Below are 114,136 nucleotides of genomic sequence, written 5' to 3' on the forward strand. Positions count from 1 at the left end.
TGTTGCATGATATTTTCATGCACTGGCTTTTAACACACTGTTGAGTTCTCAAGAAACGGACGCGTTCACCGTCAACCACCCGGCCGCACTCGCTTCGTTCGTTGTGTCTCCATTCTTTCAGCCCCCGCGATCCGAGTCAAATTGACTCTTTTCGCGAAACCTGCCGAGAATTTCGACCGCCCCTTTCAGGGCAACCCCTTGAACCTACCAGCCGATCCGGACAGATGCGAACCAACCGGGCAGGTGATCAAGGTGTTGGGGTGTTCGCGCCGCACTCCAGCGGAGCGGGGCGACAGCTCAAACTCTAGCAGGACTCCGGAGGCACTTCACGCCACTCAGGCAACCTTGCGGTCATTCCCACCCCACCGACTCGCCAAACCTCCGCGCCTCGCAACCAGATGGCAAGCCATCCGCAACCGCCTCCCGGTACGAAGTACGCACGAGCTTCTGCGCCCGTGGAGGTGCCCACCATGACCCGCTCGGAGTTTGACGACATCCGCGCCGCGATCGCCGACGAGAGCAATCGCGCCAGCGACCTGCTCAGGATCGCCGGCACGCTGCTCGACGACCTCGAGCACGTTCGCATGCGCGAAGCCGCCCTGCGCACGTACTACCTGCGCCTGCTGACCGCGGCCCGCGCCACGGTCGCCGCGGAGTCCGCCGGTGCGCCCGAGCCGCTGGTCTTCCTCAAGCACGAGCTCGACGCGCACGGCCAGCTGCCGGCCGATGACGAGACGGTCCTGCGCATCCTGTCCGACGCGCGCACCGCCGCCGCGCTGCTCGCCGCCCTCGACCAACCCGTCGGGGCCAAGCGGACGGGGCTGCGACTGCGCCGCTGCGTCGGCAGCGGCCGTTCACTCCGCCGGTGAAACACGACACTCCGCATCAGTCGCCGCAGAGTGAGTATTCTGGTGCTATGAGTGATCAGCCGTACGAAATTTCCCACGACATGGGCGATGACGTGCAGGAATCCTCGATTGCCATGTACAAGGACAGCTACCCGCTGCGTCACCACATCGACGAGATCGACGACGAGTGCGCACGAGGGATCTTCCGGTGGATGAACGAGGAGGACAACCGCGTCACCGACGCCCATCCCGATCCTCTGGAGGAGCCGAGATCCTTCAACGAGGATCTCTAGGGTTGGAAGCGGTATCCCATCCCCGGCTCGGTCAGGAGGTGCACCGGGCGAGCAGGGTCGCGCTCGAGTTTCCGCCTGAGCTGGGCCATGTACTGGCGCAGGTAGTGCGTCTCCTTGAGGTAGGCGCTCCCCCACACCTCCGTCAGCACCTGCCGCTGGGTGACGAGCTTGCCGGGATGGCGTAGCAGCAGCTCGAGGAAGTGCCATTCGGTGGGCGTCAGCCGTATCCCACCGGAGATCGTCTTGGTCGCCAGGTCGACCTCGTGGTCGCCGATCCGCACAGACGGCGACTCGCCGGCGGACGCCTGCGTCCGCCGGGCGACCGCGCGGATGCGGGCGAGGAGCTCGTCGATGCTGAACGGCTTGGTCACGTAGTCGTCGGCGCCCGCGTCGAGGGCGTCGACCTTGTCATCGCTGCCCGCCCGGCCCGACAGGACGATGATGGGCACGCTCGTCCATCCGCGCAGCCCGTGGATGACCTCCACCCCGTCGAGGTCCGGCAGCCCGAGATCGAGGACGACCAGGTCGGGATGCCAGTCGGCGGCCTGGCGCAGCGCCGACGTGCCGTCCTCCGCCACCGCGACCTCGTACTGCCTGGCCGCCAGGTTGATCCGCAGGGCGCGCAGCAGTTGCGGCTCGTCGTCGACCACCAGCACGCGGATCATGCGACCGCTTTCAGAGAGACGATCATGGTGAGTCCTCCTCCTGGTGTCTCCTCCGGCACCAGCGTGCCGCCCATGGCTTCGGTCAGCCCGCGCGAGAGGGCGAGCCCGAGCCCGACCCCCGTGTGGTTGTCGCGGTCGCCCAGCCGCTGGAACGGCAGGAACACCCGCTCCTGCGCCTCGGGAGGGATGCCGGGGCCGCGGTCGATGATCCTGATCTCGACGGTGGACTCGTAGGAACTGGCCGTCACCAGCACGGGACTGTATCTGACGCCGTTGCCCATCAGGTTGACCAGTACCCGCTCGAGCAGCACGGGATCGGCCATGATGTCGGGCAGGTCGGCGGGCAGGTCGACGCGCACCCGGTCGCCCACGTCTGCCGTGGCATGGGAGACGACCTCCTCCACGGCCACGTGCTGCAGCGCGACCCCGAGCACGCCTGCCTGCAGGCGGCTCATGTCGAGGAGGTTCTCCACCAGCCGGTGCAGCTTCACCAGCGACTCGTCGGCCGTGGCCAGCAGCTCCCGCCGGTCTTCCTGGCTCCAGTCGACCTCGGCGCTGCGCAGGCTCTCCACGGCCGCCTTCGCCGACGCGAGGGGTGTGCGCAGGTCGTGGCTGACCGCCGCGAGCAGGGCGGTGCGCATCCTGTCGGCCTCGGCCAGGGGGCGCGCCGCCTCCGCCTCCTTCCGCAGCCGCTCGTGGCGCAGCGCCACCGCGGCCTCCGCGGCGAACGCCTCCAGCACGCGCCGGTCAGCGGCGTCCAGCAGCCTTCCCCGTACGGCGAGCACCAGGTCCTCGTCGATCACGACGTCCGTGTCGCCCGTTCCCGGCGCGGTGCACGGCGGGCCGCCCGCCATCGACACGATCCGCCAGCCGTCCCCCGTCCGCTCCAGCAGCGTGACCGAGGTCAGCCCGTAGATCTCGCGCAGCCGTTCGAGCAGCGGCTCGCCCCGCAGGACCTGCCCCGCCAGCGTGGAGAGCACCTCGGCCGCGGCGCCGGACCCGGCCGCCTCCCTGGTACGGCGGGCCGCCAGGTCGACCACCGTGCTGACCATCGCCGCCACGAGCACGAAGATGACCAGCGCGAGCAGGTTCTCCGGCGCGTGGATCGTCAACGTGTGCAGGGGCGGCGTGAAGAACCAGTTGAGCAGGCCGAACCCGACGACCGCCGCGGTCAGCGCGGGCCACGTCCCGCCGACCAGCGCGACGCCCACGACCATGAGGAAGAACAGCAGGATGTGGGTGGTCAGCGTCAGGCCGCCGTCGAAGGGCAGCAGCACCGCCGTGAGCAGCGGCATGCCCAGCAGCGCCATGGCCCAGCCCGCCAGCCGGCGCCTGCGGGTGAGCGCGGCGCGCCCGGTCGACTCCCTGCCGGCGCCGTGTGCCGCCTCGTGCATGACCAGGTGCACGTCGATCGAGCCCGACCGGGCCGTGGTCGTCAGGCCCACGCCGAGGGAGAGCAGTCGCGCCAGCCTGCCCCTGCGGGAGGCGCCGAGGACGAGCTGGGTGGCGTTGACGCCGCCGGCGAAGTCGAGCAGCGCGCGCGGGACGTCGTCGCCGACCACCTGGTGGTAGCTGCCGCCGAGGCTTTCGACCAGCGCCCGCTGTTTGGCGAGGCCGGCCGGGTCGGCGCTGCCGACCAGGCCGTCGCCCCTGGTCACGTGGACGGCCATCAGGTCGGCGCCCTTGGTGCGCGCCGCGATGCGGGCGGCCCGCCTGATGAGGGTCTCGCCTTCGGCGCCGCCGGTCAGCGCCACGACCACGCGTTCGCGGGCCTCCCAGGTGCCGGAGATGCCGTGGTCGGCGCGGTAGCGGTCGAGCTGCTCGTCGACCTTGCCCGCCACCCACAGCAGGGCCAGCTCGCGCAGCGCGGTCAGGTTGCCGACGCGGAAGTAGTTGGCGAGGGCGGCGTCGACGTCCTCGGGCGCGTAGACGTTGCCGTGGGCCATCCGCCTTCTGAGGGCCTCGGGTGACATGTCGACCAGCTCGATCTGGTCGGCTCGCCGTACGACCTCGTCGGGCACGGTCTCGCGCTGCGGCACGCCGGTGATCTGCCGCACGACGTCGTTGAGCGACTCCAGGTGCTGGATGTTCACGGTCGAGATGACGTCGATGCCCGCGTCGAGGACCTCGTCGATGTCCTGCCAGCGCTTGGCGTTGCGGGAGCCGGGCACGTTGGTGTGGGCCAGCTCGTCGATCAGCGCGACCTTCGGCTTGCGGGCGATGACGGCGTCGACGTCGAGCTCGGTGAAGTCGGCGCCACGGTGGCGCAGGTGCTTGCGGGGGAGGATGTCGAGACCGTCGAGCAGTTCGGCGGTGCGTGTGCGGCCGTGGGTCTCGACGAGACCCACCGCCACGTCCTTACCTCGGGCGGCGGCCCTGCGGCCCTCGCCGAGCATCGCGTAGGTCTTGCCCACACCGGGGGCCGCGCCCAGATAGATCCGCAGCCTCCCCCTGCCCATGGCTCCAGACTAGGGCTTGTAGGGTGGCCTGCTCCCCCAGTCCCACCTGGGCACGGGCTCCTCGCGGGGCGCCTGTGCGCGCGGACCGGAGAAGTAGAGCGCCAGGCGCGTGCCCCACTCGACGTAGCCGGCGAACGCCGCCCTGAACTCCGCGTCGCGCGGCAGGCCCACCTCGTCGGCCGCGTCCATGAGCAGGTTCACCCAGCGGCGGCGCTGCTGTTCGGTGATGCCCTTGCCGAGGTGCTTGGAGACCATGTGCGTGTGGCCGCCGCGCTCGCGCGTGTAGGCGTCGGGGCCGCCGAAGACCTCGCCCAGCCACATCGCCACGTACTTCGGGTGCCCGGGGTCCATGGCCGCGAACAACGGCCCGACCAGCTCGTCCTTCTCCACCTTCGCGTAGAAGGTCGCGGTGAGCCGTTCGAGCGCCTCCGCGCCGCCCGCCCATTCGTACAGGGTGGGATGGGTCTTGGTGATGACCTGCTCGTAGTGCCGCATCTCCTCGATGTTCGACACATATGGCTTGATCTCCGCGAAGAATGCCGCGAAGTGGTCGCTCTTTCTGAAACCCTCCAGGTGTCCCTCCGCGGAGGTCCACTCGATGCGCAGGATGTAGCACTCCGGCTCGTCGACGCAGCGGGAGAGCTCGTAGTCCAGGCACTGCGGCGACTCGCCGAGAGGGACGACGGCCCGCCGGTAGGCGGCCTCGAAGCCGTCCGCGTCGGGAACACGATAGCGAATGTACTCTACGATCACGTAATTATGTAATCACCATGCGAGCTTCTCCACAAGCATGGAATATCTTGACTTATCCGGTCACACTCGGTCTGTGGATCCGCTCCTTTCCTGGCTCATCAGCGCGCTCCTCCAGTTCGTGATCGTCTATTTCGCCGTACGGCTGGCGTTGAAGCACGACCGCGACAGCCGCAGCAGCCCGTGACGTAGATCGGCCGGACGCCTCGACGCGGCCGACAGGACCACCAGCCGCCGACCTGCGCACGACGCAGGAGGTTTCGCCTTTATGCCCGCGACGTGACGTTCGTCCCCGGTGGCCTGCGGTAGCGGATCCAGACGTCCCCGCTGTCGAGGTGGCCCGTCATCCGCAGCACCACCCCGTCCTGCGCGGGCGGCTCGGGCGGCTTGTTGTGGACGTGCCCTGAGCGGGTCGTCACCTCGTCGGTGCGCACCCACCAGCCCCTCGGCACGACGATCCAGATGTCGCCGAACAGCGAGTCGCACCGGACGTCCATGGACACCTCGCGGTGCGGGCACGTCGCGCGCATGAAGTTGATCCGCACCGTGCCCCACCCGCACGCGACCTCGATGCGCGGCGGCACCACCCAGTGGCCGACCTGCTTGACGCTCCTGGCCCACCCCGTGGACAGTCGCAGCACCTCGGGGACCTCGAACCGGTCGGGGTCGGGCAGGTCGGCGACGATGCCGTCAAGCTCGCCGCAGGTCTGGGCGGCGTAGGCGCGGTCGAGACGGTCGTTGAGCTCCTCGGTGCCGATGCGCCCGTCGCCGACCGCGAACCGAAGGATCCGCGCCACCCGATCCCTGTCGCTGTCGCCGGCGCGGAGCCTCGCCCGATCCGTCATGCCTTCACAGTAGTGATCGACGTCACTCCGGGCCAGAGCCGATGATCGGCCGCGCTCGACGCCGCCCCAATGAGGGCACCCGATGCCGTGAACAGGCTGCAAGCTGCACGAAAGGAGCCTAAAAGGCGAAACGGCTAGAAAGGTGCATGAATCACTACAAAACTCATGTGATCGGAGCCATTTGGTGATCAACTTCAAGCGAGCTCTTGCCGTCAGCGCTATCGCCGCCTCAGCCCTGGCCGTTCCTGTGACGCTGGCGGGCAGCCCCGCCGGCGCCACCACGACCAAGGCAGGCGTCCAGTCCGTCACAACGGATGCCACGTCCCACCCGTGCACGCGTAGACACAGTGACGAAGGCCGACCCTGCGGCAAGCACGAGACCGTCAAGCCGCCAGCCAACCCCGCCCTGCCCGAATGCGCCAGCCCGGAGAACCAGACGCACAACAGCGACCCCTGCAACCCCGGCCCCATCGGCAACACCGATCCAGGCGGCACGAACGATCAGCTGCCCGAATGCGCCCGCCCCGAGAACCAGACCCACAACAACGACCCGTGCAACCCCGGCCCCATCGGCAACTGAAACCGGCGGACCGTCTCCGGGCATGGAAAAGGCCCCCAGGGATGATCTCCCTGAGGGCCTTTCACTAGTAGCGGGGGCAGGATTTGAACCTGCGACCTCTGGGTTATGAGCCCAGCGAGCTACCGAACTGCTCCACCCCGCGTCGGCGTGTGTCTAAAGACTATCGGCGACGCGGGACTCGTGCAAATCAAGAACTCGGCGTGGGCGAGGGCGTCGGGGAGCCGGTCGGCGAGGGCGTCGGGCTCGTGGTGGGCGTGGGAGTGGGCGACGGCTGGACGGTGACGTTGCGGCCGAGGGCGTTGAGCGCGTCCTGCAGGCGCTTCTGCGCCTCGCCGTACTTCACCCAGTCGGGCGGCGAGCTGGCCAGCGCCTTGTTGGCGTCGTCGTAGGCCTTCTGGGCGTCGGAGATCAGCTTGGCGGTCGCCGAGGCGTCGGCAGGCTGCCCCGTCTGCTGCTGCTCCTGGCCGGTCTGCTGCTGGGCCGCCTTGCCGCTGAAGACCTGCTCGAGGGCATCCTTCAGGGTGTTGCCCGAGCCGACCGTGCTGCCGTAGGCCACCAGGACCCGCTTCAGGATCGGGAACGGCTCCTGGCCGGCGGCGGCCGCCGTCTGGACGTAGACGGGCTCGATGTAGACCAGCCCGTCGGCGAAGGGCAGCGTGAGCAGGTTGCCGTAGCGGACCGTCGCGTTGCCCAGGCCGAGCAGGTTGAGCTCGCCGGAGAACTTGTTCTGGAAGTTGTTCTGCGCCTGTCCGGGGCCCGGGATCGAGGTGTTGGACGGCATGCGCAGGATGCGCAGCTTGCCGTACTCGGGACCGGCGGTCGCGTCGACCGCCATGAAGGCCGCCAGGTTGGGACCCTGGCGCGGGACGAAGGTCGTCGTCAGCGAGAACGACGGCGACTGCTTCGGCATCGTGGTGGTCAGGTAGTACGGCGGCTGCTTGACGTCCCTGTCGCCCTGCGAGGGGTCGAAGGGGACGTTCCAGAAGTCCTGGCCGCTGTAGAAGGCGTTGGCGTCCTCGATGTGGTACTGCGACAGGATGTCGCGCTGCACCTTGAACAGATCCTCGGGGTAGCGGATGTGGTCCTTGAGGCTCTGGCTCATCTTGGCGGCCGGCTGGATGACGCCGGGGAACGCCTTGCTCCACGTCTGCAGGATCGGGTCCTTGGGGTCCCAGGCGTAGAGGGTGACCGTGCCGTCGTAGGCGTCGACGGTGGCCTTGACCGAGTTGCGGATGTAGTTGATCTGGTCGCGGGGCTGCGGGGCGACCACACCGCGCAGGGTCGTGGTGTCCTCGGTCATCGACGCCAGCGACTTGCTCTGTGAGTACGGGTAGTCGTTGGACAGCGTGTAGGCGTCGACGATCCACGTGATGCGCCCGTCGACGATCGCCGGGTAGGGGTTGCCGTCCAGCGTCAGGAACGGCGCCACCTTGGCGACGCGGTCACGCGGGTTGCGCTCGTAGAGGATCTTGGAGTTGTCGTTGATGTCGCTCGACAGCAGGATGTTCTTCTCGCCGTACTTGGCCGCGTAGACCAGGCGGTTGAAGAACGAGCCGACCGGCACGCCGCCCTGGCCCGTGTAGGTGGTGTTGGCCTGGCCGGTGCCGCCGCTCTCGGGGAAGTCGAGCTCCTGGCCCTGGCCCGCCTCGCCCTTGGGGCCGCCCGCGATGACGTACTCGGTGTCCATCTGCTCACCGAAGTAGACGCGCGGCTCCTTGAGGGTCTCGCCGAGCGAGCCGATGACCGGCATGTCCTTGGCGTCGAAGTTGGGCAGGCCCTCGGAGTCGACCTCGTTGCCAGGGGCGGCGACGAAGCCGTAGCCGTGGGTGTAGACGAGATGCTTGTTGATCCAGTTGTTCTGCTGGGCGGGCGGGCCCGTCAGCTCGCGCACCGCGACGACGTGGTCGCGGGGCACGGGGCCGACGCCCTTGTAGCGGTCGACGTCGAGCTGGGTGGGGAAGTCGTAGAAGCCGCGGATGCGCTGCTTCTGCTGGTAGGTCTTGGCGACCAGGTTGGGGTCGAGCAGCCGGACGCCCGACACGGAGACGTCGCCGTCGGCGGTCACCTTGCTGGGGTCGGACTGCGCGGAGTAGGGGATGACCTCGCTGCCCGCCACGCCGTAGGCGTCGCGGGTGGCCGCGATGTTCCGGCCGATGTAGGTCGCCTCACGCTGCTGCTGGTTGGGCTTGACCTGGAACTGCTCGACCAGCGCCGGGTAGACGCCGCCGATCAGGATGGCCGACAGGACCAGCAGGCCGAAGGAGACGCCGGGCAGCATGCCGCCGGGCCGTACGACGCCGGCGAAGAACAGCGCGGCGCAGATCAGCGCGATGATCGCGAGGATCGTCTTGGCCGGCAGGACGGCGCTGACGTCGGTGTAGGAGGCGCCGTTGACGAAACCCCGGTCGGAGAAGACCAGGCCGTAGCGGTCGACCCAGTAGGCGACCGCCTTCAGCAGCACGAAGACGCCCAGCAGCACCGACAGGTGCACGCGGGCGGCGCGGGAGGCGTGGACGCCGGGCGACTGCAGCCGGAACCCGCCGTACAGGTAGTGCGTGATCGCCGCCATGATGATCGCGATGATCACCGCGGTGAACAGGAAGTTCAGCACCATCCTGATGAACGGGTAGTCGAAGGTGAAGAAGGAGATGTCCAGGTTGAACAGCGCGTCCGTCTTGCCGAACCGGGTGCCGTTGGCGTACTGGAGCCATGTCTTCCACTGCCCGGCGAACGACGAGCCCGCGAACAGCGCGAGCACGGCCATGCCGATGATGAAGATCAGCTTGCGGTGGGGGTCGAGCGCCAGCCGGTAGCGGTCAGCGCCGCTGCCCCCGCCGAACATGGCGGGACCGAACATCGGACGCATCCTGAAGGCCAGCAGCATGTTGCCGCCGACGATGCCTGCCATCAGCAGCGCGCCCACCACGAACAGCCCGATCTCGGTCAGCAGCACACCCGAGAACACGGAGGTGGCCTTGACGGAGTCGAACCAGAGGTAGTCGGTGTAGATGCCCGAGAACAGGAAGAAGAACGCCACGATCGCCACCAACGCGATCGCGACGGGAAGAAGCAGTCGCGGTCGGCGGGGCAAACGCATCCCCCGACCGGGTCCTGGGGTCCGGAATGCCAAGGCCAACCCCTCGTCGTGATGAACAAACGGTCCGTGATTGGCAACCTACACCGGCTCGGGAGAGCTGACGAAGGATGCCGTACGGCTAACGCTCGAGGACCCGGGAAAGTTCACCCCGCGGAGCAGGAAGGCACCTCGCCCTTGCCCGACCTGATCGCGTCGAGCGCCTGCATCGCGCCGTGGAGCGTCTCCGCCTTCACCAGCCGCAGCCCGTCGGGGGCCGCCTTGACGGCCTCGGCGCAGTTGTCGGCCGGGGTGAGGAAGACCGTCGCGCCGGAGTTCTTGGCGCCGACCATCTTCTGCGCGATGCCGCCGATGCCGCCGACCTTGCCGTCGGGGGTGATGGTGCCGGTGCCGGCGATCGACTTGCCGCCGGTCAGCTCGCCAGGGGTGAGCTTGTCGATGATGCCGAGGGCGAACATCATGCCGGCGCTCGGCCCGCCGACGTCGCCGACGCTGATGCTCACCTTGAACGGGAACTTGTACTTGGCCTGCATGACGATGCCGACCATCGCGGTGCCCTGCTTACCGGCGACGGAGGTGACGGTGACGTCCTGCGGCTTGCCGTCCCTGATGACGCCGAAGACGATCTCGTCGCCCGGCTTGTGCGCCTTGACGGCCGCGGCGACCTGGTCGACCGCGGTGACCGGCTTGCCGTCGACGGTGCGGATCTCGTCGGACGGCTTGAGCCTGCCCGCCGCCGGCGCGGTCTTCTCCACCGACAGGACGGTGGGCACCATGGAATAGTCGATCTTCAACTCGGTCAGGGCCGCGGCGGTCGCGTTGTCCTGCGAGTTGGTCATCTCCGCGGTGTTCTCCTGCTCGACCTCCTCGGCCGTCTGCTCGCGCGGGAAGATCGACTCCTCGGGAACGACGGCGGCGGTGGGGTCGACCCAGCCGCGCAGCGCGGTCAGCAGGTCGGGTCTGGCCTGGGGACCACCCTGGTAGGAGACCGTGACGAGGCTCAGCGTGCCGCTCGTCGGGTAGGTCTGCCGGTCGCTGATCGTGATGACCGGCTTGTCGTCGACGGAGCCGATCGTGTTCTCGGTGGGCCCCGGGCTCAGCACGACGTACGGCACCGTCACCCAGGCGCCGGAGATGCCGAGTGCGAGCACCAGGAAACCGGCCACCAGCAGGGTGAGTGCGCGTCGTGACATGGCCATGAGCTTATTCGCAGGCGCCGACCCACTCGGCCGACCCGTCGGCGAACACCTGGTGTTTCCAGATGGGCACCTCGGCCTTCAGGTCGTCGATCAGCCTGCGGGACGCCGCGAACGCCTCCGCCCGGTGCGGGCACGCCACCGCGACGATCACCGCGATGTCGCCCAGCTCCAGGTCGCCGACCCGGTGGACGGCCGCGAGCGCCGTCACGGGGAAGTCGGCGGCCACCTTCTCGGCCACGCGCCTCAGCTCGTCGACCGCGCCGGGGTGGGCGGAGTACGACAGCCGCGTCACCGCCTTGCCGTGGTCCTGCTCGCGGACGGTGCCGACGAACAGCGCGGTGCCGCCGGCGGCGTGGGAGCCCACGGCGGTGAACACCTCCTCGACCGACAGCGGGGTGTCGCGAATGTCCAGCAACCGAATCACGCTCAGAGCCTACGCTTCTTTCGCACCTGCCTGACGATGGCCGCGGTGCCGATCACCGCGACGGTGGCGCCGGCCGCGGTGAGCGTGGCCTCCTTGACCGGCAGTCGCCTGCCGACCACGGTGGTCCTGTTCTCGCGCAGCTCCAGCAACTGCTCCAGCGCGGCCTCGTTGGTCCACGCGGGCTTCCAGCCCGCCTGGCGCAGGCTCGCGCAGTCGACCACCCAGGGGTAGACGACGTAGTGGAGGTCCGTCGCGGGGGCCGGGGTGATGCCGAGGCGGTGCAGGCGCTGCGCCGTACCGAAGGTGATGCCGGCGGGCAGCTCGAAGCCGCGGATGCCGGACAGCTCCTCGACCTTCTCGTGCTCCAGCCAGCCCTCGGAGCCGACGGCGACCACGCCGGTGACCAGGCCCCTGGCGGCCAGTTCCAGGGCCGAGACCAGGTCGTCGACGTGGCAGAACTGCCAGCGCGGCGAGCAGCCCTTGACCTTGAGCAGCCGGGGCGACTCGAAGTGCCTGGTGATGACGGTGTCGATGCCGGGCCCGACGATCGCGGCGGGGCGCAGCACGGTCACTTCGAGCCCCGGATGGCTGCGCGAGGCCCTGCGCACCAGCGCCTCGATCTCGAGGTGGTCGCCGACCACGCCGGTGTCGGGCTCGGCGGCGACCGCGGCGTCTTCGGCCAGCGGCACCTCGTTGTCGGGCGCCGCGCCGTAGACCATGGCGCTGGTGACCAGCACCACACGGCGCACGCGCGCGGCCGCGCTGGCGGTCAGCACCGTCTGGGCGGCGCGCAGGTTGTAGGCGCGCCGCTCGGCGGGATCGGAGTCGAGCCCGTAGTCACCGGCCAGATGAACCAGCACGTCGATGTCGGAGATCCGGTTCGCCAAGAGCGGATCTCGCACGTCGATCACCCGCCAGGTGACGTCCTGGACGTCGCCGCGCTCCTCGTCGATGGCCACCACCCTGCGGAAATCCGCGTTGGTGGCGAGCTTCGCGACGAGCTCGCGGCCGATGCCTGAGGACGCGCCGGTGACGGCGACGACTGGTTGGCGCGGGCGTTTCGAGGTAGGCACCAGGTCCTCACTTTGCACTGATCCGCCGCAGGACGACTAACGTGGCGGTTGTGGACTCCTCCATCCTGCACGAGGTAACGCGGTGACTGACCTGCCAGGTCGCGAAAACGACCCCAACGACAACCCGTTCGCCATGTTCGGCAACCCTGAGCAGATGGCTCAGGCGATGCGCCAGTTCGCCGACATGCTCTCGGCGCCGCAGGGCTCGGGCCCTGTCAACTGGGACATGGCCAAGAACATCGCCCGCCACGCGGTGGTCGCGGACGGCGATCCGAGCGTGATGGAGGGTGAACGCCGCCAGATCGTCGACGCTCTCCAGCTCGCCGACCTGTGGCTGAACGAGGCCACCGCGCTGCCCAGCGGGGTGTCCAACCCGCAGGCGTGGAGCCGTTCGGAGTGGATCGAGAACACGATCCCCGTCTGGCGCAAGCTGTGCGAGCCGATCGCCGAGCGCATGGTCGAGACCATGGGCGGCACGATCGGCGGCGCCGACCTGCCGCCGGAGGCCCAGCAGATGGCCGCCCAGCTCGGCCCGCTCATGGGCATGATGAAGCAGATGGGCGGCATGATGGTCGGCCAGCAGATCGGCCAGGCCATCGGCTCGCTGGCGCGCGAGGTGATCGGCACGACCGACATCGGCCTGCCGCTGTCCGACACCGCCGCGCTGCTGCCCGGCGGCATCGCCGCCTTCAGCAGCGGCCTGGAGCTGCCCTCCGACGAGATCAGGCTCTACCTGGCGCTGCGCGAGGCCGCCCACCACCGGCTGTTCCAGCACGTGCCGTGGCTGCGCGCGCACCTGCTCGGGGCGGTCGAGGAGTACGCCCGAGGCATCACGCTCGACACCTCCGCCCTGGAGGAGCAGATCCGCGGCCTCGACATCAGCAACCCGCAGGCCCTCCAGGAGGCGCTGAGCGGCGGCGCGCTGCTCAAGCCCGAGGAGACCGAGCGGCAGAAGGCCGCCGTGGCGCGGCTGGAGACCATGCTGGCGCTGGTCGAGGGCTGGGTCGCGACCGTGGTCGACGCCGCCGCCGAGGGCAAGCTGCCGTCCGCGGGCGCGCTGGCCGAGACGGTACGGCGGCGCCGCGCGACGGGCGGGCCCGCCGAGACGACGTTCGGCACGCTCGTCGGCCTGGAGCTGCGGCCCAGGCGGCTGCGCGAGGCCGCGGCGCTGTGGCAGGCGGTGGTCGCCGACCGGGGGATCGACGGGCGCGACGCGATCTGGGCGCACCCCGACCTCATGCCGACGGCCGACGACCTCGACGCTCCCGACACCTTCGTGAAGGGCGAGGCGGCCTGGGACATCTCCAAGCTCGAGGACGGCGACGCTTGACCCTCCACCGCGACGCGGTAGCCGTACTCACGGGCTGGAAGGCCCCCACGGAAGCCGAGGAGGAGCTCAGGCTCGAGTTCCTCGAACACCTGCGGCGGCATCCCGACGCCATGACCCGCGGCTGCGCGCCCGGGCACCTGACGGGCACCACCGCCGTGCTGTCGCACGACGGCGCCCACGTGCTGCTCACGCTGCACCCGAAGGCGGGCATGTGGCTGCCGATGGGCGGCCACTGCGAGTCCTACGACGGCTCGCTGGCCGGGGTCGCGCTGCGCGAGGCCACGGAGGAGTCGGGGATCGCGGGCCTCCGGTTGCTGCCCGGGCCGCTCGCGCTCGACCGGCACAAGGTGTGGTGCCACCCGCCGCACAGCTGGCACCTCGACGTGGAGTACGCGGCCGTCGCCCCCGAGGGAGCCGAGGCGGTGATGAGCGACGAGTCGCTCGACCTGCGATGGTTCCCCGTGGACGACATCCCCGAGCTGTCCGACGAGGCCACGAGGCTGCTGGCCAGGCGGGGCCGCGACGTTCTCACGGCGACTTCACGCCCCCTCGGTTAGAGTCCCCTCACACAGGGGGTTATGTGGACATGGTCGGCGGCTCGATCGTGACGCCCGCGCGTCGCGCCTTCCCGTTCAGGACACTCGCGTGGATCGCGGTCATCCCCTTCCTCCTGTGGGCGGCTGCCCGGGTCGGCGGGCTCGAACAAGGCTCGATCACCACGCAGCTCATGACGGCCACGCCGTACGCGGCCGCGGGTTCCGTGGTCCCGCTCCTGCTCGCGCTGGCCTCCCGCAACCGCGCGGCCTGCGCGGTCGCCCTGGTCACGACGGCCGCCCTGGGCCTCAGCGTGCTGCCAAGGGCTCTCGGTACGGCGGACGCCACCGCGGGCAGGCCGCTCAGGGTGCTCACCCTGAACCTGCTGTTCGGCGAGGCGGAGGCGGCACCGGTGGTCGAGCTGGTGCGGCGGCTGAACCCCGACGTCCTGTCCACGCAGGAGCTCACGCCCGACGCGGTCGAGCGGCTCGACGCGGCGGGGTTGAAGGACGTGATGCCGTACCGGGTGCTGGAGGCCGAGTACGGCCCGGGCGGCAGCGGCCTCTACGCGAAGTACCCGCTGACGCAGGTGTGGGACCAGGCTCCGCCGATCGGCAACAACATGCCGCTGGCCGTGCTGGCCTTGCCCGGCGGCAAGCCCGTCCAGCTGATGGCCGTGCATCCCGTTCCGCCGCTCGGCCCGCAGGTCCGGGATTGGAACGCTGCACTGCGGGCACTGCCCGCCGCCTCGGGCGACGTGGTGCGGGTGCTGGCGGGCGACTTCAACGCCAGTCTCGACCACGCGGCGATGCGCGAGCTGCTCGGGCGGGGCTACAAGGACGCGGCCGACGAGGTCGGCCGGGGTCTGGTGCCGACGTGGCCGGCCAACAAGCGGATCCCGCCGGTCATCACGATCGACCACGTGCTCGTCGACTCGCGGGCGGGCGTGCGTGAGGTCAGCGTGCACACCATGCCGGGCACCGATCACCGGGCGGTCTTCGCCGGTCTCACCGTGCCGTGAGTGCCCTGGTGTTGTCCCAGCCCTCCAGGCCGGGGTCGAGGCGGTCGAGGTCCGCTCTGGTGCGCAGGCGGTGCCAGCCGGGGGTGGTGGCGACCATGCGGCGGCCGGGGGCCTGGGCGCGCAGCTGCTTCACCGGGTCGTCGGCGTCGAGGTCGGGGTCGGCCCAGCCGGGGAAGGGAAGAGTGGCCGCGACGGCGACGGCGCCGCCCTGCTCGGCGGGGCAGACGGTCAGCGCGGCCCGGCCGAGTTCGCGGAACAGCTTTCCGATGAGCAGGGGCGGGAGATCGGGGGCGTCTCCACTCACAATCGCCGCTTGATCAGCATTTATCGCCTTGAAGATGTCCTTCAGCGGCGTGTCCTCATTTATCTGGATAATGTCCGTGCCGGGCCACAAAAGATGATCCAAAGCGGGAACGCTCGTGACGAGGACCGGTGTGACGAGTTCGAGGCCCGCGACGATCTCGTAGGTGTCCTCGACTATGGCTTCCAGGAACTCGCGAGGATCGCCGGGCGCGGCATTCGCCATGCTTTGCCGTACCAGAACGGCGACGACTCGGGTCAACACTCCTCCGGTGTGGTGCTGGCGGCGGCGGAGAAACCTTCGAGGAAACCGCGCGCCCGCTCAGCCTTGGGATACTGTTCGACCAGCGCCCAGAAATCGGGCCCGTGGCTCGGCACCAGCAGGTGCACGAGTTCGTGGATGATGACGTAGTTGATGACCCACTCGGGCAACCCCCTGAGCCGGGTCGAGATCCTGATCGTGCCGCTGTCGGGGGTGCACGAGCCCCACCTGTGCTGCTGGTTGTCGACCCAGCGGACGCTCACCGGCTGCGCCTTGCCGTCGAGGTACCTCGCCGACAGCTCGACGGCCTTCTCGAGCAGTCCCTCGTCCGTCGGACGTCGCCGTTGCTCCTTGGCCGCCAGCCGATCGAGCATCCGGCTCACCCATTCGTCCGCGTCGTCGCCGCTCAGCCACGCGGGCAGGAGCACGATCGTCTTGTCGCCGTCGCGGTACGCGGAGACCGTACGCCGGCGACGAGAACTTCGACGGACCTCGACTCTCTCGGGGGACACATATGCACGTTAGCCGACTATGACGAAATTCCACAGGGGGTGAGCCGCTGTTTTCGCTGGTCAGCATGATTAAGAGCCGGTGAATTTGGGCACCCGCCTTTCCCGATGCGCGGCGAGGCCTTCAAGCATGTCGTTCGAGGTCATCGTGACCGGCTGGGCCAGCGCCTCCCATTTGAGCGCTTCATCGAGGTCATTGTGTGCGGTCTTGAGGGCGATTTTGGTCAGCCGCGTCGCGATCGGAGCGTTCGCCGCGACGCTTCTCGCGATCTCGAGAGTTTCCCGGAGAAGATCCGCCTTCGGGAACGCGCGGTTGATGAGCCCTTCGCGCGCGGCCTCCGCGCCGCTGATGGTCCTGCCGGTCAGCAGGAGTTCCCGCGCGAGGTTGAGCCCACCTCTGCTCGGCAGCAGATAGGTGGCGGCCATGCCGGGGTGCAGGCCGAGCGTGGTGAACGGGGCCAGGAGCTTGGCGTCGTCGGCGGCGTAGACGAGATCGCACGCCAGCGCCACGCACAGGCCCGCGCCGACGGCTGGGCCGTTGACCGCGGCGATCGTGGGGATCTCCAGCTGGGCGATCGACAGCCAGGTGCGGTAGAAGGCGAGCATCCGGTCGCGGAGCGCGGGAACCGTCTCGTCGCCCCGCTCGGCCAGCCATGACAGGTCGCCGCCCGAGGAGAAGGCGCTGCCCTCGCCGGTGACCACCACGCAGCGGGCGTCCCTGTCGGCGGCGAGCGCGGCGACCGTCTCGGCCCACGCGGCGGTCATGCCGTCGGTCATGGAGTTGCGGCGGTCAGGGCGGTTGAGGGTGAGCAGGACGACGCCGTCGTCGTGCCGGTCGATCAAGAGCTCGTTCATTGGGAGAGAGTATCCACAGCCGTCCGCGGGCCCGGCGCCGGTTATCCACAGGCGGCGGGAAACCCCTCCACGATCATGCTCCCCGGTGGGAATCTTGCGCGCCATGAGGCCACGTGTGAAACCCGTCCTGCGCCGGATCCTCCGCGACGAGCGCACCCTCCAGTTCGGCGTGCATCCGCGCAGCGCCGTCCTGGTGAGCGATCTCGCGCCGTCGGTGAAGCGGTGGCTCGACCGGCTCGACGGGACGAGGGAGATCGAACAGGTGCTGCGGGAGGCGGCCACGGCGGGGCTGTCGCAGGAGGGCGCCCGGTCGCTGCTCGACACGCTCACGGCCAGAGGGGTGCTCGACGACGCGGCCGTGCGGCCGTCGCCGCTGGCGCGGCTCACGCTCGCCGAGCGCGACCGGCTGCGGCCCGACCTCGACGCGCTGGACGTGGCCGCCACGACGCCCGGCGGCGCGCTGGCGACGATGCGGCGGCGGCGTGAGGCGCGCGTGCGGGTCTACGGCGCGGGGCGGGTGGGGGCGCAGATCGTCGCGCTGCTGGCGGCCTCGGGGGTGGGGCAACTGCGGGTGATCGACCCGGAGCCGGCCCGGCCGGAGGATCTGGTGCCGGGCGGGCTCGGCTGGACGGAGCTGGGGATGCCGCGGGAGGCGGGCGCGGTCGCGGTGGCCAGGCGGATCACCGCCGGGCGTGCCTGTGTCCCCGTGCCTGCGGTGGCTCCCGTCGACTGCGGCTGCGCTTCGGGAGTGATCGCTTCGGATGCCGGAGCGATGGCTTCGGATGTGGGGGCGCGCGGCACGGAGGGGCGCGGCACGGAGGGGCGCGGCACGGGAGCGCCGGGGGCCTCTTCCGGACGCGGCCCGAGGGCGGGTGAGTCGGGGAGGCGCGGCCCGGAATCCCCGGTGCAGGCGGGGGCACGTCGGACCGCAGTGTGCGCGTGTGGGCAGGGGTTGTCGGCCGGTGCGAGGGCGCATGAGGCGGAGTCCTCGGCCGGTGCGAGGGCGCGTGGGGCGGAGTCGTCGGCGGGTGTGGGGGTGTGCGAGGTGGAGTCCTCGGTGGATGCCCGCGCGGGCGGGCCGCACCTGTCCGACGGCTCGCAGCGGCCGGATCTCGTCGTGCTGGCGCCCGTCGGGCCACTCGACGCGGTGCTGGTGTCCGAACTGGTCGCCATGAGGATCCCGCACCTGCTCGCGGCCGCCTTCGAGGGTCACGGCTCCGTCGGTCCTTTGGTACTGCCGGGCGAGACCTCGTGCCTGCACTGCCTGGACCTCGCGCGGCGCGACCGTGACCCTGCGTGGCCGATCGTCACCGCCCGGCTCGGCGGATTCCCCGCCGGTGAGATCGCCTGCGGTTCCGCACTGTCCTCGCTGGTCGCCGCAGCGGCGACCGGCCATGCGCTTGCTCACATCGACGGCCGGAGCAGCGCTGTGACAAACGGCACAATGGATGTTTTGCCTGATTGGCGGTGGAAGCGCCGATCCTGGACAGTGCATCCACAATGTCGTTGCTGGCGAAACGACCTAGGTGCGCTAACAATGGTCGAGCCGGGCTCTTGCCATTGACGGGCCACACGCAAGGCCTGGCGCCCCATCAGGCCGGGACCACGAAGGGGGGAAGCGCCGTCCCAACAGGGACGTCGCGCGTCATGGTGAGTGATCTTCCGCGCCGCGCCGTAGCGCGCTCCGCCAAGCTGGCGACCCTTCCGCTCGGGTTCGCCGGCCGTACCGTCATGGGCCTCGGCAAGCGGATCGGCGGACGGCCCGCCGAGCTGGTCGCCCAGGAGATCCAGCAGCGCACCGCCGAGCAGATCTTCAAGGTGCTGGGGGAGCTCAAGGGCGGGGCGATGAAGCTCGGCCAGGCGCTGTCCATCTTCGAGGCGGCGCTGCCGCCCGAGATCGTCGGCCCCTACCGCGCGACCCTCACCAAGCTGCAGGACTCCGCTCCCCCGCTGCCCGCCGCCACTGTCCACCAGGTGCTGACCGAGCAGCTGGGCGACGACTGGCGCGACCACTTCCGGTCCTTCGACGACCGGCCGACCGCCGCCGCCTCGATCGGGCAGGTCCACAAGGCGGTCTGGCACGACGGCAGGACGGTCGCCGTCAAGATCCAGTATCCCGGCGCGGGCAAGGCGCTGCTCGGCGACTTCGCCCAGATGGCCCGCCTCGGCAAGCTGTTCGGGGCGCTGCTGCCCGGGCTCGACATCAAGGCCGTCCTGGCCGAGCTGCGCGAGCGCATCGCCGAGGAGCTCGACTACCTGCGCGAGGCCGAGGCGCAGCACGCCTTCGCGCAGGCGTTCGCCGACGACTCCGACTTCTACGTGCCCGACGTCGTGGCGGCCAACGAGCAGGTGCTGGTCACCGAGTGGATGGACGGCACGCCGCTGTCACGCATCATCGCCGACGGCACCAAGGAGGAGCGCGACAAGGCGGGACTGCTGTTCGTGCGGTTCCTGTTCTGCTCCCCCGCCCGCGTCGCCATGCTCCACGCCGACCCGCACCCCGGCAACTTCCGCATGCTGCCGGACGGCAGGCTCGGCGTCCTCGACTTCGGCGCGGTCAACCGGATGCCCGACGGCTACCCCACGGTGTTCGGGCAGCTGACCCGCATCTTCAACCAGGGCGACATGGACGCGGTGGTCACCGGGCTGCGTGACGAGGGCTTCATCCAGGAGCACATCGAGATCGACGTCGAGGCGCTGCGCGGCTTCCTGGCCCCCTACGTGGAGCCGACAGCGGTCGAGGAGTTCACGTTCAGCAGGGAGTGGCTGCAGGCGCAGGCGGCCAGCGCCACCGACCTGCGCCCGACGAACGTGATCAGGCAGCTCAACCTGCCGGTCTCGTACGTGTTGATCCACCGGGTGCACGCGGCGGGGGTGGGGGTGCTGTGCCAGCTCGGCACGACGGCCCGCTTTCGAGACGAGGTCATCAGGTGGGTCCCTGGCTTCGCCGACGAGGCCGTCAGCTGACACCTGCCCGCCGTACTGGCCTGCCGGGCTTCACCGCACCCGTACTTGGGTCTCCCGACTCACCCCTGCCCGCGCGGGGGGCGACCCGCACCAGGGTTCACCCGCACCAGGACCGTCAGCTCCTCCCACCCCTCGCCGGCCCCATCCAACAGGGATCACTCCCTCACCGGCGGCCCCGCTCCTCCGGCCGTCAACACCCCACCCGCCGGGCATCGGCCGCTCGCCAGGATCCATCCCCGGGCCGTCCTCCCGCTCCATCCGCGCGAGGACCGGTCTCACCGACCCATCCACGCGACGACCGGTCTCACCGACCCATCCACGCGACGACCGGTCTCACCGACGGTCACCGCGCTCCAGGCGGTCATTCGCCCCATCCGTGGGAGTTCGGCCGCTCACTGGGTTGACCCGCGCCCGAGGCCATCAGCCGACCCCGTCGACCGCCTGGGGTCACCCCAGGACCGGCGGCCCTCGGCCGACCCGGCCGTCGAGACCTCGCACGAGGAACCACTGACCCCTTCTGCGGCGGACCTCTCAGCCGTGCCCACCAGCCGCCCGAAATCAGCGCAGGACCGTCGGTCGCTCTCGACCCGCCCTGGGCCGAGCGACCACTGACAGCTCTTGATCCGCCATGAGGCCATCTCGTGGCGTGGGTGCCGGCCGGCCGCTTTGCAGGAGGGGTCGTGCGGAGGTCGATGCCCGGAGGTCCGATGGGTGGGGGCCCGGGACAGCCGAAAGGCCGGGTGCATCGTGTGCACCCGGCCTTTCACGTGAGGTCAGACCGTGAGATCCTCCGCCGGCGGCAGGATCTCACGACCTACCCCTGGGCGATGAGAGCCTTGCGCAGCCGGTCGTTGGCCCGCTGCAGGTCACGCCGCGCGCGCTGGACGCGCTTGAAGCGGGACACCATCCGGTACTCCTCGGCCTCCTTGTGGAGGGTTTGTATTCGGTCATTGACCAGTTCTTGATAGATATACGGCATTTCAAAGCTCCTGCCAGGAATGATGCTCATCGGATGTCTCGGCTTTCTGTGGTGCGGTGGATGTGAGGTTTCAGGCAGCGACCGGGTGCTTGCGCGGACGCCCGCGAGGCCGCTTACGGGGAACGATCGTTCCCCGGAGGATGAGCTCGCCGCCCCAGACGCCCCACGGCTCCTCGCGCTCGAGCGCGCGGGCCAGGCAGGCCTTCTGGATGGGGCAGCCGCCGCAGAGCGTCTTCGCGAACTCGACGTCGTCGGGCGACTCGGCGAACCACAGGTCGGGGTCGGTACGACAGGGGATCTTGGCTTCGTCGATCAGGTCCATGATCGTCTGGGCCCCCATCTGCTGTCTCCTTCGGTTGTTCTTGGTCTGGTACCTCGTGGGTCGGGGGATCACGGACAAACAAGAAGGCCGCGGATCCTGTCTGCGGATCCGCGGCCTGGAGGCTTGACTGCCGGTCAGGTTATGACCGGGTCATCCCTCCAGGGTTGCGGACCGCGCAGTCCACCCTTGGTGATCTGAGGGGTCGGCACGTCGGCGCCCGCGACGTAGGCGGGGGCGCCCTGGGCAACGGCTGCGCCGTAGCCTGCGTGGAACACGAGCTGGCTACGGGCAGACTTGTCCCGTCGGACCTTGGCCAGGCCACTGGCGAGCCTGACCGAGTCACGGCATGCGGAAGCGAGCCACTGCGTGGCCGACATTTCAGTCATGTTCCTCACCGGGCTCACCTCCATCTGTGATCGTCGGACAGGACCGTCCGACTCGCTTGACCATGACCCTAAACCGGAAAGCCGGGAAGGGGCAACACATTTTCTACCTGCGGTGTTACGAGTCTGCCACGCGAATCATGCACTCCTGAACCACCGACACCGCCAGGTCTCCCGACGAGGTGAACATCTGACCCCTCGCCAGGCCGCGCGCCCCTCCGGACCATGGGGACTCCTGAGCGTAGAGCAGCCACTCGTCGGCCCTGAAGGGACGGTGGAACCACATGGCGTGGTCGAGCGAGGCGCCGCTGACGTTCGAGGCACCCCAGGCGAGTCCGTGAGCCAGGAGGACGGTGTCGACGAGCGTGAAGTCCGAGGCGTACGCGGCCAGGACGACGTGCAGCAGCGGGTCGTCAGGAAGGTCGGCGTCGTAGCGGAACCACACGTTGTTCTCGGCGCTGCGCAGCGACGGATCCTTGTAGGCCTCCCAGGTCAGCGGCGAGACGTAGCGGGCGTCGACCGGCCGGGGGCGGGCCAGCCACTCCTTCCACTGCGAGTCGTCGCCCACGAGCTCCAGCATGCGCGACTGGAACGTCGGCAACATCTCGGGCGCCTGGACCTGCGGCATCACCGCGGCCTGGTGGTGGACGCCCTCCTCGTGGATGTGGAACGAGGCGGACATCGTGAAGATCGCCTTGCCGTGCTGGACGGCGACGACCCGGCGGGTAGTGAAGGACCTGCCGTCCCTGACCCGCTCGACGTTGTAGACGATCGGGATCGACGGGTCGCCGGGGCGGATGAAGTAGGCGTGCAGGGAGTGCACGTTACGGTCCTTGGGGACGGTACGGCCCGCGGCGACGAGCGCCTGCGCCGCGACCTGGCCGCCGAAGACCCGTTGGATGCGCTCTTCGGGGCTCCGCCCGCGGAAGATGTCGAGCTCGATCTGCTCCAGGTCGAGCAGGTCGAGCAGCTCCTTGAGCGCTTCGTTCACGATGGGTCCCTCCTATGGCTGAAGCCATCCCAACCTAGTGTGACGGGACCGGTGCCGTGGCAGTGCCCCGGGGCATCCCCCATCCCAACCCCATGCCTCGAACCGGCCTTCGCGACCGGACGGCGCCTTGGAGGCGCGGGACCGGCCTTCTCCTGTGGCGAAGGTCTCCCCAGGAGGCCATCCACCCCTGAAGGCCCGAGTGACCTCAACCACGGAACCGACCGCCTCCTGCGGCGAACCTCCCCCTAGGAGGCCATCGGCACGCGCCACCCAGGGCCCGAGGGACCTCCCATCGGCCGCCTCCTGCGGCGGAGGTCTTCCCGGGAGGCTGCACGCGGCGCAGGAAGCCCGGGAGGCGGGCCTGCCGGTGGGTGGCTGGTCTTCCTCAAGGCGGAACTGGCCCTTCCCCCGTGGTGAGCCGTTCCCCCGAGGTGAGCCGTTCCGTGGTGAAGGGTGTGGTGAGCGTGCCGTCCCGACGTCGAGACGCGGGTCTGTGGACGTGGGTGACCGGTCTCCCGGAGGGAGGGAGGGGCCAGTCACCTCCTGCGGTGCAGGTCCGGCCCTGTGGGCGTGCCAAGGGCGGAGGTGCGTGGCTCTCGGCGGGTGAGCGGCCTCCTGCGGGCGAGCCGCTGACCGTCTTGTGTGGGGAAGGTCACGGGACCGTCCGGGCGATGAGGTCAGGCGGGGTCAGGTGTGGGTGCGGCAGATGTCGAGGACGGCGGCGCCGTACCGGTCGAGTTTGACCTTCCCGATCCCCGCGATCGACAGCAGTTCCTGCTCGCTGCGCGGCGCCCGTTCGGCGATGGCCTGAAGGGTGACGTCGGTGAACACCACGTACGGCGGCACCTTCCCCTCCTTGGCCATCGCCGTGCGCCACGCCTTCAGCGCCTCCAGCAGCGCCTCGTCGTAGTCGGACGGGCAGGTCGCGCACCGGCCCAGCTTCTGCTCGGCCGCGGCCACCAGCGTCTTGCCGCACACCCGGCAGTTGACCGGCGCGGCGACCGAGCGGCGGGGCCCGGCGGTAGCCGTACCGGGGGATGAGGAGGAGCGAGGAGGCCGCCCGGTGAGGCCGTCGAGGAAACGGGAGGGGCGGCGGCCCTTGCGCCCGCCGGGTGCCCGGGCCAGGGCCCAGGACAGGCCGAGGTGCTCGCGGGCGCGGGTGATGCCGACGTAGAGGAGGCGGCGTTCCTCCTCGATCTGTTCGGGTGTCTCGGCGTAGATGATCGGCATCATCCCGTCGGTCAGCCCGACGAGGAACACCGCGTCCCATTCCAGACCCTTGGCCGCGTGGAGGGAGGCGAGGGTGACGCCCTCGACCGGCGGCGCGTGCTGTTCGGTGGCGCGGCGTTCGAGTTCGGTGACGAGGGCGGGCAGGTCGCCGCCCTCGGCGGCCATGTCCTCGGCCAGGTCGGCGAGGGCGCGCAGCGACTCCCACTCCTCGCGGGCCTTGCCGCCGCCGGGCGGGACGAGGGTGAGGCCGATGCCGCCCAGGATGCTGTGAACCTCCTGCGCCAGGGGCTCGCCCGAGGCGGAGCGGGCCGCGCCGCGCAGCAGGACCACCGCCCGCCGTACCTCGGGACGCTCGAAGAAGCGGTCGGCGCCGCGCACGAGGTACGGGATGCCGGCCTTGGCGAGGGCTTCCTCGTAGGCCTCGGACTGGGCGTTGACGCGGAACAGGACGGCGATCTCCCTGGGCGGCACCCCCTTGTCGATCAGTCTCCTGATCGCGCGGGCGATGCCGGCGGCCTCGGCGGGCTCGTCGTCGTGCTCGGTGAACGTGGGCGCGGGACCCTGGGGGCGCTGGGCGACGAGATCAAGGCGGTGGGGGCTCCTGGCCTTGGCGATCACGAGGTTGGCCAGGCCGACGACCTCGGGCGTGGAGCGGTAGTCGCGGACGAGCTTGATCACCGAGGCGTTCGGGTACTCCACGGCGAACCCGGTGAGGTAGCGGGGGGTCGCGCCGGTGAAGGAGTAGATCGTCTGGTTGGGGTCGCCGACCACGCACAGGTCGTCGCGCCCGCCGAGCCAGGTGTCGAGCAGGAGCTTCTGCAGCGGGTTGACGTCCTGGTACTCGTCGACGACGAAGTAGCGGTACTGCTGGCGGATCTGGTGGGCGACGTCGGCGTGCTCGGTCATCACCGCGGCGGTCAGCTCGAGGATCGTCTCGAAGTCGACCAGGTGACGCTCGCGGCGCAGCCGTTCGTAGGCCTCGTAGAGGGCGGCGATCTCGTCGGCGGCGGCGGGCGGTGAGCGGTGGGCCTTGGCCGCGGCGGCGACGTAGTCCTCAGGGCCGATCTGGGTGACCTTGGCCCACTCGATCTCCGATGCGATGTCGCGCAGCTCCGAGCGGTCGCGGCCGCGGCGGATCTGCCGGGAGGCCTCGACGAGCAGCGGCAGCTTCGACTCGATCACCGCCGGCGCGGATCCGCCGATCACCTTGGGCCAGAAGTAGGTGAGCTGGCGCAGCGCGGCGGCGTGGAAGGTGCGCGCCTGCACGCCCGGCGCGCCGAGCCGGCGCAGCCGCTGCCGCAGCTCGCCTGCCGCCCGTGTGGTGAAGGTCACCGCGAGCACGCCCTGCGCGTCGACCACCCCTGTGTGCACGGCGTGGGCGATGCGATGGGTGATCGCTCTGGTCTTGCCGGTGCCGGCCCCGGCGAGCACGCAGACCGGGCCGCGGACGGCCTCGGCCACGGCGCGCTGCTCAGGGTCGAGCCCGGCCAGAACGTCGTCGCCTGTCATCACATGAAACATCCTCGCAGCAGGTGGCGGGGGCCTGCGCCATTCTGGCAACATGCCGCCGTCACCTGTTTCTTCATCGCTGAGATGCGAAAAGTAGGTCATTTCCCCCACAATGGGGCCCGACCGAATCATGGGGAAAGGAAGGCCCGTGCGAGCTGCGGTGATCGCGAGTGTTCTCGCTGCCGTCGCGTTGATCCCAGGAGCGGCGCACGCGTCGAAGGATCCGTCCCCCTCGTACGGCGACGCGCTGGGCGGCACGACGTTCGAGACCGTCTCGTACGGCCCCGGCAAGCGCCAGGCCATGGACATCTGGTGGACGCCTGACTACTCCAAGCACCCCGCGGTCTTCCTCATCCACGGCGGCTGGTGGTCGGGCGGCGACAAGAAGTACATGACCGAGATCACCCGCAGCTACGTCGAGCTCGGCTACACGGTCTTCAACCTCAACTACCGGCTGTCCACCGAGGCGCCCTGGCCGGCGCAGCGCACCGACGCCTTCGACGCCATCGCCACCGCCCGCAGGCACGCCGAGCGCTGGAACTTCGACCCCAACAACTACGTGGTCGTCGGCTTCTCCGCGGGCGGCCACATCGCCGCCGCCGTCGGCACGTACGGCGACGGCACCCTCCAGGGACTCAAGGGCGTCGTCGGCGTCTCGCCCGTGATCTCGCCGCTGCGCGCCTACACCGACGGCGCCGACTCCACCGACCCCAACCGCGTCAAGCTGCGCGACGCCGCCATCAGGCTGGCGGGCGGCTGCGAGCCCAAGGGCAAGTGCTCGCGCGTGTGGGCCTCGATGGAGGTGCCGTGGCACGCCAGCAAGAAGGACGCGCCGATGCTGACCGTGCACTCCGACGACGAGTTCGTGCCCGCGGCGCAGAGCCTGCTGCTGAAGGACATGCTCGGCCAGGTCGGGGTGAAGATGACGGTCTTCACCGAGCCCGGCATCTCGCACAGCGCGCCGCTGTACCGGGAGCCGGGGGTCGCCGAGCGCGTGCAGAAGTGGATCGAGGAGCGACTGTCGAGCTGACCCGGGGATTACCCGCGCCCTCCAGGTTGTTGCGCTCTTTGGCCTTCATTTGAACCCGGAAGGATTGCTTCATGGCGCTCACCGTCTACACCACCACCTGGTGCGGTCCCTGCAAGCGGCTCAAGAGCCAGCTCACCCGCGAGGGCATCGCTTACGAAACGGTCGACATCGAGCGCGACCCCGCCGCGGCGGAGTTCGTGATGAGCGTCAACAACGGCAACCAGACCGTACCAACGGTTGTTGTAGATTCCCCGAACGGTCGCACGGTACTGACCAATCCGCCCGTCGCCCAGATCAAGCGCCTACTTGAGGCCGCAGCGTCCCTGGGGTAGTGCAGAGCTGCCCCGGCTTGGCGTGTTCCAGAGCCGGGGCTTTGCCTTGTCTAGGCCAACGGCTGTTGCCAGAGTAGACGGACATGAAGTTCTCCTGATGCAAGGCCATGAGCATCCTGGCTCACGGCCAGGATTTCTCCAGGTAGACGGCCAACATCTCTCAAGGCCAATGGTCACCGTGCTTGATCGGAAATGTCGGAACCGGCCGCTACCCTGTCGTCTCCACCATGCGAGAGGGGAGAGCATGAGCCCGGTCACGCCCGAAATGATCAACTACTACGTGCAGCTCCGTCAGGATCTGGGTCGAGTAGACCCCTACATCAACGACGCGATGTTCTGGATGGTAGTGCGAGGGCACGGAGAGCTCCTAACGGTCGCCGATGTCGCACGCCGACTGGGGGCCGACCCCCACGCCGCGAGTCCCGGCACGGTGCTGGAGCTGGGGGAACACGTCGTCCTGGAACATAGCGACCATGGTGTGATCGTGCTGGCGCAGAACGCCTATCCCAGCGATCCTGACATCTGGGCCCGACTGACCGAGAACGCGCAGGCATGGGGCTTCTGGTGGCTTGTCAACAACGCCCACGAGCTGTTCTATGCGGCCGACGGCGTTCTCGTCACATCGGTGAACATGCACTCGTTCCCTCATTCCCTGGAGTGCTTCGGCCAGGACCCCGCCGCGCTCGATGACCATCTGGGAGCCTTGCGGGCGCTGGGAGCGCGGATGAAGGCCGATGATGAGGCGGGGGTGACACCCACTACGCCCTACCCTGACTGGGAGACTGCACTGGCAACCGTTGAGGCACTGACAGGCGTTCGCCTGGACCTCGACCGGTTCACCAGGAAGCAACAGTCGGTCTACGCTCCTGGACTGAGCTGATCTATTCAACTGAACGCTCAGCCCGGACGACAATCAGCAAGGCGAGCCAGACCGTCCAAGGCGCGGCGTGGAGCTTCGGCGACTGAAGGACGAAGCCGGGTTGATCATGCTTGGTCGGCTTCCGCGATGACCAGATCCTCTAGCTCCTGATCGCTGACGAAGAACTTGCCGCCCTCTACTTCCTCCACGCCGCTCTCCCCTTGTCGTTGTTTGCTGTGCCCGAGCATCCGGCTAGGCCGAGATCTTGGTCACGTAGAAGGAAGGCTAGCCAGCGTCCGCGCTTCCGACTACTGCACGGCCCCATGGATGGCACGAAGGAGGTGTCCAGCGAAGACCTAAAAACACTTGAGGACAACGGAGAACACATCAGAACTTGAGAAGGGGGGGCGGGCCGTGTCGAAGATCACGTCCCGCCACGAGCTTGTGCAGACAGGGGGGCCAAGGCGAAACGACGAAAGCCCCAGACTCGCGACCGGTGCCGCGAGTTGGGGCTTGGGTATCCGCTGGCTCAGTTACGGCCAGAGCTAATCAACGGGGGAACTCGACCAACCGGGTGAGCAGTCCCGATCTTGAGATATCCAAGTTCGGCTGGCTCAAGAACCAGGACCGGATTGCCTGTGAGTGACTGCGCCTCCTTCGAAAGGTCGGTCCCCGTGAGGTAAACGAGCGGGTCCTTGAGCCCCCTTCCGGGGCTGGTGTCCTTGAAAAGGACTCTCAGGCCCGCGTCGCGTAGCATCGCCCCACGCTGCGGCCAGTCCCGATACTCCCACTCTTGCCGAACGGTCTTTCCTGTCGGTTCGTGAGTCATCTGAGCTGGACGACTGGGCAGCGATTCAAGGCGCTCCAGCCTCTCCTCAAGCTTGGCGTACATGGCTCGAAAGCGTGCTGTTCCACGCTCCCCCTTGTAGAGACCGGCCGCGCGGTCTTCCTGTAGTTCCTCCGACGCCCGTTCGGCCTCGGCTATGTCGGCCGCATGGTCCTGGCCCGGGGTGCGTACGGTGCGATAGATCATCTGATCCCCGTACAGGATGAGGAGGGCTTTCTCTGTCTCCTCGTGAAGCCTTTCGACCCGGATGCGCTTGGATGCGCATCCTCGGGTCTGGCATCTGTAGTAGCCCTCTGTCGTGTAGAGCGGAGCCTGACATTCCGCGCAGAACGCGACACCCAGCAACGGCGTCACGTTCTTGCGGTGGCTCGTCTTACCCGAGGTTCGTTCCTGAAGGACACCCTTGAGTCTCAGGAAGTCCTCAACGCTTATGAGCGGTTCGGCCCGCTGGACAGGGAGTCCCGTTTCCTGATCTCGGACCACTTCACCCGTGCGCGTCTGGTACTGGCCGATCAGGACAGGGCTTTTGAGTAGCGCGCGAACCGTATTGGCCGACCAGCGCTCAGCCTTGCGGGGTCTGACGCCTTCGGCATTCAGCCAATCGGCCACGTCGCCCGGGGAAGCCTTCCCAGGCAGGATGTCATTTACCATCCGTTCCACGATCGCCTGTTCACTCGGGACAACCCTGAGCCGCTTGGTCTCCGGGTCGGGCTCGTAGCCGAAGGGTGGCACGCCGCCACGCCACTGTCCGGTGGCAATCATGTAGACGTGATTGGCCTTGTTCCTGGTTGCGATGGCTTCAAGCTCGCCTTCAGCGAGCCAAGACATCACGAACCAAATCAGCTCTCCCGTCTTGGACATGGGGTCGATGTCGTCGTTCGTGGCCTTGACGCGCTTCCCTGCGTCCTTGAGTACCTTCACCAGGTTGTACGAGTGAAGAGTCCGGCGGGATAGGCGGTCGATCTTCCAACACGCCAGGATGTCGAAGTCATCCATGCGAGCGACCGTCGTGTTCCCCGACGGGACGGCGGTCACCAACCCCTCGGTGAACGAGGTGAAGGCCCGCCTCGCGGCGATGGTCTGAGCAGGTACGGCGGGCCCCGCCCCGAGCGGGGCCCATCCGAGATTCCTAGAGCGGCGTGAGAGGCGCGGGATAAGCGCCGGTCCGGCCATCGGTCAGCAGCCACGGCTCGTGGACGAGCGTCGCGGGCAGTCCGGCCAGCTCGGGCACGTACCGGCGGACGTACTCCCCTTCGGGGTCGAACCGCCTGGCCTGCCGCAGCGGGTTGAACGTGCGGTTGGGTCGCGTGTCGTTGCCGGTGCCCGCGACCCACTGCCAGTTGCCCGCGTTGTTGGCCACGTCGCCGTCCAGGAGCAGCTCGAAGAAGTGCTCGTAGCCCACCCGCCAGTCGACGCGCAGGTGTTTGACGAGGTAGGCGGCCGTGATCAGGCGGGCGCGGTTGTGCATCCAGCCCTCGGCGAGCAGCTGTCGCATGCCCGCGTCGACGATCGGCACTCCCGTCATGCCCTCGCGCCAGGCCTGCTCGGCGTCCTTGTCGGAGCGCCACGCCGTGCCGCGCGGCCGGTAGTCGCGCCGGTTCAGGTCGGGGAAGGCGCAGGCCACCTGGTGGTGGAAGTCTCGCCAGCACAGTTGCCGGACGAAGTCCTCGTTGCCGCATCCGGCCAGCTCCAGCGGTGACAGGCAGCCGAACCGCAGGTACGGGCTGAGCCTGGAGGTGACGTTGCCCGCCAGGTCGTCGTGCAGGCCGGCGTAGTCGTCCAGCGAGCGGCGCGTCCAGGCGCGCATCCTCTCCCTCGCCGCCGTCTCGCCGCCCCTGATCCCCCCGTACGGCACGCCGCGCGGGATCGGGCCCGCCGGCAGCCCCTCGGGGGTCGGGACGGCGTGGGGCGTCTGGGCCGCCGGCCGTCGTGGCGCCTGCGACCAGGCCCACCAGTAGGGGGTGAAGACGCGGTAGTGGTCGCCCTCACCCGAGGGGCGCAGCAGGCCGGGCGGTACGACGGTCACGCCGGGGAAGTGCCTGACCTCGATCGGTTCCCTCGCGAACCGCTCGCGCCTGCGGCGGGCGAGCGAGCTGACGTCGGCGCTCATGAAGACGGCTGTGGCGGACGTCTCGCGGGCCAGGCGCATGGTTTCGGCGACGGTGTCGCCCTGCCGTACGTGGAGGTCGCCGCCGCGGGCGCGCAGCGAGTCGCGCAGGTCCCACAGGCAGTCGGACAGGAAGGCGGCGCGGCGGCCCGAAGGCACGGCGGGGTCGCGCACGAACAGCGGCACCACCCGCCGGGCCTGCGCGCAGGCGGCGGCCAGCGCCGGGTGGTCGCGGACCCTGAGGTCCCTGGTGAAGAGCACGATGACGGTGTCCATCACCCAGGTATTCGAGGGCCGCCGCCCCGCGGTTGCGACCGGGGGCGGCCGATCCGCCACAATGTCGGGATCGGCGCGCATGAGCGGGGCGAGCTGCCCGAGGAGGAGCCTGGGTACGGCATCGGCGCCGTCTCCAGGCGGCTCGGCGTGCCCGCGCCCACCCTGCGGACCTGGAACCTGCGGTACGGCATCGGCCCCAGCAGGCGCAGTCCGGGCGGCCATCGCCGCTACGACGCGGGGGACCTGCTGCGGCTGGCGGAGATGAGCCGGCTGATCCGCGAGGGCGTCGCACCCGCCGATGCCGCCCGCCAGGCCCTCCGCCTCACCGTCACGCCGGGCGACGTGGCCGGCCTGCCTGCCGTACCGGAGGCCGGTACGCCGCGGGCCGAGATCCCTGGCACTCCGGCCCCTGGGCCGGTGCCCACGGCGGCGATGCTGGCGCGGGCGGCCCAGACGCTCGACGGGCGGGCCGTGGCCGAGGGCGTCGGGACCGCGCTGGCCCGGCACGGGGTGGTGTGGACCTGGGAACGGCTGGTCCGCCCCGTCTTCACGGCGATCTCCCGCAGGCAGGCGGAGACGGGCGCGGGCATCGACGTCGAGCACCTGTTCTCCGACCGGCTGCTGGCCGCTCTCTCTCCGCTGGTCGAGCGTCCCGCCCGGCCCGTGAACGCGCGGCCGGTGCTGCTGGCCTGCGCGGCGGAGGAGCAGCACAGCCTGCCCGTCTACGTGCTGGCCGCCGCGCTCACCGTCGACCGGCGGGTGGAGACGCGGGTGCTGGGCGCCCGCACGCCGTATCCCGCGCTGGGGGACGCGATGCGCCGCCTCGGTCCTTCGGTGGTCTTCGTCTGGTCGCAGCAGTCCTCGACCGGTGACCCCGCCCCGCTGGCGGGGTTGCCGGCGGTCCGCCCGCCCGCCGGGATCGTCGTCGGCGGGCCGGGGTGGGGCGGGGCGCTGCCCGCCAGGGTCACCAGGGTGACCTCGCTGGAGGAGGCCATCACGGTGATCGCCGGCGCCGCCGGCTGATCTCCCTCGGCTTGGTTGCACGGTCGCCCGCGGCGGAGGTTGAATGAGTTTTGAATAAGTTATCTCGCAGGGAGGCTTTCTCATGGAGGCGCTCGCCGAGTGCTACCGAACCCATGCCTCACTGGTCCGCTGCTACCTGCGCCGCCTCGTGCCGGCGCAGGACATCGACGACGTCACCCAGGTGGTGTTCACCGAGGTGTGGCGGTCCAGGCACCGATACGACCCTGCCAGGAGCCTGACGACGTGGGTCCTCGGCATCGCCCACAAGCGGGCCGTCGACCACCTGCGCGCCCGGCGCGTCCCCACGGTCTCGCTGGAGGCCGTCGGCGAGCCCGAGGGGTCCGACGGCAGGGCCGACGGCGACTCCCTCGCCGACCGCGACCTGGTCCGCCGGGCGCTGGCCGAACTGCCCGCGCCGCAGCGCGAGGCCATCGAACTGGCCTACTACGGCGACCTGAGCCAGCGGGAGATCGCCGAACGGCTGCGCGTCCCGCTCGGCACCGTCAAGGCCCGTACGGCACGCGGCCTGCACCGCCTCTCGACCCTCCTGGCGGCGGCATGACGACCGTCAGGCCCAGGATCGCCGTCTCGAGCTGCCTGCTGGGCGATCCCGTCAGGTTCAACGGCGGGCACAGCCGCGACCGGTTCCTGTCGGGCGCCCTCGACCCCTTCGTGGACTGGGTGCGGATCTGCCCGGAGATGGAAGCCGGGCTCGGCGCCCCGCGCGAGACGCTCAGGCTGGAGCGCTCACCGGACGGCCCGCGGCTGGTGACCCGGACGACCGGCGTGGACCTCACCGACCGCATGACCGCGCTGGCCAGCGCCCGCGGCGCCGGGCTCGACGTCGACGGGTACGTCTTCAAGTCCAGGAGCCCCAGCTGCGGCGTCCACGGCATCCCGCTGTACCCCGAGGGCGGCGGGAAGCCCGTCGGCAAGCGCAACCGGGGTCTCTTCGCCGCCGTCGTGATGGACTCCCGTCCCGAGCTGCCCGTCGAGGATGAGGGGCGGCTGAACGACGACCTGCTCAGGGAGAGCTTCGTGGAACGCGTCTTCGCCCACGCCAGGCTGCGCGAGCTGCTGGAGGGCGACTGGCGGCCCGCCGACCTGGTCGCCTTCCACGCCAGGCACAAGATGCAGATCCTGGCCCACGACCCGGCCCGCCACCGGGAGGCGGGGCGTCTGGTGGCGGGAGCGGGCGTGCGGCCCGGGCAGGAGCTGGGCGCCGCCTACGCCGCGGTCTTCCGCGCGGCACTGGCCAGGAGGGCCACCGTGGGCAGGAACGTCAACGTGCTGCAGCACTGCATGGGGATGGTCGAGCTGGACCGGGCCAGGCGGGCGGATCTGGTCGAGGTCATCGGGTCGTACCGGGCGGGCAGGGTGCCGCTGAGCGTCCCCGCGACGTTGCTGCGGCATCACGCGCGCGGCGAGCCGGCCGCCTCCTACGTCAGGGAGCAGACCTACTTCCTGCCGTTCCCCGAGGAACTGCGCCTGCGCAACCACGTGCCCGCGTGACGCGGCGGCCGGGCTCGCCCGGGCCGCCGGGCCAGGTCACCAGTCGCCGGTCAGGTGGTCGCCGTACCAGGTCTCGATCAGGCGGCGGGCGATGGAGACGGGCGGCGGGAGCCGTACCTCGCCACTTTGCAGGGCGGCCAGCAGCTCGGCGCGGGAGAACCAGCGGGCCTCGGCGATCTCGTCTGCGTCGCAGACCACCTCGGTGCTGATGGCCCTGGCGAAGAAGCCCAGCATGAGGCTGCGGGGGAAGGGCCACGGCTGGCTGCCCAGGTAGCGCGGGTCGACGACGGTGATGCCGACCTCCTCGGCCACCTCGCGGACGACCGCGTGCTCCAGCGACTCCCCGGGCTCCACGAAGCCGGCCAGGATCGACAGCCGCCCCTCCGGCCACTGCGGGCCGCGGGCGAGCAGGCAGCGGTCGTGCTCGTCGCGGACCAGCATGATGACCGCCGGGTCCACCCTCGGGAAGTGCTGGCTGCCGTCCTCGGGGCAGACGCGGATGTGCCCGCCCGCCTCGACCTTCGTACGGCTGCCGCACCGCGGGCAGAACTCGTGCGTGGTGTGCCAGGCCTCCAGCGCGACCGCGTAGACGAGCAGGCCCGCGTCACGGTCACCCAGAAGCGCCCCGGCCTGGCGCAGGCCCGCGGGGAACGGCTCGCCCTCGGGGGTGTCGCCCAGGCCCAGCGGGCTCACGACGCGGCCGTTGGTGTCGGCCGTGGCGAACCCCGGCAGCGGCGCGGCGACCGCGAAGTAGGCGACGCCGTGCTCGACGCCGAGCAGGTAGCGCTCGCCCTCGGGCGCCTCCCGCGTGGTGTAAAGGATCACCTCGACCTGGTCACCCGCGCGCCTGACGAGGGTGTGGCCGTCGCTGACGAGCAGCACCCTGCTCGTCGGGTCCGCCCACGCCTTGGCGAGCCAGTCGGCGTCGCCACGCAGCAGGGCCGACCTGTCGATCGTGCCGCGCGCGAGGAGCAGGGGCCCCAGCAGCTGCTCTTCTGCGGTCGTCTCCACGCGCCACTTCCTCCCCGGAATTCGATGCCATCTTATGACGGTCGGTTGACCGTGACAGGACGCAGGGCGCCCGGTGCGTGAACGCCGGCCCCTTGTGTCAGGCAGCGTAGACCACCAGGTTGTCGCGGTAGCCGCGGCTCTTCTCGTCGAACACGAGCGAGTAGGAGCGGAGATGACTCTCATACAGGGCGATTACGCTGTCCGTGCCGCATCATGATCTCCACCACGCTAGGATCTGCCGAGTTAGGTTAGCCTTACCTGAGCCCGGGGGTGCCACGCGTTGCGGCTCTACATGACCGCTGCCAAACCGACCGACTCGGTGACCGACGGTTTCCTGCCCGCGGCCCGCGCGCTGGGCTGCGACGTCACGATCCTCACCGACCGGCCGGAGCAACACCCTGACGCCATCGCGTGCGACGTGTGGGATCCACGGGCGGTGATCGACACGATCGCCCACCACCACCGGCCGGACGCGATCTTCTCCAACTCCGACCACCTGCAGGTGGAGACCGCGCTGGCGGCGGAGTACTTCGGCCTGCCGGGCAAGGACTGGCGGGCGTGCCTGGCGGCCAAGAACAAGGCACTGACCCGCCGCAGGCTCGCCCAGGCGGGGGTGGAGAAGGTCTGGTCCGTACGGCTGGCCCCCGGCGACCCCGTGCCGGGCCGCGTGCCGTACCCGGTGGTGGTGAAGCCGCGCGAGGGGGTGGCCAGCGAGAACGTCATGCTGGTCGAGCGCGACCTGGAGCGGGCGATCGCCGGGCTGAGAGACCTCCCGCTGGTCGTCGAGGAGTACCTGGAGGGGCCGCTGCGCACCCTGGAGACGCTCGGCGACGGCGCCACGACGCGGGTACTCGGCGGGTTCGCCACCACGCTCGGGCCGCTGCCGCACTTCGTGGAGGAGCGGCTGGACTGGGCGCCGGAGGCCGACCCGCACGTGCTACGGGCGCTGGAGGCGCTGGGCGTCGGGTTCGGGGCGTGCCACACCGAGTACGTGGTCACCGCGCGGGGTCCCAGGATCGTCGAGGTGAACTACCGGGTCATCGGCGACCACTGCGACTTCCTGCTGGCCGACATCCTCGGCGTGCCGCTGTTCGAGTGGATCCTGCGGGTGCACCTGGGCGAGCCGGTTCCCGAGGTTCCGGCCGCCGGCGGTCACGGGTGCGCGGTCAGCGTGGTGGCCGACAGATCGGGCGTGGTCGTCGAGGCGCCGCCCGCCTTCGAAGGAGACGGGTTGTGGCACAGACCGCTCAGAAGCGTGGGCGACAGGGTGGAGCTCACCAACACCAACCGCGACTACCTGGGCGTGATCAGGGCGGTCGGGCCCTCGGCGGAGAAGGTCGAGGCGGCCGTCGGGTCGTTCATGGAACGGCACCCGTGGGTGATCGGATGAGGCGGCGGGAGCCGTACCTGGCCAGGAGGATCCTCGACGCGCTGCTGCGGGAGGACTACGGCGACCTGGCCAAGCGGGTCACCAGGAGCAAGGAGGGCGTGGCGCTGCTGCTGGCCGACGGCAGGCGGGTACGGCTGGCGCCCGGCCTGCTCTTCCAGGACTTCGTGGTCGCCGACGACGAGCTGCTCGGTCTCGAACAGGTGCTCAACACGCTCCAGGAGATCGCCGACCCCGCCGACGCCGAGGGTGTGGCGGCCTTCTTCGACGAGTGCGTGGAGGCCCTGCACGCGCTCGAACTGCACGACGAGCACCGGCCGCGCATCACGGGCAGGCGGCTGGCCGACTACGAGGCGCTCGCCGCCTTCGTCGACCATCCCGTCTACCCGACGGCGCGGGCGCGGGCCGGCCTGTCGGACGAGGAACTGCTGGCCTACGCCCCCGAGTTCGCGCCCTCCTTCGAGCTGCGCTGGGCGTGGGTGCCACGGGCCGACGTGACGGGCGCGGCCACGCAGTGGGGGCCGCAGGAGGGCGGCGCGGTGCTGATGCCCGTCCATCCGCTGAGCGTGGGCGCCCTGCCGCCGCGGGCCCGCCTGGCGGACGGCGGGCCGCGGATCACGGTCAGGCCGACGCTGTCGATGCGGACCGTGCAGCTCGACGACCGCACGCAGCTGAAGCTGCCGCTGCCCACCAGCACGCTCGGCCGCCGCAACCGCCGCTCGATCAAACCGTCGACGCTGGCCGACGGCGCCTCCGCCGAACGGCTGCTGCGCGCCCTGGCCGACCCCGGCATCCTGCTCGCCGACGAGCAGACCTACGCCCACGCGGGCCACGAGTACCTCGGCTGGATGCTGCGCCGCCTGCCGGAGGGCCGGATCATCCCGGTCGCCGCGCTGAACGTCCCCGAGGTGCGCGAGGAGCTCGGCGACGTGGAGGACCTGCTGACCCGCTACCTCACGACGCTGCTGCGCTGGAACGTGCGGCTGTTCGTCCGGTACGGCGTGGCCCTGGAGGCCCACCAGCAGAACCTGGCGCTCGTCATCGACGGCGGCGCCGACCTCAAGCTCCTCGTCAAGGACAACGACGGCCTGCTCGTCTCCCCCGCCAGGCTGGCCGCCGCGGGAGTGACCCCGCCGTCCTTCACCGACGAGCGGATGCTCACCGACGACCCGCACGCGCTGGCCGACGTGTTCGTCACCATCACCCTGCACCTGGCGGCGGCCTCGATCGCCTTCGGCGCGCTGCCCGCCGACCGGGCCGCCATGCTGGTACGCGGCTGCCTGGAGGAGGCGCTGGCCGAGCACGGCGACGACCCGATGGCCAAGCTGCTGCGCGCCCGCACGCTCGACGCGGTCAGGCTGACCGGCAAGTCGATGATCACCGCGGGCACGCTCGTGGCCAAGGAGCGCTCGGGGGCGCGCGACGTCAACAAGTTCTACGGCACCAGCGGGCCCAACTACCTGCGGGCCCTGTCCCTAACGGGAAACCTGCTCGTCGGCCTGCCACCCCACCGTCGTGCCGGGTCAGGACCGTAGTGGCAGTCCACTTGGCACCTTTCCCATTAGTCCCTTCTGAGGAGTGCTTGATCATGGAAGGCCTGGTCCTCGACCCGCCCGCGGCGATCGCCGAGCAGGCCACGCTGGCGGCGCTGCTGCGCTGCTGCGTGCGGGAGGTGGCGGGGCCGCGAGGGCACGTGTGGCCGGCTTCGCCGTACCTGCTGCTGACGGTGGCCGACACGCTCATCAGGGCGCGCGCGGGCGGCGGCGCCGCCCTGCGGTTCGAGGGGCCGGTGGAGCGCCTGGAGTTCGGCGCGTGGGTGCCGCTGACCGCCGACGAGCTGGTCCGGCTGGCCGAGGCCGAGCTCGACGGGCGCAACCCCGAGTTCGCCGCGCAGGTGGCGGCCAGCAGGGACGCGCTGGCGGCGATCCTGCGGGCCCGCGCCGCCGCGCCGCCGCCGAACGACCCCTGGCTGGCCTCGGAGCAGGCGCTGGTGCTCGGGCATCCGTTCCATCCCTCGCCGAAGGCACGGGCGGGCGACGACTGGCTGAGGTACGCCCCTGAAGCCCACGCCGCCTTCCCGCTGCGGCTGCTGGGCGTGCGCGAGGACGTGCTGGCGGAGGAGGGCGACGCCGCCGCCCTCGACCTGGCCGGGGTCGCGCCGCCCGGCTACGCGCTGCTACCCGCGCACCCGTGGCAGCTCGACCTGCTCAGGCCCGCGTTCGACGACCGGCTGATCGACCTCGGTCCCGGCCCGCTCGTCGCCCCGACCTCCTCGGTCCGCACGGTGTACGACCCGGTGAGCGGCACCTGTCTGAAGTTCAGCCTGGACGTGCGGATCACCAACTGCGTCAGGAAGAACGCCTGGTACGAGCTGTCGGGCGCGGTCGCGCTGACCGAGCGGCTGGCCCCGGTCTTCGCCGAGCTGTCGGCGAAGTACCCCGGCACGCGGTGGCTGCCCGAGCCCGGCTACCGCTCGGCGGCCCTCGGCGGCAGGCTGCTGGAAGGGCTGGGGGTGATCGTGCGGGCCGGCCCGTGGTCGGTGTGCTCGCCGGGCCTGACCCCGGTGCTGGCGGGGGCGCTGGCCTGCGCGGCGCCGCCGGCCGACCCGGTCTCCTGGTGGGCCGCCTACGTGCGCGTGGTCGCGCTGCCGGTGCTCGACGCGTACTTCACCCACGGCGTCGTCCTCGAACCCCACCTGCAGAACGTCCTCGTCTGCCTCGACCCCGCCGGCCGTCCCGTCGAGGCGATCTTCCGCGACCTGGAGGGCACCAAGCTCGTCGGGCACGACCTGTCCGGCATGCACCCGCGGGTGGCCCAGGCCCTCACCTACGACGCCGCGCGCGGCTGGGCCCGGGTGGTCTACTGCCTGATGGTCAACCACCTCACCGAGATCGCCGCCACGCTGGCCACGACGGACGCCGGGCTGCGCGAGCTGTGGGCGGTGGCCAGGGACGTCCTGGCCGGGTACGGCGACGCAGCGGGCCGGCCGCTGCCGCTGTCGGACCTGCTGGCGGGCGCTCCGCTGCCCGCCAAGGCCAACCTGACCGTCAGGTGGGCCCGCGGCGCCGACAGGAGCGCCGGCTACGTGCCGATCGGAAACCCCTTCGCATGACCGACTTCGCATGATCGACGAGATCGCTCCGACGCTGGACGCCCCCGCCTTCGTCTACGACCTGGCGGGGCTCGACGCGCACGCCGCCGCCGTACGGGCCGCCCTCTCCGGGGTCGAGCTGTACTACGCGGTCAAGGCCAACCCGGACCCCGCGCTGCTGCGGGTCCTCGCCCCCCACGTCGACGGCTTCGAGGTGTCGTCGGCGGGCGAGCACGCGCACGTCGGCGCCATCCTGCCGAAGGCGCGGCTGGCGCTGGGCGGGCCCGGCAAGACGGACGCCGAGCTGCGCCTGCCCGCACACCGGGTGCACGTCGAGTCGCCCTTCGAGCTGCGGCGGCTGGTCGCGGCGGGCGTGCCCGCCGACGTGCTGCTGCGGCTGAACCTGCGGGTGGAGACCACCGGCGCGGCGCTGACCATGAGCGGGCCGTTCGGCATGGACGCCGACGGGCTGGCCGCCTGCCTGCCGCTGTTCACCGACACGGTACGGCTGCGCGGCGTCCACGCCCACCTGGCCAGCGGCCTGGACGCGCCCGCGCTGCTGGATCTGGCGGCGGTCGTCCTGGCGCGGCACGACGAGGAGGTCAACGTGGGCGGCGGCATGGCCGTCTCCTACACCTCGCCCTCCGCCCGCTTCGACTGGGCCGCCTACGGGGCCGGGCTGGCCGCGCTGCGCCGCCCCGGGCAGGTGGTGCGGATCGAGCCGGGGCGGGCGCTGACCGTCTACTGCGGGTCCTACGTGACCAGGGTGATCGACGTACGGCGGGTGCACGGGGAGGTGTTCGCGATCGTGCACGGCGGCACCCACCACCTGCGGACACCCGCGACGAAGGGGCACTCGCAGCCGTTCACCGTGCTGCCGACGGGATCGGGGCCCGGCGTGGCGGACACGCCGGTGACGATCGTCGGGCAGCTGTGCACGCCGAAGGACGTGCTGGCCAGTGGAGTGCGGACGTCGATCAGGGTGGGCGACACGGTGGTGTTCGCGATGGCGGGGGCCTACGCGTGGAACATCTCCCATCACGACTTCCTGATGCATCCGAAGCCCGGATTCCACTACCTCACCTGACCCGCCCGGGGAGCCGGGCGGGTCAGCGGCGCAGCGGGACCGACTCGATCAGCGCGACCAGGCCGTCGGCGTCCAGCAGGTCGACGGGGCGGACGGTCCTGTTGAAGCGCACGTAGTGGAAGGCGGCGCCCACCCGCTCCAGCGGCACCCCGGCCAGGTGCGACCACGCCAGCCGGTAGGCGGCCAGCTGCACGGCCGCGCCGCGGGCCGCCTTGCCGGAGGGCGGGCGGCCCGTCTTCCAGTCGACCACCTCGTAGGAGCCGTCGTCCCGCTCGAAGACGGCGTCCATGCGGCCGCGCACCAGCCGGTCGGCGATCATGGTCTCGAACGGGACCTCCAGGTCGAGCGGCTCCCTGCCCGCCCACTCGCTCTCCTCGAAGCGTTCCTGCAGCTCCGCCAGCCGGGCGTCGATCTCCTCCGGCTCGTCGTAGGCGCCGGGCAGCTCGAAGTCGTCGATCAGCCGCTGCTGCCCCCACCTGGACTCCAGCCACTTGTGGAAGGAGGTGCCGCGGCGGGCCAGCGGAGCCGGCTGGGTGGGAACGGGCCGGCGGATCCTGCGGGCCAGCGCGCGCGGGTCGGTGGCGAGCGTGACCAGCGAGGAGACGGTCAGCCTGGCGGGCAGCTCCACCACGGTCTGCGTGCGGCGCCCGCCGGAGGCCCGCTCCCTGAGCAGCAGGTCGGTGTCGCGCGCCCAGGCCCGCAGCCGCTCCGCGTCGCCCTCGCCGATCTCCTCCGCGCCCTCCGCGCCCTCCGCACTCTCCACGCCCTCCGTGTCGGGCTCGTCGTCGTGCCCGGCTGTCTCCCCCAGGTCGGGCGGCTCCATCAGCGCCCGCAGCACCAGGTCGGCGCCCTCCTCGATGGCCTGCCGGCGGACGCCGCCGGGAGCGAGCGGCCAGGTGGCCTCCGCGGGCTCGGCGAGCAGCGGGTTGGTGGCCCCCTCCGCCGGCTCCGGCGCCCAGCAGGCGACCCTGCCGCAGGTGTCCCTGATCTCCAGCAGGAAGTCGGACGGCTCCAGCGGCTTGGACGCGGTCCCCCACCGGTACCCGGAGGCGATGAGGTGGTAGTGGGCGCGGGTGACCGCCACGTAGGCCAGGCGGCGCTCCTCCATCAGGTCACGGTCGCGGCAGCGCTCGTCGAAGGCGTCCAGCTCGTCCCTGGTGAGCCCGGCCAGCCTGGGCAGGTCGGCGACGTCGCCGCGCAGCGGGTAGGGCAGCTTGCGCGGATTGTCGGTCCAGCGGCTGTTGGTGACCGGGGTGGAGGGGAAGATGCTGCCCTTGGTGATGCCGGTCCTGCCCACCAGCTGCGACAGCCCCGGCACGACGACGATCGGCCACTCCAGGCCCTTCGAGGCGTGGACGGTCATCAGCTTCACGCTGTTGCTCTCACCGACCCTGCCGGCCTCCAGGCCGAACTCCTCGCTCTCTGCCGCCTCCAGGTAGGCCAGGAAGGCGCCGAGCGTCGGGTCTTCGGCGTCGCCCGCGAAACGGGAGGCGGCGTCGAGGAAGGCGTCCAGATCCGCGCGGGCCGCGACGGCGCCTGCCGTACCGGCTCGGGCCGCCACCTCGATGTCGAGGCCCATGCGGCGCTCGGCCTCGGTGATCAGGTCGGGCAGCGGCTGGTGCGTGTGCGCGCGCAGGTGGCGCAGCTCCTGGGCGAGCGCCACCATCCTGGTCCTGGCCAGCGGCGAGAACGCCTCCAGCCACTCCGGCCGGTCCGGCAGCTCGTCCAGCGCGTCGACCAGGCTGCCGCGCTCCTCGGCGAGGTCCGCGACGGCCTGGTCCAGCGGATCGGCCACGCGCTCGGTGCCCTCGCGCAGCTCACGGTTCAGCTCCCTGGCGAACTCGCCGAGTTGCCGCAGGTCCGCCGGGCCGATCCGCCAGCGCGGGCCCGCCAGCAGCCGGGCCAGCGCGTCGCCCGCGCCCGCGTCGTACAGCACCCTCAGCGTGGCCACGAGGTCGCTGACCTCCGGCACGGTCAGCAGCCCGCCGAGGCCCACCACCTCGACCGGGATGTCGCGCTCCTCGAGCGCCCGGCGCAGCACGGGGAACTGCGACCGCTTGCGCGCCAGCACCGCGATGTCCTGGGGCTGGACGGCCGGCGTCTTCTTGCGCTCCCCGCCGCCCCACGGCAGGCCGTCGGGCGCCACCTCATGGCCGAGCGCCTGCCTGACCTGCTCGGCCACCCACCGCGCCTCGTCCTCGGCGGTCTCGTGGAAGGCGCACGTCACGCGGCCTCTGTCGACCCGGTTCGGCCCCGGCACGAGCACCGGCACCTCGCGGGCCTCCATGCGCAGCGGCAGCTGGACGCGCGCGGCCACGTCGAGGACCCGGTCGCCGTTGCGGAAGCTGACGCTCAGCTGCCTGACCGGCGCCGGGTCGCCCTTGGCCGTCGGGAAGTCGGCGACGAAGCGCCGCAGGTTGCCCGACGAGGCGCCGCGCCAGCCGTAGATGGACTGGCAGGGGTCGCCGACGGCGGTGACCGGGTGGCCGGTGCCGTACAGGCTCCTGAGCAGGACGAGCTGGGCGTGACTGGTGTCCTGGTACTCGTCGAGCAGCACCACCGAGTAGCGGGCACGCTCGATGCGGCCCACGTCGGGATGGTTGGCGGCGATGCGGGCCGCCAGCGACATCTGGTCGCCGTAGTCGATCACCTCGCGGGCCCGCTTGAGCCGCTCGTAGGCCTCCACCAGGGGAAGCAACTGCTCGCGGGCGTCGTGCACGCCGATCGGCCGGCGCTGGCGGACGGTGGTCGCCTCGCCCCGGCGCTCGCGCAGCCACTCGCCCACCCTCCTGACGTCCGCGCTCGAACGCAGGTGCTCCGACATCTCACCCGCCAGCTCCAGCACGGCGGCCGTGACCGAGGGCGGGCCCAGCTCGATCCGGTCCATCGGCCCGTCGTACATCGCGACCACCCGCGAGGCCAGCTGCCACGAGACGGCGGGCGTGACCAGGCGCATCGTCGGTTCGAGCGCCTCGCGGACGGCGTGGTCGGTGACCAGGCGGGCGGCGTAGGCGTGATAGGTCGAGACGGTCGGCTCGTTGTCGAGCACCTGCGCCGGCACCAGCCCCGCCTCGGCCAGGCCGTTCAGGCGCTCCCGCACCCGGTGGGCCAGCTCGGCGGCGGCCTTGCGGGTGAAGGTGAGACCGAGGACGCGCTCGGGTTTGACCAGGCCGTTGGCCACCAGCCAGACGACCCGGCCCGCCATGGTCTCGCTCTTGCCCGAGCCCGCTCCTGCCATGACGACCATGGGTTCGAGCGGCGCCTCGATGACCGCGGCCTGCTCCGGCGTGGGCGGCAGGATGCCGAGCTTGTCCGCCAGCTCGACGGGGCTCAGCACACCTGCCCCCCGCTGTCGTTGACCGGGCAGCTCCCCTTGGCCGCGCACGTGCGGCAGCCGTCGTTGACCTTCGCCTGGAAGAACGGGCCCGACATGCCGATGGCGACCGTGTCGACCATGTCCCTGGCCCAGTTGTCGTCCCTGTCGAGCGGGGCCTGCGCCTGCTCCTTGGCCTCCTTGCCGGCGGCCTTGCCGACCTGCACCAGCGCGGCGCCGCCCGGCTCGGCCAGGCCGTGCCGTTTGAACGCGTCGAGCAGCACCGCCAGCTGGTAGACGCCGAGCTGAGGATGCCGGTCCAGCTCCTCGGGCCGCGGCTTCGAACTGCCGGTCTTGAGGTCGATGATGAACGCCCTGCCCTGCTCGTCCATCTCCACCCGGTCGACCCGGCCCTTGATCTGCACGCCCTCCGACACCATCGCCACGAACGACTCCTCCGTGGCGACGACGGTCCTGCCGTTGCGGCGCTGCCACTCCATGAACTTGGCGATCATCTGCTCGGCGACCCTGCGCTGCTTGCGGTTGAACCAGACGCCGCCGAAGTCGAGCTCGGTCCAGATGTCGTCGAGCCGCTTGCCCAGCAGCTCCTCCCCGGCCAGATCCTCGGTGGCCAGAACGGCCAGCGCGTGGACGACCGTGCCGAGACCCTGCGCCGAACTCGTGCCCGCCGCGCCCACCGCCGTCTCCAGCAGCCAGCGCAGCCCGCACTTGGTGAAGCTCTCCACGGCCGAGGGCGAGATGCGCACGATGCCGTCCGGCCAGCTCAGCGGGCGATCGTCGGACAGCGGGGTGAGCGCGTACCACTCGCTGGGATGCGCGCCCTGCACACCCTGCCTGGCAAGGCGCGCCAGATGCCGCGCCGCCTGCGTGCGCATGCGCTCCGGCTGCGCGGCGTCGGTGACCACGCTGCGCAGGTCGGCGACGAGCGCGGTCAGGTTCAGCCACCTGGCGTGGTCGTCGACCGTCGCCTCCTCCACCGCGCCCGGCATCAGCTCCGACAGGAACCTCGACGGACGCTCGTCGGCGTCCTCTCCGCCGATCGCGGTGACGACCAGCTTCTCCCGCGCCCTGGTGGCGGCCACGTAGAACAGGCGCCGCTCCTCGGCCAGCTGCCTGGCGGCCAGCGCGGCGACGGTCGCGTCCGTGGAGTCGAGCGGCGCGCCCTCGGCCAGCTCGACCAGCTCGTCGATGCCCAGCAGCGAGCCCTTGAGCCTGATGTCGGGCCACACCCCCTCCTGGACGCCCGCCACGACGACCAGGTCCCACTCCAGGCCCTTGGACCGGTGGGCGGTGAGCACCCTGACCGCGTCGCCGTCCGGGGCCCGCTCGGCGAGCGTGTCGCCGGGGATCTCCTGGGAGGACAGATCCTCCAGGAACACCTCAGGGCCCGCCTTCGGCATCCGGTCCACGAACCTGGCGGCGTAGTCGAAGAGGGCGACCACGGCGTCCAGGTCCCTGTCGGCCTGCGCTCCCCTGGCGCCGCCCGCGAGGCTGAGGTCGGTCCACCGCTCGGCCAGGCCGCTGGCCTGCCACACCGCCCAGATCACGTCCTCCGCCGTGCCCCCGGCCTGTACGGCGTCGCGGGCGGTCTGGATGAGCTTGGCCACGCGTTCGGCGGGATGGGCGATGTGCGGCTCGATCCTGACCAGCTCTCTGACGTCCCTGAGGGCGGCGATGAGCAGCTCGCCCGACGACCGCGGCGGCCCGGACCGGTCCCGGGGCGCGACCTTCCCGGCGTCTTCGAGCGTGTCGGAGCGGGCAGACGCATCAGCGGGACCCGCGGGCGCGTCGGAACCAGCGGACGCGTCGGAACCAGCGGACGTGTCAGAGCCGGCGGACGCTTCGGGACCGGCGGACGCTTCGGGACCGGCGGACGCTTCGGGACCGGCGGACGCTTCGGGACCGGCGGACGTGTCAGAGCCGGCGGACGTGTCGGAGCCGGCGGACGCTTCGGGACCGGCGGACGCGTCGGGGCCAGCGGGCGCGTCAGCGGGTCCGGCGGAGGGGCGCGCTTTCCCGGGCAGGAGGTGGGTGATCTCGTTCTCGGCGATCTTGAGGGCGCGCCTGAGCCGGCGGACGCCGAGCATGTCGGTGCCCCCCAACGGCCCGGTCAGCAGTTCCTCGGCCGCCGCCTCGTCGAGCGCGCGCGGGTCGAGGACGACGCGGAGCGTGGTGAGCAGCGGACGGACGCCGGGCTCCTGCGCCAGCGGCACCTCGTCGCCCGCCACCATCGTCGGCACACCGGCGCTCACCAGCGCACGCCTGAGCAGCGGCACCTGCCGGGTGGCCGACCGCACCAGCACGGCCATCCGATGCCACGGCATCCCGTCGATGAGGTGGGCCCGGCGGAGGGTGTCGGCGACCACCGCCGCCTCCTGGCTGACGCTGTCGGCCAGGAGCACCCGGACCTGCCCGGGGTCGACGTCCTCGGGCGCGACCAGGTCCCGGTGACCGCGCGCTTGCCGCCGGTCGGGCCGCTCCCACGCCTTCCCGGCCTCCCCCGGACGCGTCCCGGCCACCGGGGAGACACGAGCGTCCGAGGCGGCGGAAGGCCGCCCGCCGGACGCCGCCGACTCACGGGCCTGCTGACGGGCGGACGGATGACGCTCAGGCGACGGGCGGCCGTCGGGCGAAGGGCGATCGTCAGGTGAGGAGCGGCCGTCAGGTGAAAGGCGACCGTCAGGTGAGGAGCGGCCGTCAGGTGAAAGGCGACCGTCGGATGAGGAGCGACCCTCGGATGAGGGCCGACCCTCGGATGCGGGGCCACCCTCGGATGAGGGGCGACCGTCAGGCCGCGTCTGCCGGGACTGGCGCGGGTCAGGAGACGGCCGGCCGTCAGCGAAGGACCGCGGATCAGGGGATGGGGTGCCGTCGAGGGAGGGGTGGTCGAGGGAGGGGTGACGGTCGGGGGGCGTGGCGGACCAGAGGTCGGGGTAGCCGACGCTGGGAGCGGGAGCGGCGGGCAGGCGGGCGGCGACGCGGCGCGAGGCGGCCAGCAGGTCGGTGCCGCTGCGGCGCGAGACGTGGAGCGCCACCACGGGCGCGGGACGCCCCGCACGGTCGCGGAAGCGTTCGGGGAAGCGCAGGATCCCCTGGACGTCAGCCCCGCGGAAGCCGTAGATCGACTGGTCGGGGTCGCCGACGGCGACGAGGTCGCGCCCGTCGCCCGCCAGCTGGCGCAGCAGGTGCTCCTGCGCGGGATCGGTGTCCTGGTACTCGTCGACGAACACCGCGTCGTACGCCGAGCGCTCGCGGTGCCGTACCGAGGGGTCGGCGAGCAGCGCGGCGGCGGCTCTGACCAGTTCGGCGTAGTCGAGCGACAGCTCGGGGTCGAGGTCGAACCGTTCCTGGTAGCGCTGGGAGAAGCGGCCCGCGGCCGCCCAGTCCGCCCTGCCGTACTGCCGGCCCAGCTCCACCAGGCGCGCCGCGTCGAGGCCGCGCTCGCCCGCGCGGGCCAGGAAGTCGCGTAGCTCCTCGGCGAAGCCGCGCGTCTTGAGCGCCTCGCGCAGCGACTCGGGCCACAGGCGGGCGCCGTCCTCGAGCTCGCCGTGGAGCAGGCGGCGGATCTCCAGCAGCTGCTCGGGACCGGTGAGCAGGCGCGGCGGCTCCCTGCCCTCGAGGACGGCCTCCCTGCGCAGCAGCGCGTAGGCGTAGCTGTGGAAGGTGAGCGCCAGCGGGGTCCTGGTGGTGCGGCGCATGCGGCTGGTCACCCGCTGGCGCAGCTCCTCGGCCGCCTTGCGGCTGAAGGTGAGGATGAGGACGCGTTCGGGGTCGACGCCGCGCCGCTCGACGCGGTCGACGACGGCCTCGACGATCGTGGTGGTCTTGCCGGTGCCGGGGCCCGCGAGGACCAGCAGCGGGCCGCCTGGGTGCTCGACCACGGCGCGCTGGTCACGGTCGAGCGCAGGGGCCGCACCGGGCCCATTGCCTCGTCGCCGCACCAACCGCCAGGTCTGAGAACTCACAGCACTAGATTCCACCAGACCACAGGGACAGATCGTGCCGACTTGCCCGGTCTCCCTGCGCGATCCGCCCACCGTACCGGGAGAAATCGCCGCGCCCATTTTCCGACACGACCGCTTTCCTGCCGATCTGTACGGCACGCAGGGCTCCATCGGCACTGGTCGAGCCGGCGCCACGCGTCCGGCCAGGCCGGTCCCCCGCCGGACACGAGGGACCGCGCCCGTTCCCCTCCGTTTCCCCTACGTCAGATCTCGCGGAGTGCGGCGCTGAGGTTGCCCAGGCCGATCGGGCCCAGGTTGAGGGCGGCGGTGTGCCACTGCTTCAGGTCGAAGCCCGGCTTGCGGGCGGCCTCGGCACGCGCCTCCAGCCACGCCCGCTCGCCCAGCTTGTAGCTGATCGCCTGCGCGGGCCAGCCGAAGTACCTGACGATCTCGGCGTGGACGCTGTGCGGCAGCGCGCGGCCACGGTCACGCAGCGTCTCGCAGGCCTTCTCGAAGCTCCACCGGGAGCCGTCGGGCAGCGGCAGGTCCAGGTGGACGCCGATGTCGATCACGACGCGCGCGGCCCTGAGGGCCGATTCGGCCAGCATGCCCATGCGGGTGCCCGGCTCGGTGTGCCAGCCCAGCTCGTCGGCCAGCCGCTCGGCGTACAGCGCCCAGCCCTCGCCGTGCCCGCTGACCCAGGAGAACTTCGAGAAGCGCGACATCCGGTCACCCGCCACGGCGACCGCGCCGATCTGCAGGTGGTGTCCGGGGACGCCCTCGTGGAAGACGACCGACAGCTCGTTCCACGTGGCGAACCGCTCCCGCCCGCCCACCGGCCACCAGGTGCGGCCGGGGCGCGTCAGGTCCTCGCTCGGCCCCGTGTAGTACGGCGCGCCGGCCGTCGAGCCTGGCAGCAGCTTCACGTCGACCGTGCGCAGCGGCTCGGCGATGTCGAAGTGGGTGCCGTGCAGCGCCTCGACGGCGAAGTCGTGCCTGTCCCTGAGCCAGGCGTGGAAGGCCTCGGCGCCCTCGACGTACTGCGTCTCGTTGAGGTGCGCGATCGCCTCGTCGACGCTCGCGCCGGGCAGGATGGCGTGGGCCTCCTCGGCCATCTCCTCTTCGATCCTGCGCAGTTCGGCCCAGCCCCACTCGTAGGCGTCGAGCGGGTCGATGTCGGCGCCGAGGTTCTGCCGGGCGGCGACGGCGTAGCGCTCGGGGCCGACGCCGTCGTGCTCGGCGGCCCGCGGCGCGTACTCCCGCAGGAGGTAGCGGGCCGCGTCCGCGTAGCCCTGGTGGGCCTGTGCGGCGGCCTCGGCCAGCTCGCCGGCCAGCGGACCGTCGCCGTAGGCGGCGACCAGGTCGTCGTGCGTGCCCGCGTACTGTTCGGCCTGGGCCGCGCCCTCCACCGCCTGCCGTCGTGCCGCCACCAGTCCCCTGCGCAGACCTTCGTCGAGCGAGGCCCGCCAGCTCGCCAGCATCTCCGGCACCGCGGCCAGGTGCGCGGCCACCGCGCGCCACTTGTCGTCGTCGCCGGTGGACAGCAGGTCGACGCTGTCCCGCACCGAGGAGAGCATGCCGAAGGGGCTGCGCAGGTCGCGGTACTGCTCGCCGGTCTCGAACCACGCGGCCTGCGCCTGCAGGCGTTCCCGCAGGTGGTCGGCGGCGCGGCGGTCGTCGGCCGAGGTGGGCCTGAGGGTGTCGAGCTCGGCCAGCGTGGACCTGGTCAGCTCGTGCCTGGCGGCGTGTCCCTCGGGGCTGTAGTCGGTGGCCACGCCGAAGTCGCCGGTGATTCCGAGGTAGACGGCATCGATGGGGTCGAGCTGAGCCGCTCTGGTGACGTATTCATCACAAAGCCGGAAAATGGGGGTCATTTCGGCAACCGTACCGACTGGGCCCCTGGTGGGCATGTTCTTTTCAGGCCGCCGGCGCCTCGACCGCCGCCATCCGCCTCGGGGAGCCGGGGATGAGCGGTACGGCCAGGAGCGGCGCCAGGGCCGCGAGTGCCCAGACGACCGTCCACGACGACGTCGCGGCCAGCACGACCGGGATCAGGACGGGAGTGAGGAAGCCGGCGGCGAAGAGCGTGGTGCCCTCCAGGCCGAGGGCCGCACCCTCGCGTCCCGGACCCGCCATGACGGCGATCTCGGTGTAGGCGACGCCGTGCCACGCGTTGGCCAGCAGCCCGCCCAGCGCGAGGGCGGCGACGGTCAGCGGGGTGGGCGCGTGGGTGAGGACGGCGGCGCCCGCCATGACCACCGCGATGAGCACGCCGATCCCCTTGATCATGGTACGGCGGTCGCCGCCGCGGTCGCTGAGCCGTCCCGTCCACACCCTGGCCGCGCCCCCACCGAGCTGCGCGATCAGCACGACCAGGCCGGCCAGCGCCACGCCCTCGCCCTTGACGTCGTGCAGGAAGATCGCGGAGAAGGCCAGCACGGCGAACTGCGGCACCGTCAGCAGCCCGCCGGCCAGCGCGAAACGCCAGACGTCCCAGCGGCGAAGCGGGGAGGCGGAACGCTCGCGCACGACGGCGGCGACCTCGGCGGCGGGCAGCCAGCGCCACGTGGCGGCCGCGGTGAGCGCGAAGAACCCGGCCAGCACGCCGTAGACCAGCGCGAAGCCGTGGGCCTCGGCCAGCCACGGCAGCAGGGCGACCCCGACCGCGCCGCCGACGGGGATCGCCGTCTGCCGCACGCTCATGGCGAAGCCGCGTTGCCCGTCGGCGAACCAGGTCATGACCGCCCGTCCCGAGGAGCCGTTGACGCTGCCGCCCAGCGCCCCCGCGGCCACCATGCAGGCGGCCAGCGCCGCCACGGAGTGAAGGGGGACCAGCGCCATCATCGCCATGAGCGCCCCCGTCGAGAGCAGGCCGGTGAGCAGGATCCGGCGGTCGCCGTACCTGTCGGTCAGCAGTCCCCACCCGATCTCGGAGATCGCCACGCCGAGCCCCAGACCGCCCAGGACCAGTCCGAGCCGGCCGGTCGAGAGGTGGTAGTCGGCGCGCATCGTGACCCCCGTGACCGGCAGCCCGGAGAACATCGCTGAGAAGCTCGCCTGCGCGGCGACACCCAGCGACAGGACGATCCATCGGTGGTTGGGTCCTGGCACGATCAGCTCCCTGTAATAACCGGCAAAGGCGGTTATCTGACCGTCGCAGGCCACAAACTAACCTGTCAAGTCGGTTACTATGGGGTTCGTGGAGTTCACCTTCGTCAGCGGGAACCTGGGCCTCGACCTCGCCGGGACGGTCGGCCACCGGCGCAACGAGCGCGTCGACCTGCTGAGCACGCCCGCCGACCTGGCCCGGTGGACGGTCGCCGCCGGGCTGCTGGACGCCCCGCCCGCCGCGGACGCGGACGACCTGGCGCGGGCCAGGGCGCTGCGCGAGGCGATCTACCGGCTGGCTTCGGCCGTACGGCTCGGCGCCGGGTTCGAGCCCGCCGACCTCGACCTGGTCAACCAGGCCGCCGGGGGGCGGCTCCCGGACGTGCGGCTGCTCCCGTCCGGGGACGTGGCGCGCGCGGGAGACGTGGCCGCCGCCCTCGCCACCGCCGCCAGGGCGGCGATCGACCTGCTCGGCGGGGCCCAGGCGGCGAGCGTCAGGGAGTGCGAGGCCGCCCCCTGCACCCGGCTGTACGTGGACACCTCGCACCGGCGCACGCGGCGGTGGTGCGACATGCGCGGATGCGGCAACCGGGCCAAGGCCGCCGCCTTCCGCGCGCGAGCCTCCGGCTGATCCGGCCACGGCACGACTCTCGCCGGGTCAGGCGGGCGGCGGCACGGCCGTGGGCACGCCCGTCTCACCACCGCGAGGCGCTCGGCGTCCTGCGACCGGCCTGCGGCCGCCGCGGGCCTCAACGGACGACGAAACCGCGCCAGACGACGCGACGCCTGTTCTCCACGGGCCACTCGCCGGCGCGGACCCCGGAGTGGACGAGCGCGATCAGGGCGGCGCCCATGCCGCCGACGACCAGCACGCCCACGAGCAGCATCAGGATGTGTCCCATGTTCACGACGAGCTCCGATCTAATTGAAACTTAAACTAGATGCCTCCAACCCGCGGAACGCCCGGCGCATTCCCTGTTGCGCCAGGCAGCGGCAGGCCGCTAGGGTCCGGGCGGTGATCGATCGGAGGAGGTGAGGAGCAGCATGTCGTCCGCCATGTCGTCGCGCTCTCCCTCCGGACGGGTGTCCGCCTGAGGGAGCGCTCCCGCAAGGAGATCCCTTGACCGAAACCGACTTCCGCGCTCTCACCGACGAGCGCGAGTTCCCCCTGTTCGACCGCGTCACCCGCCTTCCTGACTCCGGCGTCGGCCGGCGCAGCCGTGCCTTCGCCGAGCTCGCGGCCGATGGCGAGTACCGGCCCGCCTGGGTCTGGATCGCCCAGCGCGGCGACGAGGTCGTCGCCCGCGCCGCGTTCTGGGGCCCGGCCGACGCCGAGCACCCGTGGGCCCTCGACTTCTTCGACTTCGACACCGTCGAGACGGGCGCCGCCCTGCTCCGCGCCGCCTACGCCGCCCTCGTCCCACCCGGCTACCACTCCCCGCTGGGCAGGCGGCCCGAATACCACCTCTTCCTGCCCGCCGACTGGCGCGAGCGTCCCGACGCCAGGGCCGACGCCGACGCGCGGGCCAGGGCGGCCGAGCTGGCCGGCCTGGACTTCCACGTGGAACGGCTCAACCTCACCTGGAAGCGCGAGGACGGCCTGCCGTCCCGTCCGGCCAGGCTGACGTTCAGCCCCGTCACGGACGACGAGGTGCTGCTCGACCTCCTGGCGAACGTCCTGATCGGCAGCCTCGACGCCTGGGACAGCCGCGAGCTGCTCACCAGGACGCCGCGCGAGGTGGCCGCCGAGACGATGACGCTGCTCGCGGACATGCCCGGTGGACGCGGCCGATGGCGGCTGGCCCACGACGCGTCCGGCGCGCTCGTGGGGATGGTCATGCCCACCAGGAACGCGAAGTCGGCGACCGTCGGCTACATCGGCGTCGACCATCGCCATCGCGGCAACGGATATGCCTTCGACCTGCTTGCCGAGGCGATGCACCTGTTCGCCGAGGAAGGAGAGCAGGAGATCAACGACAACACCGACGTGGGCAACGCGCCCATGGCGGCCGTCTTCGAACGGGCCGGATACCGCGTGTCCGGCCGCCGCATGCTCTTCACCTGAGCCGCTTCCATGGCGGCCGGCACCCGCCGGTCGCCGCACGCTCTTCACCCGAGCCGTTTCCCGCATGCCACGTCAGCCGCGTCACCGCGCAACCGGCCGCACGCCGTGGCCCGGTGGCCCGGCCGCCCGGTGATCAGTCGCTCGCCGGGAGCCGACCGCCGGGCCCCAGCAGGCCGGCGATCGCCGTCCGCAGGCGAACGGCCCGCCCGGCCGGCGTCCTGGCCTTGAGCAGCGGGAGGATCAGCAGGTAGCGGCCGGTCTTGTCGAGCGCCTCGAACCGGGCGGCGGCCTCCGGTTCCGCCGCCAGCGCCTCGGCCAGGTCGGCCGGGACGGTGACGTCGCGCTGCGCGGTGTACGCCGCCTCCCAGCGGCCGTCCGCCCGGGCCGTGGCGACCTCCGCGAGACCGGGCGGACGCATGCGCCCCGCGGCGGTCAACCGCTCCACGTGCTCGACGTTCACCCGCGACCAGGGGCTGCCCTTCCGGCGGCGCGAGTACCGCTGCAGGTAGACGTGCTCGTCACAGGACTTGCGCCGGCTGTCGATCCAGCCGTAGCACAGCGCGACCTCCAGCGCCTGCGCGATCGTGACCGAGGCGACGGGCGACCCCTTCTTGGCGATCTTCAGCCAGACCCCGCCGCCGGCGTCGTGATGCTCGGCCAGCCACGCCTCCCACCCCGCGGCGTCCGCGAAGAGCATCGCCCGCTCGGGGTCGCCGGCGCTGCTGGTGATGGGTGCTCGCGACATGGGTGGGCCCTTTCCTTCGGTCCGTGACAGGTCCTATCCTCCGCCGCAAAGTGCTCACCAAATGAGCACTTTGTCGGGGAAGTTGACGTCCCGAGCCCGCACCGGTCCGTTCCGCTCGCCAAACTGTTAGCAGTGTTATAGTCAAAAGCAAACACTTGGAGGTGGCCGGTGTCCCCATCCACGGACTTCGCCGCGCAGCGGCGTCCTCGCCGCCTGGTCCTGACGGTGCTCGGTCCACTGCTGGTGTTCATCGTCCCCATGCTCCTCGTCGGTCTGCTCGGCGAGCGCCTGCCCGATCGGGTCACGGTCAACCACTGGAGCTTCGACACCAGGATCGAGTTCACCTGGCGGGACTGGTCCGCGCAGCCGGTCTTCGGCGTGATGGTGTGGATGGAGGCGTTGCTCGTCATCACGTTCCTGCGTTACTGGCGGGTGCCCGTGGTGCAGCGCCTCCTGGTGGCGATCGGCTTCGTGGTCGGTCTCACGATCCCCGTGGCCTTCATGACCTGGTCGCTGGGGCTGGTCGACGTCCTCGGGGACGCGGCGCCGCCGGGCCGGCCCGTGACGGTCGAGATCGCGGGGACCCTGGGGGCCTTCGCGCTCGGATGGATGGCGGCGGGCCCGTCGCCGGCGCACCCCGAGGCCAGGAGCGCCCCGCCCCCGCACGTGAACGCCATGGCGATCGGCCCGTGGCAGCGGGTGATGTTCGTGACCTCCGCCTGGTCGGTTCGCAGCCTGCTGATCGGCGCTCTGCTGGCGGCCGCGGCCGTGTGGGTGGCCGTCCAGGCGTACACCGGATGGCTCGGCGTGGCCCTGCTGGCGTTGTGGACGGTGGTGGAGACGGCGCAGGCGCGTACCCGTCTGCAGATCGACGGCTCCGGCGTCACGATGACGTTGCCCTGGCTGCGGCTGCGCCGCACCGTCCCGTGGGCGCGGATACGCTTTGCCGAGGCCAGGCCCGAGGCCCCCGCCGGCCGCTACAAGCTGGACGACCGGGAGCACGGCTGGGGGGCCGTCAGCGGCAGGGGGCCGGTGCTGGTGCTCTCGCTCGCCGACGACCGTTCGTTCGTGTACTCCACCCCGGAGGCGGACACGGCGGCCGCGCTGGTCAACGGCTGGCTCATCAGGCAACGACGCGAAGAGACGGGCTCATGCTGATCACGGTGGATTTCTCGTCGGCCCAGCCGCTGGCGGACCAGGTGGCGGGCGCCGTACGCGCGGCGCTGGCCGGCGGTACGGCGGGGCCCGGAGACCGGTTGCCCTCAGCGCGCAACGTGGCCGCCACCCTCGGCATCAACCTGCACACCGTCCTGCGGGGCTATCAGCAGCTACGCGACGAGGGCCTGGTCGAACTGCGGCGCGGCCGTACGGCCGTCATCTCAGGTACGGCGGACCAGCTGCGGCTGCGCCTCGCGGCGGCGGCCGAGGAGTTCGCGAAGGCCGCCCGGCAGGCGGGAGCCTCTGACGAGGAGGCGCTCGCCGCGGCCCGGCAGGCGCTCCACAGCCTGCGGGACTGACGCCGCCGTCGCGCATCCGCGATGTCACACGGTGGAGGAACGCGCGAAGGGCCCGGGCGCGTGCCCAAGGCCCTTCCGCGGGAACCCTACGAGAACAGGTGGTCGACGACGCGGGCCGTGGCCTTGCCGTCGTCGCGGGGGGCGTACGTGGCCCTGAACGCCTCGTACCGGTCAGCGTGCGCCGCCGCCACCGTGTCGATCGACCGCAGCGCCTCCACCACCTCGGCCGACCGCGACAGCACCGGTCCGGGTGCCTGCTCGGCGAGGTCCAGGTACAGCCCGCGCTTCGCCGCGTACTTGTCCAGGTCGTAGGCGAGGAACACGATCGGCCGCCCGGTGGCCACGAAGTCGAACATCGACGAGGAGTAGTCCGTGACCAGCACGTCCGCCACCAGCAGCAGGTCGGACATGTCGGGGTAGGTGGTGACGTCGTGGGCGACGTCCGCGGGCACGACCGGCATGGCCTGCATCGGGTGCGCCCTCACCAGGAGTTCGTGGTCGGCTCCGAGTTCGGCCCTGGCCAGCGACAGGTCCAGCTTGATGGCGCTGTTCTTCCTGTCGTAGTCGCGCCAGGTGGGCGCGTACAGCACGACCTTCTTGCCTTCGGCCAGGCCGAGGCGCCGCCGTACGGCCGCCGCGAGAACCTCCCTGTCCGGCGAGGTGAGGACGTCGTTGCGCGGCAACCCGCTCTCCAGCACCTCGCCCTTGTAGCCGAACGCCTCCCGCAGGACGGGCGTGGCCCACGGCGACTGCGACAGCAGCACGTCCCAGCCGCGGACCTCGGCGGCCTGCCGGTGCCAGACGGGCGGGCGCGGGTCGCGCGACATGTGGGGCAGGTCGTTGCCGATGCGCTTGGCCGGCGTGCCGTGCCAGGTCTGCAGGACCACCTGGTCCTCGCGCGCCCTGAACCAGGCAGGCAGGAAGGCGTTGGTCACGATGTGTCGGGAACGTGCCAGCGCGGCGTGATGCTCCCTGCTGCCCGCGCGGACGACGGTGGCCGGGCCGGGCGGGACGAAGGCGCCGTCCTTGACGACCCAGATGTGCTCACGGTCGTCGCCGCGGCGCAGCCGCTCCTCGTAGATGGCGCGGACGCTGTCGGCGTAGTGGCGGCCGTCGTTGACGACGTAGACGGTCGCCTCCTGGATCGGCTCGCCGCGCTGGGCCGGGTAGAACACGCGGCGCAGCACGTGGGTGCCCGCCACGCCCTTCTCGTCGGCCGGCCGGGTCTCCTCGGCCATCAGCACGGGCACGTCGAAGCGGGTGGAGACGAACCGGTAGCCGCGTCCGGAGAAGGAGTGCCACGTCTCGTCGAGGGTGGGCAGCGCGCCGTGGGCCATGCGCGCGGGGACGATCTCGCCCGTGGGGTGGCGCACTGACAGGTTCCAGGTGCCGGAGGGCATCGGGATCCGCTCGCCGAACCGCTCCGTCTCCGACGGCGTCAGCCGTACCGTGAACTGGTGGCCCGTGCGGGTCATGTCCGCGTGGAACATCAGCCCCGAGCGGTGCCGCATCGACAGGCGACGGGGCCCTTCGGCGTCCGGGTACTCGCCGCGCAGTTCGAGGACGGGTCCGTCCCAGGTGGCGGAGGTGATGACGGGCCTGATCCGGTGCGCGGAGACGACGACGCGGTCGCGCCGGTCGCCGAGCACGGTGATCTCCCTGTCGCCGACGGTGGCCCTGGTCTCCTCCAGGGAGTCGCCGAGCATGACCGAGGCCGCCGGGTCGCCCTTGGGCTCGACCCACAGCCTCCGGCCGTCCTTCTCCTGCAGCAGAGCCGGTACGGCCAGCGCCACGGTGACGTTGGTGCCGCCCTCGACGGGGTGGAACTCGGCCGCCATGCGGTGGCCGCCCAGCCTGGCGTGGCCCTTGGTGCAGGTGCGTCCGGGCAGGAAGACGGTCAGTTCGAGACGCTCGCCGTCGAGCCGGACCCCGGTCAGCTCGGCCCGGTTCGGCTGGAGGACGACCTGGAGCGCCCGGTCGGAGGTCCACACGGGACGCACCCACCAGCGCGGCTTGACGCGCAGCCCGGCGGGCCGTTCGGTCCTGCCGAGGGAGGCGCCGCGCAGCAGGCCGGTGGCCCGCGCGCCGCGCGACCAGAAGACGATCTCGGCCCGCCAGGTGGTGGTGTCCTGGACGGCGGGCCGGTGGCGCATCTTGCGCCGCACCGCCGACACGACGGCGCGCAGCGAGGCGCGCCAGCGCAGCGGCCACGGGCTGAGGGTGGCGGTGAAGCCGGACCAGTCGTAGTTGCAGCCCGGCTCGCGCGCGGCGTGCGTGGCCTCGGGGGCGAGCGTGCGGCGGGTGCGCATGCGGACGGGCGGCAGCCAGCGGGGACCGCGCAGCACGACGGTGGCCCGGTTGAAGCGGCGGCTGCGCACGGACAGGCCGGCCAGGTAGGCGTAGCCGTCGACGCGCAGCCGGCCGTTCTCCCAGACGATGTCGTCGATCTGGGTGACCGGCACCAGGTCGGAGCGGCGCAGGCGGTAGAGGTCGGCGGGCAGCTCGTCGGCGAACGGCAGGTCGGCGTACCAGCGCAGGCCCCTGCGGATGCGCTTGGACGGCTCGGCGGCGGCCGTGACGACCTTGGTGAGGGTGTCGCCGTCGATCAGCTCCGCGTCGGGACGGTGCTCGACGAGGTGGTAGGCGAGGCGGCGCTCGACGGGCAGTGCGCGCTTGACCTCGGCGTCGACCTCGGCCAGGTAGGGCTTGAACAGGTTGACCAGCTCGCGCCTGCGGGCGGCGCCGCGCTTGACGGCCTGGTCGAAGCGCGGCCCGAGCGAGCCGCTGAGCACCGCGGCGTCGAACGCGCGTCGTTCGGTGGCCGGCAGGCCTCCTGCCCGGACGGTCCGCATGATCGCGTCGAGCGGCTCCCCCCGGTCACAGAGGTCCTGGACAACCTTCAGGCGCTCGGCGACGACATCGCCGGTTGGGGTGGCCATGAAGGGCACCGCCTTTCGGACCCGGGAACGGTGGGCAGTCCCTCGCTATGGTAATGCGCGTCACATACCGTAAATCCGCAAAAAGGGTGTCATGCCAGGTCAGTTGGTTCCTGAAAGTCCTCTGTAGGCAGCCATCGGGCATCGCGCATGTCCACGCGTTCGCCACGCAGCGGCGTGCCCTCCTCCCGCCAGTGCGGCAGTGCCCGGTCGACCAGGCCGGATGCGGCGGTTCCGTCGGCGTGCACGACGCGCCACCACGGCACGCCGCCGCCCCACGTCGACATCACGGTGCCCACCTGCCGCGGCCCGCCCTCACCGAGATACTCGGCGATGTCGCCGTAGGACATGACCTGCCCGGGCGGGATGCGTTCGACGAGGTCGAGCACCCGCTCGCCGTACGGTGTCACCACGCGGCGGGCCCTGCGGCGAGGATCTCGTCGAGTTTGCCGATGGCGTCACCGTCGACCTCGATGACGCCGTCACGCAGGTAGTAGTGCTCGCCGTCCTCGCCGCGCAGCCGGCCGCCGAGGACCGCGGCCAGCCGGACGAGCTGGGCGACGTCCCAGTCGGAGGCGGGCGTGCCGACGACGCGGTCGCGCCAGCGCGCGACGGGGTGGTGCTCGTTCCCGGCCAGGATCTCCCCGGGTTCGCGCAGCGAGAACCCGGCGGGCGCTATCGCTCTCGCGAGCTCGGCGAAGGCGAGCGGAGACTCACGCTCCACGTGCAGCTCGTAGCTCATGAGGCGGGAGCATACTCATGATCCCCACAGGTCCTGGGGCACCTTGCGAAATCTATGACAGAAAAGCCCGTTTCATCGTCCTTTGTTGCGCTGGCTCAGCAGCATGACGGCGCCGCCGAAGGCGATGAGCCCGATCACCACGCCCGAGCCGAACAGCCACATCCGCCACGGGCTCGGCCCCGGCGGGGAGGGCAGCGGCGCCTTCTTCCCCGCGCCGAAGTGCTTGTCGTCGGGCACGGGCACGCCGCGCTGCCGGCCGGACAGCTCTCCCGCCCGGTCGAGCGCCGCGGCCGCGTCGACCACGCCGAAACCCACCTTGTCGTCGTAGCCGGCGGACGGCCGGGCACGGGCGCTGCTGGTGATGGCCTGCGTGACCGTGCTGGGCGGCAGGTTCGGGTACCGCGACTTGACCAGCGCGGCGACCCCCGCCACCAGCGCCGCGGCCACGCTGGTGCCCTTGCCGGAGCCGAGCGCGCCGTTCTTCCTGAGCACGGGCACGTCCACGCCCGGCGCCGCGATCATGACGGAGGCGTTGTCGCTGCTGAAGGCGGCCCGCCTGCCCTGCCGGTCGACCGCCGACACGCCGATCACACCCGGGTACCCGGCCGGGAAGGTCCAGTAGGAGGTGCTGTTGGCCCTGGCGTAGGCGGTCTCGCCGTCGTTGCCCACGGCGGCGACGAGCACCACGCCCCTGTCCAGGGCGTAGGCGACGGCCTCGCGCTCGGACCTCTGCACGCCGTACGTGCCGATCGACATGCTGATGACCTTGGCGCCGTGGTCGACGGAGTAACGGATCGCCCTGGCCAGCGGGCTCTCCCTGCTCATCAGCAGATCCTCCTGGGGCGGGACGACGTCGCCGCCCAGCGTCTCGTCCACGGTGATCGGGACCGACAGGATCCGGGCCCGAGGGGCGACCCCGATGAAGCCGCCCCTGTCCCCTGAGGCGGCGATCAGCCCCGCCATCGCGGTGCCGTGCTCGCCGGGGACGGCTGCTGTCGCTTCCAGCGTCGGCGACGACATGTCGGGGGCGACGGTGACCTTGCCCTTGAGGCCGGTCGTGCCAGGCGCGACGGCGCTGTCGATCACCGCCACGGTGACGCCCGCGCCCTTGCTCACCGGCCAGGCCTGCTCGGCGTTGATCGCGGTCAGCACCCAGCGCTGCTGCTCGCGCTCGGGGGGCGCCGCTGTGCCGTACAGGACCAGGATGGCCGCGAGCAGCGACCGCACGACCGTCAGCACGCGTTCCCCTGGGTGCAGCGCGGAACCTTGGGCGGTTCGGCGAGGAAGTAGGCGATCTGGCCGCTCACGGACTTGGCCGCGGACCACAGCTCGCTGTGCAGGATCTCCTCGGCGGGGATGGCGGCGCGGGTGCGGCCGTCGGTGTAGCCGGCGGCGGAGAAGACGATGTACGGCCCCGCGCCCACCCAGCCGTTGCGCTGGCGCTGGTCGAGCCCGAACCGCTCGGCCACGGTGCCGGGGAAGGCGACGGGCAGCACGCCCACGCGGTCGTCGATCGTCAGTTCCTCGGTCGCCGCCGCCCTCGACTCCTCGTCCCGCAGCACCGCGACGCCCACGGTGAAGACGAACATGGCGCTCTGGTCGACGTAGGTGGCGCGCAGCACGGTCAGGCAGCCGTGCTCTTCGAGCACCCTGGCCACGGCCCTGTCGGTCGCCGCCGAGCACCCGGCCTCGGGCGCGATGCCGACCCTCCTGGCGTACTGCTGGGCCTGGTCGAGCCCCTGGTAGGCGACCTCCTCGGGGAAGACTCCCGTGGCAGGCCACGCCTGCCAGCGCCGGGCGACCTCCTCCTGCTTGTACCGGGTCTGCTCGGCGGCGGTCAGCGGGCGCGACCTGGACTCGGCGAACAGGCCCGTGGTGCCGAGCAGGACCACCACGGCGGACAGCGTCACGATCGCGCCCAGCAGGCCGAGGAACATCGTGCGGAACCTGACGCCGCGGGCCAACGCCGCGAGCTCGGCCCGGTCTTTCGCCGCCTGCCCGTCCCTGCGGCCGGTGGCCGAGGGCCACGAGCGCACGCGGGAGCGCCGGGTCACAGAGGCGCCGAGCGGCGATCCGCTCCGCGCAGGCTGTCCCGATCGAGGTAGCCCGGACACGGGCCGCCTGCGTGCCCTCCCTGACGTGTCCCCCACCGCTCCTCACTCATTCTTGGTTCTCGCCCAGGAGAAACGTGAGCTCACCCTGGCGGTGACGGCCCCTTTTGTGCGTTTCTCATAGGTAATTCGTCCCCCTACGGACGCGGATCATGCCTCTTGGTGATGGTCTGCCCTGCGCGTCCGCTTGACCAGTGCGGCCATCACCAGCACGGCGGCGAGCGCCACCACCGCCGCGGCCGCCGCGATGGAACCGAAGACCACGATCCGGCGATGATCCCGGTGGATCACCTGGATGGGCGCGGCGGCCCTGCCGAGCGGCCGGTCCGGATCGTAGGCGTCCTTCCCTCGGGCCGTGTGCGTGTGCCCGGCCAGCCTGCCCGCCTCGGCGAGCGCTCCGGCCGCGTCGACCACGCCGAAGCCCGTACCCGTGTCGTAGCCCCCGGACGGGCGCCTGGACGCGCTCAGCGTCATGGCCTGCGACACCAGGGCCGGCGACATCCGCGGATACCTGGCCTTGATCAGCGCGGCGACACCCGAGACCAGGGCGCTGGCCTGCGAGGTGCCCTTGCCCACCCAGTACTCGTTGCCCGGCCCCGCGCCCAGGATGTCGACACCGGGCGCGGCCAGCAGCACCGAGGGGTTCCAGTTGGAGAACGACGCCCGGCGCAGCCCCCGGTCGGTCGCCGCCACCGAGACCACCCCGGGGAAGGCCGCCGGGTAGGAGTAGGGGGCGTACCCGCTGGCCTCGGGCTTGCGCGCGCCCTCGTTGCCCGCCGCCGCCACCAGCACGACGCCCTTGGAGATCGCGTAGCGGATCGCCTCGCGCTCCTGCTGGGTGGCGAGTTCCTTGGAGATCGACATGTTGACCACCTGCGCGCCCTGGTCGACGGCGTAGCGGATGCCCTTGGCCACCACGTCCTCGTAGCGCTTGGCGGTGTTGAACTCGCCGAACCCCGGCTCCTCGTCCTCGAGGATCACCCTGACCGACAGGATCCTGGCGCGCGGGGCGACGCCGATGACGCCGTCGCCGTTGCCCTGCCCGTGGCCGTGCCCCGCGATGAGGGAGGCCATGTAGGTGCCGTGCAGCCGCAGCGGCTGCACGTTCGGCGGGTTGGCGCCCTTGGTGAAGTCGGCGCCGACCGTCACCGAACCGGCCAGGTCGTGGTGGGCGGGATCGACCCCCGAGTCGAGGACGGCCACCAGCACGCCCGCTCCCTTGCTGGTCCGCCACGCCTCCGGCAGTCGCAGCGTGTCGATCACCTGCTGCTGGCTGTCTCGCACGCTGTCGGCGTGCGCGACCGGCGCCACCAGCAGGGCCAGCGCCACGGCTACGCCCAGCCGCCTCAGCATCGCCACCCCTTGGCCCCGCACTGCGGCACCCGCGGCGTGCTCAGCTCGGCCAGCACGCGCTCGCCGAGGTCGGCGGCGAAGGCGAACACGGCGGGCCGCTGCTCGCCGACGGCTCGCGCGGGCCTGCCGTCCACCTGGCCCGCGGTCGTCAGCACGAGGTAGGGGCCGGCCTGCCGTACCGAGCCTGCCTGGCGTCCCTGCGCGGTGAACCGGTCGGTCACGGTTCCCTCGAACGCCACGGGCCGCAGCCCCGGCACCGGCCGCCCCGAGATGGGAAAGACCTTCTTGGCCCGTACGGCACGCAGCTCGTCGGGCAGCGCGACCACGCCCACGGTCACCACGACGCCCTGCAGCGCGTCGAGGTAGGTGGCCCTGAGCACGCCCCTGCATCCGGCCTTGCGCAGCGCGGCGGCCGCCTTCGCGTCGACCGCGCCGGCGCAGCCGGTCGAGCGGGCGATGCCCACGCGGCGCGCTCGCTCCTGGCCGCCCTGCTCGGCGATGTAGGGCAGGGTGGCCGGGAAGATCTTGCCTGCCGGCCAGCTGTGCCACCGTTCGGCGACCTCGCGTTCGGCGGCGTTCTCGAGCTCGGCCTGCGTGGGCCCTCTGGTGAGCTCCGCGCCGGACGCGCTCGCCGCGACGCCCGCGGTGATTGCGCAGATCAGCGCCAACGCGGACGTCACGACCAGCGACGGCCATGCTCGTCGGTTGCTCACAACTCGACCTTAATGCGGAGCGCCCGGCGACATCCCCTCAACCCTGTCATACGCGTCCCTGCAAGACTCCGGATCGTCTCGCTGCCCGCGGCCTCGGAGGAGGCGGAGTTCTCCTTCATGCGCGATCAGGTTTGGGGTGAGCGACCCGGTGCTGTCGAAGCACGCGAGCGCGCTCGAGGCCGCTCGCCCAGCCGGGCCGCACCGTGCCGTGAACGGGACCGGGGACACCGCGGCGCGGTGTCCCCGGTCGCGCGGCCCGGCCGCTAGTACGTGGGAAGGCTGGGGTCGACGGTCTTGACCCAGCTCAGCACGCCGCCGCCGACGTGCACCGCGTCGGAGAAGCCGGCGTTCTTCACGACGGCCAGCGCCTCGGCCGAGCGGGCGCCCGACTTGCAGTGCAGGACGATGCGCTTGTCCTGGGGCAGCTTCTCCAGGGCAGACCCGTTCAGGAACTCGCCCTTGGGGATCAGCGTCGCGCCCGGGATGGAGACGATCTCGTACTCGTTCGGCTCGCGGACGTCGATGAGGAAGATGTTCTCCCCGCCGTCCTGCATCGCCTTGAGCTCCTGCGCGGTGATCGTCGAGCCCGAGGCCGCCTCGGCCGCCTCGTCGGAGATCGTGCCGCAGAACGCCTCGTAGTCGTCGAGCAGCGCGGTGACCGTCGGGTTCTTGCCGCACAGCACGCACTCGGGGTCCTTGCGGACCTTGACGTCGCGGTACTTCATCTCCAGGGCGTCGTAGATCATCAGCCGCCCGACGAGCGGGTCGCCGATGCCGGTGAGCAGCTTGATGGCCTCGTTGACCTGGATCGAGCCGATCGACGCGCACAGCACGCCGAGCACGCCGCCCTCGGCGCACGAGGGCACCATGCCGGGGGGCGGGGGCTCGGGGTAGAGGCAGCGGTAGCACGGGCCGTGCTCGGCCCAGAACACGCTGGCCTGGCCGTCGAAGCGGTAGATCGAGCCCCAGACGTACGGCTTGCCCAGCAGCACCGCCGCGTCGTTGACCATGTACCGCGTGGCGAAGTTGTCGGTGCCGTCGACGATGAGGTCGTAGCCGGAGAAGATCTCCATCACGTTCTCGGTCGACAGCGCGGTGTTGTGGATGACGACCTCGACGAGCGGGTTGATCTCGCGGACCGTCGCCGCGGCGCTCTCGGCCTTGGGCCGGCCCACGTCGGACTGACCGTGGATGATCTGACGCTGGAGATTGGACTCGTCGACGACGTCGAAGTCGATGATGCCCAGCGTGCCGACGCCCGCCGCGGCGAGGTACATCAGCGCCGGCGAGCCGAGGCCGCCCGCGCCCACACACAGCACCTTGGCGTTCTTCAGCCGCTTCTGCCCGGCCATGCCCACGTCGGGAATGATCAGGTGGCGCGAGTAGCGGCGCACTTCATCGACGGTCAGCTCGGCGGCCGGCTCGACCAGAGGTGGCAACGACACAGTTCTACGCTCCCGATTAGGGGTCCTATCTCCACTGAAACCTAGCTCGGGAGTGGGGCATTCCCCAATCGCGTCTCACGGATCAGACGGCGGGCCTCCACGGCGACCGCCCCGGGCGCCTCCATCTGGGCGACGTGCCCGGCGTCACGCAGCAGGACGAGCCTGACCTGAGGGAACGCCCTGAGCGCCCGTCTGGCCATGGCGGGCCGGACGAGCCGGTCCTTGCGGCCGTGGATGATCAGGGTGGGCGCGGTCACCCCCTCCGCCAGCCGCCACAGGTTCCGCTCGCCGCGTCTGAAGTACTCCGTGACGATGCCGCGCGCCGAGCCGATCAGCGCGCTGCCCGCGTACGGCAGGCCGTCCCGCCTGCGCAGCTCCTCGACCGCTTCCCGGAGCCTGACCGGGTGCACCAGGGAGATGTCGGCGTAGCACATGGCCAGCGAGGCGTTGACGCGCTGCTCGGCGGGCACGAAGCGCAGCCGGTCGGCCACCCATTCGCCGAGCCGCGGGGTCGCCGAGGCGGCCACGCGCGCCGGGCCGTACCGGGGGACCAGGTCGGGCAGCGCGGGCGAGATGAGGGTGAGCGAGCGCACCAGGTCGGGACGGGTGGCGGCCACGGTCACCGAGACGGCCCCGCCGAGCGAGTTGCCGAACAGGTGGGCGGGGCCGGTCCGCTCCATGAGACCGATCACCGCCGCGGCGTGGGCGGCGACGCTGTAGTCGCCGTCGGCGGGCGCGGGCGAGTAGCCGGCGCCGGGCAGGTCGATGGCGTGGCCGGTGACCAGGTCGCGCAGCTCTCCCATGAGGTCGGTCCAGTTGGTGGCCGAGCCCGCCAGGCCGTGCACGAACACCGCCTGCTCGGAGCCGCCCTCAGGCGTGGAGCGCACGTGCACGTCGCCGACCATCCTGCCGGGCCAGCGCGCGATGGGTTCGGTCACCGCTCGTCCCCCTTCCGTTTCCTCGACGATAACCCGCTTGTCGCGTGGTCAGCCCGAAACGGACATGGAGCACCCTAGGCGGACTTGCGTGCCTTCTTCTTCGGCTCCTTCTTCGTGGTGGCGCCGCGCTCCTTCTTCGCCGCCTCGACGCTGGCCCGCAGCGCGGCCATGAGGTCGACGGCCGGGCCCGCCTCCTCCTCGCCCTCGGGAGCGGCGATGACCTCCTTGCCCGCCACCTTGGCCTCGATCACCTGCTGCAGCGCCTCGCGGTAGGCGTCGCGGTACTCGCCGGGATCGAAGTCGGCCACCATCGTGGCGATCAGCGACTCGGCCATCTTCAGCTCCTGGGGCCGGACGTCCACGTCCTCCTCCAGGAAGCCGAAGTCGGTCTTGCGGATCTCGTCGGGCCACAGCATCGTCTCGAGGACGAACACCCCCTCGCGCACCCGGAGCGTGGCCAGCGACTCGCGCTGCCGCAGCGCCACCTTGACCACCGCGACCTGTCCGGAGTTCTCCAGCGCGTCGCGCAGCAGCACGTACGGCTTGGCGCCCTGCGCGTCGGGCTCCAGGTAGTAGGACTTGGCGAAGTAGATCGGGTCGATCTGGTCGGCCGGGGTGAACTGCAGCACGTCGATCCGCCGCGAGGTGCTGAGCGGCAGCTCCTCGAAGTCCTCGTCGGTGAGCACGACGATCTCGCCGGTGGGCAGCTCGTACCCCTTGGCGATGTCGGAGTAGGGCACCTCCTCACCGTCGACCGTGCACACGCGCTTGTAACGGATCCTGCCGCCGTCCTCGCGGTGCACCTGGTGGAAGGTGACGTCTTTCTGCTCCGTCGCCGAGTAGAGCTTGACCGGGATCGTCACCAGCCCGAAGGAGATCGCACCTTTCCAGATGCTGCGCATGGGGCACTCCAGGAGAAATAGCGGGCTGTCCTCATGGGCACATACCCCTCATGGGCGATCCGATGCCATATCCGATCGAACCAATGCTCGCCGTACCAGGGCCGTTGCCGGCCGACCGCGAGGAGTACGGGCTGGAGGTGAAGTGGGACGGCATCAGGGCCCTCGTCCATCTGGCGGCGGGCGGATGCAGGGTGACGGGCCGGCACGGTACCGACTACACCAGCAGGTATCCCGAGGTGTGCCGGGCGGCGGCGGGCTTCGGGCTCGGCCAGGCCGTCGTCGACGGCGAGCTGGTGGCGCTCGGCCCCGACGGGCGGCCGTGGTTCTCCCGGTTACAGCGGCGGATGCACCTCAGCGATCCGAGCCCGGCGCTGGTGCACCGGGTGCCGGTCACCTTCTTACCCTTCGACCTGCTCCACCTCGGCGGCCGGCCGCTGTTCGACCTGCCGTACAGGGATCGGAGGGCGCTGCTCGACGAGCTGGACATCGGCGCGCCGCCCTGCTTCCCTGGCGACTCCGACCTGCTGGCCGCGACGCTGGAGCAGGGGCTCGAAGGCGTGATCGCCAAGCGGCTCGACTCGCCGTACCGCGCGGGGGTGCGCTCCCCGTGGTGGATCAAGGTGAAGCACCACGAGAGCGCCGAGGTGGTGATCGGCGGGTGGAAGCCGGGCAAGGGACGGCGCGCCGGCGGCATCGGGTCGCTGCTGCTGGGGATGTTCGGCGCCGAGGGCTTCGGCTACGTCGGCCACGTGGGCACCGGGTTCACCGACGCGGCGCTGGCGCGCCTGCTGGCGCTCCTCGAACCGCTCGAGGTGCCCCACAGCCCCTTCTCCAGCGAGGTACCGGGACGCGCCAGATGGGTTAGACCCGAGCTGGTCGGGGAGGTGGCCTACACGATGTGGACCCACGACCGCAGGCTGCGGCACCCGGTGTGGCGCGGCCTGCGACCCGACAAGCTTCCGGCAGAGGTGACCCTGTGAAGGTTCCCGTCAAGGTCGACGGACGCCGGCTGACGCTCAGCAACCTGGACAAGGTGCTGTACCCCGAGACCGGCTTCACCAAGGCCGAGGTCATCGACTACTACACCAGGATCGCCCCCGTCCTGCTGCCGCATCTGCGGGACAGGCCGCTGACCGTGAAGCGCTATCCGAACGGCGTCGACGACGGCTTCTTCTTCGAGAAGAACGCGCCCCAGCACTCCCCCTCGTGGCTGCGCGTCGTGACGCTGCCCGTGCCGGGCAGCACCAAGAACCGCGAGACCATCGACTTCGCCGTCATCGAGGACCTCCCCTCGCTCGCCTACTACGCCAACCTGGCCGCGCTCGAACTGCACGTGCCGCAGTGGAAGGTCGGCGAGGACGGCAAGCCGCTCCCGCCCGACCTGCTGGTGCTCGACCTCGACCCGGGACCGCCCGCCACGATCGTCGACTGCTGCCGGGTCGCCGTGCTGCTGCGCGAGGCGCTGGCCGCCGACGGGCTGACCGCCTGGCCGAAGACGAGCGGCAACAAGGGCATGCAGCTGTACGCCGCGTGGGACAACCGGGTCGAGCCCTCGCACTACGCCCGCGAGCTCGCCCAGCGCCTGGAGAAGGAACATCCCCGCCAGATCGTCAGCGTGATGACCAAGAAGCTCAGGCCCGGCAAGGTCTTCATCGACTGGAGCCAGAACAACCCGGCCAAGACCACCGTCGCCCCCTACTCGCTGCGCGCCAGACCGCACCCGACGGTCTCCACCCCGCTGCTCTGGACGGAGGTCGAGGACTGCGGGAACCCCGACGAGCTGGTCTTCACCGCGCCCGATGCGCTGGCCAGGGTGGAGCAACACGGCGACCTGTTCGGCCAGGCGTAAGGTGGAAGCCGTCCGGTAACGAGAGGGGGATGGGAATGTCGCAGAACGAGGCCGAGCTCTCCATCGAGGTACCTCCCACGCTGTCGATCGAGGTGCCCGAAGCCGACGCGGCCGAACAGCTCAGGACGCTTCGCGAGGAGGATCTCGACGTCCGTCACGAACATCCCTTCGACGTGGACCCGGCCGACGCCTTCGAACAGGACCGCACCGTCGGCGACGATGACGACGATGACTACCGCTGACCTGGTTACCCGTGCGTAGGATGTGCGGGCACACAGCATCCGTCCCCTAGGAGACCCGCGTGACAGCAACCCCGGACGCCAAGCCCCGGGGCACCCGGCTGCCCCGACTCGCCCGCCGGCGCCAGCTGCTGAACGCCGCGCAGGAAGTGTTCGTGGAGAACGGCTACCACGCGGCGGCCATGGACGAGATCGCCGACCGTGCCGGGGTCAGCAAGCCGGTGCTCTACCAGCACTTCCCCGGCAAGCTGGAGCTGTACCTCGCCCTGCTCGACCTCCACGTCGACGACATGGTCAACAGGGTGCGCGAGGCCCTGGCCTCCACCAACGAGAACAAGCTCCGCGTCCAGGCCACCTTCCGCGCCTTCTTCGACTTCGTCTCCAGCCAGGGTGAGGCCTTCAGGCTCGTCTTCGAGTCCGACCTGCGCAACGTCGCCCCCGTACGGCAGCGCGTCGAGCGGTCGCTGCGCGAGTGCGCCGAGATGGTCAGCCAGGTGATCCAGGAGGACACCGGCTGCTCCAGCGAGGAGGCGCACCTGCTCGGCGTCGGGCTCGTGGGCATGGCCGAGGTGAGCGCCCGCTACTGGATCACCCAGCACGGCTCCATCCCCAAGGACGCCGCCGAACAGCTCATGGCCAGGCTCGCCTGGCGCGGCATCAGCGGTTTTCCGCGTACGGCTTAACCGCGTTCGCTCGGGGCGATCAGTGCTTCCCGTTCCCCCGTGACGGGTGACGATGGGATGAGCTGGCCCGTCTGAAGAGGAGCACGATGGAAATCAAGATCGGCGTACGCTCCGTACACCGCGAAATCGTTGTGGAGACCGACCTGTCGGCCGATCAGGTCGAGGAGGAGATCCGGAACGCGCTCGCCGCCGACCGGGGCGTCTTCGCCATCAGCGACGTCAAGGGCAGGCGTGTCATCGTCCCGGTGATCTCGATCGGGTTCGTCGAGATCGGCGAGGACGAGACGAGGCCGGTGGGCTTCGGCGGCACCATGTAGGGCGGCCCCATGACAGTCGGGGTACGGCGGGCGCCGCCGTACCCCTGGGCGTCCCCTTACGTCAGGGCCGCGGACGGGGCTCCCGGGCCTGGAGACCGAGACGGCATCGGGGTGGCCACCGCCGCCGGGGAACGTGCTCCCGCCTCGGCTCTCCGGTGGGGCAGCCCGCGCTCTCCCGCCGGAGTACGGCGCGCGAGGCCCAGCGATTCGGTCCACATCTGGTCATAGAGCTGCTGTAGCGGCGCGAGGCCCTCATATCTGGCACGGTACAACCGTCCGCGTTCTCGCGCCGCCCGATGCGCGTACCCGGTCAGCTCTCTCTCACCGCGAAGCCCGGCGCCCGGGCGCTCCCGCCCCGCGAGGCCGTCAGATGCCCAGCGCCGCCATCCGCTTGCCGTGCTCCTCGGTCAGCCGCGCGAACAGCCTGGAGATCTCCGCCTGGTCGTCGGGCACCGCCTCGACCAGCAGCAGGGCCAGTTCGGGGCGCGCCGCCGCCACCCGCTGCCCCTGGCTGAGCGCCTCGCCGACCAGCCGGCGCGCCCACAGCGCCAGCCGTCCCGCCAGCGCGGGGTCGGCCTCGACCGCCGACCGCACCCGCTCCACCGCGAACGCCGACCGGCCCTGGTCGGCCAGCACCTCGTCGACCAGCCCGGCGATGGACGGGTCGAGGTGCCTGGCCGCCTCACGGTAGAAGTCGAGCGCGATCCCCGTGCCGACATACGCCTTGACCAGCGCCTCCAGCCAGTCGCCCGGGGCGGTGTTGGCGTGCCAGTCGTCCAGCGCGTCCACGAACGGCGACATCGCCTTGTCAGGATCGACCCCGAGGGAGACCAGTTTGTCGCGCAGGAGCTGGAAGTGCGCGTACTCGGCCACCGCCAGCTCGCCCAGCACGGCCCGGTCGGTCAGCGTGGGGGCCAGTTGGGCCGCGTCCTCGGCCAGCCGGAGGAAGGCGGTGAGCTCGGCGTAGGCCAGCACGCCGAGAAGATCGACGACACCCGGGGAATCTGTCATGGAGGCAGCGTACTTCGGGAACATAATGAATCTCGGCCTGCGTTGTGGTATCGAGTACACTGCTCTGTGAAAGTGCGACCGCACTGTGTTAATCCGGGAGATTCGCTCCCGCTAACCCCCACTTCCGGGCCTGCGGTCGCTGATGACGCGAGAGGGCAGGCTCTACCGCGAGGACCCAGGCACGGGGATGTTTTCGGCCCGATGGTCCCGGCAGGCCCGCCTTCATTTGAGACTGAGGCAGGCCACGCTGACGACTTTCCGAGACCTCGGAGTCACACCAGAGATCGCTGATGCCCTCGAGACCGAGGGCATCGTCGCGCCGTTCCCCATTCAGGAGATGGCGCTCCCACTCGCCCTCGCCGGTCAGGACCTCATCGGTCAGGCCCGCACCGGCACGGGCAAGACCTACGCGTTCGGCATCGCGATGCTGCAGAGCATCGGCAAGCCGCGCAAGAACCGCAAGAAGCCCCGCGGGCTGGTCGTCGTACCCACCCGCGAACTGGCCGTCCAGGTCTCCGAGGACCTGGTCACCGCCGCGGGCAAGCTCGGCTCCCGCGTGCTCACCGTGTACGGCGGGCGCGCCTACGAGCCGCAGATCGAGGCGCTGAAGGTGGGCGTCGACGTCATCGTCGGCACCCCCGGCCGGCTCCTCGACCTGGTCAAGCAGAAGCACCTCGACCTGTCGCAGATCACCACACTGGTTCTCGACGAGGCCGACCGCATGCTCGACCTGGGCTTCCTTCCCGACATCGAGCGGATCTTCAAGCTGATCCCCGACCAGCGGCAGACGATGCTGTTCTCGGCGACCATGCCGGGCGAGATCGTCGCGCTGTCGCGCAAGTACCTCAACCGCCCCACCCACGTGCGCGCCGAGATGGAGAGCGGCGAGGGTGAGGCCACACCGCAGGTGCGCCAGCTCGTCTGGCGTACCCACCGGATGGACAAGATCGAGATCGTGGGCCGCCTGCTGCAGGCCGACGGCCGCGGCCTCACGATGGTGTTCTGCGAGACCAAGCGCGCCTGCGACATGGTCGCCGAGCAGCTCGACACCCGCGGCTTCGCGGTGGCGGCCGTCCACGGCGACCTCGGGCAGGGCCAGCGCGAGCAGGCGCTGCGCGCCTTCCGCAACGGCAAGATCGACGTGCTGGTCGCCACCGACGTGGCGGCGCGCGGCATCGACATCGACGACGTCACCCACGTGGTCAACTACGACGCCCCCACCGACGACAAGACCTACGTGCACCGCATCGGGCGCACGGGCAGGGCCGGACGCACCGGCACCGCGGTCACCTTCGTCGAGTGGGAGGAGCTGACCCGCTGGAAGATGATCAACAACATGCTCGGCCTCGACTTCATGGAGCCGGAGGAGACCTACTCCACCTCGCCCCACGTCTACAGCGAGCTGGGCATCCCCGAAGGCACCAAGGGCGTGCTGCCGCGCGCCGCCCGCTCCAGGGCGGGTCTGGCGGCCGAGGAGCTCGAGGACCTCGGCGAGACGGGGCGCTCGCGCTCGCGTGGCCGCAAGGACAGGGAGGAGCGCGAGACGCGCCCCGCCCGCACGCCCCGCCAGCGTCGCCGCACCAGGGGCGGCCGCTCCACGGAGGCCGGTGCCGACGAACTCGTCCCGACCGTGCCGGACGACGCCGCGCCTGTCACCGAGGCGGTCGCCACCGCTCCGGCCGGCGCGCCCGCGACCGGGCTGATCGAGGACACCGAAAGCACCGCATCGACGATCGCGCCAGAGGAGAAGCCCATGCGCAGGCGCTCCCGCAGGAACGACGACACCCCTGCCATCATCTCCACCGAGGAGATCGAGGCCGCCGCCGACCAGCCGTCCAGGCGGACCAGGACCCGCAGGGGCGCCTCCTCGGAGGCGCTGGAAGGAGCTCTCGCCTCCGTGGCCGAGCAGCAGGCGGCTCCGCCCGTCGAGGAGCCGAGCTTCCTCACCACCCCGCCGCCGCCCCCTGCGCGCAGGGAGCCCGAGCGGATCGTGCCGCCGAACGCGTTCACGGTCATCTTCCAGTCGCCCGACCTGGCGACCGACGACGACGAGATCGCCCCGTCGGCCGCGTCCGAGCGCCAGCAGCAGCGGCGTCGGCCGCGTAGCACCGGTGGTGGCTCGGGCGGCCCCAGGCGCCGCTGACGCCACGAAGGCCGGGGCGCCCCACCACGGGAGCGCCCCGGCCTTCGCGCTTTTCCCGCGTGTGCCTTTTGGCACGTCAAGCTGGGTAGATGCGCCATTTCGGCGTGTTCCCACCCTGCGCTCTGGGTATTGTTGCCTTACGTGAGTACGCCGCGCTTCCTGTCCTTGCCGCCCGGGGTCACCCCCGTGCAGATCGACACGCCCCTCGGCTCGTTCGCCGCCCTGGAGGCCACGCCGATCAGCGGCGTCATCGAGCGGCTACCCGCCTTGCTCGTGCCGGGCCTGACCGGCAGCAAGGAAGACTTCATCGCCGTCCTGCAGACGCTGGCCGCCGCCAACCGCAAGGTCGTCGCGATCGACATGCGCGGGCAGTACGAGACGCCGGGCCCGGACGACGCCGCCGCCTACACCTGCCCCGCGCTCGGCAACGACGTCGACGCGGTCGCGACGGCCGTCGGCGGGGGCGGCCTCGTCCACCTGGTCGGCCACTCCTTCGGCGGCCTGGTGGCCAGGGAGGCGGTCATCGACGGCCGCACGAAGTTCGCCTCCTTCACGCTGATGAGCTCCGGGCCCTCGGGCATCGTCGGACCGCGCGAGCGGGTGGGCCGGGCCATCATGCGCGAGCTGCCCGAGCTGGGCCTCGAACACGTGTGGACCACCCGCTACGAACCCGAGGCGCTCGGCGGCGGCGTGCCCGACGAGATCGTGGCCTTCCTGCGCAAGCGGCTGTTCGCCAACAACCCCACGGCGCTGACGACGATGGCCGAGCAGGTGCTCGACCAGCCCGACCGCACCGAGGAGCTCAAGCAGATCGAGGTGGCCACGCTCGTGCTGTTCGGCGAGCACGACGACGGCTGGCCGCCCAGCGCGCAGGCGGCGATGGCCACACGGCTCGGCGCCGAGACCGTGGTGGTGCCGGGCGCCGTCCACTCCCCCGCCGTCGAGGCGCCGGAGACGACGGCGGCCGCGCTGACGAGATTCTGGAACACCGCCGAGGCCAACCGGCGCCCAGCCGTGTAATCATTTACTTACTATGGCGAGCATCGAAGAGATCGTCGTCCAGCCGCCCCAGGCTGTGACGTGGCTCGTGCACCTCGACCGCACCATGTGGGTGGGCGGCGTGCGCGGCCTCATGCTCCAGGCGCTCCATCCCCTGGCCATGCGCGGCGTCTGGCAGAACTCCAACTTCCAGGACGACCCGTTCGGGCGGCTCCGCCGTACCGCGGACTTCGTGGGCAGGGTCACGTTCGGCAGCCCGCAGGAGGCCGACGAGATCGGGCGCAAGGTGCGCGGCATCCACCGGATGCTGCGCATCAGCGACGGCGGCAGGACCTACCGTGTCGACGACCCCGAGCTCCTGCTGTGGGTGCACTGCGCCGAGGTGTCGTCCTACCTGGAGGTGGCCAGGAGGGGCGGTCTCGGGCTGACCGACCGGCAGGCCGACCGCTACCTCCACGAGCAGCGCAAGAGCGCCACCTACGTCGGCCTGCACCCGGACGACGTGCCAGGCTCGCAGGCCGAGATGGCCGCCTACTTCGCCGAGATGCGTCCCAAGCTGCGGGTCATCGACGAGTCGGCGGCGACCGTGCGCTTCCTGCTGTGGCCGCGGCTGCCGCAGGAACTGCGCAGGCTCTCACCCGGCAAGCCGGTCTACTTCCCCTTCGGCGCGCTCTGCTACTACACGCTGCCCGGCTGGGCCAGGCGGATGTACGGCACGCTGCCGGAGGTGCCCCGCTCGACGGTCACGGCGGCGCTGAGGGCGTTCCGGCTGGGCGCCAACTCGCTGCCCGAGCACGTGCACGACCTGGCCTTCGCCGAGCCGACCCGGCAGATGCTGACCGCCTCGCGGGAGCGCCTGGCCAAGGCCGGCTACGACGTGAGCAAGGGACTCAAGGGCCTGACCGACCCGCGCAGGTGGCCGGGCACCACCCTGGCCGCCTGACCCGCCCGCCCGGTCCTGGTTCGGAGGCGAGAGCGCCCCGGTCACCGACACACGTGAGAGCACGCCGATCGCCGGCGATCACCCCGGTCCGGGACCCAGGTGAGAGCACGCCGATCGCCGGCGATCACCCCGATCCGGGACCCAGGTGAGAGCACGCCGGTCCGCCGGCCGTGCCGGGCCAGGACCGGTCAGGCCCAGGGAGCTCAGGCGAGGGCGTCCCACGGCAGCTTGTCAGGCGCCGCCGTACGGCCCTCGGGGCAGTGGCGGCGGAAGTCGCACCAGGAGCACAGCGGGCCGGGGTTCGGCGGGAACGGCTCCTCCGTCTCGCCCGCGCGGTAACGCTCGTCGGCCTCGCCGGCCTCCTCCGCGATCTCCTCGGCCCTGCGCAGGTGGCGGCCCAGCGACTCGTCGGTGTGCCGCCATTCGACGACCTCACCGGTCGGCAGGTGGTGCAGCTCGACGCTGGCGCACGGGGTCCGCAGCACCCGCGAGGCGGCGATCGCGTAGATCGCCAGGGCGAGCGAGCCCCGGGCGTCGTCCTCGGTCAGCGGGCGCCGGCCGGTCTTGTAGTCGACCACGACCAGCTCGTCGCCACGCCTGTCGAGCCGGTCGATACGCCCGGAGACGGCGATGGCCTTCGTCCGTGTGGCGACCGTCCGCTCCACACCGACCGGCTCGTCGGCGGGGTCGAGCGTCTCGACGTACCCCGAGACCAGGCCGCGGGCGCGATCACGCCACTGCGTGGACTGCTCGGCGTCCCTGAAGCCCTCGGAGATCCACCCGTTGGTCAGCAGGATCGCCGCCATCGCCGGGGTCCTTCGCTCGTACGGCTGCCGCCACCACGCCGCCAGCGCGTTGTGCACGCTGGCGCCCACGCTGTTGTGCGCCCATGCCGGGCCCTTGGGCGGCTGCGGCCGGTCGAGGTAGGAGAACCTGTAGCGCCTGCGGCAGTCGAGCCACGAGTTGAGCCGCGACGGCGTGCACGAGTAGAGCCGTCGCGGCATGCCCTCGAGCGGGAGCTGCTCCAGCACCTACCGGTCGCCCAGGTTCAGCCTGATCCCGGCGGCGTTCGTGCCGTCGGTCAGCGGGCCCTCGGCGGGCGCCTCGCGGGTCAGCGACCCGGACACCCAGTCGTCGAAGTGCGGCTCCAGGTCGCCGATCGTGGTCTCCTCGCCCTGGTTGGGCAGCACCCTGGTGGCGCCGGGCAGCGTGAAGAGCCTGCCGCCGATCGAGGTCAGCTGGTCGGCCAGCGCAGGGTACTCGCCGCCGAGCTTGCCGGGACCGTCGGCCTGCAGCGACTTGCCCGTGAAGACGGCGCCGAGCTCCTCGGAGTAGAGGGAGACGCCGCCCATCGTGATGCCGGGGGTCTCCAGCACCTCGAGACGGACGTCGCCGACGCCGAACACGCCCTCGTCCTCCATCTCGATGTCGGGCCAGGTCTCCGACCAGGTCTCCCGCCAGAACGGCTTGTCCTTGGGGTGCAGGGCGATCACCGACTCGTCTCTGCTGGCCACCTCGATGGCGGCGCCGACGTGGTCGGGAAGGCCGTGCGTGCAGATGACGGCGAGCACTTCGCGCTCACCGATCCGGTCGAGGATCTTGTCGGCGTCACGCGCCGGGTCGATGACGATGACCTCCTCGTCGTCGCCCACGATCCAGGTGTTGTTCTCGACCTTGTGCTCGGCACCGTCGATCTCGACGACGCCCTCGGTCACCACTCGCTCGATACGCGCTCCCACGCTGCCACCCTATCGCCAACCGGGGCCCGGATCCCGCCTTGCGAGCCGTCGAGCGGCGCGGGGTCGTGGGCCGGGGCCTGTCGGGCGGGGTGGGGTCGCGGGGCGGGTCAGGCGACGAGGGCGCGGACGGCGGTGATGATCAGCTGAACGGCCAGCGCCGCCAGCAGCAGACCCGCGATCCGCGTGACCAGCTCCACCCCGTTCTCCTTGATCACCCGGATGATCCCCACCGAGAACCGCATGAACAACCACAGCACCACGTGCACCGCCGCGATCGCCAACCCCAGCGTCAGGATGCCGCCCCGCACCGCCCCCGCCTGCTGCGCGAAGACGATCGTGGCCACGATCGCGCCGGGACCGGCCAGCAACGGCGTGCCCAGCGGCACCAGCGCCACGTTGACGTTCGACTTGACCGTGCCCGCCTGCGGCTCCGTCGTCCCGCGCAACAGTTCCAGGGCGACCAGCAGCAGGAGCAGGCCGCCCGCGATCTGCATGGCGGGCACCTCGACGTGCAGGTAGCCCAGGATGACCTGCCCGAAGACCGCGAACACCACGATCAGGCAGAACGCCGTGACCGCCGCCTGCCTGGCGATGCGCCTGCGTTCGGCGGGAGTGCGCCCACCGGTGTAGGCGAGGAAGAGGGGGATGATGCCGGGCGGGTCCATGATGACGAACATCGTGACGAACGCCTCGACGAAGAACCTGACGTCGAACACCGTGCCCCCCAGATCCGTCAGGGGGGACCGTGCCCGAGCCTAGCCCTCCAGCCTCGGCGAGAACGCGCCGAACGGCAGGTCCAGCTCCTGGTCGTGTTCGCGCAGGTCGCGCAGGCTCAGCTGGTCGAGCACGAGAAGGCAGCCCGCCTCGGCCGGCCACACGATGGTCCACAGCCAGTTGCCGAGCGCCTCGCCCGCGTAGACGGCCCTGTCGTCGGGCGCCGCGACGCACCACAGCGGCGTCGGGTGGCCGAGCACCTCGATCTTGGCGTTGGGCGGCCCCTCGCCGAAACCCCTGCCAGGGTCGGGGCCGTCGATGCCCGCGTAGGCCGCGCCCAGCCCGACGCCCGGCTCCTCCGCGATGACGACCAGGTCGGCGGGGCCGTGCGTGACCGACGGGCCGGTCAGCGCGACCAGGCTCGCCCGCGCACCCGTGCGCTCGTCGCCCGCCACGCCGAAGCCGGTCACCAGCCAGCCGGGCGGCAGCGGCCAGGGCAGCCACACCGGCACGACCGCGCCGAGCCGGATCGCGTCGCGGGCCGTATTGGCCGGCTGCAGCGTCTGGAAGGGCAGGACATCGCCATGCGCGCCACAGCGCCACGCGCTCGACCACGCACTCGGTGCGTGAAGCGGGCCGAAACACCGTGGGCAGGTTGGTGCCGCTCTCACAGCTACTCACGGTGCGTCCCCGGGCACCGATCCGTCAAGGGCGGAGCCCGTTATGCCGCCGTAATCTTGACCATGTGCGCGTAAATTGTGTGGGCGCGATCATCGTCGCGGATTCGGAGATACTCCTGGTCAGACGCGGGCACCCGCCCGGTGAAGGGCTGTGGTCGATCCCGGGCGGCCGGGTCGAGGCGGGCGAGAGCGACGAGGCGGCGCTGCGCAGGGAGGTCCTGGAGGAGACGGGGCTGCGGGTGGCGGTCGGCGTGCTGGCGGGCGTGGTCGAGCGGCCGGGGCCCGACGGGGTGGTCTACGTGATCCGCGACTACGTGGCCACGGTGGTCGCGGGGTCGCTCGCGCCGGGCGACGACGCGGCGGACGCGCGCTGGTGCTCGCGCGCGGAACTTGACACCCTGCCGCTGACCGACGGCCTGCTCGCCGCCCTGCAGGCGTGGCACGTCCTGCCCCCCGACCACCCCGCCTAGGAACGTCCTGCCCTCCTGGCCGCCCCGCCAAGGAACGTCGTGCCCTCCCGACCACCGTCCTGCCCTCCTGGCCGCCCCCGCCTAGGAACGTCCTGCCCTCCTGACGGCCCCGCCGACGTCCTGCCGCGGGCTGCCTGGCCGGGCGCTTGCGTCCTGACCCTGGGTCCCCCCGTACGGCAAGCCGGGCCGGCCCCACCGCGGGCGCGTGGCGGGCGCCCGTCCATCACGCCACTCCAGCGCGACTTCGGCGGGCCGCCGTGACGTCGCCCGTCACCGGTCGGACGACAGCGTGGAGGTCCACAGGACGAGATGGTCGGAGTTGTACGTCGTGGAGCGGCCGAGCGCGACCACGTTGGAGCCGGAGACCGTGACGGCGCCGAGCCACTGCGTGCCCTCCCCGCCCAGCCGGTCCCTGGTCAGGTCCTGGCGGTGCCATGTCAGCCCGTCCTCGGAGGTCCAGGCCGCGCTGTCGCCGCTGCCGGGAACGCCGTGCCAGCCCACCGCGACCAGCCCCTGGGGGGCGGCGGCCAGGTCGTGGACGGCGGCGGCCCGCTCGGCGGGCAGCCAGGCGTAGTCCCAGGTGGCGCCCTCGTCGTCGGACACGGCGGCGAACGCCTTGCGCGAGCCCGACACCTGGGCGGTCCCGATGGCGACGACCCGCTCGCCGTACCAGGCGACCTGGCGCAGGCCGGCGGAGGTGGCGTCGGGCGGCAGGAGCCGGCCGCGTGCCTTCCAGGCGAGCCCGTCGGCGGAGGTCCACACGACGCCGCTCTCGCGTTCGGCGCCGCCGGAGCCGCCGACCGCCACGTAGCCGCCCGGCCCTGCGGCGACGTCGTGGATGCGGACGCCCGCGCCGTCGCGCGGCAGCTTGGCCACGCGGCTGAACTTCCGCAGGTCGGTCGAGTACCAGAGGGCGGCCGCAGCCGTACCCGAGGCCGATCGCTCCTCGCCGGCGATCACGTAGCCGCCCTCGCCCGCGGCCACCGACTGCGTGGCCAGGTACGGCTGGCCGTCACCCCGGGCGGGCCCTTCGATCTTCTTCCACGAGCGGCCGTCCGCCGACGCGACGAGCAACGGCTCGGTGGAGGAGGCGTCCGGCATGGTGGTGCCGACGGCGAGCCAGCCCTTCCGGCCGTGCGCGAGGTCGGACAGCTGCTGCCGGCGGGGCGCGGCGAGCGTGACGGACTTCCAGTCGACGGCGTTCGTGCTGGTCCAGATGCCCGCGTCGGCCGACGCGGAGCCGACGGCGACGAAGCGGCCGTCGGCCGCCGCGACCCTTGCGGTCTCGCGGGCCACCCTGGTCAGGCCCCTGATGTCGGCCAGCCGTACCGTGGCGGGCCGCTCGCCGTCCTTGACCGTCATCAGCACGAGCCGGTTGTCGACGTCGGCGGCGGCCTGGTCGCCGCCGACGACCAGCGTGCCCGAGTCGGCCAGGGCCAGCCCGCGCACGGTCGCGCCCGGCATGCTGCCGAGGTCGGCGCGCTTGGTCCAGGTGGCCGCGTCGGGGCTGGTGTGAACGGTGTAGCTGTCGAGACCCGACTGGCTGACGGCGGCCAGGCCGGCGCTGTGGGCGACGACCGCGTTGACGCCGGTGCTCTGGGCGCCGAGGCCGCCGATCGCGCCGCACCTGGTCCACTCCGCGCCGGTGGGCGAGCAGTACACGTGCACGTCGCCGCCGGGCTCGCGGTGCCTGGTCGGGATCAGCACGAAACGCTCGGGGAGCACGGCGAGCGTGCCCGGCCGCGGCGCGATGCCGGGCAGCTGGGTGGCGGTGCGCACCCAGGTCCGCCCGCCGTCCGTCGACCGCATGACGACCGACCCGCCGCCCTGGGCCGGCTGGGCGAGGACGACGACCTGATCCTCCCTGGCCACGACGGTCCTGAACTCGCGGACCTTGTCGGGCGTGCCGATGTCGCGGCTGTCGACCCGCGTCCACGCGCGGCCGTCCGGCGAGTGCCAGGCGACGGGGCCCGGCGTGCCGTCCTGCAGGACCGTACGGCCGACGGCGACGAACCCCGACGACGTCCTGGCGATGTCGTGGATGAGGTCGCCCTTCCTGAACGCCTCCAGGCCGCTCTGCTCGACGGCCGCCCACGTCGACCCGTTCGTGCTGGTCCACAGGCCGCGCTCGTCGCCCGTGCCGTCCTGGCCGAAGGCGAGCCACCGGCCGTTCGCGCCGACCACGCGCTGGACGGTGGTGGTCGTGGAGCCGGTGACGTCGGCGAGCTGCCAGGTGGCGCCGCTGTCGGGGGAGAAGAGGAACAGCGGGCGGGGGACGGGGCTGGTGGTGTCGCTGCCGACGGCGACGACCGTGCTGCCGACGGCGGCCAGATCGTTGAGCTTCTGGTTGGAGCCGTCACCCGCCGCGGGGACCACGAACAGCTCGTCACCCGAACGGCCGGCGCCCGCGGCCAGGCGGAGGCCCTGCTGCCCGCCGTTCCACCACTGCCAGGCGATGACGCCGGCGGCCACGGTCAGCGCGAGCATGATCACCACCAGGTAGGGGCCGACGCGGCGCCGCCTGACCGGGCTCGACCTGCGCATCGCCGAGGGCGCGGGACCGCGGTGGTGCCTGCCGGCGGCGCCGCCCGGCGGGGTCGGGCCCGAGGCGACGAGCAGGTCGGGACGGGTGGGGCGACCGCCCGGCGGGCGACCGACCCTGCGCACGGGCGCGTCCTGCCCGGACTCGTCGCCGGGGCCGCCTTCGGGCTGGCCGGGTCCCTGGTCGCGCGTGCCGTCGGGGTGGGCGGAGGTCTCGCCGCGCGCCCTTTCGGGGTGGGCGGGGGCCTGGTCGTGCTCGTGCAGCTCGGGCTGGGCAGGGGTCTGGGCCTGGCGGTGTGTGCCTTCCGAGTGGGCGAAGGCCTCGCCGCGCGCCCTTTCCGGCTGGGCGGAGGTCTCGCCGGGGGCCTGGTCGTGCTCGTGGAGGAGGGGCGGGCCGTCGACGCCTTGCCCCTCGTCTTCGTGCGGCTCGGGGCGCGGCGGCATCCGGTACGGCTCGACGCGGGACGGGGGTGGTCCCGTCCTGATGCCCGGCGGGCGGGGATGCGGAGCGGTCGGCCTGTCGCGCTCGGACAGGCCGGGGTCGGGTGCGCCCGGCTCCTTCCCGCTCCCGGCCGGCGTGCCCGGCTGCTCTCCGGTCGCGGCCGACGCGCCCGGCTGCTCACCGCTCCCGGCCGGCGTGCTCGGCTTGTTTCCGCTCCCGGGCGGCGTGCTCGGGGAGACCGGGGGGCGCGGGCGGGGCGGCCCGGTGGCGACCAGCTTGTCGGGGTGCACGATCCTGCGGGGGCGGGACGGCTCACCCTCGGACGACGCGGATGTGGGAGGTGTGGCCTCCCGGGGGGCTCTCGGCTCCTGGGGTGCGGCCGGTGAGCTGTAAGGTCTGCGCCCCTTCGGCCACGCGGCGGCCTCCTCCTCCGCCTGGTGGTCGTCGGGGGTCGGCGAGGCGAACGGCGGCATCCCCCATGGCGAGGCGACGGGCACCCCACGGGCGCGGTCGTCGCTGGGTCCCGGAGGCGCGTGCCTGATCCTCGGCTCCTCCGGCGTACCGGATCCGCCCGAGGGGCGCGGCGGCTCGCCTTCCCTGTGCGCCGCGTCCTCGGGTGAGCGAGGCTCTGGAGCGCGCGGATCGTCTTCCGGCGGCTGCCTTTGCGAGCGCGGATCGCTGGGGCCCGAGGCCACGCGACGCACCTCCTAGTCAGGAAATATCCGGACCATCCAGTTATGTACGCCTAAAAGGGGAGACGTACGCCGGTACTTCTACCCCATCCCGCCGAAATGATCACCTGCGCGCACCTCCACAGGATCCACACCAGCACGCCCGCGCCGCGCTGACGAGACCTCTCTAGCGAGATTCGTGGAACCCCCGGCGTGGTTTAGGAAGAAACGGTGGCGATCGCCCGCTTTTTGGTCAGCCACAGCACGCCCAGGGCGAACACCGACAGCTGGACGACGGTCCCCGTCAGCGACTGCCACGGCACGGAGCCCTGCCTCATGGCGTCCTCGAGATCTCCGGCAGCCGAGCTGAGCGAGAACGCGAACACGTTGTTCACCACGTGCATGGCGACCGGCGCCTCGATCCCGCCGGTCTTCACCGCCAGCCAGCCCATGACGACCCCGAAGCTGAACACGTCGAGGATGCCCCAGTCGGTGTAGGCGTGCAGCGCGGTGAAACCGGCCGACCCCAGCACGATGCCGGGCCACGGCGAGGTGACGTAGGCGCCGAAGGCCTGCAGGAGCCAGCCCCTGAAGATGTATTCCTCCGCCGCCGCCTGGAACGGCACCAGCAACAGGATCACCACGAACCCCGGCACGAACGCCGCCCAGCCCTTCCAGCCGAACAGGTCCGAGGTGTTCTGGCCGGTGACGGCGTAGGCGACGTAGAGCGCCCCCTGCCCGAGCACCAGCGCCGCCACGGCGACGCCCGTGCACCGCGCCAGCCACCCCCACCGCAGGCGCCCCACGACCGACGACAGCGTGCCGGGCGGCCTGCGCTGGAACAGCGCCACGGCCGCGTAGACCAGCGGGAGCACCCCGGCGATCGACAGCAGCGTGACGGCCAGCGTGAACACGGGGTCACCGAACAGCTGCTCCCCCGCCATCGGCGCCGGGATGCCGGCGATCACCGCCACGACGGTTCCGGCCACCACCACCAGCACCGCCACCCCGAAGAAGCACGCCGCCACGAACAGCGTGCCGACCACCTGGCGCCACCAGGCGTTCAGCGGGTTCCTCGCCAGATGGTCGTACCTGGTGCCGGGCGGCGCCGGCACGAACCACGCCGGCTTGGGAGGCGGCGTGCCGTACATGGCCTGGGGGTATGGCCCAGGTTGGTACTGCGGGCCGTATGGCGGCTGCGCGCCGTAGGGAGCCGGAGGCTGGTTGTCGTGCATCCCTTCATTCTGTCCGGCGGATGCGCATTAGTTCACAGACAAGGCGCCAGGCGAGGCGGATTCTCGAAGAGAGACATCCGAATCTGGGGAGCACTCATGTCAAGGCTGGGGCCGTTCATCACCCTGGCGGCGGGCGCCGCGCTCGCCGTCGGCCTGGGGGTGGTCAGTAACGCGGGGGAGCCGGCGGACACGACGCCCGCGCCGGACGCCGTGGCGACCGCCGTCTCGACCGCGTCCGCCACCCCCTCACCCTCGAGATCCGTACGGCCGGCGGCCGTCAAGGCCGACTACGCGGGCCGGGTACGGGACAACGGCGGGCTCGTCGCCGTCTCCGTCAGGGACGGCAAGGCCGTCGGATACTTCTGCGACGGCATCACCGAGGCCTGGTTCGCCGGCAAGGCCGTCAACGGCCGGGTCACGCTGAAGGGCTTCAACGACGCCAGCCTCACGGCCGTCGTCGGCGGCGGCAAGGCGAAGGGCGAGCTGCGCTTCGGCGACAGGACGTTGAGCTTCTCCGCGTCCACGGTCAAGAAGCCCTCGGGGCTCTACCGGGCGACCGCCCTGGTGCGCGGCGCGCGCTACCGGGCCGGGTGGATCGTCCTGGCGCTCCCGGACGGCAAGGGCTTCACCCAGGTCGGGGCCATGGTCAGGGACGACCAGCCGGTGCCCGTGCCCACGTTGACACCGGGTCTGCCGGTCGCCATCGACGGCGCTGCCGTCACCCCGAAGGACGTCGACGGATTCATCGAGGAGATGCCATGACCTTCGCCACGGACAAGCGCACCGCCGTGGGCCTGCTGGTGCCGCTGCTGACCGGGGCGCTGGTCGCGGTCGCGCTCGGCGTCTACGGGCGCCTGCACACCCCCACCGGCTACGCGGTCGGGCCCGCCGGATTCTCGGGGGCCCTGGCGATGAAGTCCTGGCTGACGACGGGCGTCTTCCTGCTGGCGATCGTCCAGGTGGTCTCGGCGCTGTCGATGTGGGGCAAGCTCGGCGTCAGCATCCCCGCCTGGGTGCACCGGTGGTCGGGACGGCTGGCGTTCGTGCTCAGCGTGCCGGTCGCCTTCCACTGCCTGTACGCGCTCGGCCTGCAGTTCGACGCGCCCCGCGTGCTGGTCCACTCGCTCCTCGGCTGCTTCTTCTACGGGGTGTTCGTGGCGAAGATGCTGGCGCTGCCGCGCAGGGGACTGCCGGGGTGGAGTCTGCCGGTGCTCGGCGGGACGGCGTTCGCGGCTCTGGTCGGGCTGTGGCTCACCTCGTCGTTCTGGTTCTTCACCGCGGTAGGCGTGACCTTCTGAACCGTTCAGGACCCGGGCGTGAAGGTGGTGGTGCGCCGGAGGCCCGCGGCCCTGCCCTTGGCGGCCACCACCAGCGCCATCTTGCGCGACGCCTCGTCGATCATCTCGTCGCCGAGCATCACCGCGCCCCGCCGCTCCACGGTCGTGTAGTACTCGTACGCCTCCAGGATCAGCTCGGCGTGGTCGTAGTCCTCCTGGGCCGGTGAGAACACCTCGTTGGCGGCCTCCACCTGCGACGGGTGCAGCACCCACTTGCCGTCGAACCCCAGCGCCGCCGCCCTGCGCGCCACCCGCCGGTATCCCTCGACATCCCTGATCTGCAGGTACGGCCCGTCGATCACCTGGAGGTCGTGCGTCCGGGCGGCCATCAGCAGCCGCATCAGGATGTAGTGGTAGGCGTCGCCCTCGGTGTAGCCGGGCGGCTGCTCCCCCACGACCAGCGTCCGCATGTTGATCGAGGCCATGAAGTCGGCGGGCCCGAACACCAGCGTCTCCAGCCGCGGCGACGACCCGGCGATGGCGTCGGCGTTCACCAGGCCGCGCGCGTTCTCGATCTGCGCCTCGATGCCTATCCGGCCCACCTCGAAGCCCATCGTGCGCTCGATCTGGGTGAGGAGGGTGTCGAGCCACAGCACCTGGGTCGGGTCCTGCACCTTCGGCAGCATCACGCAGTCGAGGAACTCCCCCGCGCCCTCCACGACCTCGATCACGTCGCGGTAGGTCCACTGGGTGGTGAGGTCGTTCACCCTGACGACGCGCACCTTGCCGCCCCAGTCGCCCTCGCGCAGGGCCGCCACGACGTTCTTGCGCGCCTCCTCCTTGGCCAGGGGGGCGACCGAGTCCTCGAGATCCAGGAAGACCTCGTCGGCGGGGAGGGTCTGGGCCTTCTCGAGGAAGCGCGGGTTGGATCCCGGAACCGCGAGGCAGGAACGGCGTGAGCGCATGCCCAAACGCTAGCGTCGCGCCACGAGGGAGGGGAGCCTGGGTCGTTCTATCGCGCCCATGCATGGCGCGTGGGTGCGACCGGGTCAGCGGTGGCGGGCGGCGTATGAGCGGAGCGCCCGGAGGAAACGGAGCGTGGGTGCGACCGGGTCAGCGGTGGCGGGCGGCGTATGAGCGGAGCGCCCGGAGGAAGTCGACATGGCGGAACCCGGGCCAGTACGCCTCGCAGAAGTGGAGCCGTGCCGCGGCCGCCTGCCAGATCAGGAACCCCGACAGCCGCTGCTCCCCGCTCGTCCTGACGATGAGGTCGGGGTCGGGGCGGCCCGCGGTGTAGAGGTGGGCGGCGATGTCGTCGGCGGTGATCGTGCGGGCGAGCTCGGCGATGGGCACGCCCGCGGCGGCCCGGTCGGTCAGCAGGGACCGCAGCGCGTCGACCACCTCCTGGCGTCCGTCGTAGCCGATGGCGACGGTCAGGTCGAATCCCGCCCTGTCACGGGTGTGGTCCATGGCGAGCTTGAGCGCGTGGGCGGTGGAGTCGGGCAGTTCGTCGAGCCGTCCCGCCACGTGGAGCCGCCAGCGCGTGGCCGAGTGGATCAGCCGTCCGCCGATGATCTCCTCGATCAGCCGCATGTAGAAGGCGACCTGGCGGGACTCGCGCTTGCGGACGTTGTCCGCGGAGGCGACGTAGATCGTGACATGCCTGATGCCGAGGTCGGCGCACCAGCCGAGCACGGTCTCGATGTGCTCGACGCCGTGGCGGTGCCCGTGGCTCGGGCTCTCGAGGCCCATCTCCTCGGCCCACCTTCTGTTGCCGTCCATCACCAGCGCGACATGGGCGGGGAGCGGACCCTTCAGCACCTGGGAGCGCAGATAGCGGGTATAGGCGGCGTGCAGCACGCCCAGCACCCTAGTCCCGTTGCACGGGCGACGTTGCGGACGCCCGCCACGTCCTGCTGGAGTGGCGTGGTGTGACGGGCGCCGGCCACGTGACCACGGTGGCGCCGGGGCGGCTTGCCGTACGGGCAGGAGCGCGGGCGACCGGGGGACGAGCGGGCGGGCCGGGGACGAGCTGCGCCGACCGGAGACAGGGACGGCCTGACCAGGAGGGGAGACGGGCATGGGAGCGATCGAGGAGGGCGCGAAGAAGTCCGGAGTGTTGTGGGTGCACCTGGATCGGCCACGCCTGGCATGGCATGTCTGGCACGATGGGGCGATCTATCTAGTTACTGGCAGCGGGGAACAAAATCTGCCCGGACTGGATCAAAAGGACAGCGTGCGAGTAACGCTGAGGAGCAAGGACAACGGGGCGGAGCTGGTGGTGTTCGACGCGCGAGTCGAGGTGGTGGATCAGACACAGGCGGCCGACGCCGTGGCCGCGCTGGCGAAGGAGCGGCTCAACGCGCCCGACGCGGCCGGGCTGGCCGACCGATGGGCGGATACCGCCACCGTTCTTCGACTTACCCCATAAGGTGCTATAAGTGCAGGAACTACAGCCCCTCCTGGCCCATGAGGCCGCTCGTGTGGGCGACTACGAGCTGCTCGGCCGGTTGGGCGAAGGCGGCCAGGGGGTCGTCTATCTGGGCAGGTCGTCCTCGGGCGAGCGCGTGGCCGTCAAGATGCTGCATGCCCGGTTCTCGGGCGACGTCACCGCCCGCGACCGTTTCCTGCGGGAGGTGGCCGCGGCCAGGAAGGTCGCGGAGTTCTCCACCGCGAGGGTGCTCGACGCCTCCACCGAGGGCGACCGGCCGTTCATCGTCAGCGAGTACGTGGAAGGCGTCTCCCTCGACCAGCTGGTCAGGGAGAACGGCCCGCGACCCGCGGGAGCCCTCGAACGGCTGGCGGTGGGCACGATGGCGGCCCTGGCCGCCATCCACCGGGCCGACGTCGTGCACCGCGACTTCAAGCCGAGCAACGTGCTGCTCGGTCTCGACGGCGCCAGGGTCATCGACTTCGGCATCGCCAAGGCGCTGGACGCGACGACGGCCAGCGCGAGCGGCCTGATCGGCACCCCCGCCTACATGTCGCCCGAGCAGATCTCGGGCGAGGCCGTCGGCCCCGCCTCGGACCTGTTCGCGTGGGCGGTGACGATGGTGTTCGCGGCGACGGGGCGCCTGGCGTTCGGCGGCGACACCGTGCCGGCGATCTTCCACCGGATCCTCACCAAGGAGCCCGAACTGCCCGAGCTGGACGAGCCGCTCGGCTCGCTGGTCAGGGGCTGCCTGGCGAAGGATCCGTCGGCGCGCCCGACCGCTCAGGAGGCGCTGCTGCGCCTCGTGCGCCACCAGCCCGACGTACGGCCCGCACCGGCCGCGCAGGCGCCGTTCCCGCCGTCCGCGGGGCCGGCGACGCATCCTGAGGGGGTGCTCCCGCGGACGTTGGTCGAGACCGCGACCGAGATGGAGCCGGCACACCCCGGCAGAGCCGCCGAGCGGAGCGCACCGGAACCCGCGAGCGGGACGGCACAGCCAAGCGGGGCAGCACACCCGAGCGGGACGGCAGGTCCGAGCGGGACGGCCCGGCTCGGCGAGCCCGTACTCCCGGCCGACGCCGCGCACTCACACGAGGCCGCGCAGTATGAAGCCGCGCAGCACGAGCACGCACAGCATGCGGCCGGGCACCCGCATCAGGCCGCGCACCCGCACGAGGCCGCGCCCTCGGGTGGGTCCGCGCACCCGAATGAGGCGTCCTCGAACGAGGCCGCGTCCTCGGACCCGGCCGGGCGACCGCCGAGGAAGGCCGAGCCCCCGAGGCGATCCACGCCGCCCGGGGAAGCGCCGCACTCCGAGGAGGCCCCGCCCCGCGGCGAGACCGCACCACCCGGGCACGCGGCACCCGGCGGCTCAGCCGTACCCGGGCACGCGGCACCCGCCGTGGACGCGGCGTCCGGACCTGCCACCCCGCCCGGGCAGCCGCCCTCCCCCGGCCGGGCGGCTCCGGCGGACACCCCAGCGCGCCCCGGCCAGCCAGCCCCACCCAACGGTGAGGCCGGCTCAGGGCACGCGACCCCATCCGGCCCCGGACACGGAACGCCACCCCATGGCCCCGCGCCGGCAGCCGGGCACGGAACCCCACCCGGCGGTCCCGGGCACGGAACCCCGTCTGGCGGCGCTGGGCACGGAACGCCGCCCGGCGGCTCGGCGTCACCTGGACGCGCGGGGCAGGGGGCCGAGGAGGGCTCGGCGCCGAGGAAGGCGGCGGGGACGGCCCGGCGGAAGAGAACCGGGAGCCGCAGGAACACCCCCGACGAAGCGACGGCGGCCCTCCAGGCGGTGGGCGACGCCGCCACCGACCCCGGCATCCCGCCTGCCCGCCGCGCCATGCCCGCGATGCCCGGCAAGCGGGGGAGGACGCGCCGCCGGGAGGACACCGCGCCGGTCGAGCCGGTCCCGACCGCTCTCCTGCCCGAGCTGAACGCCGCGCGTCCGACGCTCACCCGGAAGCGGCGGCGGCTGCGCCCCGCCCTCCTGATGGCCACCGGGGCCGTCCTCGCCGGGCTGTCCGCGGTGGTGATCATGCCGAACCTCATGTCGAGCTCGGGGAATGGCGGCGGCTCATCCGTGCGGCAGCAGTACGTCGACCCCGGCCCGATCACCGGCCAGGTCGAGGATCCGCCCGTCAAGCAGACCACCAAGGCCAAGGCGAGGGCGACCGTGACCCTTCCCGCGCTGGAGGGCTGGCACATCGACGACGCCGTCGCGGAGCTGGAGGACCTCGGCCTGGCGGTCAGGCTGAAGAGCGTGCCCGACGAGGAGGCGGCGATGGACATCGTGATCTCGACATCGCCCGCCTCGGGCCGCCGCCTGGCCAAGGGCAGCACCGTGACGATCGTCGTGTCGGCCGGCCCGGAAGGCGAGCAGGCCGTCGACCCGTCGCAGAGCCCCACCACCGACCCCGGCGATTCGGGCGAGCAGGAGCCGGAGCCGACGGAGGAGTCGACGCCCGAGCCGCAGAATCCGACGCCCACGACGGCTGAGGAGTCCCCCAGCCCCGAGCCCGAGCTGACCGAGCTCAAGGGCGGCTGAGCCCTGTCCCCGCCCGCGCTCCCGCGGGCGGGGACCCGCCCCCGGCCGTCCCGGGAGCTGACGGAGCGCGGCCGCCCCGGGAGCGGCCGGGCGCCCGTGGGACGACCCGTCCACAGCCGCCGGCAGCGGCCGACCACCCAGCCCGCCGTAAGCCCCGTCCACACCCCGGGAGCGGCCGGACGCCCCGTCCACAGCCCTCAGGAGCCGAGGGAGGCCCTGGCAGGGCCGGCCGAGCGTCAGGGAAGCTCAGACGTGGCTGAGCTCGCGCACCGGCTCGACGGCGGGCTGGGCGGTCGCGGTCTGCGCCAGCAGCGCGCCGCTGATCACGATGAGGCCGCCGACGATCTGGTAGCCGCCGAGCGACTCTCCCACCAGCGCCCACGCCACCACGGCGCCGCCGATCACCTCCAGCGAGGCGACGGTCGCGCCCACGGCGGCCGACAGCCGGCGCACCGCGTTGACGCCGAGGATGTAGGCGACGACGGTCGCCACGACGACCATCCACAGGTAGGCGCCGAGCACGGGCAGCGTGTGCCCGCCGAGGGTGGCCTCGGTCGTGAACACCTCCCACGGGATGTTCCAGGGCCGCGAGAACGGCAGCAGCACGACGGCCGCCCCGATCATGCCCCAGGCGATCAGCCCGAGCGGGTCGACGTCGTCCCCGAAGCTGTCGCTCATCAGGAAGTAGCCGGCGCAGCAGGCGCCCGCCGCGAGGCCGAGCAGCAGACCGACGGCGTCGATCCGCATGCCCTGCCACGCCTCGACCACGATGGCCAGCCCGGCGACCGCGACCACCGCGCCGACGAACGCGGCCCGCGGCAGCCGTACTTTGCGGACGAACCGCACCCACAGCACCACCATCACCGGCGCCATGAACTCCAGCAGCAACGCGATCCCCACCGGCAGCCTCGTGATGGCCACGAAGTACAGCGACTGCACGCCCGCCACCGCCATGACCGCGTAGGCGCCGAAGAACGGCAGCCTGGAGCGCGGGATGCGCAGCGCCCGCGGTTTGACCACCGCGAGTACGGCCAGCAACAACAGCCCCGCGCCCGCCATGCGGGCCCACACGGCCTCCAGGGGCGCCAGTCCCGCGGCGCCCAGGAACTTGGCCATCGGCCCTGAGAAGGCAAAACACCATGAGGAGACGAACGCGATCGCCAGTCCTGCATGCTTCATCTGTCACCACCAATAGTAGGTTTTGATACTTACATGCCGGTCGCGGCGGAGGCAATGCCTCGGGCCCGGATACCCTGAGTGACGTGAGGATCTTCGTTGCCCGGCTGTCGGGCACCGCGGTCTTCGATCCGGCCGGCGACCAGATCGGCCGCATCAGGGACGTCGTCGCGGGGGTGCGCCCCGGGCAGCCGCCACGCGTCCACGGCATGGTGGTGGAGATCCAGCCCCGCCGCCGGGTGTTCCTGCCCATCACCCGGGTCCGCGGCATCGAGGCCGGCGCGGTGATCTTCACGGGCCGGCTGAACATGCGCAGGTTCGAGCAGCGCCCCACCGAGACCCTCGTCCTCGGCGAGATGCTCGACCTGCGGGTCGAGGTGGACGGCGAGCCGATGACCGTCCACGACCTCGCCATGGAGGAGGTACGGCCGGCCATCTGGGAGATCACCAAGGTGGCGGTCGTCGGGCGGAAGCGGCGCGACGCCAGGGTCGTCGACTGGCGAGACGTGTCCGGCTTCGACACCCTCCAGCACGACCAGGGCGCGGCGCGCCTCATCGCCGCCTTCGAGTCCATGCGGGCCGCCGACCTCGCCAACGCCCTGCACTCACTGCCCGGCAAGCGGCGCATCGAGGTCGCCGCCGCGCTCGACGACGAGCGTCTCGCCGACGTCCTGGAGGAGCTGCCGCTGCGCGACCAGATGGGCATCCTGGGCACCCTCGCGCCCGAACGGGCCGCCGACGTCCTGGAGGAGATGGACCCTGACGACGCCGCCGACCTGCTGCAGGACCTGCCGGAGGGGCAGTCCGCGCGGCTGCTGGCACTGATGGAACCGCAAGACGCGGCGCCGGTGCGCAGGCTGCTGTCCTACGGCGAGAACACGGCGGGCGGCATGATGACCACCGATCCGGTGATCCTGCCGCCCAGCGCCACCATCGCCGAGGCGCTGGCGCAGATCAGGCAGAAGGACCTGTCCCCCGCGGTGGCCGCGCAGGTCTTCGTCACGCGCGCGCCGAACGAGACGCCCACCGGCACCTACCTGGGTGTCACCCACTTCCAGCGGCTGCTGCGCGACCCGCCGTCCACGCTGCTCGGCGCGGTCATCGACGCCTCGCTCGACCCGATCAGGCCCGACCTGCCGCTGCCCGAGGTCACCTCCTACCTGGCCACCTACAACCTCGTGGCGGCGCCGGTCGTCGACGAGCTCGGCCAGCTCGTGGGCGCGGTCACCGTCGACGACGTTCTTGACCACCTGCTGCCAGAGGACTGGCGCTACACCGAGGACTGGCGCGATGGCGATTGACCGGCTCGACCAACCGCGGGAGTTCAGACGCCGCTTCCGCCCCCACTACGATCCCGAGGCGTTCGGCAGGCTGTCGGAGGAGATCGCCCGCTTCATCGGCACCGCCCGGTTCCTCGTCTACATGACGGTCTTCGTGGTGCTGTGGGTGGGCTGGAACGTCCTGGCCCCTGACGAGCTGGTGTTCGACTCCTACCCGTTCATCTTCCTGACGCTGATGCTCTCGCTCCAGGCCTCCTACGCGGCGCCGCTGATCCTGCTGGCGCAGAACCGCCAGGACGACCGCGACCGCGTGCAGTACGAGCAGGACCGGATGGCCGACGAGCGCACCCAGGCGGACCTGGAGTACCTGACCCGCGAGATCGCGGGACTGCGCATGGCCATGGGCGAGGTCGTCACCCGCGACTTCCTCCGCTCGGAGCTGCAGCGCCTCAGCGAGGAGCGACCAGGATCTTCGTGAGCATGGCCGTGCACTGGGCGAGCTCCTCGGGCTCCAGCACGTCGAGGAACTCGGCGCGGATGCCGCCCAGGTAGGTGGGCGTGGCCTCGGCCAGCCGTACGGCACCGGCCTCGGTCAGCACCGCGAACAGGCCGCGCGCGTCGTCGGTGCACGCCTCGCGCTGGACCAGCCCCTCGCGCTGCAGCCGGTCGATCAGGCGGGTCAGGCCGCTGCGCGACAGCAGGACCCGGTCGGCCAGGTCGTTCATCCGCAGCCGCCGTCCCGCCGCCTCGGAGAGCTGGAGCAGCACGTCGTAGGAGGCCAGCGGCAGGTCGTGGGCGGCGAGCAGCTCGGTCTCCAGGCGGCGGGTGATGCGCACCTGGGCCCGCTGCATCATGCGCCAGACGGCCGACTCCTGCGGCGAGATCCCCACCATGGCGGCATCCTACTGAGAAGAGCGGCGACGATCGGGGACCCAGATCGGCCCCTTCGTTCGGCATACCCTGTCTGGGTTCATACCATGGACTCATGGCACCTTCCCCGGAACAGGTGACAGCCGCGCTCGCCACGGTCAACGACCCCGAGATCCGCCGGCCGATCACCGACCTCGACATGGTCAAGAGCATCGACATCTCCCCCACGGGCGAGGTCGTCGTGGGCATCTACCTGACGGTGGCGGGGTGTCCGTTGAAAGACACGATCACCCGCGACGTCACCGCCGCCGTCTCCCGGCTCGACGGCGTCTCCGCCGTGCGCGTCGACCTCGACGTGATGAGCCAGCAGCAGCGCAAGGACCTGCAGACCAAGCTGCGCGGCAACCGGGCTCCCGAGAAGGAGATCCCGTTCAACCAGCCGGGCTCGCTGACCCGCGTGTTCGCGGTGGCCAGCGGCAAGGGCGGCGTCGGCAAGTCGTCGGTGACCGTCAACCTGGCGGCCGCGATGACCGCCCAGGGCCTCAAGGTGGGCATCGTCGACGCCGACATCTACGGCCACAGCATCCCGCGCATGCTCGGCGCGTCGGAGCGGCCCACCAAGGTCGAGGACATGATCATGCCGCCGGTGGCGCATGACATCAAGGTCATCTCGGTCGGGATGTTCAAGCCCGAGGGCAACTCGCCGGTGGTCTGGCGCGGGCCGATGCTCGACCGCGCGCTGCACCAGTTCCTGGCCGACGTCTACTGGGGCGACCTCGACGTCCTGCTGCTCGACCTGCCGCCGGGCACCGGCGACATCGCGATCTCGGTCGCGCAGCGCCTGCCCGGCGCGGAGATCCTGGTCGTCACGACGCCGCAGATGGCCGCGGCCGAGGTGGCCGAGCGCGCCGGCAGCATCGCCGCGCAGACGCACCAGCAGATCGCCGGCGTCATCGAGAACATGGCGTGGCTGCCCTGCCCCCACTGCGACGAGAAGATCAACGTCTTCGGTGAGGGCGGCGGACAGATCGTCGCCGACGCGCTGACGCGCACGCTGGGCGCGAGGGTGCCGCTGCTCGGTCAGGTGCCGCTCGACACGCGGCTGCGCGAGGGCGGCGACGAGGGCAAGCCGCTGGTGCTGACCGACCCCGACGCTCCCGCGGCGGCCGAGCTGCGCCGCATCGCCGCGCAGCTGTCGAAGCGCTCCTCCAGCATCAAGGGCCTGCAGCTGGGCCTGTCACCCTCGGGTCGCTGACCGCCGCCCGTACGGCACGCCCACGACAGCCCACCGTGGTCACCGCTCGCCGCCCGTCCTTCACGGCACTCGGCGGCGACGGTGACCACCGAGACGTGACGGCCGCCGCACGTGGCCCCGAAGTCTCAAGGTGGCCCCGAAGCGGCCCTGGAGCCTCAGGTGGCCCCGCAGTCTCAGGTGGCCCGGAGTCTCAGGTGGCCTCGGAGTCGTAGGGGGGCAGCTCGCCGTACCCGAGCTCGGAGACGGGCTCGACGGTGACGGACACGGGCTCGATCGCGGCGGGCCGGTCCTTCCACGCGTCCTCGACGTCGTCCAGCAGATGCTTGCGGACGAAGTTCTTCGGGTTGAGGTCGGCGGGGTCGAAGTCCGCGAACTCCGGGCCGAGGCCGGATCTCAGGTCGTCGCGCGCGCTGGTGGCCATGCGCCGCAGGTTGCGCAGCGTCTTGCCGGCCTGCGCGGCCGCCTGCGGCAGCTTGTCAGGACCGAAGACCAGGAGCGCGATCACGACGAGCGCTCCGACCTCCATCCAACCGAGTCCGAACACCGCAAGCTCCTACACTGTGCAACCGGGGCCAGGGGACGATCCGGGCCAGTTCCAGACTAAGGGCTCGCCCGGGCGATGGAGCACCCGAGCCCGGGCGAGGTCACCGTCAGGAGGGCCGCGGCGTGGGCTCCGGCTCGGCGGTGACGACGAGGGTGGCCATCCGCTCCTCGCCGCCGCGCTTGTACTTGATGGAGATCTTCGAGTTCGGGGCCTTGCCGCGGATCAGCGAGATGAGCTCGGTGCTGTCCTGGATGCGCAGGCCGTCGATCTCGAGGATGACGTCGCCGGCCTTCAGGCCCGCCTTGCCCGCGGGACCGTCGGCCTCGACCGGCTGGCGGCCCTGGGTGGGCTGGGAGGCGATGCGCACGCCCTCACCGCGGTAGCCCGAGTCGACCACGATGCCGATCTTGACCCGCTTGGCCGAGCCGGTGGTGATGATCTCCTGGGCGACGCGCCTGGCCTGGTTGATCGGGATCGCGAAGCCGAGGCCGATGCTGCCGCTCTGGCTGGAGACCGCCCGGCTGAGCGTGGCGATCGCGGAGTTGACGCCGACGACCTCACCCTTGGCGTTCACCAGCGGCCCGCCCGAGTTGCCGGGGTTGATGGCGGCGTCGGTCTGGATGGCGCTGATGTAGGCGGGGTCGGGGTCGTTGTCCTCGCCGGCCACGACGGGCCGGTTGAGCGAGCTCACGATGCCGGTGGTGACGGTGCCGGTGAGGCCGAGCGGCGAGCCGATGGCGATGACGGGGTCGCCGACGACGACCTGGTCGGAGTTGCCGAGCGTGATCTCCGGCGTGCCGAAGGTCTCCTCGGGCTTGACCACGGCCAGGTCGGAGCCGGGGTCACGGCCGACGATGCGCCCGCTGGTGCTCTTGCGGTTGTTGAATACGATCTTGATGGCGCCGCCCTGGGCGGCCACCGCGACGACGTGGTTGTTGGTGACCACGTAACCGCCCTTGATCAGGAAGCCGGAGCCGGTTCCCGCGTCGCTGTTGCCCTCGACCTCGAGGGAGACCACGCTGGGCAGCACCCGCGAGGCCACTCCCGCGATCGAGTCGGCCGCCCTGCTGGTGTCGCCGGACGGCGCGGGCCCGAGCGAGTAGGACGGGTCGGTGCCCGAGCTGCCCTGCCTGGTGAGCAGGTAGGTGCCGACGCTGCCCATGATCGAGGCGAGCAGCGCGATCACCACGGCCAGCGCGACCAGCACTCCGATGCCCGGCCCCCGGCGCGCGGCCGCGGCCCCGCCGTCGGCGGGCGTGGGCGGCGGCCCCCAGCCGTGACCCATGCCGACCGCCTGCGTGGGCGGGGGCGGCAGCGAAGGACCGTGATCGGGGGCGCCGAACACGGCCGTGTCGTTGGCGGCCGGTCGTCCCGACGGATCGCCCCAGCCCGTGCCGTACGGCTGGGCGGGCTGCTCGGCGTGCTCCCAGCCGAGCTGCTCCGTCCTCGCGCTGTCCCATCCCTCCTGGGCGGGCAGGAAGTCGGGCCGTCCCTGGGGCTCGGCGAGGTCCGACGGCGTGCGTCCGTCCATGGGGCGCGTCTCGTCGGTCATCTAGTCTCACCACTCCTTGTTCGGACACCGTCATCTTCCCGCTTACGGTGTACGAGAGTTGTTACGCGAGCGTCAAGCGAACGGGTTGACCCAGGAAAGCACACGGTGGGCGCCCCGGGCGAACCGCTGCCAGAAGCCAGGCTCCGCCTCGTGCGGCAGCCCCCGGACGGCGGCCTCGACCACGTCCGCGGGAGCGTCGGCGACGACGGTGTAGACATGGCCTCCACTCGCCCAGATCATCTCCCGTCCTGCAGCGTCCCGGATCCAGATCGTATTCCCGTCGCGAGACCGGCTACGCCAGCCCGCCAGCCGCTCCTCGTCCAGGGTGCCCCGCTGCACGAACACCGAGACAACGGACACCCCATCCGAGTATCCCAGCTTCAGGTAGCCGTCGTTCTCGGCGGCATGGGCGAGCTCGAAACCGCCGGGCAGGACGCTGGGCAGGCTCCAGCCCCGCGCCCTCAGGGCGGGGAGCGTCCCGGAGCCGAGCGCCGTCCGGGCGAGCGGGGCGGACTGCGCCATGGGAAGCGGCGCGGCGATCGTCACGTCGACGAACGCCTCGGCCATCGCCACCCTGCCGTGGCCGTCGAGCACCTCGCGCCGCAGCGGGACACCGCTGGCCGCGTCGACCCAGTACCGCGCGGCCGGGCGCCCGTCGTGCCGGAGCGCCTGGATCACGCGGGCCGTCCTGCCGCACGCGCTCCCGGCCGGCGCCTCGACCACCCGGTAGTTGGCGGCGAGCGCGCGCAGCATCCCGTCGGAGGGGGCCAGCAGGCCGCCCGCGGGTGTCCCAGGGTCGGCGGCGCGCCGGTCGACCGTCATCCCGGTCCCGGGGCTGTTGCGTACGGCGAGCACCGCGCCGGACGTGCTGACCAGCGTCCCCTCGTACGGCTGGCCCCTCGCGGCCATCGCCGACCGTCTGAGCAGCGGCAGACCCGTGTCCTCGTTCTCGGACCCGTCGGGCACGGCGTGGACCGCGCCCGGCAGGCCGACTGCCATCGGCAGCGCCAGGGTGAGGACGGCGGGCAGCCGTCTCACGGGGTGGCGGAGGGCGGGTTGCCGTAGGGGGCCGTGGTCTTGTGGACCTGCTTGAACACCTCGACCGGAGGGGAGACGGACGGGCCCTGGTCCTGGCCCGCGACCACGAACAGGGTGCCGAGCGCGACCGCCGCGGAGACGACGCCTACGGCCACGTAGGCCGGACGCCTGCGGGACCGTCCGGGCCGCGACGAAGCGCCCGAGGCGCCGCGAGGCCGGTTGTCGGGCGGAGCGATGCTGCGCGGGCCGGGAAGCGGAACACCGCCGAAGGTGGGAAAGGGCCGCTCCCTGGGCGGCACCGGGTCGCCAGGCTCACCCATTCGCAGCAGAGACATCGTGAGGTCGGCCGGCATCGGAGGGCCTTCGAGCGACCGCAGGCGCGACTTCAGCGCCCGCATCGACTCGACCTCCCTCCTGCAGTCGGCGCAGAAGGCCAGGTGAGCAAGGGCGCGTTCACGCTCGGCGTGGCGCAGCTCGCCGTCCACCAGCGCGGATACGCGCTCTCCAAGGTGCGACATATCAGACTTCCTCCCCACGGGTCACGGTCGGGGGGAGTTCAGAACCACGGGGCGCCCTGTGCTCCAGAGCCTCCCGCAGCTGTGCCCGGCCACGGTGAATCCTGCTTCTGACCGTGCCAAGCTTCACGCCGAGCGTGGCCGCGATCTCCTCGTACGACAGGCCTTCGATGTCACACAGCACGACCGCCGCCCTGAACTCCGGGGCCAGGGAGTCGAGCGCCGCCTGGATGTCCGGCTCCATGTGGGCGTCGTCCCACGCCTGGGCGGGTGAGGGCTCGCGACCCTGCAGCCGCTCGGCCGCGTCGTCGCCCAGCCCCTCGAAGCGGATCCGCTGCCTCCTGCGCGCCATGTCGAGGAACAGGTTCGTGGTGATCCTGTGCAACCAGCCCTCGAAAGTGCCGGGTGTGTAGCTCGACAGCGACCTGAAGACCCGGACGAAGACCTCTTGGGTGAGGTCTTCCGCGTCGTGCACGTTGCCGGTCAACCTGTACGCAAGCCGATACACGCGCGCGGAGTGCGTCCGCACCACTTCCTCCCAGGTGGGAGGAGTCCACTCAGACACATCTGACACGTGAGGACCGGCCTGGTGGTCGCTTCCGTCCACCAGCACTCCTCTCTCTGGGACCACCGCTACCGTCATAGTGCCTGGTTTCGTCCCTTCGTGCGCACTGCCTGCCTTCAGGACCGGCAAAGCCCGTTTAAACCTGCAACGCGTTGGGCGCGACCAGAGTTCCCGTCCTGGCGTGTCTCCCCTAGGCTGCGATCGGTGACCAATTGCACGGAAGTGGGGAGGAGAGGCCGATGACCAGCCCGGTAGAGGCCACTCTGGCCTATGCGGAGCAGTTCCATCAGGAAGACGAGATTCTGCACGCGGCGCGGCAGCGCGGCCATGAGATGGGTGCGCCGCCCATCCTTCCCGGAGGCGGTGCCGCGCTGTGCTTCCTGGCCACCGTGCTCAACGCGCGCGCCGTGGTGGAGATCGGCACCGGGTGCGGGGTGTCGGGGCTGTGGCTGCTGCGCGGCATGCGCGCCGACGGCACCCTCACGAGCGTGGACGTCGAGCCCGAGCACCAGCGCCTGGCCCGGCAGAGTTTCGCCGACGCCGGATTCTCCGGCGGCCGGATCAGATTGATCGCCGGGCGCGCGCTCGACGTGCTGCCCAGGCTGTCGGACGGCGGCTATGACATGGTGTTCGCCGACGCGGCCAAGCAGGAGTACGCCGACTATCTGGCCGAGGCGGTGCGGCTGCTGCGGGTGGGCGGGATCGTGGCCTTCGACAACGCGCTGTGGCACAACAGGGTCGCCGACCCCTCCCAGCGCGACCCCGACACGGTCGCGGTACGCGAGCTGGGCAAGCTCGTGCAGGGCGACGACCGGCTGCGGTCGGTGATGATCCCGCTCGGCGACGGCCTGCTGGCCGCCGTCAAGGTCTCCGCCTGACCGGCCGGCCACCGCCGGTCCCGGACATCGATCCGGTGGACGTCACCGCCCACCGGATCGGCGCGCGGCGGCTCAGGAGCGGGTGAGCCAGTCGAGCAGGACGCGGACGCCGAAGCCCGTGGCGCCCTTCGTCAGCGTGCCCTCGTCGACCGTGCTGCGACCCACGCCCGCGATGTCCAGATGCGCCCACGGACGCTTGCCGGTGAACTCCCGCAGGAACAGCGCGGCGGTGATCGAGCCGGCGCCGTAGCGCCCGCCCACGTCGGCGTTCTGCATGTCCGCGATGGGCGAGTCGAGGGCCGGGCGGTAGTCCTCGATCAGCGGCATCCGCCACAACCGGTCGTCGCTCCTGGCGCCCGCCTCGACCAGCTCGTCGGCCAGCTCGTCGGCGGAGGAGTAGACGGCGCCGATGTTCCGCCCGAGGGCGACGCTGATCGCCCCGGTGAGGGTGGCGATGTCGACCATCGCGTCGGGGTCGAGCACGGCGTCGGCGTAGGCGAGCGCGTCGGCGAGCACCAGGCGCCCCTCGGCGTCGGTGTTGGTCACCTCGACGGTCGTGCCGCCGTAGTGCGTGATGACGTCGCCGGGCCGCTGGGCGCTGCCGGACGGCATGTTCTCGGCCGCGGCGATCAGGCCGGTGACCCGCACCCGCGAGCCCATGGCGGCCAGTGCGCCCATGACCGCGATGACCACCGCGCCGCCGGCCATGTCGGTCTTCTGGGTCTTCATGTTGTCGGTCGGCTTGAGCGACAGGCCGCCCGAGTCGAACGTGATGCCCTTGCCGACCAGCACGACGTGTCGCTCGGCGCCCTCGGGGGTGTAGGAGAGCTGGATCAGCCGGGGCGGGTGGACCGAGCCCTGGCCGACGGCCAGGATGCCGCCGAAACCGTCGGCGCGCAGCGCGTCCTCTTCCCAGACCTTGGCCTCCAGGCCGGTGGCGGCGGCCTGCTCGGCCAGCCAGGCGGGGTTCTTGGTCGAGGAGGGGGTGTTGGTCAGGTCGCGGGCCAGCGCGACGGCCTGCGCCACGGCCTCGCCGCGCCGTACGGCCGGCCCGTCGGCGCCGGCCAGGGTGAGGGCGGCGATGGGCGGGGTGCCCTGGCCGCCGATCTTGAAGGTGTAGGCCGCCAGCAGGGCGGCCTCGGCGAAGACGGCGGCGTCGCAGGGCGGGAGCACGACGGTCAGCTCCTGCTTGCCCCTGGCCCTGCGCGTCAGGCCGGCGGCCGCCTTGCGCAGGGCACGCGGCGAGCCGTCGCCGACGCCGTACAGAAGGACCCTTCCCACCGCGTCGCCGCGCGTGACCGGGACCTCGACGATCTCGCCCGCCTCACCCTTGGCCTCGTAGTGCGCCAGCAGCGCGGCCACCGGCACGGGCAGCTCGACCTTGGGGTTCAGCTCCGCGTCGTAGGGGAGGGCGAGCAGTGCGGCGTCGGCGGGCGCTTCGGGGAGCACGGACACCGTCGTCTGGATGGGCACGGGATAGTCTCCAAACGTGATCGGCCCCGGCGGAGGGTACGCCAGGGCCGTTCGATCAGGTGGTTGAGCCGGCGTCAGCCGACCACGTTCTTCAGCGCTTCGCCGAGCGCCTTCGCCTCGTCGGCCGAAATCTCCACGACGAGCCGGCCGCCACCTTCGAGCGGGACCCGCATGACAATGCCGCGCCCTTCCTTGGTGACCTCCAGCGGACCATCGCCGGTCCGCGGCTTCATCGCCGCCATGCGTGTATCCCTTCCTGCCATGGACTCCGCGGTTGCGATCAACGACCGCCCCGGTGGGTGGCCGACGCATTCACGTCTTCTGTGATGTCCTATTCTCCCGCATCGGAGTGCCAAATGGGTAACGATCTCCTCCCAGCATCCGTTGTCCAGGGTCGCGAAGCCGTCCAAACTGGTGCTCGTGAACGCACGCGCGGCGCTGTTCGATCTGTACGGGGACCACCTGCGTTCCCGTGGTGGGAAGGCGTCGGTCGCCGCCCTGGTCAGGCTGCTCGCGCCGCTGGAAATCGCGGCTCCTGCCGTCAGGACGGCGGTTTCGCGCATGGTGCGGCAGGGCTGGCTCGACCGGGTCAGGCTGCCGCAGGGGCCCGGCTACGAGGTCACCGCCAAGTGCGTCAGGCGCTTGGACGAGGCGGCGCTGAGAATTTACCGACCCGGAACGATCAGCTGGCAGGGGCACTGGCACCTGGTCGTGCTGGAGCCGGTCAGGGACCGGGCCAAGCGCGAACGCTTCCGCGCCGACCTGGCCTTCCTCGGCTACGCGCCGCTGTCGGAGACGACCTGGGTCGGCCCTCGCCGCTCCCCCGAGCTCGATCCGCTGCTGGCCAACGAGGGCGTCCGCGCCGACATGTTCGACGCCGTCCTCGACGGCGACCCGCGCGCGCTGGTCGCGAGCGCGTGGGACCTGGCAGCCATCGGAAGGGCCTACGAGGAGTGGCTGTCCGAGGCGCAGGAGCTGATCGCGGGGCTGCCGGGCGGCGCGCCGAACTCCCGCGTCTTCGCCACCAGGAGCAGACTGGTGCACGGCTGGCGCAACTTCCTGTTCCGCGACCCCGGGCTGCCCGCCGAGCTGCTGCCGCCCGGCTGGCAGGGCGAGAAGGCGCGGGCGTACTTCGAACAGGAGGCCGCCAGGTTGCTGCCTGCGGCCGCCGCTTTCGTCGACAAGGAGCTGTTGTGATCCGTTACGAGGTCGCCGACGCCGTCGCCACCGTCACGCTCGACCGTCCCGACGCGATGAACTCGCTGACCGCCGAGCTCAAGGCCGCCCTGCTCGAAGCGCTGCGCGAGGCGGCCGCGTCCGGCGCCGTGCGGGCCGTACTGATCACCGGGGCGGGCAGGGCCTTCTGCGCCGGGCAGGACCTGCGCGAGCACGCGGACAACCTGGCGGCCGGCAGGGGCCTGGCCGACACCGTCCGCGAGCACTACAACCCGCTGGTCGAGGTGATCACCGGCATGGCCAAGCCGGTGGTCGCCGCGGTGAACGGCGTGGCCGCGGGCGCGGGCGCCTCCCTCGCCTACGCCTGCGACCTGCGCGTGGCATCGGAGCGGGCCAAGTTCGCGATGGCGTTCACCGGCATCGGGCTGGCTCCCGACTCGGGCGCCTCGTGGACGCTGCAGCGGCTGGTCGGCCAGGGGCGCGCGGCCGAGCTGCTGCTGCTCGGCGAGCCGCTGGACGCCGCCCGCGCGCTCGAGCTCGGCCTGGTCGCGCGCGTGGTGCCCGACGACGAGTTGCTGAAGACCGCCCACGAGCTCGCGGTACGGCTGGCCGCCGGCCCGACGAAGGCGTTCGCGGCCACCAAGCGCGCCCTGGCGTTCGCGGCCACGCACACGCTGGGCGAGTCGCTGGCGCTGGAGGCCGACCTGCAGGACCAGCTCGCCGCCACGGAGGACCACCAGGGCGCGACCCGCGCCTTCCTGGCCAAGCAGCGCCCGACCTTCACCGGCCGCTGACCGCCGGCACCGGCTGCTCGGCATCCTCCCGCCGGCCCGGCTCGGCCCGAAACCCGCGGGCTCGCCCGGTCAGAGGAAGAGCTCGATCACGGGGACGGTCACGTCGGGCCTGGTCACGGGCAGCTGCAGGGTGAGGGTGTCCTCGGGCACGCCGCGCAGGTAGGCGTGGCCGGGCTCGTGCGGATCGACGCGGAGCACGCGCACCTCGGAGGCGTCGTGCAGGAACTGCGCGTACTTCACCCTGCCGGCCAGGCCGTCCAGGTGCACGTACTTCATCGGCCAGTTCAGCAGGTGCAGGTAGAGCCGGTCGCCGCGCTGGGTGTAGCGGCAGTCCTGCGGCGGGGTGAAGGCCGCGGCGCCCGCGCCGTGGACGGCCCTGCCGTGCAGCCTGGTCCACCTGCCGATCGCGCGCAGCCGCTCGACCGCGCGCGGCTCGAACTCGCCGCGCGCGTTCGGGCCCACGTTCAGCAGCATGTTGCCGCCCTTGGAGACGGTGTCGACGAGCATGCTCAGCAGCAGCTCGGGCGACTTCCAGTCGAGGTTGTCGCGGTCGTAGCCCCAGCTGCCGTTGAGCGTCTGGCACGCCTCCCACGGCACGTGGCCGGGCACCCCGCCGGGCGGCATGACCTGCTCGGGGGTCATGAAGTCGCCGCTGCCCAGGTCGAGCCGGTTGTTGATCATGATGTCCGGCTGGAGCTCGCGGACCATCGCCTCCAGCTCGGCCGAGCGCCACTCGTCCCTGCCCTTGGCGCCCATGCCGCGTCCCGGGTAGCTGAAGTCAAACCACATGGTGTCGATCCGCCCGTAGCCGGTGAGCAGCTCGCGGACCTGCCCGTGCAGATAGTCGGCATATTTCCGGATATCGCGGTTGGAGTCTTCGCCGAGGTCACGCTGCGGGTGATACAGGTCGACGGGGAACTCGGGATGGTGCCAGTCGATCAGCGAGTGGTAGAGCCCGACGCGCATCCCCCTGGCCCGGAAGGCGTCGAGCATCGGCCGCAGCAGGTCCCTGCCGTACGGCGTGGCCGTGGCCTTGTAGTCGGTGAGCGCGGAGTCCCACAGGCAGAACCCGTCGTGGTGCTTGGTCGTGACGACCAGGTAGCGCATGCCCGCGTTCCACGCCTCCTCCGCCCAGACCTCGGGGTCGTACAGGTCGGGGTCGAAGTGGTCGAAGTAGCGCCGGTAGTGCGCGTCGTCCAGCTTCTCGTAGGACTTCACCCACTCGTGGCGGGCGGCGGCGGCGTAGATGCCCCAGTGGACGAAGAGGCCGAACCGCGCCTCGGTGAACCAGCTCATCTGCTCTCCAAGCGGGGAAGGGGTACGGCCGCGCCGTACCCCTTCCGGGTGCGTTGATTACGGGTGGACCGAAACTCCGGAGAGCCCGATCCTGCCAGTGCCCGCGCGCTGGACGCGGACGTAGCGGGCATCGGCCGCGATCTCCACCAGCGAGGGGCGGAGCACCTTGCCCGGCAGGCTCACCCGCTTCGCGTCCGACATGTCGGCCGCGGTGGCGACGACCACCTCGACGTCGCCGGTGGTCATCGAGGCGTCGTTCCAGAGCTCGACCGAGCCGATCCGCTGGACGGAGCCGAGATCGACCTGCCACCAGGCGCCCGGCTCGCCGAGCGTTCTGGTGTCGGTCGTGGTCGAACCGTCGACCGCGTTGGCGGCGACCGCCGTACCGTCGGTGGAGGACTGGGCGGCGGGCCCGCCGCGGGCCAGGTCGGGGGCGAGCTGCTCGACGGTGCCGCCGGAGGTCGCGCCGGCCGCCGCGGCCACCTCGACGGCGGCCTCCGGCAGCCGCTCCAGCGCGGTGTGGTTGCCGGCCATCTGGGAGCCACGACCGGACAGCGCGGGCGCCGTGGTGTCGGTCCAGTTGCCCGTGGCGACGTTCTCGATGCCGTATCCGGCCCAGTTGGAGACCCACTTGTAGCCCATGCGGGTCAGCACGTTGCCCTCGACGCGGATGTGGGAGCTCTGCTCGTCGAGGTAGACGCCGTTGCCGTCGCGCTCGGTGTTGCCGTAGGCGGAGCGGTTGACGTAGTTGCCGGAGATCACCGTGCCGGGCTGCGGGCCCTGGGTGTAGATCGCGCCGCCGTCGTGCATGTCGAAGCCGACCATCATGGCGTCGACGATCCGGTTGCCGGTGATCCTGTTGTCGCGCATGTCGGGGCGCTGCGCCTCGGGCTGGTTCCATCCCCAGCCGACCGAGATGCCGGAGTAGGGCAGCTGCTCCAGGGTGTTGTGGTCGACGGCCAGCTCGCTCTCGTAGCCGGCCCAGACGCCCACCGCGTCGGTGTACTCCACGCCGACGTGGGTGATCGTGTTACGGGCGACCGTGTTGCGCTCGCCGCGCAGCTCGGCGGGCGGATTGGGCTCGGTGTCGCCGACGTAGACCGCGCCGGAGGACAGGTCGGTGAAGGTCGAGCCGGTGACGGCCGAGTCCTTGGTGCCCTTCTCGAGGATGATCCCCGCGCCGCCGAGCCTGGCGAAGGCGCTGTCGGCCACCGTCACCCGGCGCCCGCCGCGCACCACGACCGCGGCGGCGGGCTTGGTGTAGTGGCGGCCGGCGTGGTCGACGGGTCCCGTGGCCCCGGTCAGCGTCAGGCCCGCCTGCGTGCCGGCGTAGCCCTCGTCGGTGTCCGGCTGGGTGTAGGCGGCGTGCTCGAAGGCCAGCCCCGAGACCGTCACCCCGCTCGCGCCCTCGATCCGCAGCAGCGTCTCGCGCGCCGGGGTGATCACGTCGCTCAGGTCCTCGCCCTGCCTGGGCAGGTAGGTGACGGTACGGCTGCCGCGGTCGTAGACGAACTCGCCGGGCTGGTCGAGCAGCTCGACGGCGTTCTCGAAGAAGGACACCTTGGTGTAGCGGCTGGAGTCGACGGTCGTGCTGTCCCACGCCGGCCCGGTGCGGCCGGTGCCGCCTGCGGAGTTGGTCCAGCACGGCTGCGCGAAGGTGAGCAGGTCGCCGTCGACCCTGTCGATCCTGCAGTGGTAGTTGCGCCAGCGGATCCTGATCACCGCCTCGGCGTTGGCCGGCGCCTGCCACGCCGCGACACCGCTCTTCACCGCCCCGGTCATCCCGGTCCTGGTGGCGTCGCACACGCTGGCGGGGCAGGCTTCGCCGCGGGCGCGGACCGCCCTCACCCCGCCCACGAAGAGCTGGCGGGGGATGACGCCCTCGGGCGCCCGCGCCACCCAGAACCGGCCTTCCCGCCGCCAGCCGGTGATCGGCACGCCGCCCGACAGCACGGGCCTGGCGCCGGGCGCGGCGGTCCAGGTGACCGTGTGCCCGCCGGGCCCCGAGTCGCGGGCGTCGAGCACGAGCGGCTCGGCCATCCGGTAGCGGCCGCCGCTCAGGCGCACCTCGATGTCGCGCTCCATGCCCCCGGCGACGGCCGCGCGGACCTTGTCCCTGGCCTGCTCGAGCGAGCACGGGTTGACGCTGTTGCACGCCTCGCTCGTGGCGTCTGGGGCGGCGTAGTAGACCTTGGGGCCGGGCGCGGCGTCGACCGGGCCGGCCGGCGACGCGGCCTCGGCGGTGCCGCTCAGAGGACCGGCCTCGGCGTCGGCGGTGCCAGTGAAGGGGGCGGCCCCGGTCGGGGAGGCGGCCTCGGCCTCGGCGGTGCCGGTGAACGGGGCGGCCCCGGTGTCGGCGGTGCCGGTGGAAGGGGCGGCCCCGGTCAGGGAGGCGGCCTCGGCGGTGCCGGTCAGGGGGAGGGTGAGCAGGACGGTCAGGGCGAGCAGGCGTCTCATGGGATCTCCAGCGGGGGGTTCTTCTCGCCGAAGAGCCAGGCGCGCAGGAACGCGTCCAGGCCCGGGCGGTGGGCCGTCTTCACGGCGTGCGTGATGAAGTCCTCGGTGGAGGCGTTGCCGTCCTTGTTGCGCTGGACCCAGCGGCGCATGACACGGTCGAAGTCGCGCTCGCCGATCTCCTGACGGAGCGCGTAGAGGACCAGCGCGCCGCCGTCGTAGATGTTGTAGCCGCCGAGGCCCTTGGGCCTGCCGGGCGGGCCGTCCTTGGCGCGGACCTCGTCGAGCTTGCCGTACACCGTCCGCATCTTGTCGGCGAGCGGCTGCCCGCCCTGCTCCTCGGCCCACACGGCGGCGTAGAAGACCGCCGGGCCCTCGTTCAGCCAGGCGTCCTGCCAGGTGGCGGGCGTGACCGAGTCGCCGAACCACTGGTGCACCAGTTCGTGGACCATGGTGTTGGAGTACGTCGGCCTGGTGAACCAGCCGGTGCCGAACAAGGACAGGGTCTGGTTCTCCAGCGCGTCGGTGTAGCCGGGGTAGATGTGCACGCCGTAGGTCGAGAAGGGGAAGCGGCCGAACCTGGCCTCGGCCCACTCGATCTGCCCGGCCGTCTCGGCGGCGATCGGGGCGTAGGTGCCCTCCTGCCCCTGCGGGACGACGTGGCGCAGGGGCAGGCCGTGGGGGCCGGTGCCGTACAGGTAGGCGCCCTTGACCACGGCGAGCCCGAGCAGCTCGGGCGGCATCGGCTCGCGCTCCTCGAACCGCCAGACCTCGCCCTCCTTCGCGGCGAGTTCGCCGTTGGCGGTGGCGACGTAGCCGTCGGGGACCTTGACGCGGAAGGTCCAGGTGGCCTTGTCGGAGGGGTGGTCGTTGACGGGGAAGAAGGTGTCGGCCCTGCTGGCCTGCGCGGCGGCGGCGAACCCGCCGTCGGGGCCGAACCGCCACCCGGTGAGGCCGGAGCGCGAGGCCTTGCCGTTGCCGTGCAGGGTCAGCGTCGCCGTGAAGGGGCGATGCTCCTTCACGGGCTCGGCGGGGGTGACGGTCAGTTCCTGACCCGTCCGGCCCTGGGCGAGCGCCCACGTCGCGGGCCGGCCGTCGACGGTGACGGAGTCGATGACGTGGCCGTCGGTGTCCAGGTTGAAGGACGACAGGTCCTGGACGGCGGTGGCGCTGATCGTCACCGTGGCGGTGAAGTCGTAGGTGACCGGGGTGAAGTCGAAGGAGACGTCGTAGTGGCGGACGTCGTAGCCGCCGTTGCCGAGATCGGGGAAGAGCGGGTCGCCCAGGCCCGGCGAGCCGGGGGCGGGGGTGGCGGCGGCGGGTGGGGCGAGGGCGCCCGCCGCCAGGGCGGCGAGGGCCAGGGTGGCGATGGTTCGCTTCATGGGGGGTGTCACACCTATCGTCGGGGACGGCTCAGCTGGTGCCGCCGCTCTTCTGGATGACGCTCTCGAACTCGGCGCGGATCTTGTCGCCGCCCTGTGCCTTCCAGTCCTTGATGAGCTGGTCGAGGTCGGACAGCGGGGCGCGGCCCGCGATGATCGAGGTGAGCCGGTCGGTGCGCATGGTCGACAGCGCCTCGAACCGGTTCTCGCTGGTCGGCGAGAACAGGCCCGTGGTCGGGTCCTCGACACCGACGGCGATCATCTTGGCCAGCGCGTCGTGGGTGAGCTTGACGGCCTCGCCTGAGGAGGCGTCGAAGACCGGCTGGGTCGGCGCCCCGAGATACTTCCACGGCACCGTCGTGTCCTTGGCGCCCTGCTCGGTGAGGACCGGGTTGCCCTTGTCGTCGCGGGTGTGGTCGGTGCCCTCGACGCCGTACTGGATGAGGGTGTACTCCTCGCTGCCGAAGGGGGCGGCGAAGAAGTCGGCGACGCGCAGGACCTCCTTCACCTTGGCGGCGTCGGCCTTCTTCACGAAGTTGACGGCGAAGACGATGTTGTTGAGGAAGGCCGCGGTCGTGCTCCCGATCGGGAGCAGCGGCCGGGGATCGGCCTTCGGGTCGATCTTCTTCTGGGTCTGCAGGTAGCCGGCGGGCCCGAGGAAGGCGGGCATGCCGTCGTAGGTCAGCGCGGCGCGTCCGGCGTTGAACTCGTTCTTGCGCTTGAGCGAGTCGAAGCCCTCGGAGCCCGGGTAGATGACGCCCGCTTCGCGCAGCTTGCGGGTGTACTCGACGGCGGCGCGGTACTCCTCGGTCTCGAACCCGGCCACCAGCTTGCCGCTCGGCTCCAGGCGCCAGCCGTTGGGCGCGCCGAACAGCTGGGCGAAGATGGACAGGCCGAACAGGCCACCGGTGGCCGTGACCAGGCCCCAGCGCTTCTCCTTGGGGTTGGTCACCGCCTTGAGCAGCTCGGCCAGCCGTTCGGTGTCGCCGATCTGGGCCAGGTCGGTCACGCCCGCGGCGGCGAAGAGGTCGGCCCGGTAGAAGCCGAGCCCGCCGACCATGTTGCGCGGGATCGGGATGCCGTAGAGCTTGCCGGCGACGATGCCCTGCTTCCAGAACACCTCAGGGATGGCCGCCAGGTTCGGGTACTCCTTGACGGCGTCGCCGCTGAGGAACGGCGTCAGGTCGCTGCACTGGCTGGCCACGAAGGCGGGCAGGTTGTTGACGCCCTGCGTGGACACGTACGGGAACAGGTCGGGCAGGTTGCCGCCGGCGACCATGGTGTTGAACTTGGTCGGCCAGTCGGCCTCCGGCACGATCATCAGCTCGGCCCGGCCGCCGAGCCGCTTCTCGATCTCCTGCCACGCGGCGTTCTGCTCGCGGGGCGGAGGCGGCGGCAGGAAGGTCTTCGACGCCATCGTCACCGTGCCGCCCGACATCGGCGGCCTGGCCACCGCCTTGAACAGCTCCTTCGGGTAGGTGAAGTAGCCCTCGGGCACGCCCGCGGGGGTGCCGGGCAGGTCCGGCCGCGCCGCGCCGGGAAGCGGCACGTACGTCGGCAGCTTGATGGTCAGGCCCTGCGCCTTGGTCGCGGGGGCGGGGCCGGCGGCGCCGCCGCAGGCGGCCAGCAGCGGGGAGAGAGCGGCGCCCGCGGTCGCGGTCGCGCCGAGGCGGAGGAGTCCGCGCCTGGACAGGTTCATGGTCTTCCTTCGGGGGTGGGGGGGCGGGCTCAGCCCTTGATGGCGCCGGTGAGCACGCCCTTGGTGAAGTAGCGCTGCAGGAAGGGATAGACGAGCAGGATCGGGACGATGGCCACGACGAGTACGGCCATCTGGATCGCCTGCACGGGGGCCGGGGCCTCGGTGCCCACGGCGCTCTCCAGCGTCCTGCCCTGCAGGATGAAGGTGCGCAGGATGTTCGGCAGCGGGTGGCGCTCGGAGTCGTCGATGTAGAGCAGGGCGTTGAAGAAGTTGTTCCAGTAGGCGACGGCGTAGAACAGCGACACCACCGCGATCACCGCCTTCGACAGCGGGAGCACGATACGCGCGAGGATCCGCAGGTCGCCGGCGCCGTCCATGCGGGCGCTCTCCAGCAGCTCGCCCGGCAGGTTCATGAAGAAGGAGCGCAGCACCACCAGGTTGAACGCGCTGACCAGGCTGGGCAGGACGAGCGCGCCGAAGCTGTTGAGCAGGCCGAGCTGGTTGACGAGCAGGAAGTTGGCGATGATGCCGGGGTTGAAGAGCATGGTGAACAGCGCGACCATCAGGATCCACTTCGATCCGGTGACCTCGCGGCGGCTCAGGCCGTAGGCCATGCAGACCGTGACCGTGACGCCGGCCAACGTGCCGATGCTCGTGACCAGCACGCTGACGAGCAGCGCGCGGGTGACCGTGCCGCCGTCGAAGACCGCCCGGTAGGCGTCGAGCTGCGGTGAGGTGGGCAGCAGGACGAACCCGCCGCTTCTGGCGATCTCCGACTCCGAGGACAGGCTGGTGCCGAGGACGCCGACGAAGGGATAGATCACCAGCAGCGTGATCGCGGTGATGACGATCGCCTTGAGGCCCGCGCCGAGCCTGGACGGCTTCTCCATCCACGCGGGACGGTCACCTGCCCGCATTGCGGTACACCCCCTCGTGGCCCAGCAGGTGCGCCACCTTGTTCGCGCCGAGGACGAGGACCGCGCCGACGACCGCCTTCACCAGGCCGACGGCCGCCGCGGGGCCCCACTGTCCGTCCTGGACGCCGTTGAAGTAGACGAAGGTGTCGAGCACCTCCCCGGACTCGGGCCCGACCGCGTCACGCTGGAGCAGGATCTGCTCGAAGCCGACCGACAGGATGCTGCCGAGGTTGAGGATGAGCAGCAGGATGACGATCGGGGTGATCCCGGGCAGCGTGACGTGCCAGAGCCTGCGCCAGCGGCCGGCCCCGTCCATCGCCGCCGCCTCGTACAGCTCGGAGGGGATGGACAGCAGCGCGGCCAGGAAGATGATCGTGCCCCAGCCGCAGTCCTTCCAGATGACCTGGAGGGTGACCAGCAGCGGGAAGGCGTCGGGGTCGGTCATCAGGTCGTAGCGCGGCAGGCCGGCGCTCTCCAGCACGTCGGGGAGCACGCCGGCGCCGCCGACGACCTGCTGGAAGATCGAGACGATGATCACCCAGCCGATGAAGTGCGGCAGGTAGACCACGCTCTGCACGAACCTGCGCAGCTTCTCGCTGACGACGCTGTTGAGCAGCAGCGCCAGCGCGATCGGCGCGGGGAAGAAGAGCACCAGCTGGGTGAGCGTGATGCGCAGCGTGTTGCCCACCGCGTCCCAGAACCGGGGGTCGCCCAGCATGGTCGCGAAGTTCTGCAGCCCGACCCACTGGCTGTCCAGGAAGCCGATGTACGGCTGGTAGTCCTGGAAGGCCGCCACGTAGCCGAAGAGCGGGACGTAGTGGAAGACCAGGAAGTACAGCAGGCCGGGCAGGGTGAGGGCGAGCATGACCCGGTCCCGCCAGAGGCGTTTCCTGAGCGGTAGGCGCTGGGGCGTGACCGCGGGGGATTCGGCCCCGGTACGGCGTGCCGTACCGGGGCCGACGGCTTCGAGGGGAGTCGTCATGCGTGGTCCTTCCAGTTGGCGTGACCGTAGTAAGCGCTTTCCTCATTCGTCAAGAGCTTCTTGACGGTTTCCCAGGAAGGGCCTAGCGTGCGGCGCACGTTCTCTATAGAACGCGCTTACTATGGCCTTGGGTCTTCAACCGCGGGGAGTGATGTGACGGTCATGGAGGTGCGGCTCAGACCGCGCACGGTTCTGGCCATGGCGCCGGGTGTGCGCGAGGAGGTCTTCGCCAAGGGCGCCCTCGACCGGCTCGCCGAGCTGGCCGACCTTCACGACGACGTCCTGCACGACCTGTCGACCGGCGCCGCGCGGCGCGCGCTGGCCGGCGCCGAGGTGCTGGTCACCGGGTGGGGCTGCCCGCCGCTCGGGCCCGAGCTGCTGGAGCGGGCGCCCGGGCTGCGGTTCATCGCCCACGCGGCCGGCACGGTGAAGACCTTCCTCGACCCCGCGGTGCTGGCCCGCGGCGTGCGCGTGTCGAGCGCGGCCGAGGCCAACGCCGTACCGGTGGCCGAGTTCACCTACGCCGCCATCGTCTTCGGCGCGAAACGCGCTTTCACCCTGGCGCACCGGTATCGGGAGCACGGCACCAAACGCGACTTCAGCGGCATTCCGTGGCTGGGCGCGCGGCGCATCACGGTCGGCGTCGTGGGACTGTCGCGGATCGGGCGGCGGGTCGTCGAGCTGCTGCGCGGCCTGGAGGCCGAGATCCTGGTCTACGACCCGTACGCCGACCCCGTCGAGGTGGCGGGCCTGGGCGCGGCCCTGGTCGACCTCGACACGCTGGCGCGCCGCTCGCACGTGGTGAGCCTGCACGCGCCGAGCACCCCCGAGACCCACCGGATGCTCGACCGCTCCCTGCTGGCCAGGCTCATGGACGGCGCGGTCGTGGTCAACACCGCCAGAGGCACGCTCATCGACACCGAGGCCCTGCTCGAAGAGGTCGCGAGCGGCCGGCTGGACGCGATACTTGATGTCAGCGACCCCGAGCCGCTGCCCACCGGGCACCCGCTGTTCGGGCTGCCGAACGTCTTCCTCACCCCGCACCTGGCGGGCGCGCAGGGCAACGAGCTCGGCAGACTGGCCGACTCCACGGTCGAGGAGGTGGCCAGGTACTGCGCGGGGCAGCCGCTGCTGCACGAGATCCATCTCGACGCGCTCGACCGGATGGCATGATCTTCACACGGGCAAGGAGGAGCCGGTGACCGAGATGAGCTCGGCGACCATCGCCGACGTCGCCAGACGGGCCGGCGTCTCCAGCGCGACGGTCTCCAGGGTGATCAACCGCAACTACCCCGTCGCCACGTCGACGAGGGAACGGGTCGAGGCGGCCATCGCCGAGCTGGGCTACGTCGTCAACGCCCACGCCAGGGCGCTGGCCGGAGCCACCAACAGGACCGTCGGCATCATCATCAACGACGTGGTCGACCCGTTCTACGCCTACATCGCCAGGGGCGTCGAGCGCGAGGCGACCAGGCACGGCCGGCTGTGCATGGTGTGCTGCACGGAGGGGAGCCACCAGCAGGAGCTGGCCCTCATCGACCTGCTGCACGAGCAGCGCGCCGACGCGGTGATCCTGGTCGGCGGGGCGCACGAGGACCGCGCCTACGCCGCCGAGGTCGGCCGCAGGGCCCGCGCGCTGCATGCCGCCGGCTCGACACTGGTGCTGTGCGGGCGGCCCTCGCTGGGCGACGACGTGCCGACCAAGGTCGTGGAGTACGACAACGAGGGCGGCGCGTTCGCGATCACCGACTATCTCATCACGCAGGGGCATCGCCGGATCCTGTTCCTCGGCGGGCCGTCCTCGCTGTCCACGACGATCGCCCGCCTGGCGGGACACCGCCGGGCGCTGGAGATGCGCGGGCTGCCGCAGGCCAAGGAGCTGGTGCACACCGGGTCGTTCAGCCGCAGGTTCGGCTACGACAGGATCAGGGAGCTGCTGGCCGAGCGGCTCGACTTCACCGCGGTCTTCGCGGCCAACGACACGGTCGCGGCCGGTGTCATGCAGGCGCTGGAGCTGGCGGGCGTCTCCGTGCCCGGCGAGATCTCCGTCGTGGGCTACGACGACGTGCCGGTGGCCCAGGAGCTGCGCCCGCAGCTGACGACCGTGCGCATCCCGCTGGAGGAGATGGGCCGCCAGGCGGTACGGCTGGCGCTGGGCGTGGCGGGCGAGGGCGACTACCTGGCGCCCGTGCAGACCACCACGCGGGTGGGGACCACGGTCGTCGTGCGCGACTCGGTAGCAAGCGCTTACTGAGCACTGCGGTCCTACCCTGCATAGAAACTCATAGAAAGATTCCGTTGGTCTTGACGCGCTATAGAAAGCGCTTACATGCTGCCGTCATGACCACCACCCCCCTTTCCCGCCGTGGCTTCCTCGGCGCGGCCACCGTCGGCGCCGTCCTGCTCGGCTCGTCCCCCGCGCGCGCGGCCACCGCGTCCGCCCGCCGTACCGTGGTGCTGCGGGCCAGGCCCAGCGCGGAGAGCGAGCGGCTGCGGCTCCAGCAGGCCCTCGGCACCACGAACTTCCACCACACCGGCCTCCACCTGCCCGCCGCCGGCACGCTCACCGTCGAGGTCGAGGCGAAGGACGGCCTGCTGCCCACGCTCCACGTCGGCGCCCCCGACACCCACGCCGACGTCACCTACAAGAACCCACGCGCCTACCCGCTCACCGCGGGCGCCAACACCGTCACCGACCCCGGTGGCGGCATGATCTACCTGTCGCTCGTCGGCGCCGCGAGCGACGACGACAGGAAGGCCAAGGTCAAGTTCGTCAGCGGCGCGAGGCCCGTCCCGACCTTCGTGATGGGGGAGACGACCGAATCGGCCTTCCAGGCGCAGCTCGACACGCTGACCACGGCGCCGCAGGTCGAGCTGGTCTCGCCGTACGGGATCGTCACCGTGACCAGGGACGGCATGCTGGCCTGGCGCGACCAGGACCACCACGCGCTGCTCTCCCTGCTCGAGACGATCATCTCCTCCCACGCGGCCATCTCGGGCATCGACCGGCAGGAGCGCAGCCCGCTGCCGTTCCACCTGGTGGAGGCGCCGCGCATGCCCACCGGCGCGGGCGCCTACGCCACCCACGGCTGGACCGCCTACCCGCGCACCTACCTGGACCGGCTGCTCACCGTGGACGGGCTGCGCACCCGAGGGTGGGGCGTCTACCACGAGCTCGGGCACCAGCACCAGCAGATGGCCTACAAGCCGACCGACCTCACCGAGGTCACGGTCAACATCTACTCGCTGGCGGCGCAGCGGACACTCGGGCAGCCGTCGAACCTCACCAAGCCGGACGCGAAGACCGGGCTCACGCCGTACCAGAGCGCGCTGCCGAAGCTGCCCAGCTCGGGATACGTGAAGGGGTTCGGCGCCTTCGAGAAGCTGGTGCCGTTCCGGCAGCTGGAGCTGGCGTTCGGGGACGACTTCTGGCCCCGGCTGCACCGGCTGGTCCGCGACGAACGGCCGCCGTCGGAGTGGACGGAGACGGACAGGCGGTGGGGATACCTGGCGCT

102 protein-coding genes and 1 tRNA gene (1 of these 103 cut by a window edge) are annotated in these 114,136 nt (G+C 71.5%); 44 read left to right on the forward strand and 59 right to left on the reverse strand.

Going from position 1 to position 114,136, the window contains the following annotated elements; genetic code table 11:
* The first annotated feature begins 470 nt into the window (after positions 1 to 470).
* The gene (locus tag ACWDLG_RS08815; protein WP_449917592.1) at positions 471 to 869 is read left to right on the forward strand and encodes a hypothetical protein; all 399 of its coding nucleotides are present in this window, start codon (positions 471 to 473) and stop codon (positions 867 to 869) included.
* Between the two features lie 47 nt (positions 870 to 916).
* On the forward strand, positions 917 to 1,141 hold the full coding sequence (locus ACWDLG_RS08820; protein WP_354905965.1) for a hypothetical protein: 225 nt from the start codon (positions 917 to 919) through the stop codon (positions 1,139 to 1,141).
* Here ACWDLG_RS08820 and ACWDLG_RS08825 read toward each other — a convergent pair.
* The 4 genes from ACWDLG_RS08825 to ACWDLG_RS08840 form a co-directional block, all read right to left on the reverse strand.
* Positions 1,138 to 1,806: a response regulator gene (locus tag ACWDLG_RS08825; RefSeq protein WP_449917596.1), complete on the reverse strand. Its 669-nt coding sequence runs from the start codon at positions 1,804 to 1,806 to the stop codon at positions 1,138 to 1,140. The two genes, ACWDLG_RS08820 and ACWDLG_RS08825, sit on opposite strands and share 4 nt — an antisense overlap.
* A complete protein-coding gene (locus tag ACWDLG_RS08830; RefSeq protein WP_449917599.1) occupies positions 1,803 to 4,265 on the reverse strand; it encodes a DUF4118 domain-containing protein in 2,463 nt (820 codons plus the stop codon). Before ACWDLG_RS08830 ends, ACWDLG_RS08825 begins: the two co-directional genes overlap by 4 nt.
* 9 nt (positions 4,266 to 4,274) lie before the next feature.
* Positions 4,275 to 5,018, reverse strand: coding sequence for a globin domain-containing protein (locus ACWDLG_RS08835; RefSeq protein ID WP_449917600.1), 744 nt, complete (start codon positions 5,016 to 5,018; stop codon positions 4,275 to 4,277).
* A gap of 263 nt (positions 5,019 to 5,281) precedes the next feature.
* On the reverse strand, positions 5,282 to 5,860 hold the full coding sequence (locus ACWDLG_RS08840; RefSeq protein WP_449917601.1) for a DUF1707 SHOCT-like domain-containing protein: 579 nt from the start codon (positions 5,858 to 5,860) through the stop codon (positions 5,282 to 5,284).
* Positions 5,861 to 6,044: 184 nt separating this feature from the next.
* On the opposite strand from ACWDLG_RS08840, the gene ACWDLG_RS08845 reads away from it, so the two are divergent.
* Positions 6,045 to 6,440 (forward strand): hypothetical protein, encoded by a 396-nt coding sequence (locus ACWDLG_RS08845; RefSeq protein ID WP_449917602.1) that lies wholly within the window; start codon positions 6,045 to 6,047, stop codon positions 6,438 to 6,440.
* A 68-nt stretch (positions 6,441 to 6,508) separates the two neighbouring features.
* Here the strand turns inward: ACWDLG_RS08845 and ACWDLG_RS08850 are convergent.
* From ACWDLG_RS08850 to ACWDLG_RS08870, 5 genes are all read right to left on the reverse strand, one after another.
* Positions 6,509 to 6,582, reverse strand: a tRNA-Met gene (locus tag ACWDLG_RS08850).
* Positions 6,583 to 6,627: 45 nt separating this feature from the next.
* Positions 6,628 to 9,537 (reverse strand): UPF0182 family membrane protein, encoded by a 2,910-nt coding sequence (locus ACWDLG_RS08855; protein ID WP_449917605.1) that lies wholly within the window; start codon positions 9,535 to 9,537, stop codon positions 6,628 to 6,630.
* 143 nt (positions 9,538 to 9,680) lie between these two features.
* Entirely contained in the window at positions 9,681 to 10,727 is a 1,047-nt protein-coding gene (locus ACWDLG_RS08860; RefSeq protein WP_449917607.1) for a YlbL family protein, read from the reverse strand.
* 10 nt (positions 10,728 to 10,737) lie between these two features.
* Positions 10,738 to 11,163: a molybdenum cofactor biosynthesis protein MoaE gene (locus ACWDLG_RS08865; protein ID WP_354905988.1), complete on the reverse strand. Its 426-nt coding sequence runs from the start codon at positions 11,161 to 11,163 to the stop codon at positions 10,738 to 10,740.
* Positions 11,160 to 12,233 (reverse strand): NAD-dependent epimerase/dehydratase family protein, encoded by a 1,074-nt coding sequence (locus ACWDLG_RS08870; protein WP_449918632.1) that lies wholly within the window; start codon positions 12,231 to 12,233, stop codon positions 11,160 to 11,162. Before ACWDLG_RS08870 ends, ACWDLG_RS08865 begins: the two co-directional genes overlap by 4 nt.
* Positions 12,234 to 12,363: 130 nt before the next feature.
* On the opposite strand from ACWDLG_RS08870, the gene ACWDLG_RS08875 reads away from it, so the two are divergent.
* From ACWDLG_RS08875 to ACWDLG_RS08885, 3 genes are read left to right on the forward strand one after another with little or no spacing between them, the layout of a single operon-like run.
* A complete protein-coding gene (locus tag ACWDLG_RS08875; RefSeq protein ID WP_449918635.1) occupies positions 12,364 to 13,560 on the forward strand; it encodes a zinc-dependent metalloprotease in 1,197 nt (398 codons plus the stop codon).
* Positions 13,557 to 14,117 (forward strand): NUDIX hydrolase, encoded by a 561-nt coding sequence (locus ACWDLG_RS08880; protein WP_449917610.1) that lies wholly within the window; start codon positions 13,557 to 13,559, stop codon positions 14,115 to 14,117. Before ACWDLG_RS08875 ends, ACWDLG_RS08880 begins: the two co-directional genes overlap by 4 nt.
* Before the next feature lie 29 nt (positions 14,118 to 14,146).
* A complete protein-coding gene (locus ACWDLG_RS08885) occupies positions 14,147 to 15,115 on the forward strand; it encodes an endonuclease/exonuclease/phosphatase family protein (protein WP_449918636.1) in 969 nt (322 codons plus the stop codon).
* Here ACWDLG_RS08885 and ACWDLG_RS08890 read toward each other — a convergent pair.
* The 3 genes from ACWDLG_RS08890 to ACWDLG_RS08900 form a co-directional block, all read right to left on the reverse strand.
* The gene (locus ACWDLG_RS08890; protein WP_449917612.1) at positions 15,102 to 15,677 is read right to left on the reverse strand and encodes a DUF2064 domain-containing protein; all 576 of its coding nucleotides are present in this window, start codon (positions 15,675 to 15,677) and stop codon (positions 15,102 to 15,104) included. The two genes, ACWDLG_RS08885 and ACWDLG_RS08890, sit on opposite strands and share 14 nt — an antisense overlap.
* Positions 15,674 to 16,189 carry a M48 metallopeptidase family protein gene (locus ACWDLG_RS08895; protein WP_449917615.1) on the reverse strand — a complete coding sequence of 172 codons (516 nt, stop codon included), beginning with the start codon at positions 16,187 to 16,189 and terminating at the stop codon, positions 15,674 to 15,676. The genes ACWDLG_RS08890 and ACWDLG_RS08895 overlap by 4 nt, the downstream gene beginning before the upstream one ends.
* A gap of 69 nt (positions 16,190 to 16,258) precedes the next feature.
* Entirely contained in the window at positions 16,259 to 17,041 is a 783-nt protein-coding gene (locus tag ACWDLG_RS08900) for an enoyl-CoA hydratase/isomerase family protein (RefSeq protein WP_449917618.1), read from the reverse strand.
* Between the two features lie 103 nt (positions 17,042 to 17,144).
* On the opposite strand from ACWDLG_RS08900, the gene ACWDLG_RS08905 reads away from it, so the two are divergent.
* Together ACWDLG_RS08905 and ACWDLG_RS08910 are read left to right on the forward strand one after the other, a co-directional pair.
* The gene (locus ACWDLG_RS08905) at positions 17,145 to 18,605 is read left to right on the forward strand and encodes a ThiF family adenylyltransferase (RefSeq protein ID WP_449917620.1); all 1,461 of its coding nucleotides are present in this window, start codon (positions 17,145 to 17,147) and stop codon (positions 18,603 to 18,605) included.
* Positions 18,606 to 18,688: 83 nt separating this feature from the next.
* Complete coding sequence (locus ACWDLG_RS08910) at positions 18,689 to 20,008, forward strand: ABC1 kinase family protein (RefSeq protein ID WP_449917622.1); 1,320 nt, start codon at positions 18,689 to 18,691, stop codon at positions 20,006 to 20,008.
* Positions 20,009 to 20,822: 814 nt separating this feature from the next.
* Here ACWDLG_RS08910 and ACWDLG_RS08915 read toward each other — a convergent pair.
* From ACWDLG_RS08915 to ACWDLG_RS08930, 4 genes are all read right to left on the reverse strand, one after another.
* Positions 20,823 to 20,987 carry a hypothetical protein gene (locus ACWDLG_RS08915; RefSeq protein WP_354905944.1) on the reverse strand — a complete coding sequence of 55 codons (165 nt, stop codon included), beginning with the start codon at positions 20,985 to 20,987 and terminating at the stop codon, positions 20,823 to 20,825.
* Positions 20,988 to 21,057: 70 nt separating this feature from the next.
* On the reverse strand, positions 21,058 to 21,327 hold the full coding sequence (locus ACWDLG_RS08920) for a WhiB family transcriptional regulator (protein ID WP_449917625.1): 270 nt from the start codon (positions 21,325 to 21,327) through the stop codon (positions 21,058 to 21,060).
* Positions 21,328 to 21,810: 483 nt separating this feature from the next.
* Positions 21,811 to 22,683 carry an acyl-CoA thioesterase gene (locus ACWDLG_RS08925; RefSeq protein ID WP_449917627.1) on the reverse strand — a complete coding sequence of 291 codons (873 nt, stop codon included), beginning with the start codon at positions 22,681 to 22,683 and terminating at the stop codon, positions 21,811 to 21,813.
* A gap of 687 nt (positions 22,684 to 23,370) precedes the next feature.
* On the reverse strand, positions 23,371 to 25,422 hold the full coding sequence (locus ACWDLG_RS08930; RefSeq protein WP_449917630.1) for an ATP-dependent DNA helicase UvrD2: 2,052 nt from the start codon (positions 25,420 to 25,422) through the stop codon (positions 23,371 to 23,373).
* Between the two features lie 148 nt (positions 25,423 to 25,570).
* Between ACWDLG_RS08930 and ACWDLG_RS08935 the strand changes: the two genes are divergently transcribed.
* From ACWDLG_RS08935 to ACWDLG_RS08945, 3 genes are all read left to right on the forward strand, one after another.
* On the forward strand, positions 25,571 to 26,452 hold the full coding sequence (locus tag ACWDLG_RS08935; protein WP_449917632.1) for an alpha/beta hydrolase: 882 nt from the start codon (positions 25,571 to 25,573) through the stop codon (positions 26,450 to 26,452).
* Positions 26,453 to 26,523: 71 nt separating this feature from the next.
* Positions 26,524 to 26,784 carry a mycoredoxin gene (locus ACWDLG_RS08940; protein WP_449917635.1) on the forward strand — a complete coding sequence of 87 codons (261 nt, stop codon included), beginning with the start codon at positions 26,524 to 26,526 and terminating at the stop codon, positions 26,782 to 26,784.
* Between the two features lie 244 nt (positions 26,785 to 27,028).
* Complete coding sequence (locus ACWDLG_RS08945; protein WP_449917638.1) at positions 27,029 to 27,664, forward strand: hypothetical protein; 636 nt, start codon at positions 27,029 to 27,031, stop codon at positions 27,662 to 27,664.
* Positions 27,665 to 28,172: 508 nt separating this feature from the next.
* Here the strand turns inward: ACWDLG_RS08945 and ACWDLG_RS08950 are convergent.
* Together ACWDLG_RS08950 and ACWDLG_RS08955 are read right to left on the reverse strand one after the other, a co-directional pair.
* Positions 28,173 to 29,486, reverse strand: coding sequence for a recombinase family protein (locus ACWDLG_RS08950; RefSeq protein WP_449917640.1), 1,314 nt, complete (start codon positions 29,484 to 29,486; stop codon positions 28,173 to 28,175).
* 133 nt (positions 29,487 to 29,619) lie between these two features.
* Entirely contained in the window at positions 29,620 to 30,873 is a 1,254-nt protein-coding gene (locus ACWDLG_RS08955) for a cryptochrome/photolyase family protein (protein ID WP_449917643.1), read from the reverse strand.
* Positions 30,874 to 30,993: 120 nt separating this feature from the next.
* Here ACWDLG_RS08955 and ACWDLG_RS08960 point away from each other — a divergent pair, with 120 nt between their 5' ends.
* The 3 genes from ACWDLG_RS08960 (at position 30,994) to ACWDLG_RS08970 (ending at position 33,408) form a co-directional block, all read left to right on the forward strand.
* Positions 30,994 to 31,896: a MerR family transcriptional regulator gene (locus ACWDLG_RS08960; RefSeq protein ID WP_449918638.1), complete on the forward strand. Its 903-nt coding sequence runs from the start codon at positions 30,994 to 30,996 to the stop codon at positions 31,894 to 31,896.
* Positions 31,897 to 31,978: 82 nt separating this feature from the next.
* Positions 31,979 to 32,458: an RNA polymerase sigma factor gene (locus ACWDLG_RS08965; RefSeq protein WP_354905932.1), complete on the forward strand. Its 480-nt coding sequence runs from the start codon at positions 31,979 to 31,981 to the stop codon at positions 32,456 to 32,458.
* A complete protein-coding gene (locus ACWDLG_RS08970) occupies positions 32,455 to 33,408 on the forward strand; it encodes a YbgA family protein (RefSeq protein ID WP_449917645.1) in 954 nt (317 codons plus the stop codon). Before ACWDLG_RS08965 ends, ACWDLG_RS08970 begins: the two co-directional genes overlap by 4 nt.
* Positions 33,409 to 33,444: 36 nt before the next feature.
* Here the strand turns inward: ACWDLG_RS08970 and nudC are convergent, their stop codons facing one another.
* Positions 33,445 to 34,419: an NAD(+) diphosphatase gene (gene nudC / locus ACWDLG_RS08975; protein ID WP_449917646.1), complete on the reverse strand. Its 975-nt coding sequence runs from the start codon at positions 34,417 to 34,419 to the stop codon at positions 33,445 to 33,447.
* Positions 34,420 to 34,711: 292 nt separating this feature from the next.
* On the opposite strand from nudC, the gene ACWDLG_RS08980 reads away from it, so the two are divergent.
* The 4 genes from ACWDLG_RS08980 to ACWDLG_RS08995 are packed head-to-tail and all read left to right on the forward strand — an operon-like array spanning position 34,712 to position 39,984.
* Entirely contained in the window at positions 34,712 to 35,809 is a 1,098-nt protein-coding gene (locus ACWDLG_RS08980; RefSeq protein WP_449917648.1) for an ATP-grasp domain-containing protein, read from the forward strand.
* A complete protein-coding gene (locus tag ACWDLG_RS08985; protein WP_449917651.1) occupies positions 35,794 to 37,341 on the forward strand; it encodes an IucA/IucC family protein in 1,548 nt (515 codons plus the stop codon). Before ACWDLG_RS08980 ends, ACWDLG_RS08985 begins: the two co-directional genes overlap by 16 nt.
* A gap of 53 nt (positions 37,342 to 37,394) precedes the next feature.
* A complete protein-coding gene (locus ACWDLG_RS08990; RefSeq protein WP_449917653.1) occupies positions 37,395 to 38,918 on the forward strand; it encodes an IucA/IucC family protein in 1,524 nt (507 codons plus the stop codon).
* 10 nt (positions 38,919 to 38,928) lie between these two features.
* Positions 38,929 to 39,984 carry a type III PLP-dependent enzyme gene (locus ACWDLG_RS08995; RefSeq protein ID WP_449917656.1) on the forward strand — a complete coding sequence of 352 codons (1,056 nt, stop codon included), beginning with the start codon at positions 38,929 to 38,931 and terminating at the stop codon, positions 39,982 to 39,984.
* 22 nt (positions 39,985 to 40,006) lie between these two features.
* On the opposite strand, the gene ACWDLG_RS09000 is transcribed toward ACWDLG_RS08995, so the two are convergent.
* The 4 genes from ACWDLG_RS09000 to ACWDLG_RS09015 all read right to left on the reverse strand — a co-directional run bounded on the left by ACWDLG_RS09000 (position 40,007) and on the right by ACWDLG_RS09015 (position 50,373).
* Positions 40,007 to 43,321: an ATP-dependent helicase gene (locus ACWDLG_RS09000; protein WP_449917658.1), complete on the reverse strand. Its 3,315-nt coding sequence runs from the start codon at positions 43,319 to 43,321 to the stop codon at positions 40,007 to 40,009.
* On the reverse strand, positions 43,315 to 47,259 hold the full coding sequence (locus ACWDLG_RS09005) for a UvrD-helicase domain-containing protein (protein ID WP_449918641.1): 3,945 nt from the start codon (positions 47,257 to 47,259) through the stop codon (positions 43,315 to 43,317). Before ACWDLG_RS09005 ends, ACWDLG_RS09000 begins: the two co-directional genes overlap by 7 nt.
* 266 nt (positions 47,260 to 47,525) lie before the next feature.
* Positions 47,526 to 49,136 (reverse strand): DUF885 domain-containing protein, encoded by a 1,611-nt coding sequence (locus tag ACWDLG_RS09010; RefSeq protein WP_449917661.1) that lies wholly within the window; start codon positions 49,134 to 49,136, stop codon positions 47,526 to 47,528.
* 43 nt (positions 49,137 to 49,179) lie between these two features.
* Positions 49,180 to 50,373 (reverse strand): MFS transporter, encoded by a 1,194-nt coding sequence (locus ACWDLG_RS09015; RefSeq protein ID WP_449917663.1) that lies wholly within the window; start codon positions 50,371 to 50,373, stop codon positions 49,180 to 49,182.
* A gap of 88 nt (positions 50,374 to 50,461) precedes the next feature.
* On the opposite strand from ACWDLG_RS09015, the gene ACWDLG_RS09020 reads away from it, so the two are divergent.
* On the forward strand, positions 50,462 to 51,001 hold the full coding sequence (locus ACWDLG_RS09020; protein ID WP_449917666.1) for a CGNR zinc finger domain-containing protein: 540 nt from the start codon (positions 50,462 to 50,464) through the stop codon (positions 50,999 to 51,001).
* Between the two features lie 118 nt (positions 51,002 to 51,119).
* Here ACWDLG_RS09020 and ACWDLG_RS09025 read toward each other — a convergent pair whose 3' ends face one another.
* A complete protein-coding gene (locus ACWDLG_RS09025; protein WP_449917669.1) occupies positions 51,120 to 51,278 on the reverse strand; it encodes a hypothetical protein in 159 nt (52 codons plus the stop codon).
* A 212-nt stretch (positions 51,279 to 51,490) separates the two neighbouring features.
* Between ACWDLG_RS09025 and ACWDLG_RS09030 the strand changes: the two genes are divergently transcribed.
* Positions 51,491 to 52,435 (forward strand): GNAT family N-acetyltransferase, encoded by a 945-nt coding sequence (locus tag ACWDLG_RS09030; protein ID WP_449917671.1) that lies wholly within the window; start codon positions 51,491 to 51,493, stop codon positions 52,433 to 52,435.
* 133 nt (positions 52,436 to 52,568) lie between these two features.
* Here the strand turns inward: ACWDLG_RS09030 and ACWDLG_RS09035 are convergent, their stop codons facing one another.
* Positions 52,569 to 53,180, reverse strand: coding sequence for a YdeI/OmpD-associated family protein (locus ACWDLG_RS09035; protein ID WP_449917673.1), 612 nt, complete (start codon positions 53,178 to 53,180; stop codon positions 52,569 to 52,571).
* Positions 53,181 to 53,348: 168 nt separating this feature from the next.
* Between ACWDLG_RS09035 and ACWDLG_RS09040 the strand changes: the two genes are divergently transcribed.
* Entirely contained in the window at positions 53,349 to 54,338 is a 990-nt protein-coding gene (locus ACWDLG_RS09040) for a hypothetical protein (protein WP_449917675.1), read from the forward strand.
* Complete coding sequence (locus ACWDLG_RS09045; protein WP_449917677.1) at positions 54,332 to 54,697, forward strand: GntR family transcriptional regulator; 366 nt, start codon at positions 54,332 to 54,334, stop codon at positions 54,695 to 54,697. Before ACWDLG_RS09040 ends, ACWDLG_RS09045 begins: the two co-directional genes overlap by 7 nt.
* Positions 54,698 to 54,783: 86 nt before the next feature.
* Here ACWDLG_RS09045 and ACWDLG_RS09050 read toward each other — a convergent pair whose 3' ends face one another.
* The 10 genes from ACWDLG_RS09050 to ku all read right to left on the reverse strand — a co-directional run bounded on the left by ACWDLG_RS09050 (position 54,784) and on the right by ku (position 65,837).
* On the reverse strand, positions 54,784 to 57,636 hold the full coding sequence (locus tag ACWDLG_RS09050) for a CDP-glycerol glycerophosphotransferase family protein (RefSeq protein WP_449917679.1): 2,853 nt from the start codon (positions 57,634 to 57,636) through the stop codon (positions 54,784 to 54,786).
* Between the two features lie 89 nt (positions 57,637 to 57,725).
* A complete protein-coding gene (locus ACWDLG_RS09055) occupies positions 57,726 to 58,046 on the reverse strand; it encodes an MGMT family protein (RefSeq protein ID WP_354905911.1) in 321 nt (106 codons plus the stop codon).
* On the reverse strand, positions 58,040 to 58,375 hold the full coding sequence (locus ACWDLG_RS09060; RefSeq protein WP_354905909.1) for a hypothetical protein: 336 nt from the start codon (positions 58,373 to 58,375) through the stop codon (positions 58,040 to 58,042). The genes ACWDLG_RS09055 and ACWDLG_RS09060 overlap by 7 nt, the downstream gene beginning before the upstream one ends.
* Before the next feature lie 72 nt (positions 58,376 to 58,447).
* Positions 58,448 to 59,614: a S8 family serine peptidase gene (locus ACWDLG_RS09065; RefSeq protein WP_449917682.1), complete on the reverse strand. Its 1,167-nt coding sequence runs from the start codon at positions 59,612 to 59,614 to the stop codon at positions 58,448 to 58,450.
* Positions 59,608 to 60,429 carry a hypothetical protein gene (locus ACWDLG_RS09070; RefSeq protein WP_449917684.1) on the reverse strand — a complete coding sequence of 274 codons (822 nt, stop codon included), beginning with the start codon at positions 60,427 to 60,429 and terminating at the stop codon, positions 59,608 to 59,610. The genes ACWDLG_RS09065 and ACWDLG_RS09070 overlap by 7 nt, the downstream gene beginning before the upstream one ends.
* A 207-nt stretch (positions 60,430 to 60,636) precedes the next feature.
* Complete coding sequence (locus ACWDLG_RS09075; protein WP_449917686.1) at positions 60,637 to 61,839, reverse strand: S8 family serine peptidase; 1,203 nt, start codon at positions 61,837 to 61,839, stop codon at positions 60,637 to 60,639.
* A complete protein-coding gene (locus ACWDLG_RS09080) occupies positions 61,833 to 62,552 on the reverse strand; it encodes a hypothetical protein (RefSeq protein WP_449917688.1) in 720 nt (239 codons plus the stop codon). The genes ACWDLG_RS09075 and ACWDLG_RS09080 overlap by 7 nt, the downstream gene beginning before the upstream one ends.
* Before the next feature lie 263 nt (positions 62,553 to 62,815).
* Complete coding sequence (moeZ, locus tag ACWDLG_RS09085; RefSeq protein WP_449917691.1) at positions 62,816 to 63,997, reverse strand: adenylyltransferase/sulfurtransferase MoeZ; 1,182 nt, start codon at positions 63,995 to 63,997, stop codon at positions 62,816 to 62,818.
* 41 nt (positions 63,998 to 64,038) lie between these two features.
* On the reverse strand, positions 64,039 to 64,935 hold the full coding sequence (locus ACWDLG_RS09090; protein WP_449917692.1) for an alpha/beta fold hydrolase: 897 nt from the start codon (positions 64,933 to 64,935) through the stop codon (positions 64,039 to 64,041).
* A gap of 74 nt (positions 64,936 to 65,009) precedes the next feature.
* On the reverse strand, positions 65,010 to 65,837 hold the full coding sequence (gene ku / locus ACWDLG_RS09095) for a non-homologous end joining protein Ku (protein WP_449917694.1): 828 nt from the start codon (positions 65,835 to 65,837) through the stop codon (positions 65,010 to 65,012).
* A gap of 83 nt (positions 65,838 to 65,920) precedes the next feature.
* Here ku and ligD (ACWDLG_RS09100) point away from each other — a divergent pair, with 83 nt between their 5' ends.
* The 5 genes from ligD (ACWDLG_RS09100) (at position 65,921) to ACWDLG_RS09120 (ending at position 68,925) form a co-directional block, all read left to right on the forward strand.
* Positions 65,921 to 66,817, forward strand: coding sequence for a non-homologous end-joining DNA ligase (gene ligD, locus ACWDLG_RS09100; protein WP_449917696.1), 897 nt, complete (start codon positions 65,921 to 65,923; stop codon positions 66,815 to 66,817).
* Positions 66,814 to 67,686, forward strand: coding sequence for a non-homologous end-joining DNA ligase (gene ligD, locus ACWDLG_RS09105; protein ID WP_449917698.1), 873 nt, complete (start codon positions 66,814 to 66,816; stop codon positions 67,684 to 67,686). Before ligD (ACWDLG_RS09100) ends, ligD (ACWDLG_RS09105) begins: the two co-directional genes overlap by 4 nt.
* A gap of 29 nt (positions 67,687 to 67,715) precedes the next feature.
* Positions 67,716 to 67,928 carry a hypothetical protein gene (locus ACWDLG_RS09110; RefSeq protein ID WP_449917701.1) on the forward strand — a complete coding sequence of 71 codons (213 nt, stop codon included), beginning with the start codon at positions 67,716 to 67,718 and terminating at the stop codon, positions 67,926 to 67,928.
* A gap of 59 nt (positions 67,929 to 67,987) precedes the next feature.
* On the forward strand, positions 67,988 to 68,608 hold the full coding sequence (locus ACWDLG_RS09115) for a TetR/AcrR family transcriptional regulator (protein WP_449917703.1): 621 nt from the start codon (positions 67,988 to 67,990) through the stop codon (positions 68,606 to 68,608).
* 86 nt (positions 68,609 to 68,694) lie between these two features.
* Positions 68,695 to 68,925: a DUF3107 domain-containing protein gene (locus ACWDLG_RS09120; protein WP_354905892.1), complete on the forward strand. Its 231-nt coding sequence runs from the start codon at positions 68,695 to 68,697 to the stop codon at positions 68,923 to 68,925.
* Between the two features lie 366 nt (positions 68,926 to 69,291).
* On the opposite strand, the gene ACWDLG_RS09125 is transcribed toward ACWDLG_RS09120, so the two are convergent.
* A complete protein-coding gene (locus ACWDLG_RS09125) occupies positions 69,292 to 69,936 on the reverse strand; it encodes a ferritin-like fold-containing protein (RefSeq protein WP_354905890.1) in 645 nt (214 codons plus the stop codon).
* Between the two features lie 337 nt (positions 69,937 to 70,273).
* Here ACWDLG_RS09125 and ACWDLG_RS09130 point away from each other — a divergent pair, with 337 nt between their 5' ends.
* The 3 genes from ACWDLG_RS09130 to ACWDLG_RS09140 all read left to right on the forward strand — a co-directional run bounded on the left by ACWDLG_RS09130 (position 70,274) and on the right by ACWDLG_RS09140 (position 74,021).
* Positions 70,274 to 72,079, forward strand: coding sequence for a DEAD/DEAH box helicase (locus ACWDLG_RS09130; protein ID WP_449917708.1), 1,806 nt, complete (start codon positions 70,274 to 70,276; stop codon positions 72,077 to 72,079).
* Positions 72,080 to 72,220: 141 nt separating this feature from the next.
* Positions 72,221 to 73,099 (forward strand): alpha/beta fold hydrolase, encoded by an 879-nt coding sequence (locus ACWDLG_RS09135; protein WP_354905889.1) that lies wholly within the window; start codon positions 72,221 to 72,223, stop codon positions 73,097 to 73,099.
* Between the two features lie 13 nt (positions 73,100 to 73,112).
* Complete coding sequence (locus ACWDLG_RS09140) at positions 73,113 to 74,021, forward strand: oxygenase MpaB family protein (RefSeq protein ID WP_449917711.1); 909 nt, start codon at positions 73,113 to 73,115, stop codon at positions 74,019 to 74,021.
* 203 nt (positions 74,022 to 74,224) lie between these two features.
* Here ACWDLG_RS09140 and ACWDLG_RS09145 read toward each other — a convergent pair whose 3' ends face one another.
* The 4 genes from ACWDLG_RS09145 to ACWDLG_RS09160 form a co-directional block, all read right to left on the reverse strand.
* On the reverse strand, positions 74,225 to 75,052 hold the full coding sequence (locus tag ACWDLG_RS09145) for a RecB family exonuclease (RefSeq protein WP_449917714.1): 828 nt from the start codon (positions 75,050 to 75,052) through the stop codon (positions 74,225 to 74,227).
* The gene (locus tag ACWDLG_RS09150) at positions 75,053 to 75,760 is read right to left on the reverse strand and encodes an MBL fold metallo-hydrolase (protein WP_354905883.1); all 708 of its coding nucleotides are present in this window, start codon (positions 75,758 to 75,760) and stop codon (positions 75,053 to 75,055) included. It lies immediately after the preceding gene.
* Positions 75,761 to 75,867: 107 nt separating this feature from the next.
* Positions 75,868 to 76,476: a MarC family protein gene (locus tag ACWDLG_RS09155; protein WP_354905881.1), complete on the reverse strand. Its 609-nt coding sequence runs from the start codon at positions 76,474 to 76,476 to the stop codon at positions 75,868 to 75,870.
* A 39-nt stretch (positions 76,477 to 76,515) separates the two neighbouring features.
* Complete coding sequence (locus ACWDLG_RS09160) at positions 76,516 to 77,145, reverse strand: DUF6758 family protein (protein ID WP_354905880.1); 630 nt, start codon at positions 77,143 to 77,145, stop codon at positions 76,516 to 76,518.
* Between the two features lie 74 nt (positions 77,146 to 77,219).
* Here ACWDLG_RS09160 and ACWDLG_RS09165 point away from each other — a divergent pair, with 74 nt between their 5' ends.
* Entirely contained in the window at positions 77,220 to 77,624 is a 405-nt protein-coding gene (locus ACWDLG_RS09165; RefSeq protein WP_449917719.1) for an NUDIX hydrolase, read from the forward strand.
* 270 nt (positions 77,625 to 77,894) lie between these two features.
* Here ACWDLG_RS09165 and ACWDLG_RS09170 read toward each other — a convergent pair whose 3' ends face one another.
* Entirely contained in the window at positions 77,895 to 80,897 is a 3,003-nt protein-coding gene (locus tag ACWDLG_RS09170; protein WP_449917721.1) for a hypothetical protein, read from the reverse strand.
* A gap of 599 nt (positions 80,898 to 81,496) precedes the next feature.
* Positions 81,497 to 82,513: a CPBP family glutamic-type intramembrane protease gene (locus tag ACWDLG_RS09175; RefSeq protein WP_449917723.1), complete on the reverse strand. Its 1,017-nt coding sequence runs from the start codon at positions 82,511 to 82,513 to the stop codon at positions 81,497 to 81,499.
* 96 nt (positions 82,514 to 82,609) lie between these two features.
* Between ACWDLG_RS09175 and ACWDLG_RS09180 the strand changes: the two genes are divergently transcribed.
* Positions 82,610 to 83,275, forward strand: a complete 666-nt coding sequence (locus ACWDLG_RS09180; protein WP_449917726.1) for a hypothetical protein — start codon at positions 82,610 to 82,612, stop codon at positions 83,273 to 83,275.
* Entirely contained in the window at positions 83,272 to 83,811 is a 540-nt protein-coding gene (locus tag ACWDLG_RS09185; RefSeq protein WP_449917728.1) for a DUF6529 family protein, read from the forward strand. Before ACWDLG_RS09180 ends, ACWDLG_RS09185 begins: the two co-directional genes overlap by 4 nt.
* A 5-nt stretch (positions 83,812 to 83,816) precedes the next feature.
* Here the strand turns inward: ACWDLG_RS09185 and ACWDLG_RS09190 are convergent, their stop codons facing one another.
* Both ACWDLG_RS09190 and uppS read right to left on the reverse strand, forming a co-directional pair.
* Entirely contained in the window at positions 83,817 to 84,755 is a 939-nt protein-coding gene (locus ACWDLG_RS09190; protein WP_354905872.1) for an HpcH/HpaI aldolase/citrate lyase family protein, read from the reverse strand.
* Between the two features lie 148 nt (positions 84,756 to 84,903).
* Complete coding sequence (uppS, locus tag ACWDLG_RS09195) at positions 84,904 to 85,650, reverse strand: polyprenyl diphosphate synthase (RefSeq protein WP_449917732.1); 747 nt, start codon at positions 85,648 to 85,650, stop codon at positions 84,904 to 84,906.
* A 220-nt stretch (positions 85,651 to 85,870) separates the two neighbouring features.
* Between uppS and ACWDLG_RS09200 the strand changes: the two genes are divergently transcribed.
* Entirely contained in the window at positions 85,871 to 86,221 is a 351-nt protein-coding gene (locus ACWDLG_RS09200) for a hypothetical protein (RefSeq protein ID WP_354905869.1), read from the forward strand.
* Positions 86,222 to 86,231: 10 nt separating this feature from the next.
* Entirely contained in the window at positions 86,232 to 88,775 is a 2,544-nt protein-coding gene (locus tag ACWDLG_RS09205) for a protein kinase domain-containing protein (protein ID WP_449917734.1), read from the forward strand.
* Positions 88,776 to 89,021: 246 nt separating this feature from the next.
* On the opposite strand, the gene ACWDLG_RS09210 is transcribed toward ACWDLG_RS09205, so the two are convergent.
* Entirely contained in the window at positions 89,022 to 89,954 is a 933-nt protein-coding gene (locus ACWDLG_RS09210; protein WP_449917737.1) for an EamA family transporter, read from the reverse strand.
* Positions 89,955 to 90,037: 83 nt separating this feature from the next.
* On the opposite strand from ACWDLG_RS09210, the gene ACWDLG_RS09215 reads away from it, so the two are divergent.
* Together ACWDLG_RS09215 and ACWDLG_RS09220 are read left to right on the forward strand one after the other, a co-directional pair.
* Positions 90,038 to 91,252, forward strand: coding sequence for a magnesium transporter MgtE N-terminal domain-containing protein (locus ACWDLG_RS09215; RefSeq protein WP_354905865.1), 1,215 nt, complete (start codon positions 90,038 to 90,040; stop codon positions 91,250 to 91,252).
* On the forward strand, positions 91,242 to 91,709 hold the full coding sequence (locus ACWDLG_RS09220) for a DUF1003 domain-containing protein (RefSeq protein ID WP_354905863.1): 468 nt from the start codon (positions 91,242 to 91,244) through the stop codon (positions 91,707 to 91,709). The genes ACWDLG_RS09215 and ACWDLG_RS09220 overlap by 11 nt, the downstream gene beginning before the upstream one ends.
* Here the strand turns inward: ACWDLG_RS09220 and ACWDLG_RS09225 are convergent.
* Positions 91,681 to 92,124: a MarR family winged helix-turn-helix transcriptional regulator gene (locus ACWDLG_RS09225; protein ID WP_449917740.1), complete on the reverse strand. Its 444-nt coding sequence runs from the start codon at positions 92,122 to 92,124 to the stop codon at positions 91,681 to 91,683. The genes ACWDLG_RS09220 and ACWDLG_RS09225 overlap by 29 nt on opposite strands.
* 92 nt (positions 92,125 to 92,216) lie before the next feature.
* On the opposite strand from ACWDLG_RS09225, the gene ACWDLG_RS09230 reads away from it, so the two are divergent.
* Positions 92,217 to 93,356, forward strand: a complete 1,140-nt coding sequence (locus ACWDLG_RS09230; RefSeq protein ID WP_354905859.1) for an Mrp/NBP35 family ATP-binding protein — start codon at positions 92,217 to 92,219, stop codon at positions 93,354 to 93,356.
* 190 nt (positions 93,357 to 93,546) lie between these two features.
* Here the strand turns inward: ACWDLG_RS09230 and ACWDLG_RS09235 are convergent, their stop codons facing one another.
* The 5 genes from ACWDLG_RS09235 to sigE form a co-directional block, all read right to left on the reverse strand.
* Positions 93,547 to 93,900: a sec-independent translocase gene (locus tag ACWDLG_RS09235; protein WP_354905858.1), complete on the reverse strand. Its 354-nt coding sequence runs from the start codon at positions 93,898 to 93,900 to the stop codon at positions 93,547 to 93,549.
* Positions 93,901 to 94,006: 106 nt separating this feature from the next.
* On the reverse strand, positions 94,007 to 95,452 hold the full coding sequence (locus ACWDLG_RS09240) for a S1C family serine protease (protein ID WP_354905857.1): 1,446 nt from the start codon (positions 95,450 to 95,452) through the stop codon (positions 94,007 to 94,009).
* A 72-nt stretch (positions 95,453 to 95,524) separates the two neighbouring features.
* Entirely contained in the window at positions 95,525 to 96,490 is a 966-nt protein-coding gene (locus ACWDLG_RS09245) for a sigma-E factor regulatory protein RseB domain-containing protein (RefSeq protein WP_449917745.1), read from the reverse strand.
* Positions 96,487 to 97,008 carry an anti-sigma factor family protein gene (locus ACWDLG_RS09250; RefSeq protein ID WP_354905855.1) on the reverse strand — a complete coding sequence of 174 codons (522 nt, stop codon included), beginning with the start codon at positions 97,006 to 97,008 and terminating at the stop codon, positions 96,487 to 96,489. The genes ACWDLG_RS09245 and ACWDLG_RS09250 overlap by 4 nt, the downstream gene beginning before the upstream one ends.
* Before the next feature lies 1 nt (position 97,009).
* Complete coding sequence (gene sigE, locus ACWDLG_RS09255) at positions 97,010 to 97,648, reverse strand: RNA polymerase sigma factor SigE (RefSeq protein ID WP_354905982.1); 639 nt, start codon at positions 97,646 to 97,648, stop codon at positions 97,010 to 97,012.
* Between the two features lie 161 nt (positions 97,649 to 97,809).
* Between sigE and ACWDLG_RS09260 the strand changes: the two genes are divergently transcribed.
* Positions 97,810 to 98,448, forward strand: coding sequence for an O-methyltransferase (locus ACWDLG_RS09260; RefSeq protein WP_449917748.1), 639 nt, complete (start codon positions 97,810 to 97,812; stop codon positions 98,446 to 98,448).
* Positions 98,449 to 98,520: 72 nt separating this feature from the next.
* Here ACWDLG_RS09260 and ACWDLG_RS09265 read toward each other — a convergent pair whose 3' ends face one another.
* Entirely contained in the window at positions 98,521 to 99,921 is a 1,401-nt protein-coding gene (locus ACWDLG_RS09265) for a leucyl aminopeptidase family protein (RefSeq protein ID WP_449917751.1), read from the reverse strand.
* Between the two features lie 74 nt (positions 99,922 to 99,995).
* A complete protein-coding gene (locus tag ACWDLG_RS09270) occupies positions 99,996 to 100,163 on the reverse strand; it encodes a DUF3117 domain-containing protein (protein ID WP_020545024.1) in 168 nt (55 codons plus the stop codon).
* A 178-nt stretch (positions 100,164 to 100,341) separates the two neighbouring features.
* Between ACWDLG_RS09270 and ACWDLG_RS09275 the strand changes: the two genes are divergently transcribed.
* Both ACWDLG_RS09275 and ACWDLG_RS09280 read left to right on the forward strand, forming a co-directional pair.
* Positions 100,342 to 101,118: a PaaX family transcriptional regulator gene (locus tag ACWDLG_RS09275; RefSeq protein ID WP_449917753.1), complete on the forward strand. Its 777-nt coding sequence runs from the start codon at positions 100,342 to 100,344 to the stop codon at positions 101,116 to 101,118.
* Complete coding sequence (locus ACWDLG_RS09280; protein WP_449917755.1) at positions 101,115 to 101,891, forward strand: enoyl-CoA hydratase-related protein; 777 nt, start codon at positions 101,115 to 101,117, stop codon at positions 101,889 to 101,891. Before ACWDLG_RS09275 ends, ACWDLG_RS09280 begins: the two co-directional genes overlap by 4 nt.
* A gap of 69 nt (positions 101,892 to 101,960) precedes the next feature.
* On the opposite strand, the gene ACWDLG_RS09285 is transcribed toward ACWDLG_RS09280, so the two are convergent.
* The 6 genes from ACWDLG_RS09285 to ACWDLG_RS09310 are packed head-to-tail and all read right to left on the reverse strand — an operon-like array spanning position 101,961 to position 110,621.
* Complete coding sequence (locus ACWDLG_RS09285) at positions 101,961 to 103,187, reverse strand: alpha-L-fucosidase (RefSeq protein ID WP_449917758.1); 1,227 nt, start codon at positions 103,185 to 103,187, stop codon at positions 101,961 to 101,963.
* Between the two features lie 57 nt (positions 103,188 to 103,244).
* Positions 103,245 to 105,644, reverse strand: coding sequence for a right-handed parallel beta-helix repeat-containing protein (locus ACWDLG_RS09290; protein ID WP_449917761.1), 2,400 nt, complete (start codon positions 105,642 to 105,644; stop codon positions 103,245 to 103,247).
* The gene (locus ACWDLG_RS09295) at positions 105,641 to 107,023 is read right to left on the reverse strand and encodes a M1 family metallopeptidase (protein ID WP_449917764.1); all 1,383 of its coding nucleotides are present in this window, start codon (positions 107,021 to 107,023) and stop codon (positions 105,641 to 105,643) included. Before ACWDLG_RS09295 ends, ACWDLG_RS09290 begins: the two co-directional genes overlap by 4 nt.
* 31 nt (positions 107,024 to 107,054) lie before the next feature.
* Positions 107,055 to 108,722 (reverse strand): hypothetical protein, encoded by a 1,668-nt coding sequence (locus ACWDLG_RS09300; protein WP_449917767.1) that lies wholly within the window; start codon positions 108,720 to 108,722, stop codon positions 107,055 to 107,057.
* Positions 108,723 to 108,751: 29 nt separating this feature from the next.
* Complete coding sequence (locus ACWDLG_RS09305; RefSeq protein ID WP_354905841.1) at positions 108,752 to 109,639, reverse strand: carbohydrate ABC transporter permease; 888 nt, start codon at positions 109,637 to 109,639, stop codon at positions 108,752 to 108,754.
* Positions 109,626 to 110,621: an ABC transporter permease gene (locus ACWDLG_RS09310; protein WP_449917769.1), complete on the reverse strand. Its 996-nt coding sequence runs from the start codon at positions 110,619 to 110,621 to the stop codon at positions 109,626 to 109,628. The genes ACWDLG_RS09305 and ACWDLG_RS09310 overlap by 14 nt, the downstream gene beginning before the upstream one ends.
* 162 nt (positions 110,622 to 110,783) lie before the next feature.
* Between ACWDLG_RS09310 and ACWDLG_RS09315 the strand changes: the two genes are divergently transcribed.
* The 3 genes from ACWDLG_RS09315 to ACWDLG_RS09325 all read left to right on the forward strand — a co-directional run.
* On the forward strand, positions 110,784 to 111,794 hold the full coding sequence (locus ACWDLG_RS09315) for a hydroxyacid dehydrogenase (RefSeq protein ID WP_449918644.1): 1,011 nt from the start codon (positions 110,784 to 110,786) through the stop codon (positions 111,792 to 111,794).
* A 34-nt stretch (positions 111,795 to 111,828) separates the two neighbouring features.
* Entirely contained in the window at positions 111,829 to 112,875 is a 1,047-nt protein-coding gene (locus tag ACWDLG_RS09320) for a LacI family DNA-binding transcriptional regulator (RefSeq protein ID WP_354905980.1), read from the forward strand.
* 86 nt (positions 112,876 to 112,961) lie between these two features.
* On the forward strand, positions 112,962 to 114,136 hold the 5' portion of the coding sequence (locus tag ACWDLG_RS09325) for a M60 family metallopeptidase (protein WP_449917772.1). The gene runs 142 nt beyond the window's last position; only the first 1,175 of its 1,317 coding nucleotides appear in the window; its start codon is at positions 112,962 to 112,964; its stop codon lies beyond the right edge, outside the window.

Source organism: Nonomuraea sp. NPDC003727 (genome assembly GCF_053586935.1).

Coding starts and splice junctions, on each gene's coding strand:
- ACWDLG_RS08815 (WP_449917592.1), top strand. CDS start 471: ATGACCCGCTCGGAGTTTGACGACATCCGCGCCGCGATCGCCGACGAG.
- ACWDLG_RS08820 (WP_354905965.1), top strand. CDS start 917: ATGAGTGATCAGCCGTACGAAATTTCCCACGACATGGGCGATGACGTG.
- ACWDLG_RS08825 (WP_449917596.1), bottom strand. CDS start 1,806: ATGATCCGCGTGCTGGTGGTCGACGACGAGCCGCAACTGCTGCGCGCC.
- ACWDLG_RS08830 (WP_449917599.1), bottom strand. CDS start 4,265: ATGGGCAGGGGGAGGCTGCGGATCTATCTGGGCGCGGCCCCCGGTGTG.
- ACWDLG_RS08840 (WP_449917601.1), bottom strand. CDS start 5,860: ATGACGGATCGGGCGAGGCTCCGCGCCGGCGACAGCGACAGGGATCGG.
- ACWDLG_RS08855 (WP_449917605.1), bottom strand. CDS start 9,537: ATGCGTTTGCCCCGCCGACCGCGACTGCTTCTTCCCGTCGCGATCGCG.
- ACWDLG_RS08860 (WP_449917607.1), bottom strand. CDS start 10,727: ATGTCACGACGCGCACTCACCCTGCTGGTGGCCGGTTTCCTGGTGCTC.
- ACWDLG_RS08875 (WP_449918635.1), top strand. CDS start 12,364: ATGTTCGGCAACCCTGAGCAGATGGCTCAGGCGATGCGCCAGTTCGCC.
- ACWDLG_RS08885 (WP_449918636.1), top strand. CDS start 14,147: ATGGTCGGCGGCTCGATCGTGACGCCCGCGCGTCGCGCCTTCCCGTTC.
- ACWDLG_RS08900 (WP_449917618.1), bottom strand. CDS start 17,041: ATGAACGAGCTCTTGATCGACCGGCACGACGACGGCGTCGTCCTGCTC.
- ACWDLG_RS08905 (WP_449917620.1), top strand. CDS start 17,145: ATGAGGCCACGTGTGAAACCCGTCCTGCGCCGGATCCTCCGCGACGAG.
- ACWDLG_RS08910 (WP_449917622.1), top strand. CDS start 18,689: ATGGTGAGTGATCTTCCGCGCCGCGCCGTAGCGCGCTCCGCCAAGCTG.
- ACWDLG_RS08915 (WP_354905944.1), bottom strand. CDS start 20,987: ATGCCGTATATCTATCAAGAACTGGTCAATGACCGAATACAAACCCTC.
- ACWDLG_RS08920 (WP_449917625.1), bottom strand. CDS start 21,327: ATGGGGGCCCAGACGATCATGGACCTGATCGACGAAGCCAAGATCCCC.
- ACWDLG_RS08930 (WP_449917630.1), bottom strand. CDS start 25,422: ATGACAGGCGACGACGTTCTGGCCGGGCTCGACCCTGAGCAGCGCGCC.
- ACWDLG_RS08940 (WP_449917635.1), top strand. CDS start 26,524: ATGGCGCTCACCGTCTACACCACCACCTGGTGCGGTCCCTGCAAGCGG.
- ACWDLG_RS08945 (WP_449917638.1), top strand. CDS start 27,029: ATGAGCCCGGTCACGCCCGAAATGATCAACTACTACGTGCAGCTCCGT.
- ACWDLG_RS08950 (WP_449917640.1), bottom strand. CDS start 29,486: ATGGATGACTTCGACATCCTGGCGTGTTGGAAGATCGACCGCCTATCC.
- ACWDLG_RS08955 (WP_449917643.1), bottom strand. CDS start 30,873: ATGGACACCGTCATCGTGCTCTTCACCAGGGACCTCAGGGTCCGCGAC.
- ACWDLG_RS08965 (WP_354905932.1), top strand. CDS start 31,979: ATGGAGGCGCTCGCCGAGTGCTACCGAACCCATGCCTCACTGGTCCGC.
- ACWDLG_RS08970 (WP_449917645.1), top strand. CDS start 32,455: ATGACGACCGTCAGGCCCAGGATCGCCGTCTCGAGCTGCCTGCTGGGC.
- ACWDLG_RS08980 (WP_449917648.1), top strand. CDS start 34,712: ATGACCGCTGCCAAACCGACCGACTCGGTGACCGACGGTTTCCTGCCC.
- ACWDLG_RS08990 (WP_449917653.1), top strand. CDS start 37,395: ATGGAAGGCCTGGTCCTCGACCCGCCCGCGGCGATCGCCGAGCAGGCC.
- ACWDLG_RS08995 (WP_449917656.1), top strand. CDS start 38,929: ATGATCGACGAGATCGCTCCGACGCTGGACGCCCCCGCCTTCGTCTAC.
- ACWDLG_RS09010 (WP_449917661.1), bottom strand. CDS start 49,136: ATGACCCCCATTTTCCGGCTTTGTGATGAATACGTCACCAGAGCGGCT.
- ACWDLG_RS09035 (WP_449917673.1), bottom strand. CDS start 53,180: ATGTCGCGAGCACCCATCACCAGCAGCGCCGGCGACCCCGAGCGGGCG.
- ACWDLG_RS09045 (WP_449917677.1), top strand. CDS start 54,332: ATGCTGATCACGGTGGATTTCTCGTCGGCCCAGCCGCTGGCGGACCAG.
- ACWDLG_RS09050 (WP_449917679.1), bottom strand. CDS start 57,636: ATGGCCACCCCAACCGGCGATGTCGTCGCCGAGCGCCTGAAGGTTGTC.
- ACWDLG_RS09060 (WP_354905909.1), bottom strand. CDS start 58,375: ATGAGCTACGAGCTGCACGTGGAGCGTGAGTCTCCGCTCGCCTTCGCC.
- ACWDLG_RS09075 (WP_449917686.1), bottom strand. CDS start 61,839: ATGCTGAGGCGGCTGGGCGTAGCCGTGGCGCTGGCCCTGCTGGTGGCG.
- ku (WP_449917694.1), bottom strand. CDS start 65,837: ATGCGCAGCATCTGGAAAGGTGCGATCTCCTTCGGGCTGGTGACGATC.
- ligD (WP_449917696.1), top strand. CDS start 65,921: ATGCTCGCCGTACCAGGGCCGTTGCCGGCCGACCGCGAGGAGTACGGG.
- ACWDLG_RS09110 (WP_449917701.1), top strand. CDS start 67,716: ATGGGAATGTCGCAGAACGAGGCCGAGCTCTCCATCGAGGTACCTCCC.
- ACWDLG_RS09120 (WP_354905892.1), top strand. CDS start 68,695: ATGGAAATCAAGATCGGCGTACGCTCCGTACACCGCGAAATCGTTGTG.
- ACWDLG_RS09125 (WP_354905890.1), bottom strand. CDS start 69,936: ATGACAGATTCCCCGGGTGTCGTCGATCTTCTCGGCGTGCTGGCCTAC.
- ACWDLG_RS09130 (WP_449917708.1), top strand. CDS start 70,274: ATGGCGCTCCCACTCGCCCTCGCCGGTCAGGACCTCATCGGTCAGGCC.
- ACWDLG_RS09140 (WP_449917711.1), top strand. CDS start 73,113: ATGGCGAGCATCGAAGAGATCGTCGTCCAGCCGCCCCAGGCTGTGACG.
- ACWDLG_RS09175 (WP_449917723.1), bottom strand. CDS start 82,513: ATGCACGACAACCAGCCTCCGGCTCCCTACGGCGCGCAGCCGCCATAC.
- ACWDLG_RS09180 (WP_449917726.1), top strand. CDS start 82,610: ATGTCAAGGCTGGGGCCGTTCATCACCCTGGCGGCGGGCGCCGCGCTC.
- ACWDLG_RS09185 (WP_449917728.1), top strand. CDS start 83,272: ATGACCTTCGCCACGGACAAGCGCACCGCCGTGGGCCTGCTGGTGCCG.
- ACWDLG_RS09190 (WP_354905872.1), bottom strand. CDS start 84,755: ATGCGCTCACGCCGTTCCTGCCTCGCGGTTCCGGGATCCAACCCGCGC.
- ACWDLG_RS09200 (WP_354905869.1), top strand. CDS start 85,871: ATGGGAGCGATCGAGGAGGGCGCGAAGAAGTCCGGAGTGTTGTGGGTG.
- ACWDLG_RS09210 (WP_449917737.1), bottom strand. CDS start 89,954: ATGAAGCATGCAGGACTGGCGATCGCGTTCGTCTCCTCATGGTGTTTT.
- ACWDLG_RS09220 (WP_354905863.1), top strand. CDS start 91,242: ATGGCGATTGACCGGCTCGACCAACCGCGGGAGTTCAGACGCCGCTTC.
- ACWDLG_RS09225 (WP_449917740.1), bottom strand. CDS start 92,124: ATGGTGGGGATCTCGCCGCAGGAGTCGGCCGTCTGGCGCATGATGCAG.
- ACWDLG_RS09230 (WP_354905859.1), top strand. CDS start 92,217: ATGGCACCTTCCCCGGAACAGGTGACAGCCGCGCTCGCCACGGTCAAC.
- ACWDLG_RS09240 (WP_354905857.1), bottom strand. CDS start 95,452: ATGACCGACGAGACGCGCCCCATGGACGGACGCACGCCGTCGGACCTC.
- ACWDLG_RS09250 (WP_354905855.1), bottom strand. CDS start 97,008: ATGTCGCACCTTGGAGAGCGCGTATCCGCGCTGGTGGACGGCGAGCTG.
- sigE (WP_354905982.1), bottom strand. CDS start 97,648: ATGACGGTAGCGGTGGTCCCAGAGAGAGGAGTGCTGGTGGACGGAAGC.
- ACWDLG_RS09260 (WP_449917748.1), top strand. CDS start 97,810: ATGACCAGCCCGGTAGAGGCCACTCTGGCCTATGCGGAGCAGTTCCAT.
- ACWDLG_RS09270 (WP_020545024.1), bottom strand. CDS start 100,163: ATGGCGGCGATGAAGCCGCGGACCGGCGATGGTCCGCTGGAGGTCACC.
- ACWDLG_RS09285 (WP_449917758.1), bottom strand. CDS start 103,187: ATGAGCTGGTTCACCGAGGCGCGGTTCGGCCTCTTCGTCCACTGGGGC.
- ACWDLG_RS09290 (WP_449917761.1), bottom strand. CDS start 105,644: ATGAGACGCCTGCTCGCCCTGACCGTCCTGCTCACCCTCCCCCTGACC.
- ACWDLG_RS09295 (WP_449917764.1), bottom strand. CDS start 107,023: ATGAAGCGAACCATCGCCACCCTGGCCCTCGCCGCCCTGGCGGCGGGC.
- ACWDLG_RS09300 (WP_449917767.1), bottom strand. CDS start 108,722: ATGAACCTGTCCAGGCGCGGACTCCTCCGCCTCGGCGCGACCGCGACC.
- ACWDLG_RS09305 (WP_354905841.1), bottom strand. CDS start 109,639: ATGCGGGCAGGTGACCGTCCCGCGTGGATGGAGAAGCCGTCCAGGCTC.
- ACWDLG_RS09310 (WP_449917769.1), bottom strand. CDS start 110,621: ATGACGACTCCCCTCGAAGCCGTCGGCCCCGGTACGGCACGCCGTACC.
- ACWDLG_RS09315 (WP_449918644.1), top strand. CDS start 110,784: ATGGAGGTGCGGCTCAGACCGCGCACGGTTCTGGCCATGGCGCCGGGT.
- ACWDLG_RS09320 (WP_354905980.1), top strand. CDS start 111,829: ATGAGCTCGGCGACCATCGCCGACGTCGCCAGACGGGCCGGCGTCTCC.